General features: G+C 71.2%; 87 protein-coding genes, 2 tRNA genes and 3 pseudogenes. 45 read left to right on the forward strand and 47 right to left on the reverse strand.

The window, feature by feature from the left end:
- Nucleotides 1-1,162 (reverse strand): YibE/F family protein (locus tag Ade02nite_RS50310; protein ID WP_275409930.1); only part of this gene is annotated, 1,162 nt, incomplete at its 3' end.
- 189 nt (nt 1,163-1,351) lie between these two features.
- On the opposite strand from Ade02nite_RS50310, the gene Ade02nite_RS20030 reads away from it, so the two are divergent.
- The 5 genes from Ade02nite_RS20030 (at nt 1,352) to Ade02nite_RS20050 (ending at nt 7,820) form a co-directional block, all read left to right on the forward strand.
- A complete protein-coding gene (locus Ade02nite_RS20030) occupies nt 1,352-2,794 on the forward strand; it encodes a Y4yA family PLP-dependent enzyme (RefSeq protein WP_239168896.1) in 1,443 nt (480 codons plus the stop codon).
- Nucleotides 2,791-4,098, forward strand: coding sequence for a pyridoxal-phosphate dependent enzyme (locus Ade02nite_RS20035; protein WP_203765560.1), 1,308 nt, complete (start codon nt 2,791-2,793; stop codon nt 4,096-4,098). Before Ade02nite_RS20030 ends, Ade02nite_RS20035 begins: the two co-directional genes overlap by 4 nt.
- On the forward strand, nt 4,098-5,288 hold the full coding sequence (locus Ade02nite_RS20040) for an aminotransferase class V-fold PLP-dependent enzyme (protein ID WP_203765562.1): 1,191 nt from the start codon (nt 4,098-4,100) through the stop codon (nt 5,286-5,288). The genes Ade02nite_RS20035 and Ade02nite_RS20040 overlap by 1 nt, the downstream gene beginning before the upstream one ends.
- 72 nt (nt 5,289-5,360) lie before the next feature.
- Nucleotides 5,361-6,095, forward strand: a complete 735-nt coding sequence (locus Ade02nite_RS20045; RefSeq protein WP_203765564.1) for a class I SAM-dependent methyltransferase — start codon at nt 5,361-5,363, stop codon at nt 6,093-6,095.
- 138 nt (nt 6,096-6,233) lie between these two features.
- Nucleotides 6,234-7,820 carry a protein kinase domain-containing protein gene (locus Ade02nite_RS20050; protein WP_203765572.1) on the forward strand — a complete coding sequence of 529 codons (1,587 nt, stop codon included), beginning with the start codon at nt 6,234-6,236 and terminating at the stop codon, nt 7,818-7,820.
- A 43-nt stretch (nt 7,821-7,863) separates the two neighbouring features.
- Here Ade02nite_RS20050 and Ade02nite_RS20055 read toward each other — a convergent pair whose 3' ends face one another.
- Nucleotides 7,864-10,809, reverse strand: coding sequence for a S8 family serine peptidase (locus Ade02nite_RS20055; RefSeq protein WP_203765574.1), 2,946 nt, complete (start codon nt 10,807-10,809; stop codon nt 7,864-7,866).
- Between the two features lie 135 nt (nt 10,810-10,944).
- On the opposite strand from Ade02nite_RS20055, the gene Ade02nite_RS20060 reads away from it, so the two are divergent.
- The gene (locus tag Ade02nite_RS20060; protein WP_203765576.1) at nt 10,945-12,942 is read left to right on the forward strand and encodes a YncE family protein; all 1,998 of its coding nucleotides are present in this window, start codon (nt 10,945-10,947) and stop codon (nt 12,940-12,942) included.
- 64 nt (nt 12,943-13,006) lie between these two features.
- Here Ade02nite_RS20060 and Ade02nite_RS20065 read toward each other — a convergent pair whose 3' ends face one another.
- Nucleotides 13,007-13,846 carry a class I SAM-dependent methyltransferase gene (locus Ade02nite_RS20065; RefSeq protein ID WP_203765583.1) on the reverse strand — a complete coding sequence of 280 codons (840 nt, stop codon included), beginning with the start codon at nt 13,844-13,846 and terminating at the stop codon, nt 13,007-13,009.
- Nucleotides 13,847-13,949: 103 nt separating this feature from the next.
- Between Ade02nite_RS20065 and Ade02nite_RS20070 the strand changes: the two genes are divergently transcribed.
- On the forward strand, nt 13,950-16,922 hold the full coding sequence (locus Ade02nite_RS20070; protein WP_203765585.1) for an ATP-binding protein: 2,973 nt from the start codon (nt 13,950-13,952) through the stop codon (nt 16,920-16,922).
- A 47-nt stretch (nt 16,923-16,969) separates the two neighbouring features.
- Here Ade02nite_RS20070 and Ade02nite_RS20075 read toward each other — a convergent pair whose 3' ends face one another.
- The 4 genes from Ade02nite_RS20075 to Ade02nite_RS20090 form a co-directional block, all read right to left on the reverse strand.
- Nucleotides 16,970-21,760 carry an ExeM/NucH family extracellular endonuclease gene (locus tag Ade02nite_RS20075; protein WP_239168897.1) on the reverse strand — a complete coding sequence of 1,597 codons (4,791 nt, stop codon included), beginning with the start codon at nt 21,758-21,760 and terminating at the stop codon, nt 16,970-16,972.
- Between the two features lie 186 nt (nt 21,761-21,946).
- The gene (locus Ade02nite_RS20080) at nt 21,947-23,539 is read right to left on the reverse strand and encodes a DHA2 family efflux MFS transporter permease subunit (protein ID WP_203765602.1); all 1,593 of its coding nucleotides are present in this window, start codon (nt 23,537-23,539) and stop codon (nt 21,947-21,949) included.
- 250 nt (nt 23,540-23,789) lie between these two features.
- Nucleotides 23,790-26,498 (reverse strand): hypothetical protein, encoded by a 2,709-nt coding sequence (locus Ade02nite_RS20085; RefSeq protein ID WP_203765604.1) that lies wholly within the window; start codon nt 26,496-26,498, stop codon nt 23,790-23,792.
- A 139-nt stretch (nt 26,499-26,637) separates the two neighbouring features.
- On the reverse strand, nt 26,638-28,713 hold the full coding sequence (locus tag Ade02nite_RS20090) for an ATP-binding protein (RefSeq protein ID WP_239168898.1): 2,076 nt from the start codon (nt 28,711-28,713) through the stop codon (nt 26,638-26,640).
- 156 nt (nt 28,714-28,869) lie between these two features.
- On the opposite strand from Ade02nite_RS20090, the gene Ade02nite_RS20095 reads away from it, so the two are divergent.
- From Ade02nite_RS20095 to Ade02nite_RS20105, 3 genes are all read left to right on the forward strand, one after another.
- A complete protein-coding gene (locus tag Ade02nite_RS20095) occupies nt 28,870-29,265 on the forward strand; it encodes a carboxymuconolactone decarboxylase family protein (protein ID WP_203765608.1) in 396 nt (131 codons plus the stop codon).
- On the forward strand, nt 29,262-29,669 hold the full coding sequence (locus tag Ade02nite_RS20100) for an iron chaperone (RefSeq protein ID WP_203765610.1): 408 nt from the start codon (nt 29,262-29,264) through the stop codon (nt 29,667-29,669). Before Ade02nite_RS20095 ends, Ade02nite_RS20100 begins: the two co-directional genes overlap by 4 nt.
- Before the next feature lie 81 nt (nt 29,670-29,750).
- On the forward strand, nt 29,751-30,953 hold the full coding sequence (locus Ade02nite_RS20105; protein ID WP_203765612.1) for a WD40 repeat domain-containing protein: 1,203 nt from the start codon (nt 29,751-29,753) through the stop codon (nt 30,951-30,953).
- Here Ade02nite_RS20105 and Ade02nite_RS20110 read toward each other — a convergent pair whose 3' ends face one another.
- Nucleotides 30,954-32,555: a chitinase gene (locus tag Ade02nite_RS20110; protein ID WP_203765620.1), complete on the reverse strand. Its 1,602-nt coding sequence runs from the start codon at nt 32,553-32,555 to the stop codon at nt 30,954-30,956.
- Between the two features lie 204 nt (nt 32,556-32,759).
- On the opposite strand from Ade02nite_RS20110, the gene Ade02nite_RS20115 reads away from it, so the two are divergent.
- From Ade02nite_RS20115 to Ade02nite_RS20130, 4 genes are all read left to right on the forward strand, one after another.
- Nucleotides 32,760-35,777, forward strand: coding sequence for an EAL domain-containing protein (locus tag Ade02nite_RS20115; protein WP_203765627.1), 3,018 nt, complete (start codon nt 32,760-32,762; stop codon nt 35,775-35,777).
- An 814-nt stretch (nt 35,778-36,591) separates the two neighbouring features.
- Entirely contained in the window at nt 36,592-37,386 is a 795-nt protein-coding gene (locus Ade02nite_RS20120; RefSeq protein ID WP_203765630.1) for an RNA polymerase sigma factor, read from the forward strand.
- 74 nt (nt 37,387-37,460) lie between these two features.
- The gene (locus Ade02nite_RS20125; RefSeq protein ID WP_203765632.1) at nt 37,461-37,991 is read left to right on the forward strand and encodes a SigE family RNA polymerase sigma factor; all 531 of its coding nucleotides are present in this window, start codon (nt 37,461-37,463) and stop codon (nt 37,989-37,991) included.
- A complete protein-coding gene (locus Ade02nite_RS20130) occupies nt 37,963-39,138 on the forward strand; it encodes a hypothetical protein (RefSeq protein ID WP_203765634.1) in 1,176 nt (391 codons plus the stop codon). Before Ade02nite_RS20125 ends, Ade02nite_RS20130 begins: the two co-directional genes overlap by 29 nt.
- A 52-nt stretch (nt 39,139-39,190) precedes the next feature.
- Here the strand turns inward: Ade02nite_RS20130 and Ade02nite_RS20135 are convergent, their stop codons facing one another.
- Together Ade02nite_RS20135 and Ade02nite_RS20140 are read right to left on the reverse strand one after the other, a co-directional pair.
- Entirely contained in the window at nt 39,191-40,513 is a 1,323-nt protein-coding gene (locus tag Ade02nite_RS20135) for a hypothetical protein (protein WP_203765636.1), read from the reverse strand.
- Nucleotides 40,514-40,570: 57 nt separating this feature from the next.
- Nucleotides 40,571-44,023, reverse strand: a complete 3,453-nt coding sequence (locus Ade02nite_RS20140) for a PQQ-dependent sugar dehydrogenase (RefSeq protein ID WP_239168899.1) — start codon at nt 44,021-44,023, stop codon at nt 40,571-40,573.
- A gap of 153 nt (nt 44,024-44,176) precedes the next feature.
- Here Ade02nite_RS20140 and Ade02nite_RS20145 point away from each other — a divergent pair, with 153 nt between their 5' ends.
- Nucleotides 44,177-46,273 carry an MMPL family transporter gene (locus Ade02nite_RS20145; RefSeq protein WP_203765638.1) on the forward strand — a complete coding sequence of 699 codons (2,097 nt, stop codon included), beginning with the start codon at nt 44,177-44,179 and terminating at the stop codon, nt 46,271-46,273.
- On the opposite strand, the gene Ade02nite_RS20150 is transcribed toward Ade02nite_RS20145, so the two are convergent.
- The 4 genes from Ade02nite_RS20150 to Ade02nite_RS20165 all read right to left on the reverse strand — a co-directional run bounded on the left by Ade02nite_RS20150 (nt 46,255) and on the right by Ade02nite_RS20165 (nt 48,862).
- Nucleotides 46,255-47,199, reverse strand: coding sequence for a helix-turn-helix transcriptional regulator (locus tag Ade02nite_RS20150; protein WP_203765640.1), 945 nt, complete (start codon nt 47,197-47,199; stop codon nt 46,255-46,257). The genes Ade02nite_RS20145 and Ade02nite_RS20150 overlap by 19 nt on opposite strands.
- Nucleotides 47,200-47,221: 22 nt before the next feature.
- The gene (locus Ade02nite_RS20155) at nt 47,222-47,485 is read right to left on the reverse strand and encodes a helix-turn-helix domain-containing protein (RefSeq protein ID WP_203765642.1); all 264 of its coding nucleotides are present in this window, start codon (nt 47,483-47,485) and stop codon (nt 47,222-47,224) included.
- A gap of 77 nt (nt 47,486-47,562) precedes the next feature.
- Nucleotides 47,563-48,159: a hypothetical protein gene (locus Ade02nite_RS20160; protein ID WP_203765644.1), complete on the reverse strand. Its 597-nt coding sequence runs from the start codon at nt 48,157-48,159 to the stop codon at nt 47,563-47,565.
- A gap of 133 nt (nt 48,160-48,292) precedes the next feature.
- Complete coding sequence (locus Ade02nite_RS20165) at nt 48,293-48,862, reverse strand: GAF domain-containing protein (RefSeq protein ID WP_203765646.1); 570 nt, start codon at nt 48,860-48,862, stop codon at nt 48,293-48,295.
- Nucleotides 48,863-49,195: 333 nt separating this feature from the next.
- Here Ade02nite_RS20165 and Ade02nite_RS20170 point away from each other — a divergent pair, with 333 nt between their 5' ends.
- Complete coding sequence (locus Ade02nite_RS20170; RefSeq protein WP_203765648.1) at nt 49,196-49,567, forward strand: hypothetical protein; 372 nt, start codon at nt 49,196-49,198, stop codon at nt 49,565-49,567.
- Here Ade02nite_RS20170 and Ade02nite_RS20175 read toward each other — a convergent pair.
- Nucleotides 49,561-50,157: an ABC-2 transporter permease gene (locus Ade02nite_RS20175; RefSeq protein WP_203765650.1), complete on the reverse strand. Its 597-nt coding sequence runs from the start codon at nt 50,155-50,157 to the stop codon at nt 49,561-49,563. The genes Ade02nite_RS20170 and Ade02nite_RS20175 overlap by 7 nt on opposite strands.
- A 222-nt stretch (nt 50,158-50,379) precedes the next feature.
- On the opposite strand from Ade02nite_RS20175, the gene Ade02nite_RS49395 reads away from it, so the two are divergent.
- The 3 genes from Ade02nite_RS49395 to Ade02nite_RS20185 are packed head-to-tail and all read left to right on the forward strand — an operon-like array spanning nt 50,380 to nt 54,978.
- Nucleotides 50,380-51,291, forward strand: coding sequence for a PAS domain-containing protein (locus Ade02nite_RS49395; RefSeq protein ID WP_239168900.1), 912 nt, complete (start codon nt 50,380-50,382; stop codon nt 51,289-51,291).
- A 25-nt stretch (nt 51,292-51,316) separates the two neighbouring features.
- On the forward strand, nt 51,317-52,231 hold the full coding sequence (locus tag Ade02nite_RS49400) for an ATP-binding protein (RefSeq protein WP_239168906.1): 915 nt from the start codon (nt 51,317-51,319) through the stop codon (nt 52,229-52,231).
- On the forward strand, nt 52,213-54,978 hold the full coding sequence (locus Ade02nite_RS20185) for a CARDB domain-containing protein (RefSeq protein WP_239168901.1): 2,766 nt from the start codon (nt 52,213-52,215) through the stop codon (nt 54,976-54,978). The genes Ade02nite_RS49400 and Ade02nite_RS20185 overlap by 19 nt, the downstream gene beginning before the upstream one ends.
- A 60-nt stretch (nt 54,979-55,038) precedes the next feature.
- Here Ade02nite_RS20185 and Ade02nite_RS20190 read toward each other — a convergent pair whose 3' ends face one another.
- Complete coding sequence (locus Ade02nite_RS20190) at nt 55,039-56,808, reverse strand: ANTAR domain-containing protein (RefSeq protein WP_203765654.1); 1,770 nt, start codon at nt 56,806-56,808, stop codon at nt 55,039-55,041.
- Nucleotides 56,809-57,011: 203 nt separating this feature from the next.
- On the opposite strand from Ade02nite_RS20190, the gene Ade02nite_RS20195 reads away from it, so the two are divergent.
- From Ade02nite_RS20195 to Ade02nite_RS20215, 5 genes are read left to right on the forward strand one after another with little or no spacing between them, the layout of a single operon-like run.
- A complete protein-coding gene (locus tag Ade02nite_RS20195) occupies nt 57,012-57,563 on the forward strand; it encodes an RNA polymerase sigma factor (RefSeq protein ID WP_203765814.1) in 552 nt (183 codons plus the stop codon).
- A complete protein-coding gene (locus tag Ade02nite_RS20200; RefSeq protein WP_203765661.1) occupies nt 57,560-58,360 on the forward strand; it encodes a zf-HC2 domain-containing protein in 801 nt (266 codons plus the stop codon). Before Ade02nite_RS20195 ends, Ade02nite_RS20200 begins: the two co-directional genes overlap by 4 nt.
- 10 nt (nt 58,361-58,370) lie before the next feature.
- Nucleotides 58,371-59,171, forward strand: coding sequence for an ABC transporter ATP-binding protein (locus tag Ade02nite_RS20205; RefSeq protein WP_203765663.1), 801 nt, complete (start codon nt 58,371-58,373; stop codon nt 59,169-59,171).
- Nucleotides 59,168-60,502: a hypothetical protein gene (locus tag Ade02nite_RS20210; protein ID WP_203765665.1), complete on the forward strand. Its 1,335-nt coding sequence runs from the start codon at nt 59,168-59,170 to the stop codon at nt 60,500-60,502. Before Ade02nite_RS20205 ends, Ade02nite_RS20210 begins: the two co-directional genes overlap by 4 nt.
- Nucleotides 60,499-61,104, forward strand: a complete 606-nt coding sequence (locus Ade02nite_RS20215) for a hypothetical protein (protein WP_203765667.1) — start codon at nt 60,499-60,501, stop codon at nt 61,102-61,104. The genes Ade02nite_RS20210 and Ade02nite_RS20215 overlap by 4 nt, the downstream gene beginning before the upstream one ends.
- On the opposite strand, the gene Ade02nite_RS20220 is transcribed toward Ade02nite_RS20215, so the two are convergent.
- The gene (locus Ade02nite_RS20220) at nt 61,050-61,676 is read right to left on the reverse strand and encodes an STAS domain-containing protein (protein WP_203765669.1); all 627 of its coding nucleotides are present in this window, start codon (nt 61,674-61,676) and stop codon (nt 61,050-61,052) included. The two genes, Ade02nite_RS20215 and Ade02nite_RS20220, sit on opposite strands and share 55 nt — an antisense overlap.
- Before the next feature lie 250 nt (nt 61,677-61,926).
- Here Ade02nite_RS20220 and Ade02nite_RS20225 point away from each other — a divergent pair, with 250 nt between their 5' ends.
- The gene (locus Ade02nite_RS20225; RefSeq protein WP_239168907.1) at nt 61,927-62,850 is read left to right on the forward strand and encodes an AraC family transcriptional regulator; all 924 of its coding nucleotides are present in this window, start codon (nt 61,927-61,929) and stop codon (nt 62,848-62,850) included.
- 67 nt (nt 62,851-62,917) lie between these two features.
- Here Ade02nite_RS20225 and Ade02nite_RS20230 read toward each other — a convergent pair whose 3' ends face one another.
- Nucleotides 62,918-63,232 (reverse strand): hypothetical protein, encoded by a 315-nt coding sequence (locus Ade02nite_RS20230; protein ID WP_203765673.1) that lies wholly within the window; start codon nt 63,230-63,232, stop codon nt 62,918-62,920.
- A 48-nt stretch (nt 63,233-63,280) separates the two neighbouring features.
- On the opposite strand from Ade02nite_RS20230, the gene Ade02nite_RS20235 reads away from it, so the two are divergent.
- The gene (locus Ade02nite_RS20235) at nt 63,281-64,036 is read left to right on the forward strand and encodes a response regulator transcription factor (RefSeq protein WP_203765675.1); all 756 of its coding nucleotides are present in this window, start codon (nt 63,281-63,283) and stop codon (nt 64,034-64,036) included.
- Between the two features lie 6 nt (nt 64,037-64,042).
- Nucleotides 64,043-65,755: a hybrid sensor histidine kinase/response regulator gene (locus tag Ade02nite_RS20240; protein ID WP_203765678.1), complete on the forward strand. Its 1,713-nt coding sequence runs from the start codon at nt 64,043-64,045 to the stop codon at nt 65,753-65,755.
- Nucleotides 65,756-65,786: 31 nt separating this feature from the next.
- Here the strand turns inward: Ade02nite_RS20240 and Ade02nite_RS20245 are convergent, their stop codons facing one another.
- A complete protein-coding gene (locus Ade02nite_RS20245) occupies nt 65,787-66,395 on the reverse strand; it encodes a TetR/AcrR family transcriptional regulator (protein WP_203765680.1) in 609 nt (202 codons plus the stop codon).
- A 38-nt stretch (nt 66,396-66,433) separates the two neighbouring features.
- Between Ade02nite_RS20245 and Ade02nite_RS20250 the strand changes: the two genes are divergently transcribed.
- The gene (locus Ade02nite_RS20250) at nt 66,434-67,225 is read left to right on the forward strand and encodes an alpha/beta fold hydrolase (protein ID WP_203765682.1); all 792 of its coding nucleotides are present in this window, start codon (nt 66,434-66,436) and stop codon (nt 67,223-67,225) included.
- A gap of 29 nt (nt 67,226-67,254) precedes the next feature.
- Here the strand turns inward: Ade02nite_RS20250 and Ade02nite_RS20255 are convergent, their stop codons facing one another.
- A complete protein-coding gene (locus Ade02nite_RS20255) occupies nt 67,255-68,196 on the reverse strand; it encodes an alpha/beta hydrolase family protein (protein WP_203765684.1) in 942 nt (313 codons plus the stop codon).
- Between the two features lie 118 nt (nt 68,197-68,314).
- Here Ade02nite_RS20255 and Ade02nite_RS20260 point away from each other — a divergent pair, with 118 nt between their 5' ends.
- Nucleotides 68,315-68,719, forward strand: a complete 405-nt coding sequence (locus Ade02nite_RS20260) for a MerR family transcriptional regulator (RefSeq protein WP_203765686.1) — start codon at nt 68,315-68,317, stop codon at nt 68,717-68,719.
- An 18-nt stretch (nt 68,720-68,737) separates the two neighbouring features.
- Here the strand turns inward: Ade02nite_RS20260 and Ade02nite_RS20265 are convergent, their stop codons facing one another.
- The gene (locus Ade02nite_RS20265; RefSeq protein ID WP_203765688.1) at nt 68,738-69,637 is read right to left on the reverse strand and encodes an RNA polymerase sigma-70 factor; all 900 of its coding nucleotides are present in this window, start codon (nt 69,635-69,637) and stop codon (nt 68,738-68,740) included.
- Nucleotides 69,630-70,820 carry an NAD(P)/FAD-dependent oxidoreductase gene (locus Ade02nite_RS20270; RefSeq protein ID WP_203765690.1) on the reverse strand — a complete coding sequence of 397 codons (1,191 nt, stop codon included), beginning with the start codon at nt 70,818-70,820 and terminating at the stop codon, nt 69,630-69,632. The genes Ade02nite_RS20265 and Ade02nite_RS20270 overlap by 8 nt, the downstream gene beginning before the upstream one ends.
- A gap of 411 nt (nt 70,821-71,231) precedes the next feature.
- On the opposite strand from Ade02nite_RS20270, the gene Ade02nite_RS20275 reads away from it, so the two are divergent.
- Nucleotides 71,232-71,540 carry an STAS domain-containing protein gene (locus Ade02nite_RS20275; RefSeq protein WP_239168902.1) on the forward strand — a complete coding sequence of 103 codons (309 nt, stop codon included), beginning with the start codon at nt 71,232-71,234 and terminating at the stop codon, nt 71,538-71,540.
- A gap of 87 nt (nt 71,541-71,627) precedes the next feature.
- On the opposite strand, the pseudogene Ade02nite_RS50595 reads toward Ade02nite_RS20275, so the two are convergent.
- Nucleotides 71,628-72,029: pseudogene (locus tag Ade02nite_RS50595) on the reverse strand (PP2C family protein-serine/threonine phosphatase); the annotation flags it as partial.
- A gap of 353 nt (nt 72,030-72,382) precedes the next feature.
- On the opposite strand from Ade02nite_RS50595, the gene Ade02nite_RS20285 reads away from it, so the two are divergent.
- Nucleotides 72,383-74,335, forward strand: coding sequence for a hypothetical protein (locus Ade02nite_RS20285; RefSeq protein WP_203765692.1), 1,953 nt, complete (start codon nt 72,383-72,385; stop codon nt 74,333-74,335).
- A 233-nt stretch (nt 74,336-74,568) separates the two neighbouring features.
- On the opposite strand, the gene Ade02nite_RS20290 is transcribed toward Ade02nite_RS20285, so the two are convergent.
- From Ade02nite_RS20290 to Ade02nite_RS20305, 4 genes are all read right to left on the reverse strand, one after another.
- Nucleotides 74,569-74,889, reverse strand: a complete 321-nt coding sequence (locus Ade02nite_RS20290) for a MerR family transcriptional regulator (protein ID WP_203765694.1) — start codon at nt 74,887-74,889, stop codon at nt 74,569-74,571.
- Nucleotides 74,890-75,664: 775 nt separating this feature from the next.
- Nucleotides 75,665-76,477 carry a trypsin-like serine protease gene (locus tag Ade02nite_RS20295; RefSeq protein ID WP_203765702.1) on the reverse strand — a complete coding sequence of 271 codons (813 nt, stop codon included), beginning with the start codon at nt 76,475-76,477 and terminating at the stop codon, nt 75,665-75,667.
- 197 nt (nt 76,478-76,674) lie between these two features.
- Nucleotides 76,675-77,820 carry a hypothetical protein gene (locus Ade02nite_RS20300; RefSeq protein WP_203765704.1) on the reverse strand — a complete coding sequence of 382 codons (1,146 nt, stop codon included), beginning with the start codon at nt 77,818-77,820 and terminating at the stop codon, nt 76,675-76,677.
- Nucleotides 77,817-78,389, reverse strand: a complete 573-nt coding sequence (locus Ade02nite_RS20305) for an RNA polymerase sigma factor (protein ID WP_203765706.1) — start codon at nt 78,387-78,389, stop codon at nt 77,817-77,819. The genes Ade02nite_RS20300 and Ade02nite_RS20305 overlap by 4 nt, the downstream gene beginning before the upstream one ends.
- A 140-nt stretch (nt 78,390-78,529) precedes the next feature.
- Here Ade02nite_RS20305 and Ade02nite_RS20310 point away from each other — a divergent pair, with 140 nt between their 5' ends.
- From Ade02nite_RS20310 to Ade02nite_RS20320, 3 genes are all read left to right on the forward strand, one after another.
- Nucleotides 78,530-79,108, forward strand: a complete 579-nt coding sequence (locus tag Ade02nite_RS20310) for a SigE family RNA polymerase sigma factor (RefSeq protein ID WP_307871222.1) — start codon at nt 78,530-78,532, stop codon at nt 79,106-79,108.
- Entirely contained in the window at nt 79,105-79,860 is a 756-nt protein-coding gene (locus Ade02nite_RS20315; protein WP_203765708.1) for a hypothetical protein, read from the forward strand. Before Ade02nite_RS20310 ends, Ade02nite_RS20315 begins: the two co-directional genes overlap by 4 nt.
- 97 nt (nt 79,861-79,957) lie before the next feature.
- The gene (locus tag Ade02nite_RS20320) at nt 79,958-81,925 is read left to right on the forward strand and encodes an AfsR/SARP family transcriptional regulator (RefSeq protein ID WP_239168909.1); all 1,968 of its coding nucleotides are present in this window, start codon (nt 79,958-79,960) and stop codon (nt 81,923-81,925) included.
- Between the two features lie 742 nt (nt 81,926-82,667).
- Here Ade02nite_RS20320 and Ade02nite_RS20325 read toward each other — a convergent pair.
- Together Ade02nite_RS20325 and Ade02nite_RS20330 are read right to left on the reverse strand one after the other, a co-directional pair.
- Complete coding sequence (locus tag Ade02nite_RS20325; protein ID WP_275409931.1) at nt 82,668-83,399, reverse strand: DUF6338 family protein; 732 nt, start codon at nt 83,397-83,399, stop codon at nt 82,668-82,670.
- A 2-nt stretch (nt 83,400-83,401) separates the two neighbouring features.
- A complete protein-coding gene (locus tag Ade02nite_RS20330; RefSeq protein ID WP_203765720.1) occupies nt 83,402-83,569 on the reverse strand; it encodes a hypothetical protein in 168 nt (55 codons plus the stop codon).
- Nucleotides 83,570-83,655: 86 nt separating this feature from the next.
- Between Ade02nite_RS20330 and Ade02nite_RS20335 the strand changes: the two genes are divergently transcribed.
- From Ade02nite_RS20335 to Ade02nite_RS20345, 3 genes are all read left to right on the forward strand, one after another.
- Nucleotides 83,656-84,447, forward strand: coding sequence for a hypothetical protein (locus tag Ade02nite_RS20335; RefSeq protein WP_203765722.1), 792 nt, complete (start codon nt 83,656-83,658; stop codon nt 84,445-84,447).
- Between the two features lie 13 nt (nt 84,448-84,460).
- A complete protein-coding gene (locus Ade02nite_RS20340; RefSeq protein ID WP_203765730.1) occupies nt 84,461-84,958 on the forward strand; it encodes a DUF4238 domain-containing protein in 498 nt (165 codons plus the stop codon).
- Between the two features lie 127 nt (nt 84,959-85,085).
- Nucleotides 85,086-85,514 carry a DUF4238 domain-containing protein gene (locus Ade02nite_RS20345; RefSeq protein WP_203765732.1) on the forward strand — a complete coding sequence of 143 codons (429 nt, stop codon included), beginning with the start codon at nt 85,086-85,088 and terminating at the stop codon, nt 85,512-85,514.
- A 64-nt stretch (nt 85,515-85,578) separates the two neighbouring features.
- Here the strand turns inward: Ade02nite_RS20345 and Ade02nite_RS20350 are convergent, their stop codons facing one another.
- The 4 genes from Ade02nite_RS20350 to Ade02nite_RS20365 all read right to left on the reverse strand — a co-directional run bounded on the left by Ade02nite_RS20350 (nt 85,579) and on the right by Ade02nite_RS20365 (nt 90,913).
- Complete coding sequence (locus Ade02nite_RS20350; RefSeq protein WP_203765734.1) at nt 85,579-86,523, reverse strand: SLAC1 family transporter; 945 nt, start codon at nt 86,521-86,523, stop codon at nt 85,579-85,581.
- Nucleotides 86,524-86,570: 47 nt separating this feature from the next.
- Nucleotides 86,571-87,425, reverse strand: coding sequence for an alpha/beta fold hydrolase (locus Ade02nite_RS20355; RefSeq protein ID WP_203765736.1), 855 nt, complete (start codon nt 87,423-87,425; stop codon nt 86,571-86,573).
- On the reverse strand, nt 87,422-88,213 hold the full coding sequence (locus tag Ade02nite_RS20360; protein WP_203765737.1) for an alpha/beta hydrolase: 792 nt from the start codon (nt 88,211-88,213) through the stop codon (nt 87,422-87,424). Before Ade02nite_RS20360 ends, Ade02nite_RS20355 begins: the two co-directional genes overlap by 4 nt.
- A gap of 81 nt (nt 88,214-88,294) precedes the next feature.
- A complete protein-coding gene (locus Ade02nite_RS20365) occupies nt 88,295-90,913 on the reverse strand; it encodes a LuxR C-terminal-related transcriptional regulator (protein WP_203765739.1) in 2,619 nt (872 codons plus the stop codon).
- A gap of 86 nt (nt 90,914-90,999) precedes the next feature.
- Here Ade02nite_RS20365 and Ade02nite_RS20370 point away from each other — a divergent pair, with 86 nt between their 5' ends.
- The gene (locus tag Ade02nite_RS20370; protein ID WP_203765741.1) at nt 91,000-91,794 is read left to right on the forward strand and encodes an alpha/beta fold hydrolase; all 795 of its coding nucleotides are present in this window, start codon (nt 91,000-91,002) and stop codon (nt 91,792-91,794) included.
- Here the strand turns inward: Ade02nite_RS20370 and Ade02nite_RS20375 are convergent.
- The gene (locus tag Ade02nite_RS20375; RefSeq protein WP_239168903.1) at nt 91,769-94,429 is read right to left on the reverse strand and encodes a helix-turn-helix transcriptional regulator; all 2,661 of its coding nucleotides are present in this window, start codon (nt 94,427-94,429) and stop codon (nt 91,769-91,771) included. The two genes, Ade02nite_RS20370 and Ade02nite_RS20375, sit on opposite strands and share 26 nt — an antisense overlap.
- Here Ade02nite_RS20375 and Ade02nite_RS50740 point away from each other — a divergent pair.
- Nucleotides 94,376-94,546 (forward strand): annotated as a pseudogene (locus Ade02nite_RS50740) (STAS domain-containing protein); the annotation flags it as partial. The gene Ade02nite_RS20375 and the pseudogene Ade02nite_RS50740 sit on opposite strands and share 54 nt — an antisense overlap.
- A gap of 28 nt (nt 94,547-94,574) precedes the next feature.
- Here the strand turns inward: Ade02nite_RS50740 and Ade02nite_RS20380 are convergent.
- The 3 genes from Ade02nite_RS20380 to Ade02nite_RS20390 are packed head-to-tail and all read right to left on the reverse strand — an operon-like array spanning nt 94,575 to nt 99,179.
- Entirely contained in the window at nt 94,575-95,756 is a 1,182-nt protein-coding gene (locus tag Ade02nite_RS20380; RefSeq protein ID WP_203765744.1) for an APC family permease, read from the reverse strand.
- Nucleotides 95,753-96,547, reverse strand: coding sequence for an alpha/beta hydrolase (locus Ade02nite_RS20385; protein ID WP_203765753.1), 795 nt, complete (start codon nt 96,545-96,547; stop codon nt 95,753-95,755). The genes Ade02nite_RS20380 and Ade02nite_RS20385 overlap by 4 nt, the downstream gene beginning before the upstream one ends.
- A gap of 49 nt (nt 96,548-96,596) precedes the next feature.
- A complete protein-coding gene (locus Ade02nite_RS20390; RefSeq protein WP_239168904.1) occupies nt 96,597-99,179 on the reverse strand; it encodes a helix-turn-helix transcriptional regulator in 2,583 nt (860 codons plus the stop codon).
- A gap of 500 nt (nt 99,180-99,679) precedes the next feature.
- Here Ade02nite_RS20390 and Ade02nite_RS20395 point away from each other — a divergent pair, with 500 nt between their 5' ends.
- A complete protein-coding gene (locus Ade02nite_RS20395) occupies nt 99,680-101,260 on the forward strand; it encodes a tyrosine-type recombinase/integrase (protein ID WP_203765823.1) in 1,581 nt (526 codons plus the stop codon).
- On the opposite strand, the gene Ade02nite_RS20400 is transcribed toward Ade02nite_RS20395, so the two are convergent.
- Together Ade02nite_RS20400 and Ade02nite_RS20405 are read right to left on the reverse strand one after the other, a co-directional pair.
- Nucleotides 101,226-101,298: transfer RNA gene (locus Ade02nite_RS20400), tRNA-Arg, on the reverse strand. The genes Ade02nite_RS20395 and Ade02nite_RS20400 overlap by 35 nt on opposite strands.
- A 41-nt stretch (nt 101,299-101,339) precedes the next feature.
- Nucleotides 101,340-101,430: transfer RNA gene (locus Ade02nite_RS20405), tRNA-Ser, on the reverse strand.
- Nucleotides 101,431-102,423: 993 nt separating this feature from the next.
- Between Ade02nite_RS20405 and Ade02nite_RS20410 the strand changes: the two genes are divergently transcribed.
- On the forward strand, nt 102,424-103,134 hold the full coding sequence (locus tag Ade02nite_RS20410) for a hypothetical protein (protein WP_203765757.1): 711 nt from the start codon (nt 102,424-102,426) through the stop codon (nt 103,132-103,134).
- Here Ade02nite_RS20410 and Ade02nite_RS20415 read toward each other — a convergent pair.
- Nucleotides 103,121-103,885, reverse strand: a complete 765-nt coding sequence (locus tag Ade02nite_RS20415; protein WP_203765759.1) for a CPBP family intramembrane glutamic endopeptidase — start codon at nt 103,883-103,885, stop codon at nt 103,121-103,123. The genes Ade02nite_RS20410 and Ade02nite_RS20415 overlap by 14 nt on opposite strands.
- A gap of 138 nt (nt 103,886-104,023) precedes the next feature.
- Here Ade02nite_RS20415 and Ade02nite_RS20420 point away from each other — a divergent pair, with 138 nt between their 5' ends.
- Entirely contained in the window at nt 104,024-105,139 is a 1,116-nt protein-coding gene (locus Ade02nite_RS20420; protein WP_203765761.1) for a globin domain-containing protein, read from the forward strand.
- Here Ade02nite_RS20420 and Ade02nite_RS20425 read toward each other — a convergent pair.
- Complete coding sequence (locus tag Ade02nite_RS20425; RefSeq protein ID WP_203765828.1) at nt 105,136-106,653, reverse strand: peptide deformylase; 1,518 nt, start codon at nt 106,651-106,653, stop codon at nt 105,136-105,138. The two genes, Ade02nite_RS20420 and Ade02nite_RS20425, sit on opposite strands and share 4 nt — an antisense overlap.
- 373 nt (nt 106,654-107,026) lie before the next feature.
- On the opposite strand from Ade02nite_RS20425, the gene Ade02nite_RS20430 reads away from it, so the two are divergent.
- A complete protein-coding gene (locus tag Ade02nite_RS20430) occupies nt 107,027-107,746 on the forward strand; it encodes an IucA/IucC family C-terminal-domain containing protein (RefSeq protein ID WP_203765763.1) in 720 nt (239 codons plus the stop codon).
- A 117-nt stretch (nt 107,747-107,863) separates the two neighbouring features.
- Here the strand turns inward: Ade02nite_RS20430 and Ade02nite_RS20435 are convergent, their stop codons facing one another.
- From Ade02nite_RS20435 to Ade02nite_RS20445, 3 genes and pseudogenes are all read right to left on the reverse strand, one after another.
- Entirely contained in the window at nt 107,864-109,276 is a 1,413-nt protein-coding gene (locus tag Ade02nite_RS20435) for an MFS transporter (protein WP_203765771.1), read from the reverse strand.
- Nucleotides 109,277-109,359: 83 nt separating this feature from the next.
- The gene (locus tag Ade02nite_RS20440) at nt 109,360-109,905 is read right to left on the reverse strand and encodes a TetR/AcrR family transcriptional regulator (RefSeq protein ID WP_203765780.1); all 546 of its coding nucleotides are present in this window, start codon (nt 109,903-109,905) and stop codon (nt 109,360-109,362) included.
- Nucleotides 109,906-110,053: 148 nt separating this feature from the next.
- A pseudogene (locus tag Ade02nite_RS20445) lies at nt 110,054-110,206 on the reverse strand (SulP family inorganic anion transporter); the annotation flags it as partial.
- A 78-nt stretch (nt 110,207-110,284) separates the two neighbouring features.
- Between Ade02nite_RS20445 and Ade02nite_RS20450 the strand changes: the two are divergent.
- The gene (locus tag Ade02nite_RS20450; RefSeq protein ID WP_203765782.1) at nt 110,285-111,742 is read left to right on the forward strand and encodes a cryptochrome/photolyase family protein; all 1,458 of its coding nucleotides are present in this window, start codon (nt 110,285-110,287) and stop codon (nt 111,740-111,742) included.
- Between the two features lie 135 nt (nt 111,743-111,877).
- On the opposite strand, the gene Ade02nite_RS20455 is transcribed toward Ade02nite_RS20450, so the two are convergent.
- The 3 genes from Ade02nite_RS20455 to Ade02nite_RS20465 form a co-directional block, all read right to left on the reverse strand.
- Nucleotides 111,878-112,138, reverse strand: coding sequence for a hypothetical protein (locus tag Ade02nite_RS20455; RefSeq protein ID WP_203765784.1), 261 nt, complete (start codon nt 112,136-112,138; stop codon nt 111,878-111,880).
- Nucleotides 112,139-112,150: 12 nt separating this feature from the next.
- Nucleotides 112,151-112,846 carry a hypothetical protein gene (locus tag Ade02nite_RS20460; RefSeq protein ID WP_203765786.1) on the reverse strand — a complete coding sequence of 232 codons (696 nt, stop codon included), beginning with the start codon at nt 112,844-112,846 and terminating at the stop codon, nt 112,151-112,153.
- Nucleotides 112,847-112,924: 78 nt separating this feature from the next.
- Entirely contained in the window at nt 112,925-113,647 is a 723-nt protein-coding gene (locus Ade02nite_RS20465) for a GbsR/MarR family transcriptional regulator (protein ID WP_203765795.1), read from the reverse strand.
- A 222-nt stretch (nt 113,648-113,869) separates the two neighbouring features.
- Between Ade02nite_RS20465 and Ade02nite_RS20470 the strand changes: the two genes are divergently transcribed.
- Entirely contained in the window at nt 113,870-114,532 is a 663-nt protein-coding gene (locus Ade02nite_RS20470) for a DUF4097 family beta strand repeat-containing protein (protein WP_203765797.1), read from the forward strand.
- The last annotated feature ends 24 nt before the right edge of the window (nt 114,533-114,556 follow it).

A 114,556-nucleotide genomic window follows, 5' to 3' on the forward strand; every position in this document is an offset into this window, starting at 1 on the left:
TTGGGTGCGGATGCGGATGCGGATGCGGATGCGGGTGCGTGAGCGGAGGCGGCGGTGGAGGCGGAGGGATGGGAGAGAACGAACGTTCTGTCTCGCTCAAGTTTGGGTGCGGTGGCAGTTGCGGAGGCGGCTGCGGGTGCGGGTGCGGGAGCGCAGGGGAGAACGAACGTTCTGTCTCGCCGGCGTGCGGCGGGGCGGGCGCGGGGCCACGGGCGGGCTCGGGGCCGCGGGCGGGCGCGGGAGCTTCGGCGGGCGCGGGGCCACGGGCGGACGTGGGAGCGCCGGTGGGCGCGGGGCCACGGGCGGGCGCGGGAGCGCCGGCGGGCGCGGCAGCGCGGGCGGACATCTCGGCGACCGTGACGGCCTGGGTGACGGTGACGTCGTCGAGGACGCCGAGGGCACCGATCACGATGCCGGCGAGCAAGAGGCCGCGCATGTCGATGCCGCCCAGGGTGGCCGAGAGGAACGCGTCGTCGTCGGTGGCGACGCCGGTGAGGTGCATGGCCGCGGTGAAGCCGGCACCCAGCAGGCCGGTCAGGATCAGGCTGGCCAGCGTGCCCGCGACGGCGACCGAGGTGTGCACGTTGACGCCGTGGGTCAGGTACAGGGCGGCGAACATGATCGCGGAGGAGCCGACCACCGCGGCGAGCAGCGGCGGTGCGCCGTCGAGGATCGCCGGGATGATGAAGAGCAGCAGGACGGCGAAGCTGATGGCCAGGCCGGCGAGCGAGGTGAGCCCGCGCCATCGGCCGAAGGCCAGGATCGCCGCGACGGTGAGGGCCAGCAGCCAGGTCATCGGGCGGCCGCGCTGGTGGTCGACGATCGCGTAGTCGGAGCCGCCGGGCACCGCGCCGGGCGTGTGCAGCAGGATCACCTCGTCGCCGGCGCGCACGGTGACGGCTCCAGGGCCGCTCGGGACGTCCACTGTGACCTCGGTGCCGTCGTCGAGGCGCACCGCCGCCGCCTGGCCGTTGATCGCCGTGACCGTGCCCTCGACGCGGTCGTTCTGCCCGGAGGCGACCTTGGTGCGGGCCGGCCACAGCACGATCATCGCGACCAGCGTGATCACCGCCGCGGGGATCAGGACGGCGGCGACGATCCGCCGGGTGCGCCGCGAGGCGGCGGGAAGAGGCGAGTGCGAGTGCGCGTGTCGGCCGGTCACCGCGCAAGATTAGCCGCCGAAAACATGCACAATTGCTGATACGCGCTGCGCAATCAACGACAGAGGGATTGACAAATCAATTTTATTCATGCGCAAGCGAGAATGAGTGATTGACTCATCACTGCGGGTGTGGAAAGACTTCCGATCATGGGTTAGGTTGGGAAAACCGCCAGGCGGGAGGTCGCCATTGTGCCCGATCTGAAACCCCTCCATCTGACCCCTCGGACAGCACCAGCACTCCGTTCGGTTCTCGACGATCCGGCCCTGCTCACACAGCTGATAAACGGCCTCGGATCGCCGCTCAACATCGTTCTTCCCGATCTGCTCGAAGCAAATGTCGAGGCTTTTCGCGAGTCATATCGCCGCCATCGGCTGCGCGGGCGCATCTACTTCGCGCACAAGGCCAACAGGTCGGCCGCGCTGCTGCGCCGGCTCGCCGCCACCGAGGCCGGCGCCGACGTCGCCTCGCTCGCCGAATTGCAGCACGCGCTCGGCGCCGGGTTCACCCCCGATCGGATCATGGCCACCGGCCCCAAGAACAGGGAGTTCCTCTGGCTCGCCGCCCGCACCGGCGTGATCGTCAACGCCGACTCGCCCGGCGAGCTCACCGACCTGGCCGACCTGGTCGCGGCGCACGGCCTTCCCCGCGTGCGGGTGATGGTGCGGCTCTCCGGCTTCGCGTCACAGGGCGTCCAGGTGATCAGCCGGCGCAGCCGCTTCGGTGTGCCTTCGCGGGCTCTCGCGGAGGTGCTCGACCTGCTCGAGAAGCACCGGGAGGAGCTCGAGCTGGTCGGCGTCGCGTACCACCTCGACACGATCGGATGGCCCGAGAAGGCGGTCGCGCTGGAGGGCTGCCTGGCCGCGCTCGAGGAATGCCAGGCGCGCGGGCTGCCGGTGCGCTCGGTCGACATCGGCGGCGGGTTCGGCGTCAACTACCTGGCCGACGGCGCCGAGTGGGAGCGGTACACGTCCGAGCTGGCCCAAGCCGTGCTCGGCAAGCGTGAGCCGATGACCTGGAACGGGCACGGCTACGGCCTGCGCAACGACGCCGGCACGCTGCGCGGGGTGCTCGGCCTCTATCCCGCGCACCGGCCCGTCTCCGGCGCCGGATATCTCGATCAGCTCCTCGGCGCCGACGCGCCCGGCCTGCGCCGGCCGCTCGGGTCGCTGCTGCTCGACACCATGTACGACCTGGACATCGAGCCGGGCCGGGCGCTGCTCGACCAGTGCGGCCTGGTGCTGACCCGGGTGCTCGAGGTGCGCGGCGAGCTCGTACGGCTCGATTGCAACGCCCGTGACGTGAGCCTGGAGGAGCACGGCGTCCTCATGGACCCAGTGTTGATCTCACGTGAGAGCAGATCGGACGATCCGGCCGGGGTGTATCTGCTGGGCAACCTCTGCCTGGAAGCCGACCTGATCACCCGCCGCAAGGTGTTCCTGCCGCGCCGGCCCGAGCCCGGCGACCTGCTGGCCTTCGTGAACACCGCCGGCTACTTCATGGACTTCAGCGCCACCCAGGCACTGCTTCAGCCGATCGGCCGCAAGGTGGCGGTCTACCGCGACGGCGGGGTCTGGCGCTGGTGCCTCGACGAGCAGTACTGGCCCGTCCACCCGCGCGCGGAGGAATCATGAGATTCGACGACATGACCGAGGCGATCGGCAACACCCCGCTGGTGCGCATCGATCCGGCCGTCCACGGTCTGCGCAACATCGACCTGTACGCCAAGATGGAGCTGCTCAACCCGTTCGGCTCCCTGAAGGACCGGGCCGCGCTGGCGATGCTGCGCCCGCTTTTGCCCGGCGCCACCGAGCGGGGCGACACCGTGGTCGAGCTCTCCAGCGGCAACACGGCCAAGGCCCTCGCGATGCTCGCCGGCATGCACGGCCTGCCGTTCAAGAGCGTCACCAACCGCATGAAGGTGCCCGAGGTCAAGGACCTCCTGCTGCTGCTCGGCGCCGAGATCGAGGAGCTGCCCGGCCAGGCCGAGTGCCTCGACCCGACCGACACGGAGGACCCGCTCACCCGCATGCACCAGGCGCTCGCCGCGAACGGCAGCGGATATGTGCACACCGACCAGTACTTCAACGAGAACAACGTCGAGGCGCACCTCAGCGGCACCGGCCCCGAGATCGTCAAGGACCTGGACGGCCGCGCGCCCGACTACTTCATCGCCTGCGTCGGCACGGCCGGGTCGTCCACCGGCGTGGCGCGGGCGCTGCGCCAGCACGACCCGGACGTCCGGGTGATCGGCCTGGTCGCGCGCAAGAGCGACTTCATACCCGGCATCCGGACGATCGACGAGGTGCACGAGGTGGGCCTGTTCGACCCGGGCGTCTACGACACCGTCGAGACGATCGGCACGGACGAGGCGATCGACGGCATGCTCACGCTGATCCGCCGCTGCGGCACCCCGGCGGGACCGACCGGCGGCGGCGCCTATCAGGGAGCCGTGCGCCATCTGCGCGAGCTGGACGCGTCGCTCACCGAGCGCCGCACCGCGGTCTTCATCGTCTGCGACCGGATGGAGAGCTACCTCAGCTACCTGCGGGAGAGGCGGCCCGAGCTGTTCGGCCGGCCCGCGCGCAACAACGATCACCGAGCGCTCTCCGACGCCGAGGTCAGGGACGCGCCGACGATCGGTGTCGAGGAGGCCCGCGACTGGCCGGGCCTCGTGGTCGACCTGCGCAGCCCGTACGCCTATCAGGCCAAGCACATCGCCGGCTCGATCAACATCGTCGACGAGATCTTCGACGAGCTGCTCCACGGTGGACTGCCGTTCAGCCGTACGCAGCAGGTCCTGCTCGTCTGCCCGGTCGGCGAGAAGTCGGCCCGCTACGCCGCGCTGCTGCACCGGATGGGACACCCGTCGGTGCGGTCGCTGGCCGGTGGCATCATCGCGTGGCGCGACGCCGGCGCCGAGCTGGTGCGTGCCTGATGATCGGCGTCGGCGAGCATACGGACACCATCCGCGAGCTGTTGCCCTGGCAGGCCGGGGTGCGGGCCCAGTTTCCCCAGATCGTGGCCCATCCCGGCGTCGCCTATCTGGACAGCGCGGCCACGTCGCAGAAGCCGCAGGCCGTCCTCGACGCGGTGATGGACTATCTGACCACGGGCAACGCGAACGCGGCCCGTGGTACCTACCCGTGGGCCAACCGGACGACGGCGCTGATCGACCGGACCCGCGATCAGCTGCGGTCCTTTCTGGGCGACGCGTCGGCCCGCTCGGGGGTGCACTTCGTCGGCGGTACGACCGACGGGCTGCGCGCGGTGGCCCTGGACTGGCTCGCGCCGCAGCTGCGCGACGGCGACGAGATCATCGTGCCGTTCGCCGACCACAGCGCCAACATCGAGCCCTGGGTCGAGGCGGCACGACGGGCCCGGGTCCGGGTCCGGGCCATGCCGTACGACGAAGCGCACGACTACGACACGGACCGGCTCCGCGCGATGATCGGCCCGCGCACCCGGCTGATCGCGGCCACCCACGTGCACCACGTCTACGGCAACGACATGAACGTGCACCGGCTGCGTGCCGCGGCCGGGCCCGAGGTGCCCATCTGCCTGGACGCCGCGCAGGGCTTCGGTCACCTGCCGCTGTCGGTGGCCGCGCTCGACGTCGACTTCGTGGTCTTCTCGGGGCACAAGGCCATGGCCCTGCCCGGGGTCGGCGCGATCTGGGCGGCCAACCGGCGCGGGCCCGCGTTCGAGCCGGGCGGCTGGCACGGCTCGCCGAACACCAGCGGCATCGTGAGCCTGAGCGCCGCCATGGACTGGCTGGATCGGACCGGCCTCGACCGGATCTCCCGCTGGAGCCGGGCGCTCGGCGCGCGCCTCACCGACGGGCTCGACCGGCTCGACAGCTACGCGGTCCTCGGCTGTCAGAGCAGCCTCTCGGCGGGCTCGGCGGTGCAGCGCCGGCAGGGCATCGTGACGTTCCGGCACCGCGAGATCTCCTCGAACGATCTCGGCTTCATCCTCGAGAGCGACGGGTTGCTGGTCCGCGCTGACGGCCACTGCCAGGGTGACCAGGGCGAGAAGGCGTCCTCGGTACGGGTGAGCCTGCACGCGTACAGCACGGTCGAGGAGGTGGACCGCCTTCTCGACGCGCTGGCGGCACTCGATCGGTGATGCGCGAGCGGAAACGACACCCGGTCTGTTAGAAATGGTTGTCGTTTCCGTACAGCTTGCGAGGATGGGCCCATGCCGTCGACCGCGCTCGACTCCGATCGCTGGCGCAGCACGTGGGACGAGGTGATGACCGGCTTCGTGCCCGGCATGGCCGGCCTCGAGTCCGCGATCGCCACCACGGTCGAGGCCGTCCACGGCGGCGCCCCGGCCCGCTGCCTCGACCTGGGCGGCGGCCCCGGCGTCCTCGCCGAGCGCATGGCGGCCCGCTGGCCGTCCTGCCGTGTCGCGATGGTCGACCTCGACCCCGTGCTGCTCACCCTGGCCCGCGCCGGCGTGCCCGACACCGTGGCGGTGATCGACGCCGACCTGGGCTCGGGCTCGTGGGCGCACTGCGCGGGCCGCGGGCACGACCTGATCACCTCGGTGATGACCGTGCACTACCTGCCGCCGTCCGGCATCCGGCGGCTCTACCGCGAGTGCCGCGACGCGCTCGCGCCCGGCGGCCTGCTCGTCGTCGCCGACCTGATGCCGGACGACGGCCTGCCGTCGGTGATGGGCGCGATGGACCCGGCGCCCGGCGAGGCGGCGGCCGAGCTGGCCTGGGTGCAGTGGTGGAGCGATCTGGCCGAGGCCCACGAGTTCGGCGGCCTGATGGAGGCGCGCGCCGAGGTCTTCCGCGACCGCGCGCCCGCCAACTTCGCGGGCTCGGTCGCGTGGCACGTCGCCGCGACCCGCGAGGCCGGCTTCGCCGAGGCCGGGCTCATCTGGCGCGACGGCCGCCACGCGGCCCTCGCCGCCCGCGCCTGACCGCGGAGCCGCGCTCGTCACCCTGGGCCGGGGCTTGAACCGGACGGCCGTCGATCCGTTGTCAGGGTGACGGTCCGCGAAGCCCCGCCGGTCCGCGGGGTGATCGTGCTGTCCGCGGGGCGATCCGAGAAAGAAGCCATGAGCCGCAGCAGCGATCCCGCCTCCACCCGGCCGCCGATCAGCATCCTGGCCGGCCGGTACCGGCTCCGCCGCCCGCTCGGGCAGGGCGGCATGGGACGGGTCTGGGAGGCGCGCGACGAACTGCTCGGCCGCGACGTCGCGCTCAAGGAGATCGCGCCCGACGGGCTGACCACCGACGAGCTCGGCGACCTGCGCGAGCGTGCGATCCGGGAGGCGCGCGCCATCGCCCAGATCAGCCACCCCGGCGTGGTGCGCATCTTCGACGTCGTGGAGCACGAGGGCACCCCCTGGATCGTGATGGAGCTGATCCGGGCGCGGTCGCTCTTCGACGTGGTCCACGAGGACGGGCCGCTGGAGCCGGCGCGCGCGGCCCGGATCGGCCTCGACGTGCTGAGCGCGCTCCAGGCCGCACACCGGGCCGGGATCCTGCACCGCGACGTGAAGCCGGCCAACATCCTGGTCGGCGGGAACGGCCGCGTCGTGCTGACCGACTTCGGCCTCGCGACGGCGGCCGGCGACGCCGCGATGACCCGGACCGGGGTGATGCTCGGGTCGCCCTCCTACCTGGCGCCGGAACGGGCGCACGACGAGCCCGCGTCGGCGAAGTCCGACCTCTGGTCGCTGGGCGCGACGCTGTTCGCCGCGGTCGAGGGGAAGCCGCCGTATCAGCGCGTGTCGCCCATGACGACGCTGGCCGCCCTGATGGTGGAGCCGCCGGCGGTTCCGGAGCGGGCGGGGATCCTGGAGCCGGTGCTGGAGGCGTTGCTGGAGAAGGACCCGGCCGCCCGCGCCGACGCCGACGAGGCGGCCGAGCTCCTGCGATACGTCCTGTCGGAACCGGTCGACACGCGGGCGCCCACGGCTCGCCCGCGCCGACGGCGGATCGGCGTCCTCGTGGCGCTGCCGGTGATGGCCGTGGCGATCGCCGCCGCGGCGATCGCCGCGACGCGCTCCGATCAAGCTCCGCCGGCGGCGGTCGTGCTGCCGGCGCCCAGCTCGGATGCGCCCCGCGCCACGCCCGGGACACCGGCCCCCGCGCCGTCCCTGTCGGCTCCCCGCTCGGTCGCGGCCTCGCTCCCGGCCTCCGCCAAGCCCACCTCCAGCCGGCAGACCACCCCGCAGCCGTCTCGATCGCCCCAAGCCGCGGCGCCCACCGCTACCCCGTCGGCGGTCAAGACGGCCACGAGCGCGGCACCGAAGCCCACTGCCGTCTCCGTGACCTTCGAGGCCGAGTCCTACACCGACAACCACGGCACCGAGGACTCGTTTCCCACCGAGGCGAGCGGCGGCCGCGTGGTCGGCAAGACCGACAACGGCGACTGGGTCGGCTACGCCAACCGTTCCCTGGCCGGCGTGCGCAAGGTCAGCCTGCGGTACGCCGCGGGCGACGGCTCCACCGACATCGAGATCCACGCCGGGTCGGCCACCGGCCCGCGGCTGGCCCGGGTCACCCTGACGGGCACCGGCAACTTCCAGACGTACGCGACCGTGACGACCGCTCTGAGCACGACCGGCTCGGGAGCGCCGTACCTGGTCTTCCTCGGCCCGCTCGCCTCGGACATCGACGTCGTGACCCTCGCCTGACGGCCGGGGAGCGAGACCCGGTGAGGCCCCGCTCCCCGGTGCGTCACCGCGAGCTGATCAGCAGCCCCGGCACGACCGTGCGGCCGGTGCGGAACTCGGTGTAGGCCCACTGCTCCACGTCCGGCTGCGGGCCGACCGGCGTCAGCGTGACCTGGCCCGAGCCGCCCCGCGTCACTTCCGGCGGAGTGCTGAGGGTGGCGTTGCGCTTGTCGCCGTTGGCGGGCACCACGGTCACCCCGAGCCGGTACGAGATGTCGGCCGTGTCGGTCGACTGGGCGTGCACGTACGCCGTGTAGACACCCGGCGGCGGGAAGAACCGTACGACCCGCTCGTTGCTGTGCCAGAACGCCCAGCTCCGCTCGACCAGCTTGCCGTCCTTGTAGAGGTACAGGTCGAGGTTCTTGTTGGGGTCGTCCGAGGCGGTCTGGACGATGAGGCCCGCCGTCCCACGCGGCACCACGATCTTCGTGCCCTGGGTGCCGACGCCGCCCGGCGCGAAGGAGCCGCCGCTGACGGTGGTGCTGAGCTGCTTGTCCGTCCAGGTCACCGGGGTGTATCCGGTGGTACGGCCGGCGAGCGGGCCGGTGAAGCCCGGCTCGAGGTAGCCCTGCCCGAAGCCGCCGACCCGGCCGAACTCAAGGCCCGTGTCGTCGTACGGCCGCGGGGTGAAGCCCCACGGGCGGACCGCGACGGTGAACCGCACGCGGTGGGCGGCGCTGGCGAAGACCAGCGACCCGGTCGTGTAGCGGTCCCACGTCGCGCTGCCGCGGGCGAGCTTGATCGTCACGGTCGCCGTCGCGCCCGGCCGTACCGTGAACGTCTTGGGGCTGATGTCGACGTCCATGCCGGACAGCCCCTCGACCCGCGCTCGGTAGGTCTCGGTGCGCGTGCCGACGTTGGTGAGGCGCCGCGTCACGACCACGGGGTGCAGGCCGTCGTACTCCCGCAGCGCGATCGACGGCAGGTTGAGCTCCTTGCCGTCCGGCGCGGCGGCCGTGGCAAAGGCGGTCAGCGACGCCGCGGAGGGCTCGACCACCAGGCCGGGATCGCCGGCCCGGGCGACCGCCGGCAGGCCCGAGCCCTGCCGCAGCGGGCTGCTGGTGCCCTTGGTGTCGGCCGCCGTCGTCCGCAGGGCCGAGGCGACAGCGCCCGGCGACCAGCCCGGGTGACGTGCGCGCAGCAGGGCGGCCATGCCGGCCACGTGCGGCGCCGCCATCGAGGTGCCCGAGTACGCGTCGAAGAGCCGCCCGCCGGCCATCGGTGACACCGCGGCGACCACGTCGACGCCGTCCGCCACGAGATCCGGCTTCTGGAGCCCGGTGTGCACCTGGTCCGGCCCGTACGAGGAGAGGCCGGCCACGCTCGGCACGCCCGCGAGGCTGGACCCGTCGCCGCCGGTCACCAGCGCCGCGGTGCCGTCGTCGCGGTGCGCCCACAGGTAGTTGAAGATCTGCCCGGCCTGCTCGGCGCTCCACAGGTAGACGGTGGGGAAGTCGTAGATGATGTTGAGGCGCGCGTTTCCGGCCGTCTGGAAGAGCACGACGCCGACGCCGCCCTTGGCCCGGACCTCCTCGACGGCCTCGGTGGAGTTGTCGAAGTCGCAGGCCACGATCTTGCCGGCGACCTTGGCGCGATCGAGGCTGCCGCCGAAGCAGAACTGGGCGCCCGCCTCGACCGAGCCGGCCCGGTCGGCGAAGACGATCGGGGTCCGGCCGCGCGCGGGCAGCACGTCCATCGAGGTGCCGACGATCTTCGTGCCGTCGCCGAGGCGTACGGTCGCCTCGTTGGCGCGCTCGACCGCCGCGCCGACGGTGGTCACCCACGGCTCGGCGTTGCTGATCATGCCGGACATGCCGTCGTTGCCTGCCGAGGCCGCGACGAAGACCCCGGCGAGGTAGGCGTTGAGGAACGCGTTGCCGATCGGGCTGTTCGCCTGGTAGTCGCCCATCGCGTTGCCGATGGAGTAGTTGATGACGTCGACACCGTCGGCCACCGCGGCGTCGATCGCGGCGATGATGTCGGCGTCGCTGCCGGAGCCGCCCCACAGTGCCTTGTAGACGGCGATCTGCGCGTCCGGCGCCACCCCGGAGATCTTGCCGAGGTCGCGCCCGAGCACCATCGCGTGCTCGACGGGCAGCCCGGCCGCGGTGGACGCGGTGTGGGTGCCGTGGCCCTGCATGTCGCGCGCGGAGAGCACCTCGCCGTCCGGCAGCGAGCCCGCCATCGCGAGCCAGCCATCAGCGAAGTACCGCGCTCCCAGGATCTTGCCGTTGCACGCGGACGCCGGGAAGCCGTCACCGGTCTGGCAGGTGCCGTGCCATCCCTTCGGCGCCGGCATCGTGGCCGCGAAGGACGCGCTCTCCGGCCAGATCCCCGTGTCGATCACCCCGACGACGATCCCGGAGCCCTTGCCGGGAGCGGGCTTGCCCTTCCCGCCCGAGCCGGCCGGGGTGGCGGCGGATCCGGTGCCGGGCGTCGCGGCGTCGGCCTTCACGACCTGCGCCTTGCTCACCGCCGCCACCCGTGGGTCCTTGGCGAGCGACGTGGCCTGGGCCGCGGTGAGGTTCGCCGTGAAGCCGTTGAAGGCTGTCGTGTACGTCAGCCGAGCCCGGGCGCCCACGTCGGCGAGCACGTCCTGCTGGGCGGCGCCGAGGTGCTTGCGATACTTCTCGGCCGCCGCGGAGTGCGGTTCGAGCTCCTGCCCGGCCGCCGGCCTGGTCGCCGCAAGACCGTCGACCCCTCCGCCGTACGAGGTGACGGGCGCCTCACGCAGCCGCACGACGTACTGCCCGTCGGTCAGCGCCGCTGTCGCGGACCGCGGGCGCAGGGCCGCCCCGCCGGTGAGCGCCGCCGGTGTCCGTCCTTCGCGCAGGAGTCCCAGGTCGGGCGGTGGTGTGCCCGGCCGGGCCTGCGCCGGCCCACCCAGACCGGTCACGGTCAGGGTGAGAGAAAGAGTGAGCGCCGACAGCGCTCGAAGGCTCGTGGCCACGAGACCCCTTCCCTTTTCGGAAAGTCACGTACATGGATGTGGCCACACTGAACACTGAACCGGTTAACCTGGCGTACCAAGATCATTACGATTACCCGTCATCGATGCCCGTTCGGGCGATGAGGCTTGTCGATCATGACCCGTAGGCTGGCCGCACCATCGACCACGGGGGTCACCCAGATGCACAAGCTCCGATCAGCCTTCACCGCGTTGGCAGTCGCCGGCGCCACGGCGATCACCGTTACCGCCGGTGCCGGACCCGCTGCGGCAGCGGCACCCGCCGCACTCACCGGCGGCGCTTTCCTTCCGGTCAACGGCGTCGCCGACGTCGCCGTCGACCCCACGCACCAGCAGGTTCTGATCACCGACATGGGCAGCGGCGAGCTGCTCTCCCTGTCGTACTTCGGCGGGGTGCAGAGATCCGTCGTGGCCGGCGCCGAGGCCCAGGGGGTCGGGCTGTCGCCCGACAACTCGACCGTCTACGTCACGGTCGGCAGCGAGCACGAGATCATGGCCTTCGACGCGGCGACGCTGCGGGTCAAGCGCGCCTACGACGTCGGAGAACAGGTGTGGCCGCGCGACGTGACGGAGATCGGCGGAAAGATCTGGTTCGCCTACGACAAGGGTCTCGGCTCCCTCGACGTGGCCACGGGCGAGCAGAAGCTCTACGACGTCGGCCTCGCCGCCCAGATTCCTCTGCTGTTGACCGCGCCCGGTGCTCCGGGCACCGTGGTCGTCGCGGACGCCTGGCGCTTCGCTCCGGGCAGCGGCAGGCTCGCCGTCTTCGACGTGTCGAGCGGCACGGCGGTCGTGAAGACCAAGGGCCAGTTCGGGGACGGCTCGCTGCGCAATGCCGCGCTCACTCCGGACGGCTCTTCGCTGATCGGCTTCGGCAGCGGCTGCACGATCTGGAAGTCGCCGCTGTCGGACCTCGGAAGCAGGACCGTCGCGTACGACAACGGCCTCTGCGAGCCGGTGTCGGTGGACATCAACACCGACGGACGCGTCGCCGTCAGCAACGGCAACTTCGACGGCACGGCGGACGTCACCGTCTGGCCGGCCGGTTCCGCGGCCCCGGCCGAGCAGTTCACCGGCCCGGCCTCCGACGAGGTCTGGCAGGTCGTGTGGGAGCCGGGCGGTGACCGGCTCTTCGCCTTCAGCGCCTCCAACGAGGACTGGACGTTCTGGCCGATCCACGGGTCGCAGCCGGTCCGCAGCACCATGACGATCAACGCTCCGGCCACCGTCGCGCCGGGCGACGCCGTGCGGATCACCGGCAAGCTCAGCCGTCCCGGCGGGACCGTGCGGCTCACCCGCGACTACCCGAACACGCAGGCGCTCAAGAAGCAGGTGGACGTCACCACCGCCGACGAGAACGGGAACTTCACCCTCACCGACGCGTCCCCCGACGCCGTCCCCGCCCGCTACACGGCCAGCTATGGCGGCACCGACACGGTCGGCCCGGCGTTCGCCGCGGCGACGGTCCTGATCCAGCGGACCACCCCGGCCCTCACCGTCAGCCACCACAACTCGGTCAACGGCTACGGTTCGACCGTCACCGTCACCGCTCACCTCGGCACCACCCGCACCAACCGCATGGTGCAGATCTGGGCCGACCCGTACGGTGCGGAGCCCGCCCGGCTGCTGCGCAACTACCTCGTGGACGCCAAGGGCAACCTCACCGCGTCGCTGAAGCTCACCCGCAACACCGTGATCGAGGCCAAGTTCCTCGGCGACACGAAGACCGCTCCGGCGTCCGCGCGCTCGGTGCTCTACACGCGGCCGGCCGTCACGCTCCAGCCGTCCAGGCAGTACAAGGCAGCCAAGATCGGGTCAGTGCCGTACCGCTTCTACCGCACCACCGTGCACCCGTACTTCCTCACCACCATGACCCCGTACCCGGGCCGCAAGCAGCGCCTCGAGCTCGACGTCTACTCCGGTGGCAAGTGGAAGCCGTGGCGCGTGCTCAACCTGCCCCTCAACAGCGCCGGCAAGTCGGCCTTCACCCTGACCGGCACCCATCCGGCCGGCGCGAGGTACAGGGCACGCACCGCCTACGTCTACGGCACCTCGGGCGACACCGCCAACTACACCACCTACACCCCGTACTACTACTTCACCTTCACCAAGTAGGACGGATACCGGCCGCTCGCGTCGGCACAGGTGACGCGAGCGGCCGGACACCACCCGGTGGTCGTTACGCGGGCTTCGCGCCGCTCACCACCACCATCTCGCACGGTCCGGTGAACCCGTCCGGTCCCTCGAAGCGGCGGAGCTCCTCGGCGATCTCGGCCCAGGCGGCGTCCTGTTCCTCCGCCGTCAGCCCGGCGAGCATCTGATGCAGCGCGCCGAACGACTCCCGCTCGAAGCGAACGCACTCGGCGGCACTGGACATCCGCAACGGCGCCGGCACGGTCTCCGCTCGCACGTCCTCGAAGCCCGCGTCGGTGAGAAGCCGCTCGGCGACACCCGGCTCGCCGAGGCTGAACGGGCCCGGCTGGCCGGGCAGCGGGGGCGGAAGCTGGGCACGGCGCCGGATGATCCCGACCGGAACGGCGAAGAAGCCGTTGCGCTCCGCGGTGGAGTAGACCACCGCCGCGAAGCGCCCGCCCGGCCGCAACGCCGCCCGCACACCGGCCAGCGCGGCTCGCTGGTCCGGAAAGTAGATCAGGCCGACTCGGGAGATGACGGCGTCGAAGGTTCCGGCCTCGACGTCCAGGTGCTCGCCGTCCATCTCGCGCGCCTCGACCATGCCGAGCCCCGAGTCGGCGACATACTTCAGGATGGCCGGTGAGATGTCGGTGGCCAGGACGTACCCGGTGGGCCCGGTCCGCCGCGCGGCCGCGGCGCTCTGCCCGCCCGTTCCGGCCGCCACGTCCAGGACCCGGCAGCCGGTGCTGATCGCGGCGGCGTCCAGCATCCGGTCGGTGGCGGCGCCGAGCCAGTCCTCGATGGCCGGTCCCCATCGGTGCCAGGCCTCAGCGGCCTCCTCCCACTGCGCCCGGGTGGTGCTCTTGTAGCGGGTGGGGTCGAACATGTCGTGCCTCCTTCGGTGAGTTCTCACCCCTCTACGCGCCAGATCCGGTCGGATGTCCGCCAGAACCGGTCTGGCATCTTCCCCCGCCGGAAAGAATGCGCTGGTGACGCCGTTCGTGGGTCGCGGCGAGCCGCTGCACCGGCTGCTGGCCGCCCATCACGCCTGCAGCACCGGGCCACGGCCGCGCCGGGCGGAGCTGGCGCTGGTCACCGGCGAGGCCGGGATCGGCAAGACCGCGCTGCTGAGCCGGTTCGCGGCCGAGGCCGGCCCGGTCCTCTGGGGCACGTGCTGGGACGACGAGCGCGCTCCGGCCTGGTGGCCGTGGACGCAGGCCCTGCGTGCCCTGCCCGCCGCGGACGATCCCCGGCTCGCCGCCGTCCTCGGCCGTCCGGTCGCGCCGCAGGCCCCCGAGGACGACGCCCGCGTGGCGGTCTTCGACGCGGTCAGCGCGTTGCTCGACCGTGCCGCCCGCTCCGGACCGGTCGTCGTCGTCCTGGACGACTTGCAGTGGGCCGACGCGTCGTCGGTGCGCCTTCTGCGGTTTCTGGCTCGCCAGGCGCGCGGCAGTTCGTTGCTGCTGATCGGTGCCTTCCGGCCGGACGAGCTGCCGCCCGCCGTCGCCGGCGAGCTGGCCGACCTGGCGACCACGGCGGAGTCGATCGGACTGGCCGGGCTGTCGCCCGGCGAGGTCGCCGACCTGGTGCGCGGCGTCTCCGGCGCCGGCGCGGCCGAGCGCTGGGCGGCGCTGGTGCACGAGCGCAGCGCCGGCCATCCGTTCTTCGCGCGCGAGCTGTGCCGGCTGCTGGAGGCGGGCGGTGGCCCCGGCGATGTTCCGGCGGCGGTGCGGCAGGCGATCGGTCATCGCCTGGCCCGGCTGCCGGCGGAGTGCGCTCAGCTGTTGGACGCGGCCGCGGTGGCGGGCACCGAGCTGCGCCAGGACGTGCTCGCCGACATGCTCGCCGTCCCTCTGCCGGAAGGCCCGGCGCGGGAGCTGATCGCCGAGCGAACCGCCCGTGCCGCCGCGGCCGGGGTGCTGACCGACGGCCGTCCGGTCCGCTTCGCCCACGACCTGTACCGCGAGACGATCTACGCGGCGCTGGACGCCGGCCGGCGGGCCGAGCTGCACGCGCGAGCCGGGCGGGCGCTGCTGCGCCGCCGTGAGCGGGGCGGGCCGGTCTTCGCCGCCGAGCTGGCCCGGCACTTCGCCGCCGCCGTCGGCCGCACCGGCGCCGAGACGGCGGTGACCTGGGCACACGCGGCCGCCGACGAGGACGGCGGCCGCTATGCGTTCGCCGAGGCGGCCGCACACCTGCGCCGGGTCAGGTCGGCGGTGGACGGCGCCGGATGCCGGCTCTCCGCCGCCGAACGGGTGCGGTTGCTCACCCGCGAGGCCGATCTGCGGCTGCGGGCAGGCGAGACGGCGACGGCACGAGCGCTGCTCACCGAGGGCTGGCCGGTGGCCGTCGCGGAGGGTGACGGTGACCTTCTCGGCCGGGTGGCGCTGGGCCTGGACGCGATCGGCGCCCGCTTCGCCATGCCGCGCACCGACCTCATCGGCGCGCTGGAGGCCGCGCGGGCGGCGCTGGACGGGCGCGGCACGCCGACGGAGGCGCAAGTCACCGCGGCCCTCGCCCGCCAGCTCCAGCATTCGGTGCCGGCCGACCGCCCGCGCGCGGGCCCGTACGCCGAGAAGGCCGTGCTGATCGCCCGCCGCCTGGACGACCCGGCCACGCTGGCCGGCTGCCTGCTGGCCCGCCACGACTCGCTTTGGACCCCGGGCACAGGCGCCGAGCGGGCCGGCATCGCCGCCGAGATCGCCCTGGCCGCGCGGCGGGCCGGTAATCCCGAACGCCTCGCCCAGGCCCTCCTGCTCTCGGCCAGCGCACACCTCGAGAACGGTTCGGCCGCCTTCCGGGCCGCCTTCGCCGAATACGCCTACGTGACCGAGCAGCTGCGCCAGCCGCGGCACGATTACTACCTCCGGATCCGCCGGGCCGCGCTGGCCCTGCTCGACGGTGATCTCGACGACGGTGAGCGGCTGGTCGACGAGGCGGCCGCGCTCGGCGAGGGGGTCGGCGACAGCGACACCGGCAACGTCCGGATGTCGCAGCGGCTGGAGCTCGTGCGGGCCCGCGGCGACCCGCGGGAGCTGCGCCGGACCGCGGAGGAGGCGGTGCGCTGGTGGATCGGCGCGCCCGCGCACGCCCATGCCGTGGCGGCCGGGTTCCTGGCCCGGGCGGGCGACCTCGAGGGCGCGCGGCGGGAGGCCGACACCGTCCTCGCGCTGCCGGACTGGCGGGCCGACCGGTCGTACCTCTGGTCGGTCTTCGCCGGCGAGCTGGCCGTCGCCGCGATCGCGCTGGACGACCGGCCCCTCTGCGAGCTGCTCCTGGGCGATCTGCTGCCGCTCGCCGGGTCGTGTGCGGTGAACGGGGCCCTGGTCTGTTTCATGGGGGCGCACGATCACCGCATCGGGCTGCTCCAGGCCCGGCTCGGTGACGTCGAGGCGGCGAGACGGTCGCTGTCGTCCGCGCGGGCGGTCCATGTGCGACTCGGCGCGCGACTCTGGGCCGAGGAGAGCGGACGGGCGATGGCCGCGCTGCCACCCGAAGCGGCCCTGCACCGCCGGGGTGACCTGTGGGAGCTGCGCTATCAGGGCCGCAGCGCCGTGCTGCGCGACGCCAAGGGCCTGCACGATCTCGCGGTCCTGCTCGACCGGCCCGGCGTCGAGGTGCCCGCGGTCGAGCTCGCCGCCGCGGGGCGTGTCATGGTCCGCGACCGGATCGCGGAGGAGCCGGTGCTCGACCGCGCCGCCGTCCGGGCGTACCGGAGAAGACTGGCCGATCCGGTGGACGAGGCGGAGCGGGAGCGACTGCTCGCGGAGCTGCGCCGGGCGACGCGGCCGGGCGGTGGTGCGCGGCCGCTCGGGCCGGACAACGCCGAGCGGGCCCGCAAGGCGGTGACGGCCCGGATCCGCGACGCGATCAAACGGATCGAGGAGGTGCTTCCGGCGCTCGGTCGGCACCTCGACCGGACGGTACGCACCGGCCACCTGTGCCGGTACGACCCGCACTAGCCAGGCCGCCCGCGTCGAGACCAACGACGCGGGCGGCCGGACCGGAGCTACTTGGTGATCTTCACCGAGTAGGACTTCTTGGCCGAGGAGTTACCGGCCTTGTCGGTCGCCCAGTAGGTGACCTTCAGGGTGCCCTTGGCGACGCCCGTGACGCCGATCTTCCAGGCGATGCCCAGGACCGGCTTGGTGTCGGCGAGCACCTTGGCCTTGGCCGCTGCGTCCGCCTGCGACGCCGCCTTGACCCACTTGGCGCCGTCGAAGTAGTGCCACTTGCCCGAGCGCTCCTGGATCAGCGTCGCCTGCACCTTCGCGACACCCAGGCCCTGGTCGGCCACGAGGCCATGGACCGTGCGCCACGACGACGCGGTGTCGGCGCGGAACGGCACCATCAGCGAGACCGCCGGGGCGATCTTGTCAGCGGTGACCTTCACCGTGCCGGCCGTGGCCGGGGTGCCGGCGCCCGCCGCGTTCCACGGCGTGACCGTCACCTTGAAGCTGCCGCCCGTGCCGTACGTGTGCGTCACCGGGGCGCCCTTGGCGGCGACCTCGGTCGTGGCACCGTCGCCCCACGCGACGACGAGCTTGCTCGCGCCGTCCACCTTGCCGACGTTGAGCACGGCCTTCTGGCCGGCCCAGATCGACGTCGGCGCGAGCACGTTGTGGCCGGTCGGCTGGGCGGAGACCAGGACCGTCGGCGCGCCCATGAACGCGGCCGCGGCGCTGTTGCCCGCCTCGTCGGTGAGCGTCACCGACACCGTGTACGTGCCGGGCTTGGCGTACGCGTGCGTCGCGGTCGTCGCGCCGACGGCCAGGGTCTGGGGCGCGCTGCCGTCGCCCCAGTTCACCACCCGCTGGATCTTCGCGACGGCGCTGACGTCGTCGCTCAGCTCGACCTGGGTCAGCGTCGCCGACTGGCCGGCCCAGAGGGCGACGGCCGCCCCGTTGAGCGCGAACTTGCCCGTGGGCGCGGTGCCGTCGAGCACGCCCGCGGTGGAGCGCGGCTGCGGGTCGGCGGTGATCGGCGAGTACTTGGCGAGGTAGTTGACCAGCATGGTGAGGTCGTTGTCGCCGGTGGTCACCTTGTCGTCGCCGGTGGCGAGGGTGGCGAAGTTGTCGCCGCCCGACGCGAGGAACGAGTTGGTGGTGACCCGGTACTCGGCGAGCGGGTCGATCGTGACGCCGTTCAGCTTCAGCGTCGAGGCGATGATCCGCTTGCCCTGGGGCTGGCTCGCGTCGTACGAGTAGGTGAGCCCCTTCGACACGCCCAGGTGCAGCAGCGGACGGGACGCCGTGGACGGCTGCCACTGCTCCTCCAGCACCTGCTTGATCTTGGCGCCGGTGAGCGTCTGGGTCACCACGTCGTTCGCGAACGGCTGCACCGCGAACGCGTCCGCGTAGGTGACCGTGCCGTCCGTGCCGTACTCGAGGTCCTTGCGCAGACCGCCCGCGTTCATGAAGGCGATCTGCGCGCCGCCGCGGCCGGGCGCGCTGGTCTGGTCGAGCTGGACGTCGGCGATGAAGTTGCCCAGCACCGACTCGGAGCCGCGGTCCTCGGCACCCGTGCTGGTGTAGGCGCGCCTGATGGGCGCCGTGATCTTGCCAGCCGTCTTCCCGCCGAGCTCGGCCGCGGTCCCCTTGGCCTTCTCCACGATGGTCGCGACCGCCGGGTCGGCCGGGTAGCCGGTGACGTTGAGCAGCTCCGCGGTCGACTCGGTCACCGACTTCGTGGCCGGGTCGTAGGTCAGCACCGCCTTGCCGAGCCGCAGGCCGTAGTCCTCGGCCTGGATGACCGGGCGGGTCCGGTCGGTGCCGGGCACCGGGACCTCGAAGGCGTACGGCTCGTGGGTGTGACCGCTGAAGATCACGTCGATGTTCGCGTCGACCTTGGTGAACTTCCCGAAGACCGGGTCGTTCTGGAGCGCCTCGGCCGAGCCGATGTTCGCGGTGGCCGCGCCCTCGTGGGCGAGCAGCACGAGCACGTCGGCCTCGCCGTTCGCCTCGTTGCCGTCGGAGAGCTGGGTGGCCAGGGTGTTGGCCTCGGCCACCGGGTCGCGGAACTCGACGCCGACGATGCCGTCCGGGCTGACCAGCGACTTGGTCTGCTCGGTGACGACGCCGATGTAGCCGACCTTGACGCCGCCTACCGTCTGCACGCTGTAGCCGGGCAGGACCCGCTGGCCGTTCTTGTAGACGTTCGCGGCCAGGTAGGGGAAGTTCGCCCGGTCCTCGACGCGGCCCTGGAGGTCGGCGAGGCCCTTGTCGAACTCGTGGTTGCCGACGGCCGAGACGGCCAGGCCACCGCTGTTCAGCGCGTCGATGGTCGGGTTGTCGTCGTCGATCGCCGAGATGAAGGTGGACGCGCCGATGTTGTCGCCGGCCGACACCCACGCGGTGTTCGGGTTCTGCGCGCGCAGCTGGTTGACCATACCGACGAGCTGGGCGGCGCCGCCGGTGCCGGCGGTGGGCTGCTCGAGCCGGCCGTGGAAGTCGTTGATGCTCAGCAGCTGGAGGTCGACCGGGCCGCTGGTCGTCTTCAGGCCGATCACGACCGGGTCGTGGTCGCTCGCCCGGTACGGGTCCGGTGCGTAGAACGGCGCGTAGCCGTCGTACTCGTACGCGAAGGACTCGACCGAGTTGATGTTCCAGATGTCCACGCCGGTGACCCGCTCGGCCAGCGAGCCCGTGGCGAGCGCGTGGTCGAGCGAGCCGGACTCGCCGCCGAAGACGTACGACGACTTGTCGGGCGCGTGGGTGGTGTGCAGGTCGCTGTAGCCCGCGTCGTAGAGGACCTGCATCGGGTCCTCCTGGGTGTACGCGTTGAAGTCGCCGAGCAGCAGCACCTCGTCGCTGCCGCTGGAGGTCTTCAGCCCGTCCACGAAGGTGGCCAGCGCCTTGGCCTGCCGCACCCGGTCGCCGTTGTAGGCGCCCTGCCCGTCACCGGTGTCGACGTTGTCGCCGGTCGGGGTGACCGACGCGCTCTTCGACTTGAGGTGGTTGGCGACCACGGTGAAGGTGGTCCGGCCGGCGGTGAAGGTCTGCGCGATCGGCTCGCGGGCGTTCGCCCACACCGTCTCGTCGCTCAGCGAGCGCGAGGCGCCCTTGGTCGCGACCTTGGCCGGCTTGAAGATGATCGCCGTGGTGATGTAGTCCTGCTCCGCGGCGCTCGGCAGCTCGGCGGGCGAGCGCACGTAGTCCCACGTGCCCGCGCCGTCGGCCTCGTTGAGCGCGCCGACCAGGGTCTTCAGCGCCAGCTGCGGATCGTTCGCCTCGAAGCGGACCGAGTTTTCGATCTCCATGAGCGCGACCACGTCGGCGTCGAGCGCCGTGATCGCCGAGACGATCTTCGCCTGCTGCTTGGCGAGCGCCGCCGCGTCGTCCGCGCCGCGCGCCTCACCACCGAAGTGGACGAAGTAGTTGAGCACGTTGAAGCTGGCGACCTTGATGTCGCCGCCGACGTTCGCGGGCGCGCTGGCGCGCGGGTTGGTGTCCTTGAACGTGGTGCGCTCCGCGGCGGGGGTGGCCGCGTCGATCGGGGTGGCCGGCTGGAGGCGCCACTCGTTGAGGCTGTAGTTCAGGACCGACGGGCCGAACTTCTCGACGGTGTCGCCCACCCGGACCGGGTCGTCCTTGGCGAGGTACGGCGGCGCGAGGCCGGCGCTCGACAGGTTGGTGGTGCGGCCGTCGTCGAGCAGGATCCGGGCGGCCTTGTTGGCGGCCTTCACCTGGGCAGCGGCGTCGGTGCCGGGCCGGGCCACGTCGGTCGGCACGCGGGCCGCCTTGTCGCCGGCGGCCAGCACGACCTCGCCGTAGCGGTTGGTGTTGTAGACGTCCGAGACCGTGAAGGTGCCGACCGGGGCGACCAGCATGCCCTCGACCGACTCGCGGGCGGCGTCGTCCAGCGGGAGGCTCAGCGCGACCGGGGAGGGCAGCGGCGCGTTGCTCGCGCAGACCTGCACGTCGGCCTTGGCCGAGGTGGTGATCTCGGTGAGGCCGTTGAACTCGCTGACCGTGCCGGTGACCCGCACCAGGTCGCCCACGGCGACGGACGGGTGGATCGCGGTGCTGGTGGTGAAGTAGGCGAAGATCGCGTCCGAGGCGGTGCCCGCCCGGACCGCGCGGTCGCCGCCGCTGCCGGCCGTCTGGAGGTAGACGCCGTTGTAGCCGCCCGCGCGGTGGTCGGCGGTCACGACACCCTCGACGGTGACCTTGCTGCCGGCCATGCCCGTCGCCGTGCCGGTGCCCTGCACCTCGGCGATCGTGGCGGTCGGCGTGGTGGTGCAACCCGGCTGCGGCTCCTCCGGCTCCTCCGGCGTCGTGCCCGAGTTGACCTTGCCGAACGAGTGGGCGGCGGGCGCCTGCCATGTGCCGTCGACCTTTTGCAGCGACTCGCCGGCCGGGGTGGTCGAGGTCTCGGCGACGCCGAGATCCACGCTGGTCCGGCCGGAGGCCGGTCCGCCGGCCGCGGTCATCGTGCCCTCGTACGAGAGGAACTCCACGACCGTGCCGTCCGGCTTCACCAGAGCGACGCCGTCGGGGGCACCGTTCTGGAGGCCGTCGACGGGGTAGCTCTGCACGACCACACCGGCGGCCGGGACGGCCCCGCTCAGCGTGGTGGTGTTGTAGACGGCGTTGTTCGAGCCGTTGTAGAGGACGATCTGCCAGCCGCTCAGGTCGAAGCCGGCCGGGGCCTGCACCTCGATCGCCTCACCGCTGTCGGTGCCGGCGTTGTCGTAGTGGATCTCACTGATGAACGGTGACTCGTCGGCCGCGACGGCCGGGCCGGCGAGGGTGAGCCCGAGGGCGACGGCGAGCGCCGCCGCCCCGGCCGAGCGCACCATCAGCCCGGGTCTGCGTGTATATCGACGCATTGAAGATTTTCCTCCGATGGACGTTGATCCGCCGGAGATTATGGATCTCGAATGACGATCGATTCTCTTTCCGGTAACGAATAGGGGTTTTCGCAGGTGAAGACTGGCCCCGTCGCGCCTTTCGGCGAAACGGGGCCGCTGTCTTCTTAACGATGCTTAATGGATCAGAACGGGCGGCTCGACCGCTCCCTCGCCGCTGACGTCCTTGGCGGCGCGCCGCTTCGGCAGGAAGGCGATCGGGATGAGCGTCGCCACCGTCAGCAGGAAGCCGACCCAGAAGGTGGTGGCGAACGAGTCGGCCGCGTACTGGAGGCCGCGCTGGAGGATCTCGGGCGGCAGCGGGATCTGGATGCCCTGCTGGACGGCGATGGCCGCGCCCGCCTCGGTGATCGGCTCACCGCTGTTGGGGTTGGTCACGCCCGGGATGTCGGGGGAGCCGTTGAGCTGGCTGGTCAGGATCACCGACATGATCGCCGTACCGATCGAGCCGCCGATCTGCTGGAGGATGTTGACCAGTGTGGAGCCGCGGGCCACCTCGGCGTGCGACAGCGTCCGCAGCGCCGACGTCATGATCGGCATCATGGTGCCGCCCATGCCGAGGCCCATCACGAACAGCGAGCCGCAGAGCAGCACGTACGACGTGTCGGTGTCGACCTGGGTGAAGGTGAAGAAGCCGGCGGCGATCAGCGCCATGGCGAACGGCACCGTGCGGCCCACCGGGATCTTGTCGGCCATCATGCCGGCGATCGGCATGGTCAGCATCGCGCCGATGCCCTGCGGCGCCATCAGCAGGCCGGCGTTGAGCGTGGACTCGCCGCGGATCTGCAGGAAGTAGCTCGGGAAGAGCAGGCCGGCGCCCATGAACGCGATGACGAAGACGAACAGCGAGATGGTCGCGATCGCCAGGCTGCGGTTGCGGAACAGGCGCAGGTCGAGCAGCGGGTGGCGCGGCTTGAACGAGTAGAGCACGAAGCCGATCACCAGCAGCGCACCGGCCAGCATGGTCGCCCACACCTTGGTGGCGGTGATGGTGCCGGTCTCGGGCAGCGACGAGACGCCGTACAGGAACAGGGCGAGGCCGGGCGAGAGCATGAGCATGCCGATGAAGTCGAACGACTCCGACGGGTGCGGCTCGTCCTTGGGCAGCACGATCCACGCGTAGACCAGAGCGATCGCGCCGATCGGGATGTTGATCAGGAAGACCCAGTGCCAGCTCGCCACGTCGATCAGCCAGCCGCCGAGGATCGGGCCGCCGATCGGGCCGAGCAGCATCGGGACACCCAGCACGGCCATGAGCCGGCCGATCCGCTCGGGTCCCGCCGCCCGCGTCATGATCGTCATGCCGAGCGGCATCAGCATGCCGCCGCCGAGGCCCTGGAGGACTCGGTAGGCGACCAGTTGCTCGATCGACCCGGCGGTGGCGCAGAGCGCCGATCCGAGCGTGAAGAGCAGCAGCGCCAGCATGTAGAGCCGCTTGGTGCCGAATCGGTCGGCGGCCCACCCGCTGAGCGGGATCACCGTGGCCAGCGCCAGCGTGTAGCCGGTCATGGTCCAGGCGACCTGGGCGTACGTCGCGTCGAACTCGGTCTGGAAGGTGGGCAGCGCGACGCTGACGACCGTGATGTCGAGGATCGACATGATCGCGCCGAGGACGACGACGCCAGCGATCTTGAGAACGGTGCCGTCTAGCTTATTGGGTGGCGCGGCGACTTGATCTGTCACGGAAGGCTCCAGGGTGCTTGGGTCCATGGATTCCTGGCTTTGACGCACCGCAGGTCAAAGGGCCGCGAGCGCCGGGCAGACGGCGATAGTTGCATTACGCACTGATCGCTCGCATCAGGTTTTCAGCTTCGCAGCTTTCCGCCAGTCACCTGCCCGGGTGGCTGAGGACCAGGCACAACTTCCCAGCTCAGCGCATTGATCAACCTGAGAGCGTGTCGAACGTCACTGACGGGTCCCGCGCCGTGGCGCGAGCCCCGTCAGCAAGCCGACAGAAACGTCAGGGCCGCACGGTGACCGGCTTGGTGGTCGACCGGCCGTCGTTGTAGCCCGCCTTGCGAGCGACCACCGTGACGGTGACCTTCTTGTAGCGCATGCCGGCGGTCAGCTTGAATGTCCGGACCGACCCGTTCTGGTAGAGCTTGCCGTTGACCCGCCACTCGTAGCGGTACGAGTCCGGCTTGATGTTCCAGGCGCCCGGGTCCGCGGTGAGCGTCCGGCCCACCTTCGCCGTTCCGGTGATCTTCGGGAGCCGTACGGTCGGCGCGGGCGCCCGCCCCTTGGCGACCGGCACGGTGGCCGCCGAGACGGCACGAGCCGACGTGTAACCGGGACGTCCCGCCGTCACGGCCACGGTCAGGCGCTTGCCGAGCAACGCCGCCGGGATCACGTACGCCGAGCCGGTCGCCCCCTTGATCGCGGCGCCGTTCGCCATCCACTGGTACGCCCAGCCCGTCGGCGCGGGCGTCCAGCTGCCGGTCGTGAGCCGCACGGTGCTCCCGACCGCCACGGTGCCCGTGACGGTGGGGGCCTTCGTCGCGCGCATCGCGGGCGGTGCGGCGATCGTGAACGCGGCGGCGCGCACCACCGGCTGCTGCCCGGCGCCGTAGGGCCGGACCGTCAGGGTCGCCTTGCCGAGCGCCGCCCCGGCAAGGTTGACGTCCACGGTGGACGTCTTGCCGTCCGCCGAGACGCTCCGCACGGTCGCGATGATCGGCTTGCCGCCGGCCGGGGTCACCTCGACGACGTCCTTCACCCGCAGCTGGGAGCCGGTGACGGTCAGGGTGCGCACCGCACCGGCCGCCACCGAGGCCGGCGCCACGGCGGTCACCGTGACGGTGGCGGGCTCGACCGAGAAGACGTACGAGGCGGTGGTCGACACGTAGCCGGTGGCGTCGTAGCCGCGGACGATCACCGAGTGCCGTCCCGTCAGGGTGGGCGTCCAGGCCGGGGTGACAGCCGTGCCGTCGGCGCGCGCGGCCAGCGGAGCCCACTGCGCCGCCTGGTCGATCTTGTACTCGTAGCGGACCGTGCCGGGGAGTCGCGGCGCGAAGGTGAACGTGCCCGGGGCGAGCCGGCCGTTGCCCGTGCCGCTCACCGGGAAGTCGGCCGACGCGATGCGCGGCTGGTCGATGACCGTCCAGCCCGGTCCGCCGGCCGCGGACTGCGCGTACTGGTTGCGGGCGACGACCTGCACGTAGTGGTAGCCGCGCTTGACCGGGGTGAAGCGGAACGTGGCGCTGCCGTCGGCCGCGGGCTTGACGATCTGCTCCGTGCCCTTGTCGCCGTTCATCGACACCACGTAGTCGACGACGCCGGGCATCGTCGTCCGGGCGGTGAACGTGGCCACCTCGCCGGGCATGGTGCCACCGGAGCGGGTGACCGCCGGCATGGCGTTGTCGACCCACGACAGGTAGTGCCACCGCGGCACCGAGAGGGTGCCGTCGGCGGTGCGGCTCTGGATGCGCAACCCGTTGACGTTGGCGTCCGCGGCCTGGGGAATCCACTCGAGCTCGGCAGTGCCGTCGGCGCGGGCGGACACGGTGGTCTTCTGCACGGGACGCGGCACGATCGACGAGTCCTCCGCCCAGAAGACGTAGGACTCGACGTTCGGCACCCGGGGAGCGACCTGGATCCGCAGCGGCGATCCCACCACCCGGCCGCCGGTCGCGGCGGTGATCTCCGGGCCGTCGTCGACCAGGAACGCGTAGGACCGCGGCGGATATTTCGCGCCCTCCCTGGTCACGCTGCGCACGCTCAGGGTCTGCTGCCCCGCCCGGGTCGGTGCGATCATCACGGTGGCCTTGCCGGCGTCGTCCGCCGCCGTGATGCCGGACGGCCCGCCGTTGTCGATCGACCACTCGAACGACTCGGTGTCCTCGAGCAGCGACTGGAACTGGAACTCGCCGGCCACGCCGACGTTGAAGCTCAGGTTGGCGTCGTACTCGGGGTAGTCGGCCGAGAAGACGACCGGCCGGGTGTCCCGGACGTCGAACGACTCGCTGAACGGCTCGGACGCGTTCCCCGCGCGGTCGATCGCGTAAACGGTGAGGTCGTGGCCGCCCGCTGTCTTCGGCGCCCAGGTCAGCGTCACCGGGCCGCCGAGCCGGTCGGCCTTCACGTCCTCCCAGACGGCGTCCTGCGAGGCCTCGTTCGCGTAGAACCGGTAGCGATAGCTCACCACGTCTTCGGTGGTGGGCGTCACCACGAAGGTCCCCGGCACGCCGATGCCGCCGCGGCGGTAGTCGTCACCGTCCAGGTAGACCGCGGAGCCGGCCGTCGGCGCGGACCCGCCCGTCCGGTCGACGGTGAAGTAGCAGGTGTCGCTCCACGGCGACGCTTCCGAGCCCTCCAGCAGCCGCACCCGCCAGGCGTACGTGACGCCGTCGAGCTGCTTCGACTCGTTCTCGAGCTGGATGTAGGCGCCCTGGTCGCCGACGTGCGCGCCGTCGAGCCACTGCTGACGCTCGTCCGGCTTGGTGACGTCCCAGACCTGGAAGTCGGCCTGGGCACCCTCGGCGGCCTCGGCGACCGCTCCGGTCAGCACCACGGCCTGGGCGTCGTTGAGCCGCACCGGGCTCAGATAGGGGCCGGGCGCCTCGGCGGCGCAGGCCTGGCCCGCGGTGCGCAGACCGGTCGGCGCGCCCGCGGCCGCCGCGACCGGCCCGGCGCCGAGGCCGACGGCGGTCCCGCTGACGAGGGCGGTCATGGTCGTCGTGGCCAGCAGTCTTCGGCCGAAAGGAGACAGAAAGGGACTCAGGCCCACTATGGACACTCCCCCGAGAGTCGACGGCCGAGGCGCCGCAGAGGCCAAGATCATAGAACGAAACGGTCCCGGCGCAACCCCGCTACAACGTCGACGCCCGCCGATTCAGCGCGGCGGCCTCGTCGCCGCGACCAGCTACGCGGCATGTGTCCGCATACGAGCGCAGACACTCGATCAGCAGCTGCCTCTCGGCCAGCGGCGCGAGCAGGTCGACGGCCCGCCGATGGTGGCCGAGCGCCTCGTCGAGGCGGCCCGCCTCGCGCAGCACTACGCCGAGATAGGTGAGGCACCACGCCTCGTTGTGCCGCAGCTCGTGCCGCTCGGCGAGCGCGAGAGCCTCCCTGATCGGCTCCTCCGACTCCGTGGCCAGGCCCAGGGTGACCAGACCGGTGATCCGTGCCGGCCCCTCGGCCGAGCCGATCGACGCCCGGGCCAGCTCCTCGGCCTCGGCGCGCCCGCCGAGCCGCAACGTCACCCACCCGTCGAACGCCAGCGCCTGCGCCAGGCCGCTGCCGTTGCCCACCTTCGCGAAGAGCTCGCGGGCCAGCCGGAAGTCGCTCCGCGCGGCTTCGAGATCGCCCAGGTCCTTGCGTACGAGGCCACGGCGGAGCGCGAGGCCCGCGGCCGGCCCGTCACCGGCGGGGACCACCTGCGCGTACGCCTCCAGCGCCGGCCGCAGCCGGCCCGCCGCCGCGTGTGCCCAGCCGAGGTCCGACAGCAATGCGGCGCGCTGCTCGTCGCGGCCGAGGCGCCCGGCGGCGGCCGCCGCGGCCGACAGCATCCTGGTCTGGTCGTCGGTGCCGCGATGCCGGAAGAACCAGACCCGCAGCGTCTGCGGCAGCTCGGCGACCACCTCGTCCGCGCCGAGGCGCACGGCCGCGTCGAAGCAGGCGACCAGGTTGACGTATTCGAGGTCGAGCCACGCCGGGTCCTGGGCACGCGCCCGCGCCAGATAGTGGTCGACGACCCGGCGCACGGCGTCGTCACCCGCGGGCTCCTCGCCAGCGGCCAGGTCGGCCGCGTACTGCCGGATCAGGTCGTGCATCCGGTAGCGGCCCGGCGCGACCTCCTGCACCAGATGGGCGTCGACCAGTTCCTCGAGGAACGAGGCGGCCGGCTCGCCGATGAGCGCGCTCGCGGCCGCGTCGTCGAAGTCGGTGCCGGGCAGGACGCCGAGCAGGCGGAACGCGCGGCGCTGGCCCTCGTCGAGCTGGCGCAGCGACATGCCGAAGGCGGCGTCGAAGCGGTTGGCGGTGTCGCGCAGGCGCTCGGCCAGCACGGCGACCGTCCATCCGGGACGGTGCCGTAGCCGCGCCCCGGCCATGCGCAGCGCGAGCGGAAGGCCGCCGCACTGCCGCAGCACCTGGTCGACCGCCTCCCGGTCGTCGCCGGCGAGACCGGCGGCGCGGCCGAAGAGGGCGGCCGCCTCGTCGTCGGCGAGCGGGGCCAGCGAGACCGGCGGCACCCCGTCCAGGCTGACCAGGCGGTTGCGGCTCGTGATGAGGACGGCCGACCGGCCGGCGCCGGGCAGCAGCGGGCGCACCTGCTCGGCGCCGGCGGCGTTGTCGAGCACCACGAGCACGCGGCGGCGCGACAGCTCCGACCGCCAGAGCGCGGCCGGGTCGGGCGGCAGGTGGGTGATGTCGAGCGCGCCCAGCAGCCGGCCGAGCGCGGTCACCGGGTCGAGCGGCTCGTGCCCCGGCGTGAAGCCCTGGAGGTCGAGGTAGAGGCCGCCGTCGGGAAACTTCGCGGCCAGCCGGTGCGCGACGTGCACGGCCAGGCTGGTCTTGCCGACGCCGGCCATGCCGTCCACGGCCACCGCGCCCGCGGTCGACACCAGCTCTTCGACCCGGGCCCGCTCGGACTCGCGGCCGGTGAAGTCGAACAGGTCGGCGGGCAGGTCGTTGCGGCGGGGCGGCGGCGCCGCGCCGGCCGCGGACGCGGCGGCCCACACCGCGCGCAGCGGACGGGGATCGCGGCCGACCGCCCGGCAGAGCGCGACAACGGCCTCCCACGGGGGCACCAACTGGCCGGTGAGATAGCGGGACAACGACGAGCTGCTCAGCTCGGCCCGGCGGGCGAGGGCGCGCAGGCTGAGGCCGCTCAGCTCCTTGATCGACGAGAGCTGGGCGACCAGCCTCTCCCGCGGCCCCGACACGCGCAACACCGTATCGTCCCGGCCCACGACCTCGGATCGGCAAGCCGTTTCCGCTGCTCAGCGCCGTTGCCCGTGTCCCACGGTGTCCCACGGGCGGCGCGCGGGACACCGCGCCGGTGGTCGGATGAATCCCGTCAACGAGACGAGGAGGAGCGGATGCCCACCGAGCGGATGCCCAGCCCGACGGCCCTGATCCCGGAGGCCGGCGCGGCGCTCACGGCGATCGGCGTGGCGGTCGCCGGGGTCGGGCTCGGCGACCGGCTGCTGGAGCTCAACCGCCGCCGGGTCGCCGCGCTCAACGGCTGCGGCCCCGAGGACCGCCGGCCGCACACCAGCGACGAGGAGCGGGCCGCTCTCGCGCTGACCGAGGCGGTGACGGTGCTCGGCGCCGACCCCGTGCCCGATGAGGTGTGGGACCGGGCGGCCAAGCACTTCGACCACCGGGAGCTCGCCGCGCTGCTGCTCACCGCCGCCCTCGCCAACGCCGTCACCCGCCTCGACATCGCCACCCGCAGAAATATCGCAACCCGCAGGAATGGAGCCACGTCATGACCACCACCACCCGCAAGCACGAGGGTTTCACCGCCGACGAGCGCAACGCCATGAAGGAGCGCGCCAAGGAGCTCAAGAGCGGCGCGAAGCCCGACGTCCTGTCGAAGATCGCCGAGATGGCCGACGAGGACCGCGAGCTGGCCGAGCGGCTGCACGCCGTCATCACGGCGCACGCCCCCGAGCTCACCCCCAAGCTGTGGTACGGCATGCCGGCCTACTACCGCAACGGCAAGATGCTCTGCTTCTTCCAGAGCCGGGCCAAGTTCAAGACCCGGTACGCCACCCTCGGCTTCAGCGACGCCGCCGCGCTCGACGAGGGCGTGATGTGGCCCGCCTACTACGCGCTCACCGAGATCGACGAGCCCCGGATCGTCGCGCTGCTGACCCGGGCCATGGGCTCCTGAGGCGCCGCGGGGGCAACCCGGCCGGATGAAACACGCCGAAGTGTCGGAAAATCCCCCGAACAGGCTCGTTACGGTGCCGGAGTGACTACCGAGAGAGACATCAAAGACACCCTCAGTGGCTCTCCGTTCGGCAGCCTCCGGCGCCGAGCCGGCAGCGCCGTCGCCGTGGCCATCATCGGGCTGCTCACACCCACGGCCGCCCACGCCGACACGCGAAACCCGAGTCCGCCGGCCGCCGGCGAGACCGTCGAGGTGAGCCTCCGGGCCACCATGACCGGCACGTCCGGGATCATCGCCGTGCGCCCCGACGGGGAGGTCTTCGCCACCTACGGCCGCGGCAAGGTGCGGCAGTGGAACACGGCGACCGGGCGCCGGGCCGGGCCGTCGCTCGCCGTCGAGGACGCGACCGTGCGCTCCGTCGCCTACAGCCCCGACGGCAAGCTGCTGGCCGTCGCCGGCGACGGCGGTGTGGCGCTCTGGGACCCGGCCACCGGGGAGCAGTCCGGGCCACCGCTGACCGGGCACACCGGCGCGGTGCGCTCGGTGGCCTTCAGCCCCGCCGGGCCGCGCCTCGCCACCGCCGGCGAGGACGGCACGGTGCGGCTGTGGGACCCGACCACCGGCGACCTGGTGCGGACCCTGACCGGGCACGCCGGCGCGGTCCGGTTCGCCGTGTTCAGCCCCGACGGCGAGCGCCTCGCGAGCATCGGCGCCGGGGACCACACCGTGCGGCTGTGGCAGACCGCCACCGGTCAGCCGATCGGCGCGGGCCTGGCCGCGAACCCCGGACCGGTGTACGCGGTGAGCTTCAGCCCCGACGGCACCCTGCTGGCCACCTCCGGCGGCGGCAACACCGTCCAGCTGTACGACGCGGCCACCGGCGCACCCGCGGGCGCACCGCTCGCCGGCACCTCCGCGCCCGTGTACGCGCTGACCTTCAGCGCGGACGGCGAGCTCCTGGCCACCTCGTCGGGCGGCGACAACACCGTCGGGCTCTGGGAGGTGGCGACCCGTCAGCCGGTCACCACGCCGCTCGCCGGCCACACCGGCCCGGTGCGCGCCATGCGGTTCAGCCCGGACGGCAAGCTGCTCGCCACCGGCAGCGACGACGGCACCGTGCGCCTGTGGGACGCGGCGACCGGAAGCCTGGCCGGCGCGCCGCTGACCGGGCACGAGGGCCCGGTGTGGGCGCTGCGGTTCAGCCCGAACGGCAAGCGCCTGATCACCACGGGCGACGACGGCAAGGCGCGACTCTGGCGCCTCGCCGCCACGGCCACGAACTGATCAGTTCGTCGCCGGCTCGCCGGGCACGTCGAAGAGGGGCTTCCAGGGGTCGTCCGCGTCGATCGGGAACTCGGTCGACGGGGACTCACCCTTGGTGGCCCACTTCGCCTCGTACGGCAGGCCGTTGAACATCACCCGGGCGCCGCGCTGGTAGAGGATGCCGGGCGCCCAGATCCGCTTGACGCCGGTGACGGCCGGGGTGGGCCTCGGCGCCTTCTCGACCGGGCTGACCGGGCCGATCACCGACCACGCGCTCTGCGTGCCGGCGGGCGGCGCCGCGGACGGGTCGACTCCGGAGTTGGCCCACTTGGCCTCGTAGACCACGCCGTGCCAGACGACCTTGTAGCCGCCGGCGTACATGGCGGTGAGGCGCCAGATCGGGTACGGGCTGGTCCTCGGGTCGTCGACGGTGGTGGCCTGGTCGGGGATCTCGACCGAGTCCACGTCGCCGCCGGCGGCCTTGCCGGGCAGGCCCGCGAAGACCTTGGAGAACGCCAGCGCGTCCTGGTCGACGCCGCTGCACGTGTTCGAGTGCACGACGACGTTGGCGAAGGTCCCCCGGCACGCGGCGTCGCGGTTGAGCGACCACATCGAGACCCGGCCGAGGCCGTTGTCGACGGCGAACTTGGCGAGACCCGCGGCGTCGTCGAGCGTGAAGCGCTCGGCGTCGACGTCGTTCTGGCCGATCATCGGGGTGGCCCCGATCCGCGACCACACCTGCGGCGACGTGAGCTTCTGGCCCAGCCGCAGGTAGAGGTCCGACATCTGCTTGTGGGTGCCGTTGAGCGCCCCGGTGCTCAGCTCGAGCATGTCCGGCCGGGTGTCGCCGGTGTTGTAGTCCATCGTCATGACGTTGACGCCGCGCAGCGCGACGCCGCCCTCGAGCATGCCGCGCACGACGGCGACGCCGTCGTTCGTGAGGCCCTCCGGCGTCACCGGCAGGGTCAGCCACACGGCGAGCGGCTTGCCGGCGGCCTTGCGCTCCTTCTGCACCGCGGCGACGGCGGCGACGCGGCGCCCCAGCGATGCCTGGTCGGCGACGGCGGTGCCCTCGATGTCGAGGTCGAGCGTGTTCACGTCGTACCGCTTGATCAGCTGACGGTACGCCTTGGTGAGCCGCGCCTGGTCGGTGCAGGCGACGGCGAGCTCCTTGTTGGCCAGGCCGCCGAGGCTGAGCGTGATGTCGCCGCCGGCCTGCCGGAGCTGGTTGATGCGGCGGTCGAGCTCGAGCGACGAGGCGGCCTCGTCGAGCGTGTACGCGCCGCCCCAGCTCGGCGTGCAGGCATTCTTGGGGTCGGCCACCACGAAGCCCAGGGCCACGTCGTTCGCGGGGTTCGCCGTCGGGTCCTGGAACTGGAACGTCGGGGTCAGCGTGACGTCGACGTACGGCACCGCCCAGGACTTCGCGGTCGGGCCGGACGTGTTCCGCAGGTGCATCACCTCGAGGGTGCCGCCGGCGCCGGCCAGCGCCAGCACGAGCAGCAGGAACCCCAGCCGCGTCCACGACAGCCGGGTGCGCGGCTGCTCGGGCTCCTGCCAGTCCGGGTCGGCGAGCGGGTCGTACTCCGGCCGCACGGCTACGGGTGTGGCGCGGTCCGTCATGAAAGCCCTTTCGTTTTCCGAGTCGCCACACGCTGGCGTACCTCAGACTTTTTCGCGATCGGGCAAAAGGCCAGCAAGCGCGGCACGCGGGCACACCTGTCCAAACCGGACTGCCGAGCGCCAAAACTTGATCTTGCAACGACAATTCCGCCGGACGCCGCCGGGCGGTGTCGCCGCAATTCGCATCGAAGGGCCCGAAAACGCATGCCACGCACATCGGCGGACCGGCGAAAGCCGGACGCCCAGCGCCAATGGGGAGCCGACCGGCGGACGGAACCCCACCCGATCGTGCAGACCCCGGTCTCCGAAGGAAGGATCACCCGGGGACGGCTCGCGATCGTGGTGACGATCACAGTATGGGCCTGCTACATCACATACACGATCATCCAGCAGTTCATCGCGGGGCACGCCTACACCGTGCGCCTCGCGATCGAGGCGATCGTGTACATGCTCGTCGTCACCGGCCTGGCCGCCTCGGCGATCGCCTACCTGATCACGCGGATCGGCTACTTCTACCGCGTACGCGGCCACCAGCGCGCGCCGCGGATCATGCTCGACGAGTTCATCGGCGGGAAGACGCCGTCCGTGACGGTTCTCGTCCCCTCGTACCAGGAGGACGAGCGGACCAACCGCACCACGCTGCTCTCGGCCGCGCTCCAGGAATACCCCGGCCTGCGGGTGACCCTGCTGATCGACGACCCGCGCGCGCCCAAGACCCGCGCGGCGCGTGACATGCTCCTCGCGGCCCGCGCCCTGCCCGGCAAGATCGAAGCGGAGCTCAAGGTCCCCTACCACCGGGTGTCGAACGCGTTCGCGAGCTTCGACGAGCAGGTGCGCTACCGCGGCGGCTACCTCGTCGTGGTCGAGGACATGCGCCGGCTCGCCGACGAATACCGGTTCGCCTCCGACTGGCTCCTCGACCTCGGCGCCGAGCAGGAGATGGTCGACCACACCGACACGTTCTTCGTCGAGCACATCCTCCAGCCGCTCGCCGTGGAGCTCGGCCAGATCTCCGCCGCCCTGCACAAGGGCGCCGACGAGCAGGTGGCGCTGCCGCTCGCGCGGATGAACCAGCTCTACAAGCGGCTGCTCGCGATCTTCGACGTGCAGATCACCAGCTTCGAGCGCAAGAAGTACGTGTCGCTCTCGCACGAGCCGAACAAGGCCATGAACCTCAACAGCTACATCGGGCTCATGGGCGGCGCCTACCAGGAGATCAGCACCCCGATGGGCACCGCGCTGGTCACCGCCGGCCCCAACCGGGCGGACCTGGTCGTGCCCAACCCCGACTACGTGCTCACCCTCGACGCGGACAGCGTGCTGCTCCCCGAATACGCGCTGCGCCTGGTCCACCTGCTCGAACAGGGCGCCTACGCCCAGCACGCGGTCGCGCAGACGCCGTACAGCGCCTACCCCGGCTCGGCGACGCGCATCGAGCGCATCTCCGGCGCCACGACGGACGTGCAGTACATCGTGCATCAGGGCATGACGCACTACGGTGCCACGTTCTGGGTCGGCGCCAACGCCGTACTGCGCAAGAAGGCCCTCGACGAGATCTGCGAGGTCTCGTACGAGGGCGACTGGGAGATCAAGCGCTACATCCAGGACCGTACGGTCATCGAGGACACCGAGTCGACCATCGACCTGGGCGTGCGGGGCTGGTCGCTGCACAACTACCCGGAGCGGCTCGCCTACAGCGCCACGCCACCCGACTTCGGCTCGCTCTGCATCCAGCGCCAGCGCTGGGCCAACGGCGGCCTGCTCATCCTGTCGCGGCTCAAGGACCAGTTCCGGGCCAAGACGAAGCGCGAGGACAAGAACCGCTTCGGCGAGTACTTCCTGCGGGTCAACTACATGGCCTCCATCTTCTGGAGCTCCGTGTGCCTGGTGGTCATGCTCGCGTACCCGTTCAACAACGAGCTGCTCAACCCGATCCTGCTGCTCGTCTCGGTGCCGTACTTCCTGATGATGGCCGCGGACCTCAAGCACCTGGGCTACAAGCGGTCGGACATGCTGCGGATCTACGGTTTCAACCTGATCCTGTTGCCGGTCAACCTGTCGGGCAGCATCGCCTCGCTGCTCCAGCTGCTGACGGGCGAGAAGAGCGCGTTCAAACGTACGCCCAAGGTGCGCAACCGCACGACGGCCGCGACCAGCTATCTGATCCTGCCGCTGGCGCTGATCGTGCTCTGCGTCTACACGGTGTGGCGCGACGTCGAGCTGCACCAGTGGAACAACCTGGTCTTCGCCGGCCTCAACCTGATCCTCTCGCTCTACGCGATGATCGCCTTCGTCGGCCTGGGCAACACCGTCGTCGACCTCGTCACCCACCTGCGCGACTGGCTGATCCGCCCGGTCACCCCCAAGAAGGCCAAGGGGAAGAAGTCGCAGAAGAAGGCGGCCGCCACCGCGGCGCCGGCCCCGACGGTCGGCGACTGGGCGACGGTGCTGCACTACCGGCACGAGCACGGCGCGACGGCCGGCCAGACGACCGTGCGGCTCCAGCGCACCGACGCGGGCACCTGGAAGGCCGACAAGTCCTCGTCCAGCCAGGCCCACTCGTTCGAGGAGTTCAGCTTCTTCACGGTCTTCCAGCCGATCTACAACATGATCAACGGCCACGTCGTCGGCTACGAGGCGCTCACCCGCTTCGCCGACGGCAGCAACCCGCGCGAGGGCCTGGCCGCGGCGGCCGAGCGGGGCGTGCACATCGCCCTGGACGCCGCCCTGGTCCAGGCCGCCATCGCCTCGTCGACCTCGCTGCCGAACGGCACGTGGCTGGCGGTCAACGTCTCACCGGACCTGCTGAGCCGCCCGCACGAGCTGGCACCCCTGCTCGCTCAGTCCCGCCGCCCGCTGATCGTCGAGGTGAGCGGCACGCCCCCGCGCGAGCTCGCCCAACTCGGCGGCATCCGCGTCGCCGTCGACGACCTCGGCGCCGGCTACGAGACGCTGGCGCTGCTCGAAGGGCTGCGCCCGACGTTCCTGAAGCTCGGCGTCGACTCCCTCCAGGGCGTCGAGAACGAAACGGCCCGCCAGGCGGCGATCCGCGCCCTGGTCGACTTCGCCGAACAGCACGGCTGCACGGTCATCGCCGAGGGCATCGAGACCGCCGCCCAGCGCGACGCCCTGGTCGCCTGCGGCGTGCCGTTCGGCCAGGGCTTCTACCTGGGCAAGCCCGTCCCGGTCGAACGGGTCCTGTCCGGCGTCGGCGGCTGGTAGACGCTAGGCCCGGTGGCCGCCCCGCTCACCGGAGCGGCCACCGGCGCTCGTCACATCGGGCGCCGGACCGCCATCCCCATGATCAAACTTCAATCTTGCGGCGCGGTCGGCGAGCGTGCGGGAGACCTCGAATCCGAGCGGTCGAGGCCCACCGTCTGACTCTTTGCCCGGAGCACGGACGGTGGGCCTCTCAGCAGACGTGGGTGCACGTCTGACCTCCTAGGTCCGCGACGGCCCTACACCGTGAAAGGACCTGGCCAACTTCTGCACGCCCTCGCGCAACACGCCCTCGATCGAGTGATGGCCAGGGCGTCCGCGCCCCGAAGAGGACTCTCGACTCACATTCATCGAGGCTGCGATCCGTGACGTTCAATGCCCGGAGCACGCGGTGACGAGCCTCCAGACAGAAGTGGGTGCTTATGAGCTTCTCCCGCTCAGGGGGGATGCGTCCGTGCGTCGACATCCCTCAGCCGCAGACCCGTCGTCGCCGATTGGCGGCCGTCGCGGTCATCATCTTCGTGGTCGGCTCGAGCCTTCCCCCCTGGGAGGATCACCGAGCGCATCTGCACAATGGCCTGGTGGTGGCAACTGCCGCACTCGGTGTGGAGCTAGTCCGCGAGATCGCCTCCGAGACGGCTCGACGGATCTCGCGGTGGGTGCGTGACAGCATCACCGTTCTCACCGTCGCCGTGACCGGTACCTCTCGGACTGTGGAGAGCTGACCGTGGCCGCCTCCCGGACTCCGGAGGGGCGCGCCGACCGCAACACTGACGCTGTGGTCGGCGGGTCCCCTGCGGGCGCGCCGACCACAGCGATGTCGTTCGAGGACTTCTTCGAACGCGAATACCGCACCGTGCTCAAGACCGTCCTCTACGCCGGCGCGCAGCTCGTCGAAGCGGAGGAGGCCGCCGCCGAAGCCATGGCGGATGCCTTCCGGCGCTGGGACGCGATCAGCTCTCCGAAGGCCTGGGTACGCACAGCCGCGATACGCCATTTCATCAAGTACTCCTCCCGTCGCCGCGCCGAGATACGTCTCCTGGCCGCATGGACACCGCCGTGGCAGTCGACGGATTCCGAGGCCGAGCACAACGCGGTCGAGGAACGGGACTTTGTGGTGTTTCTGCTCGCCAAGCTGCCGCCCGCCCAGCGCGAGGTGTTCGAGCTGGTCGTCGAGGGCCTCACACCCTCGGAGATCGCAGGCCAACTCGGCAAGACGTCTTCCGCCGTGCGAGCGAATCTGATGCTCGCCCGCCGCCAGGTGCAGCAACACCTCTGTGCGGCTGACGACCGCGTCCACCTCTCGTACGACGTCGCCCGTGGATCGCAGCGCATCAATCGCTCCGTCTCGGTCCGGGCCGATCGGGACTGCGCGGACCTGGAATTGCTGGTGGTCGGATCGGCCGGCAGGACGAAGCCCGAGCGCGCGACCGACGGCGACCTGCTCGAACGCGTGTCCGGCCTGAGCCTCGTCGCCGGGCGGGCGCGGTCCTTCGAAGTGGCGCTGCCGAAACGAGATCCGTGCTCGCCCTACCTGCTGCGCTGCTTCGTCGAGCCCCGTGATCGTGTTGCCGTGGTCGACCCGCCGCTGCCTCGTCTGCTCGCCGCGTAGGAATTCCGCCGCTTGGCGGTGCAACCTTCCGGGGTGGTTGGCTCCTCTTGCTCTCGACGAGAGGAGACCGGCCGGTGGATGCCGAGTCAGAAGAGGGATTCCGGGAGTTCGCCCGGGCCCGGTTCCAGCCGCTTCGGATGCTCGCCTACGTGACCTGCGGCGACTGGCAGGCGGCGGAGGACGCGGTGTCCGGGGCGCTGTCCCGGCTCTACCTCAAGTGGGACCGGGTCGCCTCGCCGGAGGCGTACGCGCGTAAGGCGGTCATCCGCGCGGCGATCGGTGAGAAGCGGCGGCCGTGGCGTCGCGAGCATCTTGTGGGTGAGGCGTTTCCCGAGGTGGCGGCCCCCGACGCGGCCGAGGGCGTCGACGAGCGGCTGCGGATGCGGGCCGCGCTCCGGCGGGTGCCGCCGCGGCAGCGGGCCGCCCTGGTGCTGCGGTTCCTCGAAGGGCTGAGCGTGGAGGAGACCGCCGAGGTGCTCGGCTGCTCGCCGGGCACGGTCAAGAGTCAGACGAGCCGCGGCCTCGACACGCTGCGCGCCACCCTCGCCGCCGAGATCACGCAGGAAGGAGTGAGTCATGTCGTATCGCATCGAGGACGTGCTTGAGTCGGTCGCGGAGGGGGCGCCGGCGCCGCGGACCAGCACCGACGACATCATCGCCGGCGCGCACCGGATCCGCGTCCGGCGGCGCTGGACCGCGGTGGCCGGGGCCGGCGGCGCGGCGGCCGTGACCGTCGCGGTGGTTGTCGCGGTGACCGGCACGGCGCCGCACGCCGCGCGGCCGCAGCCACCGGCCGCCTCGGCAGCCGTCTCGCCGGCGCCCGTCGCCGCCCGGGACTTCGCGCAGCCGAAGGGGCTCGAGCTCACGGTCGCCGAGGCACGCGCCGGCAAGTGGCGGATCGGTCCGGGCGGCACGGCGACGGCCGGTTACCAGCAGATTCCGGTCTACCGGGACGGCATGACCATGGAGACGGACGGCGTCGCCTACCCGTACCCGGACGGCACGCTCACCTTCTACAAGCCCGGCGTCTACGACATCGAGGCGTTCGGGGTGACCACCTGGCCGAAGGAGAGGTACGGCCCGCCGAGGAACGTCACCGTCGCGGGCCGGCCCGGCATCGAGCGTCAGCTCACCTACGTCCTGCCGAACGTCGAGGACATGCGGGCCAGGCTGCGTGCGAACCCGGGCATGCGGCCGGACGACCCGAGCATCAGGACCGAGACCTTCACCCGTACGGCGTTCGCGTGGAGGTTCGACGGCACCGCCTGGGCGACCTTCGTGCCGTCGAGCAGCCGCGAGCCGCTCAGCCGCGCCGAGTCGCTGGCGATCGTGGAGGCGGTCCGGCCGCGCACCGCCGAGCCGGTGCGGGCGCCGTACACCCTGGGGTGGCTCCCGCCGGGCTGGTCGGTGACCCTCGCCGAGCAGGGGCCGACCGACATGGCGTCGCGGGTCTTCCTCGACCGCGAGGCACCGGCCGGCGGCGAGCTGGCCCTGCCGGTGGACGAATACCCGGCACGGGGCCGGCTGACGATCTGGGTCGGCACGCCGAAGTCGTTCAACGCCCCGGGCAAGGGCGAGACCATGAAGTGCGTCGACGTGAACGGCTACTGCACGCTGGTCGTCGACGGCAACCACTTCGCCGAGCTCCAGCGGGTGGGCAAGGCACTGTCGATGGACGACGTCCGCCGCATCCTGCGCGGGCTGACCTTCACCGCCGTGGCCGACCGGAGCGCCTGGAAGCCGCTGCCCTGATCTCCGGGGTGGCTGTGCCGGCGGCGAGGGCCGGCACAGCCCGCGGGAGGGGTCAGGCGACCGGCGCGAGTCCGATGTCGACGACCGTCTCGCCGGCGTCGGTCACGTCGACCACGGCGCTCCAGCCCCGGTTGTAGTAGCCGCCGGTGCTGCCGACGACGTCCGAATCGAGGGCGTCGTCGCCGGCGTCCGGCGTGGTGAACTCGTACGGCAGCCCGTCCATCAGGTAGACGTTCGCCACGTACCGTCCCGGCTTCAGCCGGGTGGAGTAGGTGCCCTGCTCGTCGAGGTAGCCGCGCGGCACGTCCCAGGTGGGCTCCGTGCCCTCCAGCACGAACTCGATCTTGCCGACCTTGCCGTACGCGCTGGGCTCGTCCGGGTCGCGCAGGCCGTCCCGGTCGTTGTCGAGCCACGCGTGGCCGCTCATCACACCCTCGGCGAGATAGACGGTGCCGCCCTGGGCGACGTTGTTCTCGCTGCTCAGCTCCGGGCTCGTGGTGGCCGCGGTGGCGGTGAGGACCAGTGGCCCGTCCGGGGTGCCCGGCCCGGCGACCAGCCGCAGGCGGAGCAGGTTGTAGGGCTGCGAGATGTCGTACGCGCTGTCGCGCGCACAGGTGACGGCACCGTCGGCCTCGGCGCAGCTCCACCCCGGGTACTCGGGGTCGAGGGAGGCCGGCCGCACCGTCGGCGGCAGCGGAACCCGGACCGTGACGTCGTCGGCCGGGCTGCCGCCGATGTTGTCCAGCTCGACGTACACGTCGAACTGCTCGCCGGCCTTGACCTGGTAGCTGGGCACCACCGAGACGCTGTTGACCGCGATGTCGGCGGGGCGCGGCACGACGTACCGGAAGGTCGTCTCGCCGCCGTTGTTGCGCAGCGACCGCTCGGCCGCCGTGGTGGACACCGACCCCCGCATCGCCACGGTGTCGCCCACCGTGCCGGCCGGCAGGAGGACCGACAGGTTCAGGTATTCGAACGCGCCGGCCTCGACGGTGCGCCCGTTGGTGCAGGCCCAGACCGGGTCCGACGTGTCGCACGTCCACCCGAAGGGCTCGTTCTCGGCGGGGTCCATCGTGGCGCCCGGCGGCGGCGTGAAGTGGAACGTCACCCCCGGCGCGGCGCTCGTGCCGACGTTGGTGGCGAACGCCTGGACGTACGCCCGGGCGCCCATGCCGCCCACATACGAGACGTCGGTGACCGTGGGCCGCCACTCGAACGCGAGGTCAGCGGTCCTCGGCGCGGCCGCGGCCGCCACGGACGGGAACGCCGTCACCGCCAGGACCGGCATCGAGGCCAGCACCATGCGCGCAGGTACCGATAAGTTGATCATCATCTCCCCGTTGATCAGATCCTTCTGGTACGGGGAAGAGCGCACACACCGTCCACAGTGTTACTCGCCGGCGGCGGCCCGCGTCCTTCGGCGGTGGTGACGCTACGAGGCGTAGATCGAGAACTTCGCGGTCCAGCGGTTGGCCGAGCCGAACGACGACGGCCAGGTGCCGAATGGCGTGGACGCGCTCCACGCGCCCTGGTTGGCCGTACCGGTGTCGTAGCTCATGTTGTTGTCGCCGTTGGTGTTGTAGACGAGCCAGTACGCCGTGTTCGGCGCCAGGGTCGCGGCGACCGGGCGGCTGTTCCACGAGTTGGCCGTCAACGTGCCGGTCGTGCTCGACGCGACCAGCGTGCCCGGTGAGCCGTTGGCGTCGGCGTAGATCGCCACCTGGTACTGGTTGGCCGGCGCGGCCTGCACCGTCCGCAGATAGACGGAGACCTGGCTGACCGTCAGCGCGGTGGCCCCGTTCACGAACCGCGAGCCGTTCATGTAGTTCATGTCGCCGGAGTCGAGCGAGCCGCCCACCTGGTCGTGTCCGAGCCGTGGTGCGCTCGGGCCGGTCGTGGTGAACGAGAACTGGTGGTTGCCGGCGAGCGCGTTGCCCGCCGCGTCGGTAACGCCCGTCCGCACGGTCACCGTGTATGGCGTCGAGGTGGCCAGCGCCGCGGACGGTGTGATGGTCGCCGCCTCGCCGGCCGGGTCATAGGTGACGGTCCGGTTGACCAGCGTGCCGCCCGGCCCGCGCAGCTCCAGGTTCGCCGGCGTGATGGTGCCCGCCGCCATGCCCTCGCTGAACCGCACGGTGATCGGCGCGTTCAGCGCCACCCCGGTGGCACCGGCGGCCGGGGTCGTCGAGGTCACCGTCGGCGCTGTGGTGTCCGCGCCGGTGTTCGCGTAGATGGAGAACTTCGCGTTCCACCGGGTGGAGCTGCCGAACGTGGCCGGCCACGTGCCGAACGGCGTGGACGCGCTCCACGCGCCCTGGCCGGCGCTGCCGGCGTCGTAGCTCATGTTGTTGTCGCCGTTGGTGTTGTACATGAGCCAGTACGGAGTGTTGGCGGCCAGCGTCGCGGCGATCGGCCTGGTGTTCCACGAGTTGGCGGTCAGCGTGCCGGTGGTGCTGGTGGCCACCCGGGCGCCGGGCGAGCCGTTCGCGTCGGCGTAGATGGCCAGCTGGTACTGGTTGTCCGGCGCCGGCCGCACGCCCTTCATGTAGACCGACATCGAGGTGACCGGCGCCGGACCGGAGCCGGTGACGAACCGCGAGCCGTTCATGTAGTTGGCGGCGCCGCTGTCCAGCGACCCGCCGACCTCGGTGTGGCCGATCCGCTGCGCCGCGGGGGCGCTCGTGTAGGTCGCGGTGTAGGTCGTCGCCGTGGTGGGCGCGGTGACGATGTGGGTCTGCGACCCGCCGTCCGACCACGACGCGAAGGTCGAGGACTCCTGCGGCGACGGCGCGGACACGGAGTTCGTCGAGCCCTGGATCACCGTACGGGAGAACGGGGTGGTGCCCGACGCCGAACCGACGGTGAGCTGGAGGCCGGACGGCACGGTGGCGAAGGTCAGGTCGACCGTCTCGGGGTCGAGCCGGCGCGTCACGGCGTGCGTCAGGCCCTGCTGGTCGGTGGCCACGAGCTTCAGTTCCAGGTACGAGGGATAGTCGTGGTCGGGCGCCTCGAACGACCCGGACGCCGCGCCGTTCCAGCTGCGGATGGCGTGCTCGTGGCAGTTCTCCGGCGCGGAGCAGTGGTGCATGACCAGGTCCCAGTTCAGGCGGGACGCGGGAAGCGCGCCCTCCTGCGGATCGGTGGCGTGGCCGGTGAAGGTGAGCGTGTCGCCGACCTTCCATGTGGTGCCCACGGCCGGCGTGTCGATCACCGCGGCCGGCGCCTCGTTGCCGGGCGTGACCGCGATCGTGCTGGTGTGGGTCGCGTTCAGCGTGTCGGTCACGGTCAGCCGCGCGGTGTACGAGCCGGCCGTGGTGTAGGTGAACGTGGCCGTCGGCGAGGTGGAGTCGGTCGTCCCGTCGTTGGTGAAGTCCCAGGCGTAGCGCAGGCGGCCCTCGTCGGCCGGATCGGGGTCGGTCGAGCCGGTGCCGTTGAACGTCACGGTCAGCGGCGCCGGGCCCTGCGTCGGCGAGGCGTCGATGACCGCGGTCGGCGGCTGGTTGCCGGGGAAGTAGCGCACCCGCCGGATCGTGCCGCCCAGGTCGGCGTAGTAGAGCTCCCCGCCGGGACCGACCTCGAGGTCGACCGGGCTGGCGGCGTCGGAGACGAACGTCTGGAGGTTCGCCGGGTTGGGCAGCCCACCCGGCGTGGACGGCAGCGACGCCCAGATGCACCGGCGCGAGTAGTCGGCGAAGAAGACGGCGCCGTTGTACGCGGCCGGATAGGGGCCACCGGCGGTCGGGTAGAACGCCACGCCGGTCGACGACGAGCTCCCCGTCGGGCAGGCCTCACCGGCGACAAGCCGGCTGGAGTGGTTCCACGCGACGAACGGCGCGGTGTGGGTGCCCGCGGGCGCGGTGTAGAGCGTCTCGCAGATCGGCAGGTTGGCGCTGTCGTACCCGGACTGCCGGGCGTTGCCCTCCCAACACGGCCAGCCGAAGTTCGTCACGCCCGCGGTGGGGTTGACGACCCGGTTGACCTCCTCCCAGACGTTCCACCCGGTGTCGGAGATCCAGGTCTCGTCGGTGCCCGGCCGCATGGTGATCCGGTACGGGTTGCGCAGGCCGTTGGCGACGATCCGCCGGACGTTCGGGTCGGCCGAGCCGATGTTGGGGTTGCCCGCGGCGGCCGCGCCGGTCGCCGGGTCGAGCCGCAGCAGGGTGCCGTCCAGCTGGGCGGGGTCGCCCGAGGTGCGGATGTCCTGCGAGCGCAGCGCCCCGCCCTCGTTGGCCGGGTCGCCGCACGGGTTGGTCGGCGCGCCGGAGGGGAACTGGCCGTAGTCGACCGCGCTGAAGCTGGCCCCGTCACCGGCGGCGACGTAGAGCATCCCGTCGGCGCCGAAGGCGATGTCGCCGACGGAGTGGCTCGGGAACTGCTGGCACCAGTCGTGCAGCAGCACCTGCTCGCTGCCGGTCATCGTGTCGCCGGCGGCGCGCAGGCGGGAGAGCCGGCCGGTCACCACGCAGCGCCCGTCGTTCGCGTTGGCGCAGACGTCGTTCCAGACCGGGGCGGTCTGCCCGGGCGGGGCGTCGTAGGTGTAGAGCACGTAGACGTACGGGTCGGTGGGGAAGTCGGGGGCCAGCGCCATGCCGAGCAGGCCACGGTCCCACTGGTTGTGCACGTTGGCCGAGAGGTCGGCGAAGACCGTCGGGGTAGTGTCGGCGAGATCGTCGAAGACCTTGATCCGGCCGCCCTTCTCGGCGACGAGGATGCGCCCGTCCGGCGCGAACTCCAGGTCGACGGGCGAGCTCAGTCCACTGAAGACGATCTGCTCCTGGAATCCGCTCGGCAGCGCCACCGCCGTCGCGGGCGGCGAGCCGACGAACGAGGACATCGTGAACACGGTCGCCAACGCGACGATCCCGCCGAGCACACGCCGAAGCACGGGCCATCCCCTCCCCGTCAAAGATCGATGAACCTTATCGACCAACGGAATCGCCGGGGTGTCGGCTGACGGACTCGACGGCGCGCCGACCGGTCAGACCTGTCAACCGTTCGAACGATGCACGTCCATGGCCGGCGCCTGCATATTCCGGTGATGTTGGCTGATCTGGGCCGGTGGTGTGCCCGCCGGCGCCGGCCGATCCTGGGCACGTGGCTCGTCCTGATCGCCGCCGGACTGGTCCTCGGCGGTCAGGTCTTCGACCGGCTCACCACCGCCGACAGCCTGCGGCCGGACGCCGAGTCGCAGCTCGCCGACGAGCGGGCCGGCCGGTTGCTGCCCGAGGGCCCGGTGATCGTCGCCGTCGTCGGCGGGCGCGACGTCTACGACCCGGCGCTGGTCGCCGCCGTCACGGCGGTCACCGGCGAGCTCCGCGGCATGGCGGGCGTCGCCGAGGTCGAGGACCTGTACGGCTCCCCGGGCGGGCGGATCGGCGCCGACAACCGGAGCTCCCTGATCCGGGTCGAGCTCTCGCCCGGGCTCGCGGACGACCGGCGCGAGCGGGTGGAGGACGCGGTCGCCGCCGCGCTGCACCGCATCGACGCGCCCCAGGTGCTGGTCAGCGGCGAGAAGCTCGCCGAGCGCGCGTTCGCCGACCAGGCCGTCGCGGACGCGGCCCTCGGCGAGTCGGTCGCGATCGTCGTCCTGCTGGCCGTGCTGGTGGTGATCCTCGGCGGCTTCGTGGCCGGCGCGATCCCGCTCGCCGCCGCCCTGGCCACCGTGTCGGTGACGCTGCTCGGCCTGTTCGGGCTGACCGCGCTCACCGGGATCAGCGAGTTCACCGTCAACGTGGTCACCCTGCTCGGCATCGGGCTCGCCGTCGACTACGCGCTCCTGGTGATCGCCCGGTTCCGGGAGGAGCGCGACGCCGACCCCGGCGCCCCGGCCGCGGAGCTGATCGCCCGCACCACCGCGACCGCCGGCCGTACCGTACTGATCTCCGGCCTCGCCGTCGCCGCGGCGATGGCCGGCCTGACCGCCTTCGCCGAGCCGCTGCTGGGCGCGATGGCGCTCGGCGGCACGCTCGCGGTGTTGCTCGCCACCGCGGCCGGCCTGACCGCCGTGCCCGCGCTCATCGCCGTGGCGCACCGCCGCATTCCGGCACCCCGTCGGGTGTCCCGCCCCGCCCTTCTTCCGCGGCTGGCCGCCTACGCGGAGGCCCGGCCAGGGCCGGTCGCGCTCGCCGTCGCGGCCGGCCTGCTCGCGCTGTCGCTGCCGTTCCTGTTCGCGGTCAACCTGGAGAACTCCGACGCCCGCGCGCTGCCCGCCTCGGCCGAGGCCCGCAAGCTGCACGAGGCGGTGCAGCGCGACTTCAGCGGCGGCCAGGCGGACCCCGTCGTGGTGACGATCGACGCGGACCCGGCCGGCGCCGGGGTCCGCGACTTCATGGACTCGCTCAACACGCTGGACGGCGTGCTGCGGGTGCAACCGCGCCCCGGCATTACCGAGCCGGCGGCCGTCATCGACGTCACGCCGGAGGGCGACACCGCCGGCCAGGCCTCCCGCGACGTCGTACGCGCGATCCGCGCGCTCGACCCGCCGTTCCCGGTGCTCGTCGGCGGGGCCGCCGCGGAACTGGTCGACTACCGCGACTCGGTGGCGAGCCGGTTCCCCGTCGCGCTGCTGGTCGTGCTGCTGTCCACGACGGTGCTGCTGTGGGCGCTGACCGGCTCGCTGGTGATCCCGGTCAAGGCGCTGCTGATGAACGCGCTCACTCTGCTCGCCACGCTCGGCCTGTTGGTCGTCGTGTTCCAGTGGGGAGCCGGCGACGCGTTGCTCGGCTTCGACTCGTGGGGCGCCATCGACGTCACCACGCCCGTCCTGCTGTTCGTGTTCGTGTTCGGCCTCTCGATGGACTACCAGGTGTTCCTGCTGGCGCGGATCAGGGAGGAGGGTGGCGTACGCGCCGGCCTGGAGAAGTCCGGACCGGTCGTCACCGCCGCCGCGCTCTGCATCGGCGTGGTGTTCCTCGGCTTCCTGCTCGGCGAGCTGACCGCGGTCAAGGAGATCGGCTTCGCGATGGCGGTGGCCCTGCTGCTGGACGTCACGGTCGTCCGCGGCCTGCTCCTGCCGGCCCTGATGACCTTGCTCGGCGAGTGGAACTGGTGGGCGCCGGCACCACTGCGGCGCCTGCACCAGCGCTGGTTCGCGCCGCGTGCGCGGCCGGCGCCGGCCTATTCGCGCAGCGTCTGACTGGGTGCCCTGCCATAGGCGGCTCGGTAGTGCCGGGTGAAGCGGGTGGCGGCGAATCCCCACCGTGCCGCGATCGCGGTGACGGTCTGCCCGTCGCCCGCGGTCGCCGCGCGCAGCTCGTTGTGGGCGTGGTCGAGCCGCACCCGGCGCAGATAGGCCAGGGGGGTGGTGTCGCGGTGCCGGCGGAACGCGAGTTGCACGGCGCGCGGGGTGACGTACGCGGCGCGGGCGATGTCGGTCAGGGTGATATCGAGGCCGGCGTTCGATTCGATGTACGCGGTGGCGCGGTGCAGCGTGCTCGGGGTGGCGTCGGCGCCGTCGACGGCGGCCGGATCACCGACCGCCGTGTTGGGATAGGCCTGGAGCAGGCCGGCCGCCAGGAACTGGCTGCTGGTGGAGGCCAGCAGCGGCGCGCCCGGGCCGAGCGGCGCGGCCATCACCTCGTCGCGCACGTAGGCGATGGCCCGTTGCAGGCGCAGATGCGCCTGGCGAGAGATCGGCCGGTGGTCAAGCAGGCGCGGGGCCGCCGCGTCGTCCCCGGTCGCGGCCACACGGGCGAGCACCGCGGGGTCGAGCACCGTGAACCGCAACTTCGCCGAATGGGCCACTCCGGAGTAGGGCAGGTCCGGCCGGCTGATCAGGAACTGATCACCGGGGCCGAACGTGTCGGAGGACCCCCTGTTGTCGCTGCGGATGGTGCTGGAGACGACGTCACAGATGATCACAAGGTCGGGCGGGTCGGCGGCATATCCGATGTCGAAGCTGTAGTCGAGGTCGTCGAACCCGACCTCGGGAGTCAGCAGGCGCCGGGTGATTTGCGCTCGGGTGAGCTCGCCGACCGCGCCGATGTGCATCTTCGAGTAGATCTTGTTGACGAACGCCTCGACCTCGCCCACGTCCTGGCTGTCGAAGGTCTCCGCCTGCATGGTCTCTCACCTCGTCGAGGTGTCAGCTGCCCAGGGTGTGCTGCGGTGACGTGCCGTACCGCTGCCGATAGAGGCTGGTGAACCGGGCCGTACCGCGGAATCCCCAGCGTGCGGCGATTGCGGTGACGGTGGCGCCTGTCGTGGGGTCGGCGGCTCGCAGGTCGCGGTGGGCGCCGTCGAGCCGGACTTGGCGCAGGTAGGCCATGGGGGTGGTGTCGCGGTGACGGCGGAACGCGGTCTGTACGGCGCGGCCGGTGGTGCCCGCCGCGGCGGCGATGTCGGCCATGGTGATCGGCTCGCCGGCGTGGGCGTCGATGTAGGTGGCCGGGTGCGCGTCGTGGTGGTCCTCGGCGGTGGGCAGGGTCAGCGCGTTGTTGGGGAAGACGTGCAGTCGACGGCCGCGGCCAGCTGGGAGGCGGTGGAGACGATCAAGGGTGAGCTCTGGGACACCGGGTCGGTCAGGACGTGATCGCGCAGGTGGGCGATGACGCCGCGCAGCTGCTGGGCGGCGGCCGAGGAGACCGGCCGATCCCCGGTCAGCCGGACCCGGTCCGGCCGGCGGCCGGGTTGCGTGGCGGCCACCTGGTCGAGCAGCCGGGGATCGAACATCAGCACGTCGTACCGCGCGCCCTTGATGACGCCGGCATAGGCCCGGTCGTCCGGCGCGTACATCAGCACGTCCCCGGCGGCGAAGGTGCCCTCCTCGCCGTCCGCGTATCGGCGGACGATGCCGCCACTGCGCACGCTGCACAGGCACACTTTGCCCATCGGCGCCTGCGCGTCATGGGCCATATCGAAGTTGAAGAACAACTCGTCGACGTTCAGCGACCCGGCGGCCTCGCGGATGACCTCGGCGCGGGCGTGCTCGGCATGCCCTCCGAGGCTCATCTTGGTGTAGGCCAGGCTGAGGAACTCCTCGGTCTCACCCAGATCCGTGCTTTCGAAACGTAGCGAGCTCATCAGGTGGTCAACTCCTGCCGGATGAGTCACCTCCCCCGACGGTAGCCCTGACGGCCGCCGGAAGCGATGCGGACGGTCGCCCGCAAGCTCGTTCACCCGATCGATCCGCTGGACCACCTGCTGATCGGCGAGATCACCGACGGCCGGCCGAGACCGCATCCGGTCGCGGGACGCCCCGCGGAAGAACCTCGGCGAGCGCCAGGCCGGCGGCCCAGGCGAGTTGTTCCTGAGCTGCGTGCGGCTCCGCAATCGGGTAGTGCAACGACAGCATGCCGAGCAGCGTGCCGCCGCTGTCATGCAGGGGATAGGAGTGCACGGCTCGCGAGCCGACGGCCAGCATCACGTCGAGAGTCGGCCGGCCGCGGAAGATCGGGCTGGCGGCGACGTCGTCGATCAGGACGCAGTGGCGGGTGACCAGGGCGGTGCCGCACGCCGAGGGCACGCTCGGATCGACGGCGGCGAAGTAGTCCAGGGACTCCGGGGTGAAGCCCTTGTGCCGGGCGATGCGCAGGCCGCCGGTGCCGGAATCGTAGATCTGCAGGTCACACGCGGCGGCACCACCGACGGTCCGAGCGGCAAGCAAAATCGCTACCTCCACGACCACCCGGTCGGCGAGGGCCAGGAAGTCGTCGGCCACTGAGGCGTCCGGACGCGCCGGGATCCAGGCCGCCGGTGCCGTCTGCTGTCGTTGCGTCTCGTTCATTGGGCGACCTCCACGACCGAAGCCGTCGCCGGCGATTGATCGTGGTCCGGGTCAGCTACTTCTTCGTCAGGATCGCAGGCTCGGCGACGGCCCCGACAGCACCTGAAGCGAACGGCGAGGCGCCCGCAAACGAAGTGCCACCGGCCTTCTCGGGTAGCGCTTGACGGGTTCACGCCGCCCACTGCCGTGCGGGGTGATCGGCGCCGTTCCGAACAGTGCGGATGCGGTCCGGCCAGTGTCCGGATGGTCAGCGGGCTGATCCACTCGGACGGGTCAGAACCGCAACCGATCCGAGGAGGCACCATCGTGTCCGTCCGCCGTCGTGTGTCAGCTGTGCTCGCCGCAGCCGTCGTCGCCGTGACCGTCGCGATCGCACCGGCTGGGGCCGCTCAGGCCGCCCAGAACAACAACGTCAGTGCCACAGTCCCGAACGACGGCGTCTGGTACAAGGGCCAGGTACTGCGCCACAAGACCGACACCAGCGTAATCAAGTTGAAGGTCCTGAACGGCACCAGCGGCTACCTGTGTGTCGAGTTCCGCAGGGCCGACAACGGCGCCACGATCGGCTCGCAGAGGTGCTGGAACGAGGGTGACACCTCCGCCTACATCATGGCGAACAGCTCGGGCCCGGTGAACTTCTACATCTGGTCCCGCAAGAGCACGAGCGGCACCGACAACTACTGGAGCGGTATCGCGTACTACTGAGGGGTCGGTCTGGTCTGCGGTCCGGCGGGCCGCAGGCCACCCCTGCCGGAGCCGCGCTGCACGGACCAGCCGAGCGCCGCGAGCACGATCCAGATGGCCGTGGTCAGCACCGCCTCCCAGTCGCCACCGGGATCGCGCAGGAACCCGAGCGCCTCCGGGAACGCCCGTGCGAGGCCGCTGAGTATCAGGGCCGCGCCGCCGAGGGCGCACACGACGGCCAGCGCGGTCGCATGGAATCGCTGTGTCACCAGTCCGCCGATGAAGCCGGTCGCCGCGACGAACAGCACGAGCAGCACCACGCTGCCGTCCTCGGGTTGCAGAAGCCCGAAGACCTTCGCGCCGATCACCGCGCCGGCGAGACCTCCGACGAAGAACAGGGCGGCGCGGAAGACCACGCGCGCCAGCACCAGGGCCACCACCGCGGCGGCCACGGCCACGATCAGCGCGGTGAGCAACGTGGCGCCGAACGGCTCCGTGATCAACCAGCCCACCGCGAAGCCCGAGCCGAACACGGCGAGGTTCAGCGAGCGGACTCCCGCGAAACACAGCACCGCCCCGGCGATCAGCGCCCCGAGCCCACTCGTGTCCATGGATGCACCCCCGAGACCAGGCTGCGGGCCGGGCAGGGCCACCGCCTCCCTCCCGCTGGGTGATTTCCTTTCCGCGTACGGCCGATCGCGCGCGCCGCGTCGGGCCGGCCGGCTCGGATTCGTCATCGGCCAGGCCATCGTCCCTGGTCACGACTACCCTCGACCTTGCTGAGTGGGGGACGCGTCGTTCACCGGCGTCGCGGAAAGGTCACCGTGATGGGGATGCCGAGACCAGATTCCTGGGCACGCTATTCCTGGGCACGCGGTGGGCCGTACGCGTACATCGTTATCGCGGTGCTGACGGTGACCGGGTTGGCGGCGATGTCGGCCGCCGCGCCGCCGCAGGCGCTCACGTTCGGCATGCCGGCGATCGGCCCGGCGCTCGCTGCCGCCTCCGCCCGCCCTCCGGCCGTGCTGGCCGTCGGTGGTTACGCGTTCCTGGCCGGCTTCGCCGTCTCGACTTGGCAGGGTCTGCTCGGCTCCGCCGACCAGTTCGCGCGCCTGTTCCTGATCGTCTGCGCGACAGCGATCAGCTGGGTGATCGCTCGCAGCCTCCGAAGACTGCTCCGGGACACCGCCGCCGCGGCGCGGGAGCGCAAGATGCTGGCCGCCATCGCCGAGCAGTCCACCGACGCGATCATCATGACGAGCATGGACGGCACCGTCATCTCGTGGAACCGGGGCGCCGAACTGCTCTACGGCTACACCGCCGAGGAGATCGTCGGCCACGGCTTCGGCAGGGTGATGCCCCCGGACCGCCAGGAGGCCGTCGAGCCGGCGCTCTCCGCCCTGGCGGCGGGCGAGCGGATCCGAGTGGACGAGGGCCGCCGGTTGTGCCGTGACGGCACCGAGCGGTGGGTCTCGGTCACCGTCTCACCGATCCGCGACGAGCGCGGCGCCATCGTCGCCGCGGCGGCCACCGAACGCGACATCACCGACCAGAAACGACGCGAGGCCGAGGAGAGGATCGCCGCGGAGCGCTCCGCCCGCGCGGCCCGGCTGGAGAGCCTCGGCCAGCTCCGGGGAGCTGCTCAGCCGCAGCCTCGGCGCCACCATCCGGCTGGAGTGCCGCGCGCACCCGCACCCGTTGCCGGTCCGCGCCAACCGCGGTCGTCTCGACCAGATCCTGCTTAACCTGGTGATCAACGCTCGGGATGCGATGCCCGGCGGCGGCGAGGTGGGGGCCGAGACGAGCGCCGCCGAGATCACGGCTGATCAGGGAATACCGGTATCACCCGGACAATATGCTCGACTCATGGTCAGCGACACCGGCACCGGCATGACCGCCGAGGTGCGTGACCGCCTCTTCGAGCCGTTCTTCACCACGAAGCCCGCGGAACAGGGCACCGGCCTCGGCCTGGCAACCGTGTACGGCATCGTCAGCGACGCCGGCGGTCACATCGGCGTCGACTCGGCACCCGGCCGCGGCACGACCTTCGAGATCCTGCTTCCTCTCGCCGCAGACCCGACAGGATCCGCGGCGACCACGGCGGCGAGCGGCGGGGCCAACCACGGCCACGGTGAGCGCGTGGCCGTCGTCGAGGACGACGACTACGTCCGCGACCTGGTCGTACGCATCCTCGCCGAGGACGGCTACCGCACCACCGCCCTGACCGAGGACGGCCTCGACGAGCCCGCCCTCGACGACGTCGCCCTGCTCATCACCGACATCGTGCTGCGCGGCGAGCCCGGCCCCGTCGTGGCCGAGCGGTGCGGGCCCGGCATCCCGGCCTCGGGGCGCTCTTCATGTCCGGCTACAGCGACGCCGAGCTCCGCACGCGCTACGGGCTCGGCAGCGAGATCCCCATCGTGCAGAAGCCCTTCACCGCTGTGGAACTGCTGGCCGCGGTCGGGGAGGTCCTCGCACCGGCGTAGAGCGGGCGCGCGCGTTTCGGGACGAGACGCACCGCGACTGAGAACGCTCACTCCAGGTGAAACTGCACGTATTCGGCACGATGGTCCATTTTGGTGCCTATTCTCCCTTTTGCTGGCTCCAGGCGGAGCGGCTGTCGCGATTTCTTGGGAGACGACAAAATGGACCGTCCCGCACGGCAAATGCCGAGGCTGGCGATGACCCTGCTGCTCGGCACGGCGATAGTGGCCGCGCCCGCGGCACCGGTGGTCGCGGCGAAGGCCGCGACCAAGACCGTCGCCTACGTCACGGACCTCGGGCGCCGGCAGGTCAAGGTGATCGATACCGCTTCCCAGACGGTCACGGCCACCGTTCCGGTCGGCAATCAGCCGGTTGCCCTCACGGTCACGCCGGACGGTTCGAGCGTCTTCGTGGCGAACGGCGTCGGCGACACCGTGTCGCGGATCAACACCGCGACCAACACTGTGAGCGCGACCATCCCGGTGGACGATCCGCGGTACATCGCCGCCTCGCCGAACGGGTCGAAGGTCTTCACCTCCTCCGCCGACCCCAACTCGGTGGTGGCCATCGACACCGCCACCAACGGCGTCGCCACGAAGCTGGTCGGCTCCGCCGTGCGCGACCTGGTGGTGAGCCCGGACGGTGGCACCCTCTACGTCGTCGACCGCAACGACGCGAAGGTCCTGGTGATGCACCCCGGGACGCTCGCCGTGACCGACACGATCGCCGTGGGCGCGCTGCCGACGGCGATCGCCGTCTCGCCGAACGGGCGGTACCTCGCCGTCACCAGCAGCGACAACAGCGCCGTGACGGTGGTCGACACCACGACCGGGACGGTGGTCAAGACCATCACCGTCGACACTCCCCTCGACGTGGCCTACACGTCCGACGGCAGCAGGCTCTACATCGCCGGCTACTACTCCGGTGTGACGATCGTCGACACCACGACGAACACGATCGTGGACACCATCGCTCAGCCGCCGGGCACCGAGAGCCTCGCGTTCACCCCGGACAACACGCTGGTCTACCTGGCCAACTTCGCCACCCACTCGGTGTACGTGATCAACGTGGCGACCAAGGCCGTCGTGGCCACGCTGAGCGAGTTCTCCCTGCCGTACGCGGTCGCGGTCGCCACCGTGCCCGTGCCCCCGTCGGCCGACGTCGGCGTGACGATCACCGACTCCGCCGACCCGGTCACCGCCGGCGAGGAGTTCACCTACACCGCCACGGTCACGAACAACGGCCCCGACGCGGCGTCCGGCGTCACGGCGACGGTTCGGCTCTCCGGCGCCGCCCACCAGATCAAGTCAGCCACCAGCACCCGGGGCACCTGCGCGGTCGCGGCGGACCGCGTCGACTGTGCCGTCGGCGCGCTGGCCGACGACGCATCGGCGACGATCACCGTCACGATCGATCCGGCGGACGGGGGAACGATCACCGCGAACGCCTCCGTCGACGCCACCGAGGCGGACCCGGCCGCCACCAACGACAACGCCAACCAGAGCACCACGGTCGTCGCCTCGGCCGACCTCGGCGTGACGCTGGCCGACTCGCCGGACCCGGCCGCGCTCGGCGACACCTACACCTACACCGCCACGGTCGGCAACAAGGGCCCGAGCCGGGCGACCGGCGTGACCGGCAAGCTCGCCCTGTCCGGGGCGGCCCGCACCATCCGCGGCGCCACCAGCACCCGCGGCGACTGCACGATCGCCGGCGCCGAGGTCACGTGCCCGATCGGCACCCTCGCCAAGGCGGCCACGGCGACGATCACCGTCACCGTCGAGCCGCAGGCGGCGGGCACCATCATCGCGGCCGCGTCGGCCGACGCGGCCGAGCCCGACCCGGTAGCCGGCGACAACACCGCCACCGAGACCACCACGGTCACGGCGTCGGCCGACCTCGAGGTGACGCTCGCCGACTCGGCCGACCCGGTCGCCGTGGGCGACGAGTACACCTACACGGCCACGATCACCAACAAGGGCCGCAACACGGCGACCGGCGTCACCGGCAAGGTGGTCCTCTCCGGCGCCGCTCGCGCCCTCCGATCCGCGACCAGCAGCCGCGGCGACTGCACCGTCACCGGCGCCGAGATCACCTGCCCGATCGGCGCACTCGAGAAGGATGCGAGCGCCACCATCACGGTCGCTCTGGAGCCGGAGGCCCCCGGCACGATCACGGCGACCGCCTCGGCCGACGCCACCCAGGAGGATCCGGTGGCGGGCAACAACACCGCCACCGAGACCACCACGATCGCCGCGTCGGCCGACCTCGGCGTCACGCTGGTGGACTCCGCCGATCCGGCCGCGCTCGGCGACACCTACACCTACACCGCGACCGTCACCAACAAGGGACCGTCAGCGGCCACCGCCGTCGTCGCGAGGGTCGCTTTCTCCGGCGCCGGCCGCACCGTCCTGGCCGCCACCAGCAGCCAGGGCACGTGCGCGGTCGCCGCGGCCGAGGTCACCTGCGCCGTCGGCGACCTCGCGAAGGCCGGCACGGAGACGATCACCATCACCGTCGAGCCGCTGGCGGTCGGCACGGTCACCGCGGTCGCGACGGTCACCGCCGCCGAGCAGGATCCGGTCGCCGCCAACAACAGCGCCACCGCGACCACCGCTGTCGCCAACCCGCACCGCTGCACCATTCTCGGCACCGCCGCCGGCAACGTGCTCGCCGGCACCAGCGGCAACGACGTCATCTGCGCGTTCGGCGGCAACGACCTGATCAACGCCGGCGCGGGCAACGACATCGTCTACGCCGGTTCCGGCAACGACTCGGTCTACGCCGCCGACGGCAACGACACGGTCCACGGCGGCGACGGCAACGACGCCGTCAACGGCGAGAACGGCACCGACACGATCGACGGCGGACCCGGCACCGACACCGCCAACGGCGGCGCCGGCACCGACACCTGCACCAACGTCGAGACCAGGATCAGCTGCCCGTAGGGGCGCACCGAGCCGGACCGCGCGACGCCCGCACCAGCGATCGCGCGGTCCGGCCGCTTGTCACACCGGTATCTCGCCGGTCTCCGCGAGGTGCTCGGCGACGTCGATCAGTTTGCGGTTGAGCCGCTGGGAGACGTCGCGCAGCTGGTCGAAGGCTTCGCCGGCGGAGAGGCGCCGGCGCTCCATCAGGATCCCCTTGGCCTGCCCGATGACGTCGCGGGTGCTCAGCCCGCGATGCAACGCGGCCTCTCGGCGGTCGACCTCCTCCTGCCGCCGTGCCGCGGCGACGGCAACCGCCAGGTATGCGGCCAGGATGCACCCGAAGTCGTGGTCGTCGTCGCTGAACGCGTCGGGTGTCGTCGCGTAGAGCGTGAAGGTGCCGAGCGCCGACCATTGGGCCGTCCGATTGACGTACAGCCCGAGGCACAGGGCGCTGCGCAGGCCCAACTCGGCGGCGGTGGCGGCCACGACCGGCCAGCGCTGCGCGGCGGCCAGGTCCGGCACATAGACCGGGTCCTCGCCGTACAGCGCCTCGGGTGCCGGGCCGATGCCGGTCGCGAATTGGATCTCGTCGAGCTCGGCGGCGTCCGCGCCGCTGGTCACGGCGTGGACCACGCGGCCACGCTCGACCAGCGTGACGCTCGCGCAGTCGCAGCCCGCGACCGCTTCCACGGTGAACTTGAGCACCCGCGTGAGCGCGGCGGGCAGGTCGTCGTTGTCGAACAACTGGCGGGCCAGCGGCGCGAAGCTGGCCAACAGCATCGGCCCGTACTCCTGCGGGCCCCACACCCCGGCCGCCCTGATCCGACCGCGCGCCACGGCGCGCCGGTCCGCATCTTCCCGTGCGGCCGGCGGCTGGGGGCCGGCCGGGTTACGCCGGTCCATGCGCTCTTCCTGGTGCAACATGTCGCGTTCACGTTCGTCGGCCAGCCGCTCGCGCAGCTCGGCGGTCTGCTCGCGCATGTCGGCGATGTGGTCGCGTTCGCCGGCCAGGACGTCACGTTGCGCGGCGACGAAGTCACGCCGATCGGCCGCCCACGCGGCCTCCTCGCCATCGGCGATCGTCGCGTCCCGGTCGGCTGTCGCGGCTCTGTCGGCGCCGGCGAGACGCAGGGCGGCACGAGCCCTGGCCCGCGCGACGGCCTGCCGCGTGCGTTCCAGATCCGCTTCCGCCCGCCGCACCGCGGCCTCTGCCCTGCGCACGGCCGCCTCGGCCGCATCCGCCCCCTCGACGTCCGCACGGGCGCCGGCCCTGACCTCGGACCTGCGCCTGGCCAGCGCCAGTTCCTGCCGATCGGCCGTACGATCACGTTCGTCGGCAAGAGCCTCCCGCTCATCGGCCAGCCGTTCCCGCTCGTCCGCCAGCCGCTCCCGCTCATCGGCGTCGGACTCCCACAGGTCAGCGCGCCGCTTGCGCTCGCCCGGCGACACCGCGTCGCGCGCCGCGCCCTGTCCCTCAGCATCAGTCACCGGGGCACCCCCTACACCGTGGCGGGCCTCCTCCCGGCCCGCCAGCTTGGGCAACAGCCCGAGTATCTCGAAAACCTTCTTCGGTGTGCCGTGCAGCCCTTCGACCCGGAACTGCCGGCCACGAGAGGCCGCGGTGGCATGAACGGTCAGGACCACGCCGACGCCGCCGGCGTCGATGAACGTCAGCTCGGACATGTCCAGCACGAACGTGGCAGCGGTGCTGGACACGGCGGCGCTCATCAGCTTCTGCCGCAGCTCCGGGGCCGCGTCGCGGTCGAGCTCGCCGGTCAGCGAGATCACGTCGGAGTCGCCCTCGCGGCGCCGCGACCAGCCGCAATCAGGCTCAGAGAACTTGGACACCAGCCATCTCCTCGCGATTCGTCTGCGCGAAGTGCCGGCTGGGTCATCAACCTCCCCCATTCTCATCCCGCGGGAAGGTCTCGACAACCTTTCGGCAGCCGATGCGGCACACGTCCGGGTGACTGCGAACCCTCCGCCACGCTAGTGACTCAGGTCACAGCGCCGGCGGCACCGCAGGCGATCACACTGTCGTCTTGCTGGGTGTGAGAAGGAGCCTGAACGCGGCCGACGAGGACGAGCTCGTCCGTCGCACCGCCGCGGGAGACCGGCGCGCCTTCGACGAGCTGTACCGGCGGACGTCGCCGTGGCTGCTCACCCGGTTGCGCCGCCGGTGTGCCGACGACGACGTCGTCGCGGACGTGATGCAGGAGACCTACCTGGCGGTCTGGCGGGCCGCGGGCAGCTTCGCCGGCCGGGCCACCTCGGGCAGCGCGGTCGGCTGGCTGTGGACGATCGCCGCGCACCGCCTGGTCGACGCGTTCCGCCGGCGGGCCCGGCAGAGCCAGATGCCGGCCGTGCCGCTCGCCGAGACGGTCGCCCCGGCCGCCGAGGACGAGGTGCTGGCGGGCTGGGTCGGCCACGAGTTGGAGCAGGCGCTGCTCGAGCTGCCGCCCGAGGCCCGTGAGGTCCTGCGCGCCATGGTGCTCGACGGATTCTCGGTGCGCGAGACGTCCGTCCTGCTCGGCGTGCCCGAGAACACCGTGAAGTCCCGGGCCCGGCGGGCCCGGATCGCCCTGCGGGAGGCACTCTCGTGACCACTCATCCCAGCCTTGCCGTGATCGCTCGTTACGCCGACCGGGCGGCCGACCTCGACGAGGTCACCATGTGGTCGGTCGAGGTGCACCTGGAGAGCTGCGCCGACTGCCGGTCGCTGATGGCCGGCTACGCCACCGACGACACCCGGGTGCTGCTCGACCGGATCGCCGCCGGTGTCGACCAGGGGATCGCCGCCGGACCGGCACCCGCCCCGCGGCGGCGCTGGGCGGCGGCCCGCCACCGCTGGCTGGTCTGGCACCTGGTGCCGTGGCTCACCATGACGGTGGCGCTGCTGGGCTGCGCGGTCCTGCTCCAGGCGGCGAAGCCGGCCTTCCCGTCGCTGGTGGCCCTGCTGGCGCCGGTGGCGCCGCTGCCCGGGGTGGCGATGGCGTGGAGCCGCCGGAACGACCCGGCCTGGGAGCTGATCGCCGGCACGCCGCGGGCCGGGCTGGCCATGCTGTTGCGGCGGACGGCCGCGGTGCTGGCGGTGGTCGTGCCGGCGCTCGCGCTGGCCAGCACCCGCACCGGCGTCTCGCTGGCCGTGACGCTGCTGCCCTGCCTGGCCTTCACCGCCGCCACGATCGCGCTCGGGGCATACGCCGGGGTGCACCGCGCCGCCGCCGGCCTCGGCGCCGCCTGGACGCTGGCCGTGATCGTGCCGGCCGCGCTCACCGCCGACCTGCCGGTGGTGCTGCGGCCGGGCAGCGCCCTCGGGTGGGCGCTGCTCACCCTCGCCCTGGGCGGCTTCGCCGCGACCCGGGCCGCAAGCTTCCGCCGGCTTTCCAGCCGCAACTGAGAGGACCGACATGCGTACGGTAAGTGCGGCCGAGACGGCCCCCTCCCTGCACCCCTGGGCCATCCACGCCGAGGACCTGCGGGTGCGCGCGGGCCGGCACCTCGCCGTCAACGGGCTCGACCTGACCCTGGGCACCGGCGTGCACGGCCTGCTCGGGCCGAACGGCGCCGGCAAGACCACGCTCATGCGCGCGCTGGCCACGGTGCTGAAACCGGCCGGCGGGCGGCTGCGGTTGCTCGGCGACCCGGTGGACGGCCGTGCCGACCTGCGGCAGGTCCGCCGCAGGCTGGGCTACCTGCCGCAGCAGTTCGGCTTCTACCCGCGGTTCACGCTGCGCGAGTTCGTCGAGTACATGGCGTGGCTCAAGGAGATGCCGAAGGCCGCGGTCCCCGGCGCGACGCAGCGGGCGATCGAACGGGTCGGGCTGGAGGCCAAGGCCGGCGCCCGGATGAAGACCCTCTCCGGCGGCATGCTGCGCCGCGCCGGCATCGCGCAGGCCATCGTCAACGACCCGGCCGTGCTGCTGCTCGACGAGCCCACCGTCGGCCTCGATCCCGAGCAGCGCCTCGACTTCCGGGAGCTGCTGCGCGACCTGGGCTCGGACAGCTGCGTGCTGGTCTCGACCCACCTCGTCGAGGACGTGGTGGCCGCCTGCACCGACGTGGTGCTGGTCAACGAGGGCCGGCTGGTCCACCAGGGCACGCCGGACGATCTGATCGCGCAGGGCGGCGCGGGCGACCCGGGTGACAGCCCGGCCGAACGGGGCTACTCGGCGCTGCTGCGCCGCCACCGGGCGGTGAGCGCCCGGTGAGCCGCGTCTTCGGCATCGAGCTGCGCCGGTCCGCGGCGCTCGGGTCCGCGCTGGTCCTGGCCCTGGTCGGCACCCTGCTGCTGGTTCTCGACGCCGGGGCGGGCTTCGCCACCGGATGGATGCAGCTGGCCATGACGCAACGGCTCTACCTGGCCTTGCTGTGGCCGTTGGCGCTGGCCGCCGGCGCGTGGCAGGGCCGGCGCGAGCACCGCACCAGGGTGGGTGAGCTGTTCGCCAGCACCCCGCGCCCGGTGGCGCAGCGGGCGCTGCCCACGATCGGCGCGATGGCGGTCGCCGTGACCGGCGGATACCTGCTGATGGGCCTCGCCGGCGGGCTGTGGATCGCCCGGACCGCCGAGTACCTTCCGGCGCGGGTCTTCGTCGTCACGGCGGTGGGCGTGCTGGCGCTGATCGCGGCGGTCTGGCTCGGCCTGGCGGTCGGCCGCCTGCTGCCGTGGCTGGGGGTGGCGCCGGCGCTCGCCGTGGCCGGCCTCGGACTGCTGCTGACCATCCCGGCGGCGACCCGGCCGCGCGGCTGGCTGGCCCTGGTGTTCTCGCCGATCTACGAGATGAACATGCCGGGCTCGTACGCCGACGTGCCCGCCCGGGTCAGCGGCGCCCAGGCCGTCTGGCTCGCAGCGCTGGCCGGCGCCGCCGTGGTGCTGCTCGCCTCCTCGGGGTGGCGGGCACGCACGGCGGCGCTGCTGCCCGTGGCGGTGGGGGCCGCCCTGGCGATCGCCGTGATGCCGCATCAGAACAGGATCGTCACGGACGCCGTCGACCCGGTGGCCAAGGAGCTCGTCTGCGCCGACGGCACTCCTCGCGTGTGCGTCGGCCGGGTCCACTCCGGAATCCTCGACGACCTGGCCGGCCCGGCGCGCGACGGCCTGAAGCTCCTGGCGAGGCTGCCCGGCGCGCCGACCGAGGTGCACGAGAACACCACGACCTGGCGGCCGGACGTCTACCCGGCGTTCCGTGCCGACGTCGTGCTGCTCAGCGTGCGATCCGGCATGGACGGGCACCTGGCGGACCGATCGGAGATCCTCGAAGAGGTGGTGACCGGCGCGTTCGCCGGCCCGCCCACATGCGAGACCGTTCCCGGCCCGGCGGAGCGGATCGCGGCCGCCCACTGGCTCATCGGGCGCGAGCCGGCGGTGCCCGGGCCCTCCGCCGACGGCTTCGCGGCGGACTACTACGGCGAGGCGGCACAGCTCTGGCAGGGCCTCCAGCGACTGTCCGACGGTGAGGCGCAGGCCCGCGTGCTGGCGCTGCGCGAGGCCGCCGTGACCTGCACGGCCTCCGGCGGGCTGCTGACCGGGGGCAAGGGATGAGGTGGCTCGCGCTCTACCTGCGCTCCCGGCGGGTCCCCGTGGCGATCGGCGCGGCCGTCGCGTGCGCCGTCCTGATGTGGTCGCTCGGGTCGGCGTTCGCCGACACCCGCGACGTGGGCTGGCAGATGGCCGTCCTGACCGTCCTGCTGCTGGTCATCACCCTGACCGCCACCCTCGGCGGCGCCGACGACGAGCTGGAGCGCACCGCCGCCTTCGCCTGGCTGCCGCGCCGGGCGGCACACCTGGTCGCGGCCGGCCTGCTCGTGACGGCGCTGCTGCTGCTCACGCTCCCGACCGGGGCCCGCTTCGGCCCCGCCGAGCTGGTGGTCCGCGGCGCGGCCGGGCTGCTCGGCCTGACCGCCCTGGGCGCGGCGACGCTCGGCACCGCCCGGGCGTGGTTCCTGCCGCTGGCCTGGACGATGGCCGCGGTGCTGTTCCCCCGGGCGGAGCCGCTCGCCGGGCAGATCCTGACGTGGCAGGCGCAACCACCGGCGAACACCGCCGCCACCGTGACGGCCGTCCTGCTCGCTGTGGCCGGCCTCGCCGCCTACGCGACGAGTGGTCCCGCCCCGCGGTCCCCCGCCGAGGCTGCCCAGCGGTGAGACCGGGTCCCGTCCTCCGGGATTTGCCCTGCTGAGAAGCCTCGTTGGCAGATCGTCTGGCTGCGGGCGACGGTTTCACGAGCGCGGGCGCGGGTCTCTTGTGCCTGGCGGCGCACCCGTTCCGACCGCGTCAGCAGGTCTTTGAACTCACCGGAGGAGTAGCCGGTCGACAGACTGCGAGCCGCCGGGCCACCAAGTGGCGCGGAGTGGTCGGGGACGGCACCGGAGAAGGTGAAACAGTCCAGCAGGCCGACGGCCGCAAGGACTCGCATGACCTCGGGCGCCGGGTTGCACAGCCGCATGCGTACGCCGGCATGGTCGGCTGCTTGCCGGCAGGTCAACAGGCAGCGTGCGCCGGCCGCGTCGAGAAAGGTGATCGCACGAAGATCGATCTCGACCTCGCCGGTTCCGGGTACCGCCAGTGCCTCGGTGAGCGCCACGCTCAGCTGGTGGGCGGTACCGCAGTCGAGCTCACCCCGGACGTGCAGGCGCGCCTGCCCCGCCCCGTCCGGCACGGCGGTATGGATTCGCAGGTCTTCGGCCGGAACATCGAAGCCGTACTGGCGGGTCATGTGACCGCTCCAGAAGCGCCGTCAGGGACCTTCCGCCGGGCCATGTCCAGACCGCTCCATCGTGGGATCTCGTCGTCGGCTCCGGTGCGACCGGTCAGCCGACCCGGGTCGTACGACCGTCTCAGTCGACCACCCGGGCCGGCGGAGCAGCTACTCTTCAAGACGAACGCCCACCCCCCGGAAGCGAACCCAGTCCGTTTGTGCCGGGCGAGCCCGGCCGGGACGCGGAGGGAGTGCCGGATTGACCGTTGTGCTGGAGACCCGCGACCCTGACGTGGCCGACAGCATCGTCCGCGAGCAGTACACGTCGGTCGCCATGCTCAGCCACGGCGAGCGCTTCGTCTTCCGGATCGAGCAGGCGCAGGTCGGCGCCGTGCGGATGGACGACACGACCTTCGGGCTCGCCTTGACCTACCGGGCCGCCCCGATGGGGACCCTGTGCATCGGGATGGTGCGCGGCGGTTCCGCTACCTACGAGTTCGGCCCGAGAATCTTCCGTCGTGGCCGGGGCGACGTGTTCCTCGTCGCCCCGGCGGACGAGTCCTTCCACGGGTCCGTCGATCATCTGCACGCCGAGTTCGCTGTCTTCACCCCCGGCCTGCTCGCGCAGGTCGCGGCCACGGCACCGGGCTCCCGGGAGCCGGTACGGCTGCTGGACCTCGACCCTGTCTCGGCGCAGGCGGCAGCCCGATGGCGCCACGCCTACGGTGTCACGCGTGCCGTCAGCCGCGTTTCGGACTCCCCGTTGCTGGTCACCACCCACGCGGCCCGGTTCTTGGCCGCGGTCACCCTGGCCACCTTCCCGAACACCGCACTGACCGACCCGACCATCGAGGACCGGCACGACGCGCATCCCGAGACGGTGCGGCGCGCGATCGCGTTCATGGAAGAGGCGCCGGCCCGGGACCTGACCGTGGTGGACATCGCCGAGGCCGCGAGCGTGTCCGTCCGTGCCGTGCAGCTCGCCTTTCGCCGGCACCTCGGCACCACACCGATGGCCTACCTGCGGCGACTGCGCCTCGAAGGAGTCCGCGACGAACTGCTCGCCGCCCAGCCCAGGGACACCACGGTCACGGCCGTGGCCGCTCGATGGGGCTTCCTCAACTCGAGCAGGTTCGCCACCCAGTACCGCGAAGCGTTCGACCAGTTGCCCAGCGACACCTTGCACAGCTGATCCCCCCTGGACCCCGGGCGTCACGCTCGTCCACCACGGCTGTACGCGGCCGGGAGGCACCGAATGATCACGGCGTTCTTGCTGGTCTGTGCCTACCGATCCAACCGGTGGCGGGAATCTGTCCGATAGGGACGGCGGCCGTCCTCGGGGCAGGCTCGGCGTCGCGGCGACGACCGTGCTGGTCGAGGGTCTCGTGGGCCGCGGCGAGGCGCGCCTTGGCTCGTTCGAGTAGCTCGGCGGTGCGGGCCCTGGTGACGGTGGCTCGCTCGCGGGCCTGTACCGCGTGCAGGTGGGCCTCGCGGGCCTCCCGGCGCGCCTCGCGGGCGCAGGCCTGGGTGTCGGACAGCGGCGCCGGTGGGTGTCCGTCGATGTGCTCATGCATGGTTTCGTGCCTGTCGGTGGGCTCTTTTCTCCGTGATAGCGTCGCGACATGGACGCGCCGCGGCCGCCGGCTCAACACGGCGTCAACGGTTCAGCGGTCGCCGAGCCGCTGGCCTGGCCAAGCGGCCGGCCGGTGGTGGCGTTGATCGAGGACGAGCCCGACCTGGTCGCGATGGCGAGCGCATATCTGGACCGCGACGGGTTTGGGGTGGTCTCGGCCGGCGACGTGCGGGCGGGGGCGGCGTTGCTGCGCGCGCAGCCGGTGGACCTGCTCGTGCTCGATCTGGGACTGCCCGACGGCAACGGACTGGACCTGCTGCGGGGGGTGCGAGCCGGCCGGCACCTTCCCGTGATCATCCTGACGGGATGGGCGGCGGAGACCGAACGGGTGGTCGGACTGGAGCTGGGCGCGGACGACTACGTGGTCAAACCGTTCTCGTTACCGGAGTTGGCGGCGCGGATCCGGGCGGTGCTGCGCCGTACGCATCCGATCGGTGCCGACGGGGTGATCCACCATGGGCGGCTGACGGTGGACCCGGCGTCGCGGGAGGCGCGCGTGGACGGGCAGCCGCTGCCCATGACGCCCCTGGAGTTCGGGCTGCTGGCGCTGCTGGCGGCCGCGCCGCGACAGGTGTTCACCCCCGCGCAGGTGCTTGAGCAGGTGTGGGGCTCCCAGCCGGGCCGGCAGGCATCGGCGACGGTGGCCGAGCATGTGTACCGGCTGCGCCGCAAGCTGACCACGGCCGGGCTTGACCTGCCGCGCATCGTCACCGTCCGCGGCGTCGGCTACCGGATGGACGTGTAGACGGTCATGGTCGACGACGGCGACCGGCTGGACTATCGGCGGCTGTTCGAGGCGTCCCCGTCACCGTACTTGATCATGACGGCGGACTTCGTGATCGTGACGGTGAACCGGGCCTACGCCGAGGCGACGATGACCGACCCGGACACGGTGGCCGGGCGGCCGATGTTCGAGGTGTTCCCGGACAACCCGGCCGACCCGGACGCCGACGGGGTGGCCAACCTGCGGCGTTCGCTGCAGACCGTGGTGCACACCGGCGCTGCGGATGCGATGGCGTTGCAGCGCTACGACATCCGCGATCCGGCCGGCGGCTTCGTCGAGCGGTACTGGAGCCCGGTGAACACGCCGGTGCTGGACACCGAGGGCCGGGTGGCATTCATCATCCACCGGGTGCAGGACGTCACCGACCTCGTCACGCTGCGCCGGGAACGGCAGGAGCAGCGGCAGGCCGCCGCGCAGTTGCAGACCCGCGTGGAGCAGATGGAGGCGGACCTGTTCTCCCGGGCCCGGCAGGTCCAGGACGCCAACCGCCAGTTGCGTGAACTCAACGCCCAACTCGCCGCGACCAGCGCCGCCCTGTCCGCCCAGCAGAAGGCCAAGGACCAGTTCATCGCCACCCTCTCCCACGAGCTGCGCAACCCCTTGGCCGCGGTGCGCGCCGCCCTGGACCTGCTCGCCCTCGACCTGCCCGACCACCCGGCGTTGGCCGTGCTGGGGCGCCAGGCCGCCACCCTGACCCGGATGACCGACGACCTGCTCGACGCCGCCCGTGCCGCCGGCGGCCGGCTCTACGTCAACCGGCGCCCGACCGACCTGCGCCCCATCGTGCAGGCCGCCGCCCGCGACGCCGTGGCCGCCCATCCCCACGCCGGCAACCCGTTGCGGTGCACCGTCCCCGACACACCGGTGGTCGTCGACGGCGATCCGGTCCGGCTGGCCCAACTACTGACCAACCTGCTCGACAACGCCTATCGCCACGGCGGCCCCGCCGCCGCCATCACCGTGGACCTGACGGCCGACCCGGTCACGGCGCAGCTGCGGGTGCACGACACCGGCGCCGGGTTCGACCCGCAGTCCACGAACCAGCTGTTCGACGCCTTCGCGCGCACCGCCGTGCCCGGCGCGGGCGGCGCCGGCGGGCTGGGTCTCGGCCTGGCCGTCGTGCGCGGTATCGCCGAACGCCACGACGGCACGGTCACCGCCCGCAGCGACGGGCCCGGCCGCGGGGCGAGCTTCACCGTGCGCATCCCGCTCACCCATGTCCCCACAGCCACCGCGACCCGGGAACGGCCCGCGGCACGACCGCCGCTCCGGATCCTGATCATCGACGACAACGACGACCTCGCCCGTACCTACCAGGCCCTGCTCACCCACCGCGGCGACGATGTCCGGGTCGAGACCACCGCCGCCGGTGGCCTGGCCGCCATCCGGCACGACCGCTTCGATCTGATCCTGTGCGACCTCGCCCTCGGCGGCGACCTGGACGGATACGAGATCACCCGACGACTGCGCCGCAGCCCCGCGCACCGCAACACCCGCATCGTCGCGGTCTCCGGCTTCAGCCAGGACAGCGACCGCGACCGCGCCCAGGCGGCCGGCTTCGACGCCCACCTCGCCAAACCCCTCCACCTCGACGACCTCGACCGCCTCCTGGAGAAATGGAGCGACGGCTGGACCCGGCCGCTGGCCACTGACGCACCCGACCGGAATGATCGCCGGTGATCAGCGCCGGCAGACCGCGCTCCAGCCGGGCTCAACCGGCATTCCGGCTGATCAGCGCCACGGCAAGGCCCGCGAGGCCGACCAGCTCGGCACGACCGGCGCCAAGGTCGGCCTGCGTCGAAAGCCCGTGCCACACGGTCTGCACGAACTCCGCGAGCAGTCCCGGCTCCGTCCCCGTCGGAAGATCACCGTCGGACACTGCTTGTTCGATCCGAGCTCGCAGGCGCGCTTGGTCGGCGCGGTGCAGCTGCGCGACATAAGCCCGAACGTCCAGGGTCGTCGACGTGTCCGCCATCACCGCGCTGCTGGTCAGGCACCCGGGATGCCCTTCGTCGGCCCGGCTGAACTCGGCCACCGAGTCCATCAGCAGCCGCTCGATCACGCGCGCCAGTGTCGGCTCGGCCACCGCCTGTTCGTAGATGGCGCTGTAGCGCAGCGCGTAGGTGCGGACCGCTTCGTCGAACAGCGCGGCCTTGGTGCCGAATGCCGCGTACAGGCTGGAGCTGGAGATCCCCAGGACCGCGGTCAGCATCCGCGTGGACGTACCGGAGAAGCCGTGACGCCAGAACAGGTGTGCCGCCTGGCGAAGGGCATCCTCCCGGTCGAACTCCCGCGGTCGTCCTGCGGTTCTCGTCGTCATGGTTGACGATTCTAGAGCAAACGTTCCAGAATCTAGTTATGGAGCAATCGATTCAGAACCATGTCGAGGTCGACGGCAGCTGGGTGACCGTGGACGTCTACGGCGATCCGGACGGGCCGGCGATCGTCCTGATCCCTGGCGCCATGGCGGACGCCGCCGCCTGGGCCGCCGTGGCGCAGCACCTCGAAGGCTGGCAGAGCGTCGCCGTCGTCAACCGACGCGGCCGGCACCCCTCCGGCCCATTGACCGACGCCTACGGGCTCGAGACCGAGATCGCGGACGCCGCGGCAGTCATGCGCCGATTCACCGACGTACGCACGCTGTTCGGCTGGAGCTACGGGGCGCTGATCGCGCTGCACCTGACGAACACCCTCGCTGTGCCCCAGCTGATCGCCTACGAGCCGGTCATGGCTCCGTTCGGCGCCGGCGCCCTGCCGGACCTGCACCGGGCACACGCCGCCGCCGACTACGACCGCAGTGTCGAAGTCGCGCTGCGGCAGGTCACCGGCATGGACGCCGCCGCCGTGGACGCGCTGCGCTCCCACCATGCGGCGTGGGCCCAGATGCGACGCCTGAGCCCGCCGATCTACGCCGAGACGCGCGCGATCAACCAGGCGCTTGCCCCCGAGCGGTTCGCCGTGCGGGCCGCACGAGTCGATCTGATCGTCGGCGAGCTCAACCAGGACCGGGCCCCGTACGGAACGTCGTTCAACGACGTCGCCCGCCACGTGCCGCACGCGACCGTGCACCAGCTCACCGGCCAAGGTCACCTGGCGCATCTCCAGGCACCGCAACGACTGGCCACGCTGGTGAACCGGCTCGCCGCGTGATCCGCCGGCCTGGACCCCTGGCACGGTGCTCACTTGGATTCGAGGCGGCCGAGCTCGTGGGAGTCACCGCTCAGGGCGGCTTGGGCGGCCTGCCAGTCGGTGTGGTCGGCGCCGGTGACGTGGCGCAGGTAGGCGAGGGTGACCTGCTGGACGAGTGCGACCCGGCCGGGGTGCTCGTCGGTGGTCTCCGCCGCGTCGTAGCCGGAGATGCCGCCGAGGAAGTGCTGCCCGCCGTACACAGTCAGCAGGCTCTTGTCGCCGCGGGCCAAGGTGTACGGGTCGGTCATCCAGGACGCGCCCCTGGTCGACAGCGGAAGCTCGTCCTTGTCACCGGCGACGACAAGGCCGGGCGCGGTGATGTGCGAGAAGTCCTGGTCGCGCAGCCAGGGTGCGACCTTGAGGGCGAACGGTGTCAGATCATCGCCGCCCCGGCCGGCGGTTGCCAGCTGAACACTCGCCATGATCCGGGAATCGGACAGGTCCCGCGCGATGCCGGTCACCGGGTCCGCCACGCGCAGCCCCACGAGGACGCCGGCGGTCTGGCCGCCGAAGGAGTGCCCGGCCGCGACGATCCGGCCATGGTCGACACGGCCGGCCAACCCGGGCACCGAGGCTTCCAGCACGTCGAGGTTGTCCAGCATGCGTTTCAGGTCCTGCACCCGGTGCCGCCAGAGGTGCGGCTTGCGGGACGGATCCGCGGCGACGTCGAGGCGCCTCGAGTCCAGGTGGGTGGCCTGAGCCACCACGAAACCGCGCGCCGCCCAGTGATCGACCAGCGGCGCGTAGCCGTCAAGGTTCGAGCCGTATCCGTGCGCGAACACCACCACCGGCAGGTCGGTGCCGGTGACCGGCGCGGAGACCCGTACCTGCAGATCCTCGCCGCGCTCCGGCGCGGGCAGCACGATCGGCTTGACCGACACGGCCGCCGTGGGAACGGGTCCGGTGAGACCGGTCTTCTTGTACGCGATCATGTGCGGGGCTTCTCCCAGACGTAGGTCAGGCCGGCTTGCCGGGCCTACGGTGACGCTAGAACCTGACATTGACGTCAGAATCAAGCCGAGTGAGCCACCTCTCAGAAGGAGAGTCGAGATGCGTATCGGCGAACTGGCCGCCCGCACCGGCGTCAGCGTCCGAGCACTGCGCTACTACGAACAGCAGAACCTGCTCACCGCCACGCGCGGCTCGAGCAGCCACCGCCGCTACCCGGAGAGCGCGGCCGAGCGGGTCCAGCTGATCCAGCAGCTCTACCGAGCCGGCCTCACCAGCAAGACCATCGTCGACCTGCTGCCACGCGTCGTCGACGGTCGCGCCACCCCGGCGCTGCTGGAACAGTTGACGGCCGAACGGGAACAGATCGACCAGCGCATCACCGACCTCGTCCGGACCCGCGACCGGCTCGACGCGGTGATCGCCAACGCGACCAACAACATGCTCACCGGTACCGTCTGCCGCGACGACGGCGCGCCTGGCGAACGGCGAACTGCCGGCCGATGAGTCGTGAAGCCTGCGGTCTCATCGGCCGAGCGTGAGCGGCGTTTCGGTGGTGACGTGGGTCAGTTTGCCGGGGTTGCGGACGTAGTAGAGGCCGTCGATGAGCGAGCCGTCGACCCGGACGGTGAGCACGCCGTCGAGTTCGCCGTCCAGGCGTACGAGAAGTGCGGGGTTGCCGTTGATGGTGATGGGGTGGGTCGTGAGGGTGCCGGGGACCTTGCCGAGGCCGCCGAGGAACATGCGAGCCACCTTGTCCGCGCCGGTGACCGGTCGCAGCGTGGCGTGCTTGACCCCACCGCCGTCGCCGACCAGGACGACTCCGGGAGCGAGCACGTCCAGCAGGCTCTGCGGATCTCCCGTCTCGATCGCGCTCTGCAGCGACTTCAGTGCCGCCCGGGTCTGGCCGGCGGAGACGGTCTGGCGTGGGCGGCGCGCGTCGACGTGCCGGCGGGCACGGTGGGCGATCTGGCGTACGGCGGTGGTGGTCCTGCCGATGGCCGCGGCGATGTCGTCGTAGTCGACGGCGAAGACCTCGCGCAGCACGAAGACGGCACGCTCGGTCGGCGACAGGGTCTCGAGGACGAGCATGAGCGCGATCGACATGCTGTCGGCGAGCTCCACGTCCTCGGCGATGTCGGGCGTGGTCAGCAGCGGCTCGGGCAGCCACGGGCCGACGTACGCCTCCCGGCGGCGTTTCATGGTGCGCATGCGATTGAGCGACTGCCGGGTGACGATCCGCACCAGGTAGGCCCGCTCGTCGCGCACCTGGCTGAGATCGACGTCGATCCAGCGCAGCCAGGTCTCCTGGAGGACGTCCTCCGCGTCCGCGGCCGATCCGAGCATCTCGTAGGCGACGGTGAAGAGCAGGTTGCGGTAGCTGAGGAACGATGCGGTCGCCGGGTCGACGACGTGGTCAGGCACTGTCCGCTCCCGCCCGCTCGGGCGTGGCCTCCGCCAGTAGTTGCTGCCGCTTGTTGTTGCCGAGCCACGTGTACGACCCCGGCTTGCCGGCCTCGTTCACCAGATGCTTGACGGCGAACTTGTACGTGAGCGCCTTGAGCTTCGCCCCGAGACGGCCGCCGACGTACACCCCGATGGCGGTGTCGTCGCGGCCCGCCAGCTGATAGATGCCGGCGTGATGCCCCAGGCCGACACACATGGCACCGAAGAACACGGTCATCGGCTCCGGCGGCAAGCTCGCCATGCGGCGCAGCACCGTGTCGGCCGCATGCGCGCCCAGACACCCGGCGGTGTAAGCGCTCATCCGGTACGGCACGCCGGACGGCGCCACCGCGTCCCCGGCCGCGACGATACGCTCGTCGTTCACGCTGGTCAGCGTCTCGTCGGTGAGCAGGCGCCCGACGGCGTCGGTGGCCAGCCCGCTGCGCGCGGCGAGATCCGGCACCCCGAAACCCGCCGTCCAGATGGTGACCGCACCAGGCACCGTACGACCGTCACCGAGCCGTACGCCGTCCCGCAGGACCTCCGTGACCTTGCTGCCCGGACCGTCGATGACCCGCACGCCGACCCGGGCGAGCGACTTGGCGGCGGCACGCCGCGCCCGCGGATGCAGGTACGCGCCGAGCGCACCCCCGCAGGCCAGGCTCACCCGATGCCCCTGCTCGGCCAGCTCGGCGGCGGTCTCGATGCCGGTCGGCCCGGCACCGACAACCGTGACGCCGGCCCCCGCGGGCAGACCGTCGATGACGGCACGCACCCGCCGCGCCGCTTCCAGGGTGGCCATCGGATAGGCGAACTCGGCCGCGCCGGGAACGAGCCCTTCGGCGCTTCCACTGCCCACCGCATAGATCAGATAGTCGTACGCCACCACGCCGCCCTCGGCCAGCGTCACGCTGCGCCCGGCCGCGTCGATCTCCGTGACGCTGTCGACAACCAGCCGAACACCGTCGGCCAGCACCTCCCGGTACTCCACGACGGCATCGTGTGTCCCGGCAACCAGCTGGTGCAAGCGAAGCCGCACCACGAACTCGGCCCGCGGATTCACCACCGTCACGGCGACGTCGTCGCGCTGCGTCAGCCGATTGGCCGCCATGACACCGGCGAACCCACCGCCGATCACCACCACTCGAGTGCTTCCCGCCATGTCCTGACTCCCTCCTCGCGGTTCGGACCCAAGACACCGGCGAAAATCCTCATGTGACATCCGTGGCCCAGGTCACACACGGGCCACGTCGGCATCGTCGCAGGATCTCATCGGCGGCCCAGCGCACTACCGCCGTGTGCGTCCGACCGGACCTGCCACCGCCACCGGCACGCCGGCGTCGGATCGGTCAGGTGTTGAGGTCACGGCGGTTGAACCGGCGATGCCCGCCTGATCGACCGATGGCGCGCGCCGGACAGCGACCTTGCTCTCGGGCGGCACACCGGTTGAGAAGCGCGGGGCCGGGTTATTGAGGTGACGGGTCGTCAGCAGGGTGGTCTGTGAAAGCGTGTCGGTTCCGGAGGCTGTCGTGAATCTTCAGTTGTCAGGACGGGCGGGTAGAGCCTGCACCTGGTGAAGGCCGGCGGCCAACTCGACATGGACACCGCGCCGGAGCTGGACGACTTCCTTCGGCAGGTCGCCGACGCCGGCAACGTCCAGGTGGTTCTGGACTTCGCCGACGTGTCGTTTCTCGATTCCAGCGGGCTGGGCCTTCTCATGGTCTGGTTCAAGGAGTTGCAGAGCAGAGGCGGCCGGTTGTGCGTCGCCGCGGTGCAGGAGATCGTCGCGTACGTGTTGCGGGTGGCGGCGGTGGACCAGGTGCTGGACGTTTACGACACGGTGGAAGCGGCCGAGGCGGACATGCCGCCGCTGACGGCGTGAGCGCCGCGGTGCGGTCAGCGGCGGTCGGCTGAGGTGGCGGCGGACACGTCGGCGCCCGCATGGGTACGGCGTTGCCGCTCTGCGTTCGCGCATGCCGTCGGTGACGACGACCAGGCGATCACCAGGTTCCATCGTCACCTCACCGGCGCGGACCTTCCGGTCGGGGAACATGCCGAGGCCGAGGTTGCGAGGCAGCGCCAGCTCGTCGAGGTCACCTCGGCGGATCAGGATCGGCGGCACGTGGCCGGCGTTGACCAGCTCGCACCTGCCGGTAGTGAGGTCGAGGCGTCCGAGGACGGCGGTGAGGAAGGCGCCGCGGGCCGGGGCGTGCCGGGCGATCGCGTCGCCCGGCGTTGGATTTCGGCGGACAGGCTGAACGGGGTGGCGCTCACCTGCACCACCTGGGTGCGTAACGCCCGCTCCTGAGGGCCGCCGTCGAACGGCAGCAGGGTCGCTGCCTCGGCGCCGTCGCGGCGGCCGTCCGCTGATCCGAGCGGGATGTGTGCCAGCCTGACCAAAGCCCGGCCGCTGAGGTCCGCGATGAGGAAGGAAACGGTGCTGGCGTGCAGCGCCGTACCGAGTTCACGGGTGACGGCCTCGACGGCGTTCACCGGTGTAGCGTCCTCGGCGCCGCCAGCATCCCGGACAGCGCCACCTCAACCGACGGATCCATATCGGCAGCATACGGACGTCCGGGCAGGTCACCGCATCCGCGGCTGTTCCCCTGAGCGGTGATGATCGATTACGATGCACCGACTCGCCGCAGGGCTGATCCCGGCGAACATTCATGGGGATGCCAATTGAACAGTTGGAGCATGCGCGTCACGCGCACCGTTGTGGGCGTGACGGCATCGGCTTCGGTCATCGTGGGTGCCGTCGGGCCGGCACGGGCGGACACGTACGCCGGCCTGCCTATCGGCAAGGTCGGCGAAGTCGTCGTCGATGGTACCCACCAGCGGGTTCTCATCAGTGACCCCAGCACGAGCAAGATCATCCAGACCGACTACAACGGCGCTGTGACCGCGGCCAGGGACGGTTACCCCAGCGTCGAAGACCTCCTTCTCTCGGCCGACAGGACACGGCTCTACGCCGCCTGGCCCGAGGGCCACGCGATCGTCGCGCTCGACGCGACCGACCTGAGCGAGATCACCCGGTACGACGTCGGCTCGGCCGTCCGCCCGCACACGCTGGCCGCGGCCGGCGACCGGATCTGGTTCGGCTACGAGTCGGCCGCGGACGCGGGAGGCATCGGCTCCCTCGACCTGCGCGGCGACGACCCGCGGGTCACGCTGGACGACGGCACGTCGAAGTGGCTGGACGCACCCCGGCTGGCGACGGCCGCGAACAAGCCCGGCGTTCTCGCCGCCGCCGGTCGCGTTCCGGCCGAGGGCGACTTCAAGGCCGCGATGGCGGTCTTCGACGTGACCGGCGACGCCCCGCAGCGCACCGCTCGGGTCGACTTCTATGCCAAGCCGTACGAGATCGCGCTGACCCCGGACGGCTCGACCCTGCTCTACCCGTGGAACGACACGCTCGTTTCCCGGCGCACCTCGGACCTCGCCACCACGTCGACCGTGTACAAGATGACGCACACCGCGAACGCGGTGGACGTTGCGCCCGACGGCACGGTGGCAGGCGGCGCTTCCGCCCCGTACGACCCGGACCTGTATGTCTTCACGCCGGGCAACACGCTCGTCCGGCGCTACGAGCTGCCGGACACCGGCAAGGCGAGCTGGACCTCCGACACCCTCGACGACGGAGCTCTCGCCTGGGAGCCGGGCAGCGGCCAGCTCTTCGCTGTCGCCTACAACGACGTGGACAAGTACTCGCTGCGCCGGCTGACGGCCCCGAGGAAGTCGGTGCCGACGCTCACGCTTACCGGACCGACCTCGGGCAAGCGGGCCGTCGCGCTGGCCCTGACCGGCAAACTGACCTCCTCACTGCCCCTGCCGACAGGTACGGCCGTGACAGTCACCCGCACCGATCCGGAGTACCCGAAGGGCCGCGCCATGAGCACGGTGCGGACCGCGACCGGGGGCGCCATCACCGTCAAGGATCTTCCGCCGGCCGGCGGCCGGGTCACCTACACCATCCGGTACGCCGGAGACGCGACGCACGAGCCGGCCGTGGCCGTCTGGTCGGTCCAGATCGCCAAGAGCACCCCGGTTCTGACGCTCAACCGCAAGACCAACACCGTCTTCTCGTACGGATCGAAGGTGTCCGTCACCGCACATCTGGGCGGCGCCTACAAGAATCGCACGGTCGCGATCTACGTCGACCCGTACGGCGCCGACCAGCCGAACAAGGCGGTCCGGGTGACCACGGTCAACAGCAAGGGCGACCTGGCGGCCACGATCACCCTGACCCGCAACAGCCGGATCTCCGCCGTCTTCACGGGCGACACCCGCGTCGCCGCGAAGTCGGTCTCCATCGTGGCGCAGACCAGGGTGCGGATCTCGCAGACGGCGAAGGGCCAGTACAAGAAGGCCAACAACTACAACTACTTCCACGCCAAGACGCAGCCGCGCTTCACGACCACGATGACCTACATGAAGGGCCGCAGCCAGCACGTCGTCGTGGAGTACTACGCCGGCGGCAGCTGGCAGCTCTGGGGCTACGGCTTCATCCCGCTGGCCTCGAACGGCACCTCGACGGCCACGATCGTCGGCGCGCAGAGGAACATCCGCATGCGGGTCAAAGCCGGCTACGTGCCCGGCGGCCCCGGCCAGAACTCCGGCGACGCCCTCAACGTCACCACGTACACCCCATGGACGTACTTCATCGTCACCAAGTAACGCTCCTCCGGGCGGCCACCGGCGAGGGTGGCCGCCCGGGTCGCCGTCTTTGAGGGATCGGCGATGTCGCACCTTCAGGCAGATCCAGCAGCATCGCCTCTTCGCGCTGGCCCCGCTCGGCGAAGATCTCCTTCGCCGCCTGGAGGATTCGCTGCCGAGGCTCTGCCGCACGTCTTGGCTTAGATGACAAACGGTCCTTCTCGTGGTGGAGAAGGACCGTGCGGCGCAGGGTGTCAGGTGGCGTCGGTCTGCTGCCGGCTCTGGTGGTCGCGGTTCCGCTGAAGCGCTTCCTCGAGTTGGTCCTCGAGGATGATGATCCGGCAGGCGGCTTCGAGGGCCGTGCCCTGGCCGACCATCTCCCGGGCTCGTGCGGCCAGGCGCAGCTGGTAACGGGAGTAGCGGCGGTGTCCGCCGGCGGAACGGAACGGAGTGATCAGTTTCGCCTCGTCGAGGCGGCGCAGGAAGTCCTGCGAGGCACCCACGATCTCAGCGGCGCGGCCCATCGTGTAGGCGGGGTAATCGTCGTCGTTCAGCATGTCTTCGGGTTGGGCCATACATTCCTCGTCATGAACGAGGGCCCCGGCGCAGCATGCGCCGGGGCCCAGGGTTACGGGTTCAATACACCATCTACCGACAGGTTCGTCGGGTTCTCGTTTCCACACCGTGCCGCTATCAGCGACAGCAGATGCGAGGATCGCGTAAGCGTGACCGGAGACCACCTCACATTCGATGTGACCACGGTGTCCACCCCAGAACTGGCACTACGTTCTGACGGCGGGCGATCCAACGGCGTCAAACCCTCCCTTTCCTCTGCTTTCACTTCCTGTGGTGCTACCCGCCGGTGCCGGAACCCCACGCGACTTCATGGCCCCGCACACGTACGACGGATCTCGGTGCATCAGGCGGAGCCCCGAACCTGCATCGGCCCCTCCTGCGGCGCCTTGACCTGGAATTACGTCAAGGTCTTCGACTTGCCTCTTGCTGTGCTGCGTGCGGCGATATCGGTTCCACCGCAGTTACCGAGCGAGCCACGAGAACTTCCGGGCCCTGCTTGACGCTCGGCCTGTCACGTCTGCGTCGTCTACAGATCTCTGTCGTCAACGAAAGGTACCTTACCTAGATCCACCGAGAAAATCTAGCTGTGTCGGACCAGATTTTCTGGCGACCGTCACGGCGGTTCCGCCGTGACCATCAACCTGCTCGCCTCAGCAGAACCGTCTGACCTGCCCGCTCTGAGCGGGACCGGCGCTGTCTGGGCGTACACAAACCTGGTTGTCCCGGCTCGGACGGCGGGGGTGACCACCGCGGTGGTCACCCCCGCCGGGCCGCTCACAGGAAGGAGCGGATCCAGGCCAGGATGGGCGCCAGGTCTACCCGCTGGGCGTAGGTCACGCCGGCGCAGTTGCTGTTGGTGACGTACGAGTTGACAGCCAGGACGGTGTTGCCGAGCAGGATCGGCCCGCCGGAGTCGCCGAAGCAGGTGCCGCCGCTGCCGCCGCCGGGGTTGGCGCGCACCTTGAGGAACAGGTCGCTGTGGGTGAAGTTGCCGGAGACCACCTCGGTGGGCGCGTACATGCGGATGCGCACGCCGGTCCAGCTCGGCGGGCCGTTGCCGCGGTTCTGCTGCTGCACGCCGTAGCCGACCAGGTCCACCGGGGTGCCGGTGGCGAGCGTGTCGACCAGCCCCGGGCTGGGCAGCCGGCCGTAGGTGCTCACCACGGACGCGGGCACCGGCTCGGAAAGGACGATGATGCCGACGTCGTACTGGGCGAAGCTCGGCAGGCCCGGGCCGCACGGCGAGTCGCAGTAGCCGGGATAGGTGTACGGCGTGCCCTCGTACGAGGTGAGCCCGCCGTACGGGTACTCGGCGTTGGTCTGGACGTTGTCGGCGAACCACACCCGGGCCCGGACGGCCCCGTCGGTGCAGTGGCCGGCGGTGAGGAAGACCGTCGGTGATAGCAGGGTGCCGCTGCACCGCCAGGTCGGGGTGGCCACGCCGTTCACGACGGTGTCGAAGATGGCCAGGCCGACGTACGGGTGCCGGCCGTTGTCCGGCTGGCCGTTGGTGATCGCCTGTGCCGGGCCGGAGGTGGCGGTCAGCAGGGCGATGAGGGTGGCGCAGAGGATGAACAGTCGCCTCATGGGCTCACCGTTTCCTGATTGAGGGCAGGCCCCGTCACTGCCCGTATTCGTCAGATGACGCCTCACCATAGACAGTGATGCATCGCATAGCTCAACCGCCGGAACGGTCGATTGACGTCCGCCGGACGGTCGATAACTCGCCAGAGGTGCGGGGCGGGTCCAGCTCTCTCCTCCGACGCGCCGAAGCAGGTCGTGGCCTACAGGCCGGCCTTCGTCACCCGGGACGATTCGTACGTCGTGGAGGCCTGGGGAAGGCCAGGTACGGTGGATACGCGCTTGACCAGCATGCCGGTCTTGGCGTCGATGGTCAGCACCTCGCTGCCCTCGCCGCCGAACACCTCAGGGCCGGCGGTGATCGTCAGCGTGGCCTTGCCGTTGGTGGTCGACTTCGTGACGTCGACCGCGGAGATGGTGGACAGCAGGCGCAGCACCCCGGCGCGGACCTGCGTGTTGCCGTCGCCGGCCGACAGCGCTTCAGTGCTGTAGGTCCACAGGGCGTTGTCGAAGTGCCGCTGGACGGCCTGCGGGCTGTACGGCTTCGGCGCAACGTTGCCGCCCTTCTGCTTGATGATCACCTGGGCGGCCGCCTGCTGCTTGTCCCACTCCGCCTTCTGCGCCGCGGGGTCGAGGCCGACCAGCGGGTCCTTGGCCGCTTTGAGCATCTGGGTCCGGCCGTCGGCCGGGCTGCTGTCCGCCGCGGCGACAGCGGCCTTGAGGAGCGGGGCGTAGCCGCCGGCCTCCATCTGATCCTGGTTGCGGGCGATCGCACGCTTGATGTCGTTCACGCTGTTGCCGGTGTAGATCGCGTGATCGTCGGTGTACAGGGTGTAGACGACCTGCATGGTCTTCTTGCCGTCGACCTGAGTGGCCTTCACCAGCCACGCGTTGCCCGCCGACGGGGTGACGGTCTTGATGGACCCGGCCAGGGTCATCAGCGGCGCGCGGTCGGCGGAGCCGTCGACGGCGACCGTCTCCGTGGCCGCGGCCGATGAATCGTTGCCGGCCACCGTGCCGCCGGTCGCCGACGAGTTGAGCACCACGGCGACGACCGCCGCGGCGGCGGCAACCCCTACCCCGGCGCCGATGCCGAGCCGGCCCGCGACGCCCATCCCGCGGCGGCGCCGCGTCGCCGGGCTGGACTCGTGATTCCGTGTGGTGGTCGTCGTTTCCATGGCCGAAGTCGTCTCCATAGTCGTGTCCTCTCCTGACATCTCGCCCAGGAACCGCACGGTTCCCTGGTCGGCCATCGCCGCCCGCAGCACCGCCCGCGCCCGCTGATACGCCTCCGGGCGTAGTGGTTCTGCGCTGCCCAACTCACCGACCAGATCGAGCTCGTCGGTCATCGGTGTTTCTCCTTCGCGCTGTTGCGATCCTTCAGAAGCACGGACACCCCCGGCGCATCGCGCACGGCCGCCCTGGCTTGGCTCAGCAGCCGCCGCGCGGTGCCGGCCGGAATGCCGAGCGCCCGCGCGGCGTCGGCTGCGGTGAGGTCCTCCCAGGCGACGAGCCTCAGGACCTCCCGCTCTTCGGGTTTGAGCCGCATCAGGGCCGACTGGAGTACCGCCCGGGCGTCCACCCCGAGGTCGACCGCCGACCACGGATCCCATCCGGCGGCCAGGTCCGTGACGTCCGCGACCAGGTCCTCGGGCGGCCGGGACCGCCAGTAGCGACGCAGGCGATTCAGCGCCACCCCGTACAGCCACGGCCGTGCATCGTCGTACGACTGGTCGTACGATCGCCGCGACTCGAACGCCGCGACCCACACCTCGCCCAGCAGGTCCTCAGCCGCGTCGCGCCCCACCCGGCGAGCGAGGTACGAACCGACGGCGGCCTCGTGACGCCCGACCACCTCGACGAAGGCGTCGACATCGCCATCCAGCGACCGGCCTATCAAATCCGCATCCGAAGCCATATCCCTCCTCGGCAAACTCCGGGCTTCCAACCTGACATTGCCGATCAGCCCGGGAAGTGTTCAGGCTGCGCGGCGCCGAGGTCCGGAAACGAGCGATGGTGGGGCCGTCATGCAACCTTCAGCTGCGCCGAGGGGTCAGGGTGGGTGTGAAACAGGACAGCAGCTCGGACGGGTCCGAGCGCGACGAGCAGTTCCACGCGTTCGTGGCCGACCGGCGTAAGTGGCTGCTGCAGACCGCACGGCTGCTGACGACCGGGGACTCGCACCTGGCAGAAGATCTCGTGCAAACGGCACTGACCAAGCTCTACGTCTCCTGGTCGGCGTACCGCAGGGCGGACAACCCGGACGCATACCTGCGCCGGGTGCTGGTCAACGTCTTCCTCAGGGAACGCCGTCGATCATGGTGGCGATTCGAGCGGCCGTCTGATCGCCTGCCGGACCGCGCCGAGGCGCAGTCCGCACCGGCCGGCCCCGATCCGGAGCTGTCCCGCGCATTAGGCGAATTGCCGCCGAGGATGCGCGCCGTGGTCGTCCTGCGCTTCTTCCACGAGCTGGACGTCGCTGAGACAGCGGCGGCAATGGGCTGCTCGACCGGAACGGTCAAGAGCCAGACAGCCCGGGCTCTGGACAAGCTACGGGCCGCGCTGGACCCGCCTGAAGCATCGCATCACACGCCCGCCCCGAACGCCCCCCTCAAGGAACAGGAGCTCACCCGATGATGGATCTTCACCACCGCCTGCACCACCTGGCCGGCCCCGCCGGCGAGACACCGGCCGACGTCATCCAGGACGACCTCGCTCGCGGTCGCCGAGCCGTCCGGCGCAACCGCGCCTTCCGGGTAGCCGCCGGGTCGGCGTTCAGTCTCGCGGTCGCCGCGGCCGCGCTGTCGCTGGGGCCCGGGCTGGTCGGCGGCCCCAGCGGAGACTCGCCCACCGCGGCGCAGAGCGCGAACAGCGCGACCACCGGTATCAAGCTCGTCAGCTACACCGGGAAGCAGCCCCGCCTGTTCACCATCGACACGGTGCCGCAGGGGTTCTTCATCCAGGGCCAGAACGAATATGAGCTGGTCCTCGCGCCGGAGGAGGCCAAGACTCCCGACCCGGCCAAGCCGCACCTGTCCGATCCCCAGGTCTACACCGACAAGATCGCGGTCTATCTGCAGAACAAGGACTTCACGGTCGAGCCCACCGGCGACGAGCAATTCACGATCGGCGGCAAACCGGCCGCGCTGCGTTCCATCCACACCGACGAGGGAACGCCGAACGAGGGAACCACCGTGGAGGCCACCCAGATCTTCGTGGTTCAGTCGCCCCGGGTCTACCTCACCGTCCAGTTCGCGGCGAGCACCGGCCTGACCAAAGACCAGATGATCAAGGTTGCGGGCGGCATCAACCTCACCGCCGATGCGGTCGCCGAGGCCGAGAAGAAGTACGCCGCACAGACCACGACCATCAAGCCCGGCAAAAACTGACGTCACCGCACCAATACCGGCCGCGTCGGCGCGTACTGTCACCTGCGGAGACGTTGCGAGGAGCGGCCGGGCCGAGGGATCATGCTTCGTGATCACGATGCGTGTCCGGGTGTTCGGCGGGCTGCGGTTGTGGCGGGACGGGGTCGAGGTCGCGCTGGGCCCGGCCCGGCAGCGGGCCGTGCTTGCCGTTCTGCTGGCGGCGCGCGGAACGGTGGTGCGCACCTCCGAGCTTGTCGACGCCATCTGGAGTGATCGTCCGCCGGACAGCGCGGTGAACCAGGTCCGGCGTCTGATCGGGCAGGTTCGCCGGCTTTTTGAGCCGGACCTGCCGAACCGCGAGGACGGTGCGTGGGTCAAGCCGGTAGGCGACGGATACCGGCTGAGCCTGGACGCGCGAGTCTCCGACCTGGCGGCGTTCTTCACTTTGGTGGACGACGCACGCGCCGTAGGCCGCGCGGAGGCGGCCCAGAAGTACGAGCAGGCGCTGCGGCTGGCCCGTGACCAGCCCTTCGCCGAGCTGCCGCCGGCCTTGACCGGCCTGCCCGCGTTCCGGGCGATCGAGACGGCCCGCGTCCAGGCGGCCGTGGAGGCCGCCGACGCCGCCCTCGGCGAACCGCGGGCGCATCACCTGCTGCCGCTGCTGCAGCACTACGCCGCGGCGGCGCCCCTGCACGAGCCACTGCAGGCCAGGGTGGTCCGGTTGCTCACGGCCGCCGGGCGGCGGGCCGAAGCGCTGGCCCACTTCGAGGAGGTGCGGCGGCGGCTCGCCGAGGAGTTGGGCGCCGACCCGGGTGCCGAGTTGCGGGCGGCCCACCTCGACGCGGTGACCGATCCAGCAACGCCGGACGCAAACCGGCCCGCCCAGCTGCCGCTGCGCGTGGCGGCCTTCAGCCCCCGCCCGCAGCTGGCCGACGGGATGGCCGCCGGCCGCGGATCAGGCTTGATTGTCTTGAGCGGTATGGGAGGTTCCGGTAAGACGGCTCTCGCCGTGGACTGGGCTCATCGGATCGCCGGCGACTACCCGGACGGTCAGCTCTATCTCGACCTGCGAGGTTTCGAACCGGGCGGCCGGCAGTTGCGGCCCGTCGAGGCGCTCGCGACGATGCTGCTGTCGCTGGGAGCCACCCCGAACGGCAGCGCCGATCTGAACGCGCTCGGCGCCCAGTTCCGGTCGGTGATGGCGAAGCAGCGCATGCTCGTCCTGCTGGACAACGCCCGCGACTCGGCCCAGGTGCGCCCGCTGCTTCCTGCCGCGCCGGGCTGCCTGGTCGTCATCACCAGCCGTAACCGGGTGCCGAGCCTGGTCGCCCGGGAAGGTGCCTGGCCGGTGCACGTCGACCGGCTCAGCTTCCGGGCGTCGAAGGATCTGCTCGCGCTGCGGCTCGGCGCGGCCCGCCTGGCCGGCGAACCGGCGGCCGCCGACCGGCTCGTCCGGCTCTGTGCCGGTCTCCCTCTCGCGCTGTCCATCGCGGCGGCCCGCGCCGCGGTCAGCCCGCAGATGAGCCTGAACGACGTGGCGGCCGAGCTGACCCGACAGCGCTGCCTGTCGCTCCGGCGATGGGTGGACCGTGCAGCGGCGGCTGCGGCATTGGCTCGAGACCCGTACTGGAGTCCGGCCGACGACTCGGCTGGCCGACACCCGCGACGTCGAGCCCGTCCTTATCCCGTCTCCGCCTCCGGGCCGCCGCGCCCACCCCGGGCGACGGGCCATTGCTGCGCGCGGTGTTCGCCGAGATCGCGCAAACCGCAACGCCAAAGGACTCCCGCAATCGACGTCGGCGTTCAACCACCTGTGCACCACGCTGCGGGCCGCGTTGAACCTGGCCGTGCGGGAGGTGTTGATCGGGCCGAACGCTGCCCGGCACATCGAGATTCACGGGTACCGGCGCCCGCACGCCCAGGTCTGGACCGACGGGCGCGTCGAAGCCTGGCAGCGAACCGGCGAGCACCCGGCGGTGGCGGTGTGGACCGCGAAACAGCTCGCCACCTTCCTGGAAGCCAACGTCGAGGACTCGCTGTTCGCGTGCTGGTGGCCCGCTGCCCTGCGCGGGCTGCGCCCCGGTGAGCTCTGCGGCCTGCGGTGGGCCGCGGTCGACCTCGACCGCGGGCTGTTGGTCGTCGAACGGCCAGCGCACCACGGCCGGCTACACCGTGGTCGAAGGCGACCCGAAGACCGCCGCCGGCCGAGCCGCAGGTCACGGGTCCGCAAACAGGCGCATCGTCACGGAAGGTGATGACACCCATGTGCCACCACCGTCCACACTGGCCGGACAGCAAGAAGGGCCTGAACCGCGTTTCCGCAGTCCAGGCCCCACTCGATCAAGTGCGCCCGAAGGGACTCGAACCCCTAACCTTCTGATCCGTAGTCAGACGACTAGTAGTCTCCAGTACACTGCGTGACTGGGCGGATCGAAGTCGCGCCGAGAGTCGTTTACGCAGTTCAGAGGACTTTTGTGTTTCCGCAGGTCAGGGCGGAGTGCTCGCCGGACGTGTCAGCTGCGCCTTTGGCCTTGGGCCGGGCGTGCTGGTTTAGCCGCGCCTGTGCTGAAACGGTCGCCGACATCCGATCACCCACCGATCACCACGCCAGACGATCACGTTGCGTATGGATGGTCGTATCAGGGCCGGTCACAACGAGGTGCCGGAGCCGATGTGACCGACAGCTACCGTCGTAACGGCCGCTGGAACGACGTGCTTTCACCGGCGGATCACCCTCATCTGCCGTCCGCTGGGCAGGACGCACCTTTCGCTACTCGGCCGGGGTTACGGCTGGCTGGCATCGTTAGATTCGTCGCTGGTCGGCGGGTTTAAGCTTCTCCAGAAGGTTTTCCAACGTCCGGTGTGTTCGCCTCCATCAAATATTTGACGTCGAGACGCCGGATGTCGCGGCCTGCGATGACGACCATGTCGACCGGCAGGCTGTGTTGCTTGCCGTCTGTGGTCTGGTAGCGCAGGGGCTCTTTGAGGACCAGTTCACGCTTGTCGTAATCGAGGCCGCCGGCGGTCCAGGAGACGAGGGTGCCCTGGATGTAGGTTCCGTCGTCCTTCAAGACTCCGACGTCGACTTTGGCCGTGTCCTTGGGTCGGCGGTCGTCAAAGACTCGCCACCATCCGCTGATCTCGGCGATGTCGGAGTTGCTGGCTCCGGTTAGCCACGTGAAGGGTTTGTGGGTGCTCAGCCAGTGGAGTCCTCGGATGATCCGAGGGTCGGCCATGACCCACGCGAGCAGTGTGGCGGCGGCGAGGACGCCGAACGACCACCACGCCACCTGGACATGGTGGCCGCGAGCGAACGGTCCCGGCGCCTGGATCAGGCGTCTCACGTCAAGGGTGTGTTCCGGGGCGATCGTGCGAAGCAACGTCGCCAGCAGGCCGATGACGGCCAAGCTGGCGACGCTGGCGAAGACCACCTGCAGCGCTTCCCGGAAAGCCGTGCGCGGACTGGTCGGCACGACCTTCTCTCGCCGCAAGACGTAGGCCAGGCCTGGGGCGATCAAGAGGAGCAGCAGTGCCACGCCGACTGGCGTGGAAGGAATCACCGTTAGGCCTTCTGCTGCGTGGCGCCGGAGGGCGGCGGCGGTGGCGGAGGTGGGGTGCTCGTCGTCAGGACCGGCATGGCCGCGCCGCCGGGATCGAGCTTCTGACTGCGCTCGGACTCGTGGATACGCTGCGCTGAAGTGCGCCCACGGTTCTCGTTGTTCTGAGGCACCAAGGCTCCCTAGTCGTGCTGGCCCGCGGAACGGGCTCGGCTCAGGACACGATTGTGCAGGCAGGGTCTGACAATTTTGTCCGCCAGTGCTGACGCTGTTCGAAGGCGACGACTGGGACAAGGAAGCACGCTGTCACGCCTGGCTCGAGGGCGAGATCAATCGCATCGTCCCGCTCTCCACGCACTCGCTCACGTTCGACGTTCACAGCTGGGCGAGTACCCCGAACGTAAGACACCTCGGGCGCTGGTTGAACGCTGCCTTGGAGCAACTCCAGCAGGACCCCGACGCTCTACAGCGCGACGAGACCGGCACACCTGAGAAGCACTACGTCGGCAGAGGAGCGGAGATCACCTTTCAATTCCACCCTCTGCCACGCCACTTCCAGCCCACGGGCCAGGAGCCGTCGGTCATCGGCGGTCCGGCCATGGGCGGCATGGTCGATTCAGCCGTCAGGCTGCGAAGCCGCCTCGACGCAAAGGCCGGCAAGTACGACCTCGACGGCAGACCCTTCGCCCTTGTCATCGGCGTCCGTGATTCGTGGTGCACCATCGACGAGGTTCATGAAGCGTTGGTGGGCAGCTCCGCTGTGGTCATCGCCAACGGTCAGGGCGTCCGGCTCGGAGACGGCTTCTACGGCATCGGACGAAACAATCCCGCCGGCAAGCGTAAGCAGGTGTCATCGGTGTTCTCGATCCACGAATGGTTCCCCGGCGGGCCCTACCTGCCGCGGACCACCCGCTTCGACAACCCGTTCGCGACCCACCCTTTCCCAAACGGCGCCCTACCGTTCCAGGGCCACTGGGGAGTCAAAGAACGCGGCGAGAAGCAGGTCTTGGCTGACTGGCTGAACCAGCCGACCGCGATGATCGCCGCCTGAACGGACTGCTGATGTGAAGACCAACGCGACGAACACGCGCGACCACCACGTGCCACGTATGTACCTACGCCGCTTCGCCCAGCACCGTCCCGGCGGCGCGCGACTGATCGCCATGACTCCCGACCTACGATCCCGATTCCCGGCATCGATCAATGACGTAGCCGTTGAACGAGGCTTCTACTGGGGCAGCGACATCGACGGCGTGCCGCACCACGACATGGAGAAATTCTTCACCGTGCTCGAGGCCGACGCGGCCCCAGCACTCAGGAAGGTCCTGGACACCGGCAAGCTTCCTTCGGAAGATGCGCTTCCCCCTGGCCACCACGCATCGCTACCCGGCAGGCCCTCTCGTGGTGGATCGCGGCGCAGTTGCTGCGTACGCTTCGGCAGCGGGAACGCCTTGAAATGGCTCACCACGGCGAAGGCCGTGCACCGCAGCCGAAAGAGCGCTTTGGGCTGCCCAGCCAATTCGAGAGCTCAAACAGGCACATCAAGTACATCGCAGAGATGATCGAGCGCCTCGCCGCCGCCATTTTCTATCGGCCGTGGGGCATCGGGTTCAGCGACTACTGCCTCCTGACCGGCGATGTACCGGTATCGTGCTCAACGGCCAAGACCACTCCGATCAGCACCGCGCCGTGCAGTACTGGGACATCTACATGCCCGTGGACCCACACCGTTGCCTCTACCTTCCCGGGCTTGGATCGGCCGACGATAGGCAGATCCGCATCGATCATCGGTTCAAGCTTCACCCCGGCCACGCACTCGGCCTCAACTCCATGGTGATTGATACCGCGGTCCGGCACGTGTTCTTTCACCCCGAACACGACCCGTCATCCAAGGCCGAACCTGCTGTCCGCAACGGCGGCGAGCTGCCCCAATCCTTGATGTTCTACGAGGTGCTGGCCGACGGACACGGGGTAGAACGTCGCTGGCTCGACACTCATCCAGAGCGGCCGGCATTGGGCCGAACCTCCCAGCGTGATGACGACGTCGAAGTGGTCCTCGCTACCCTGACCGGCGAGCTCGATCGGCGCCAGCGGCTATTCGAATCGTCCAACGATTGATCCCGGCATATCGAGGATGGCTTACTCGGCGGTCGTGGGTCTACCAGGGCGATCGACGCCAGGTTTATTTGGTCGTGGCCGACTCCACCGGTGTGTAAGGGCCATGACGCGAGGTTGTCCGCAAGGCCAGTCGCGAGGACTTGTACGCGATCACGCCGATTAGGAATGTCACCACGGCCATGACAAACCAGGACAGGGCGCGCGAGGTCGCGACGTTTTCGGCGGCCAGCCAGCGAATGGTGTAGGTGCCGCTGGCGGCGATGGTGAAGGTCAACGCCCAGAAGCTGTGGGCGAAGGGCTCGCGCAGGTAGCTGGGAGTGAGGAAAAGCTGGACGAGCAGCAGCGGGACCATCGTGCCGAGCAGGAGCAGGTCGATGGTGTCGAGGGTGCCACCGTTGATGGCGTACCAGGCGTTGCCGGCCACGGCGGGCGGAGCCGAGAAGATGGCCATGGTGGGTAGAAGCGGGCCGGGCAGGGCCGGGCGCAACGCGAAGCGGCCGAGCAGGATGCCGCCGATAAGGAACCAGAAGAGGATGCCGACGGCGAAGGCACCGACGGCGATGGCGTGCCAGCCGGCCAGGGCCGAGGACTGGGCGGCGATGAGGGAGGCGGCCACGGTCGGCAGCAGGTAGCCGGCGTGCAGGGTGTCGATGTCGAGGCCGCCGTTAAGCAGGTGGGCGACGAACCAGCCGGCGAAGACGGTGGCCAGCACCAGCATGACGGCGATGACGATCCGGCCGCCGGTGAGCCACGTGCCGGCCAGGCGGCCGCCCATCAGGAGGCCGGTGGTGGGCACCAGGGCGGCGAACGGGCCGAGGATCGGATGGCGCAGGTCGCTGGGGGACGCGCGGGCGATGTAGCGCGCGACGAGGGCGAGCCAGACGACGAGCACCGCCCACCAGAGGATGTCACCCACGGCGGCGGGTGCCAGGTCGGCGGCGGAGGCGGCGGTCCAGGTGCCGGCCAGCCCGGCGAGCCCGAAGGCGATACCGAAGAAGTTGAGCGGCATCAGGTTCTCCAATACGACGGGCTCACCGGACAGCTGTCGGTCTGCGCTCAGCCGAGCGACTGGCTGAGAAAGTCCCGCAGAAGCGGCGTCACCGTGGGCAGGGCGCTCTCCAGCAGGAAGTGGCCGCCTTCGAGGAGGTGTACGCCGGCGCTGGGCAGGTCGTCGCGGAAGGCGCGGGCTCCGTCCGGTCCGAAGATCGGATCGTCCTTGCCCCACACCGCGATCAGGGGCACTTGGGTTTCCCGGAACTGCTTGTGCAGTTCGGGGTAGAGCGGTGGATTGGTGGCGTAGTCGCGGAACAGGGCCAGTTGGATGAGGTCGTTGCCGGGTCGCGACAACAGGCTGAAGTCGTGCCGCCACGTGTCGGGGTCGACAAGAGTCACATCGGGCACGCCGGTCAGGTACTGCCAGCGGGTCGCGTCCAGGGTCAGGAAGCCGCGGACGGCCGCGTCTTCGGCGGGCGAGCGCTGGTAGTCCCAGATCGTTTTCCAAAACGACTCGACGAATCCGCACTGATAGGCGTTGCCGTTCTGGCTGATGATCGCTTTGACGGCCGATGGGTCGCGCAGGGCCAGTCGCCATCCGATGGGGGCTCCGTAGTCCTGGACGTAGATGGCGTACTGCTGAATCCCGAGCTTGGTGAGCAGGTCCTGGGTGAGGTCGGTGAGTGCGTCGAAGGTGTAGTCGAGCTCGCTGACCGGCGGCGCGTCGGAGTTGCCGAAGCCGAGGTGGTCGGGCGCGATGACGTGCCAGCGGTCGGCGAGTAGCGGGATCAGGTTGCGGAACATGAAGGAGCTGGTCGGGAAGCCGTGCAGCAGCACGATGGTGGGAGCGTCGGCGGGTCCGGCTTCGCGGTAGAAGAGCTGGTGGCCGCGGACGGTTGCGTACCGGTAGTGGATCATCGGGAGGCCGCCCAGGTAAGTGCGCGGTCGGCGATCTCTTCCCAGCCGGGCTCGGCGACCGTGTAGTGGGAGCGTTCGGGGTATTCGAGGTATTCGGTGACCGCCGGGCTCTGTTCGTAGTGGCCGGCGACCTCGCGGGTCACTGAGGCGGGCACCACGTGGTCTTTGCCGCCGCCGATGATCAGCAGTGGGGCGCGGTCGGGGTTGCGGAAGTCGAGGCGCATCGCCGAGTGCGGGTTGAAGTTGGCCAGTCCGGCTTCGAAGAGCACGTGTCCGGGGCCGGGTACGGCGTAGCGGTCGTACGCGGCGGTGGCTTCGGGCTCGTCGAGCAGGTTGGTGAACGAGTAGTGGAACTGTTCCGGGGTCAGCATGACCGCGCGGTGGTAGTTGCCGGGGTTGCCGAGCACCGGGAAGCCGGAGCGCAGTGTTGCCAGCGGTAGCCGCACGACGCCCTTGACGGCCGCGGGGTGGATGGCGACCCCGGCCGCGCCCAGTCCCCGGTCGAGCAGCAGTTCGGTGAAGGCGCCGCCGAACGAGTGGCCCATGATGATCGGTGGGGTGTCGAGCTTGCGGATCAGTGTCTCGTAGTGGTCGAGGATCTGGGCGATCTCCAGGCGGGCGTAGGAATCGGTGTCGGCTCGCAGCGTTTCGACGTCGGCCTCCATGCCGGGCCAGGCCGGCGCGATGACGCGGTAGCCGCGGTCGGTGTAGCGGGTGATCCAGTGTTCCCAGCTCAGTGGCGAGAGCCAGAGTCCGTGGATGAGCACGATGGTGTCCGGCGATGACATGGCGTCTCCTGGTGGGTTCGGAAGTGAACGCCATCAAGGTCTCGCCGTCGGGGATCGCCGACATCCCGCGATGATGCGATATCAGGCCGAGTCGTGACGCAGGGCGATGCGGGCGAGCTCCACCCGGCTGGTCACGCCGAGCTTCGCGAACGCGTGTCGCACGTGGGTACTGACGGTGTGCGGTGAGACGTACAGCTGTTCCGCCACGGCCCGGTTGGATGCTCCGGCCGCCACGAGTCTGACGACCGCCAGCTCGGTGGGGGTCAGGCTGTCCCACCCGATAGCGGGTCGCTTTCGGGTTGCGGTTCTCGGCCGTACGCCGGCAGCGCGCACGCGTTGCACGTCGTTCTCGGCGCCGCAGGCGGCGTAGGCTGCCTCGGCTCGCTCCAGCTCGCCGGCGTGTTCCCAGGCGGCGGCCTGGGCCAGTGGCCGGGTTTCGTACCCTTCTGCGGCCTCGAGCAGCAGGGCCCGGTCGGCGTCGAACAGTCCGCGGGCGTGTTTCGCCGCCGCCGCGAACAGGACGATCCCGGGGTTCTTGGCGGCGCGCCGCTCGGCGTGGGCGAGCGCTTCCGCCGCCCTGTCTCGTAGACCGGCCCGTAGGGTGAGGGCGATGTAGGCCGGCTCGTCGGTCGGCTCGATCGGGCTCAGCAGCGGGCTCACCGGCCGGTCGAACTCGGCGTCTGCGGTCGCTTCGACCTCGCCCAGTTGTGCCGCCAGCCAGGAACCGACGCGGCGCACCAGCGGCGCCTCATCGGAGCGCATCCGCTCGGCGTACGCCGTCCCGCGTTCCCGCAAGGCCGGGTCGCCGGTGTGCACGGCAACGCGTCCCAGCACGTAGTACGCCGTGACCTCGGCGAAGTTGCCGGGGCCCAGCTCGTCGGACATGCCCAGCACCGCCTCGGCTTCGGCCCGGGCCTCGTCGAGGCGGCCGGCGCCGAGCAGGAGCCGGCAGCGGGTCATGCTCCACAGCCGCAGAAGCATCGGTTGCCGGCTGCGACCGGCGCGGTGAACACCATCGTCGGCCTGAGCGAGGGCCTCCGCCGAGCGGCCGACGATGTCGCGCAGGCACGCCTGCCAGATTTCGGGAGACCAGAACGTGCTGACGGGCGCCGGGATCTGCACTGCCCGATCGGCCAGGCGCAGGGCGGCGGTGAAGTCGGCATGATAATTGCGGATGATCGACTCGACGTTGATGAGAGTGGCCTCGGCGGCCGGATCACCCGCGACGGCTGACCTTGCCGTGGGCAGCAGCGCGTCGGCGGTCTCGGTCTCACCGGCCAGAACGAGGCTGAAGGCTTCGATCGCCAGCAGCGGTCCTCGAAGTGGGCCGGGCAGGGCCAGTCCGTGCTCGGCTTGCCTGGTCGCCTCGGTGAATGACAGTTGCAGTGCCGCGCCGGCCAGGCCGAGCCTGATCCCCTGTTCCACGTCGGGTGGGATGTCGGTGCCGAGCACGGTGTCGGCGAGCTCGAACGCTTCGCGGGGCGCGCCGGCGCGGTTGAGCAACGGCACGGCGTCGGCGACGATCAGCGCGCGTTCCGGCGCGTCCGGCGGGCAGAGGTCCACGGCGCGCAGGCTCATCTGGGCGGCGGTCGCCGGAGCGCTTGCCGCGAGTTCGGCCGTGGCCCGGCGCAGCAGGTCGACCGCCTCCAGGTCGCCTTGCTGGGCGGTCTCGGCGAGCATGGCGGCGACCTGGAAGACGGGCATGCCACGCTTGAGCTGACGGTTGACCGCCTGCCGGCGCAGAGTGCGTCGCAGCGCCGGCGGCACCTCGGACTCGACGGCCTCGCGGACCAGGTCGTGGCGGAAGGTGAGTCCGGCGCCGTCTTCGGTGAGCAGGTCGGCGGCGAGGGCCTCCTGGATGGCCGGCACCAGCGTGGCGACGGGAAGGCCGATCAGGTCGGCGAGTTCGTCCGGTGCGACGTGCCGGGCCAGGACCGAGGCGACCTGGACGAGCTCGTGGGTGGTGTCGGCGACGGACGCCAGGCGGCGCAGAATCGAATGCCGGAACCGTGCGGGTAAGTGTCGTCCGGTCAGGTGGGCGACGCCGTCGACGGTGGCGACGGCGCCCTCCTCGCGCAGTCCGAACAGCAGCTCCTGCAGGAGCAGGGGCCGGCCTTCGGCACTGCGAACCAGGTCGGTGAGTTCTTCGTCGAGCGCCGCGCCGAGATGGTCGGCGGCGATGGCGACGGCCGTCGCGTCGTCAAGTGGCGCCAGCTCGATCGTGCGGGCGCCGTTGTCCTCCAGCACCGCCAGGGCTGAGCGAACGTCGGCGTCGGCGGCCTCGGTGCGGGTGGCGAGCAACCACAGCACCGGCCGGCCGGCTTCACGCGCGGGAAGGGTGCGCAGGGCCAGCAGCGTGCCGGGGTCGCACCATTGCAGGTCGTCGACCACGATGACCATCGGCCGGTCGCCGAGTGCCTCCTGCAGGCGGCTGAGCACGTAGTAGCGGCGGTCGTCGTCACCGGCGGCCTCGGGCAGCGCGTCCAGCAGCGGCGCGAATGGGACGGCGCGCCGGTCGAGCTCGCCGGCCGCGTGGCGTACGTCGAAGCCGGTGTTACGGACCGCCTCGGCGAGCAGCCGGGTTTTGCCGACGCCGGGCATGCCCCTGACCAGGACGACCTGCCCTTGACCATCGGCCAGGCGGCGGATCGCCGCACGCAGCAAGCCGAGCTCGGCGTCGCGCCCGCGTAGCGGCGTCAAAGGATCTCGCTCATTCACGGGATGTCCGTCCTGCCGGCGGCGGCGAACGTGGGCGGCGTCCCTCCGACGATCTCGAAAGGAACGTCATGCGTTTCTCTGTTCCGAAGCGGCTGCTGGCCGTCGCGCTCGCGGTGGCGGGCGTGGCGATCGCGGCACCCGCCGCCCAGGCCGGACAGGCCCCGAAGCCGAAGCCCACGATCGTGCTCGTGCACGGCGCCTGGGCCGACGCGTCGGGCTGGAACGGCGTCATCACCCGGCTGCGGCACGACGGCTACACCGTCAAGGCGCCGGCCAACCCGCTGCGCGGGCTGGCCTCCGACGCCGCGTACATTCGCAGTGTTCTCAACGCGACCACCGGGCCGATCGTGCTCGTCGGCCACTCCTACGGCGGCGCCGTGATCACCAACGCGGCGACCGGCGACAAGGACGTCAAGGCACTGGTCTACGTCTCGGCGTTCGTGCCGGACGCCGGTGACACCGTGCTGGGGCTGGCCACCAAGTACGAAGGCAGCAAACTCACCCCGGAGGCCACTCAGGCGACGCCGCTGCCGAACGGCGACCTCGACGTCACCATCAACCCGGCCAACTTCCGCGACGTCTTCGCCGGCGACCTGCCGAAGTGGCAGAGCGACCTGCTGGCCGTCACCCAGCGGCCGGTCGCGCAGAGCGCCCTGCTCGAGCCGTCCGGCACGCCCGCGTGGAAGACCATCCCGTCGTACGCGGTCGTCTCCAAGGCCGACCACGCGATCCCCGTCGCGGCGCAGCGGTTCATGACGCAGCGCGCTCACGCGAAGACCACCGAGGTGAACGCCTCGCACGCGGCGCTGATCTCCCAGCCGGGCGCGGTCACGCGGGTCATCGAGACCGCGGCGCGCTCGTAGGCGTGTGCATGACCCGGGTCAGTTCGACCCGGGAGCGGATGCGCAGCTTGCGGTAGATGTGCCGCAGGTGGGTGTCCACGGTGTGCGGGGAGACGAACAGGCGCTCGGCCACAACGCGGTTCGTCGCCCCGCCCGCCACCAGCTGGGCGACGGTCAGCTCGGTCGCGGTCAGGCCGAGCTCGCCGTCGCTTTCGTCGGTGCGGCGACGGTGGACACCGACGTCACGCAGACGGGCCCGCACCCGGGCGGCGTCAGCATGGGCACCGGCCGTCTCGTAGGCGGCCAAGGCCTCCTGCCAGTTGGTCTCACCGCCGGCATCCTCGAGGGCAGACGCTTTGACGAGCAGACGGGGACTGGTCCTCAAGATGTCGGCGGCCTGGCGCAGCAGATCCTGATCTTCTTCGAAGAGGCCGCGGGCCTGCAGCGCCAGGCCTTCCAGCAGAGGAATGCCCTGGGCTCGCCGTTGCATCACCGTCAACAGTTGCCGGTCGCGGGTGCGGCGGACGGCCACAACGTCGTCTGCGGGATCGTACGGCGTGGGCCGGTCGGGGCCCGGTTCGCGCCCGGCGGCCAGCGCCGCCAGCCAGTTTCCCGTGGCCCGCAACGCCGGGTTGCGGTGACCGGCCAGCTGCTCGCCGTCAGCGGCCGCCCGTGCGATGCCCTCCGGGTCGCCGCGGTACAGGGCGATGCGGCCCAGCGCGTACCGGGCCGTGGCAATCGCGAAGTCGTTGCGCCCATACTCCTCGGCCAACTCCAGCACCACCCGCGCCGCCCCCTCGGCGTCGTCAAGGCGTCCCGCGTCGAGCAACAGCCGCACCCGGGTCATCTCCCACTGGCCCACCGCGGTCGGCCGCCCGTTGTCCCGCGCCGCGCGAAGAGCGTCGTCGGCCAGCGCCAGGGCACGGTCGGTCTCGCCCTCGGCGCCGGTCAGCAGCGCGATCCAGCAGCCCTCCGGCACCCACGCCCAGAACGGGACGTCCGAGAGCGCGATCGCGTCGCGCTGGTGCTGCCGTGCCCGGCTCCAGTTGCCGCGATGAAAGGCCAGGACCGAGGCGGCGATGCGGGCGGTGGCCTGGGCCTCGCGATCGCCGGCGGCCAGGGCTTGCGCCAGGGCGCGGCCGGTCAGCTCGCGGCTCACCGCCAGCTTGCCGGTGATGCCGGTGGTCAGCGCCTCCAGGGCGGACAGACGAGCCCGTACGTTGATCTCCGTGCTGGGCACCGTCCGGCCGGCGTGGCACAGGGCGATGGTCTTCGCGTACGAGCAGGCGGCGTTGAGCCGGGCCAACTCCAACCGAATGCGCACCTCGGCGTCCGAAGGCAGTTCCTCGTCGAGCAGCCGACCCGCGATCTCGCGGCACTGATCGACGCGACCGTCGGCCGCCAGCAGACGTACGGCCTCGGCGGCGATGCCCGCGAACTCGGCCGCTGTCCGCGGCGTCAGCTCCAGAGCACGCACGGCACACTCGGCGGCGAGCCGAGGCTCGCGGTCGGAAAGCCGGGATGCCGCCTTCCGAAGAAGCAGGATCGCTTTCCCATCGCCGTCCGTCGCGCAAGCAAGCAGCTCGTCGGCAAGCTGGTCGGCTGTGCGCCCGGCGGCCAGGCGGACATCAACGGCCTGACGCAGCAGCGCCCGGCTTACGGACAGGGGCAGGGTTTCGGCGATGGTCGCCCGCACAACCTCGTGACGGAAGCTCGGCGGGTTCTCCGTGATCAAATCGGCCGCGACGGCCTCGTCCAGGCCGTCGTCACTGCCCACGACTGCGGCCAACTCGGCCCGATCGACGTCTCGGCCGAGCACCGCAGCTACCTGCGTCACCCGCCGGGCCCTGTCCGAGAGCTTGTCGAGCCGCGAACGGATGCCGGCGAGGGACCGGGCCGGCATCACGTTTCTCATCAGGCGGGCGGTGCCACCCTCGATCGCGATGGCGCCCTCTTCCCGCAAGCCACGCAAAAGGTCGAGCACCACTTTGGGACGGCCGCCGGCCTCGCGTATCGCCGCTTTCAGCGCCGCGTCCGGCAGGGCGCCGAGCTCGTCGGCCGCGATCCGCTCGATCGTCTCGTCATCGAGCTCGCCTAGTCGCAGCGTCACAGGGAAACCGTCGAGCGGCTTCGTGCTGGTCAGGATCCGCAGCACCGGCCCCTCCGGCTCGGCGCGCAGTTCCGCCAGTGTCCGCGGATCACACCAATGCGCGTCGTCGACCGCCACGACGCCGGACACCGCGTTGGCCGGCAGCTTCTGCCAAGCCACCCCAAATGTCTGGGCGATCTCTTGGGCCTCGGTAAGCAGGCGTGTCTTTCCGTACCCGGCTGGTGCCTCGATCAGCACCACCCCGCCGCGCCCGGCCGCCACCGCGGCGATGTGCCGGCGCAGAGTTTCGACTTCGCGCTCCCGTCCTCTCATGATCCCACCCAACCGTCTCAAGTCCCGAAAGCCCAGGAAGAACGACACGCAGAAGCGCACGTCACATCGCATGTCCGCGCGATGTGCCCCGTCCCGGCGCCAGCCACCGTGGCGTTCATGGACTGGCAACTGGAGGTCACCGCGACACAGACGCCCCCAGGCGTACGCCTGCGCGGCGAGATCGACCTCAACACTCAGCCGATGCTGGAACTCGCCTGCGACGTACTGCGCCACTGCCCAGGCGACGTGGTCATCGACATCACCGACCTGACCTTCATCGACGTGGCCGGCTTGCGCACCTTGGCCTGGACTGCGGCGGAGCTACGCGCAGGCGGCCGCCGCCTCTGGATCGTGGGCTGCTCCGCCCCGATCGGCCGCCTCATCGCTGTACTGGGCTGGGCCGACCTACTTCGAGCGGACTCTCCCGACGCCGTCCGCGGCGGCGACGTCCGCCCGCTCCGACCACGGCAGCAATCACGGCGGGTGCCAGCAGGTACCAGCCGACCGGGATGAGCAACAGCGAGACGGTAACGGTGGCGACCACTGCTATCACGCGCGGCAAGCCGCGAGGTAGCAGCTTGACCCCTGCGGCGAGGCCGAGCACGTACACCGGCACCTGCGACCCGGCACACAGCGCGACCAGTTCCGCCGTGCCGACGCCGAACACGGCCGCGGCCGCCAGCCCGCCGACCATGATCAGGGCAGGGACGACGAGGCGGCGCCGCAGCCCTAGCGTCATCCCGATCTCGGCGATACCCGTCGTGTACGCGATGGCATTGCCCGTCGCGACCACGAGCGCGAAGACGGCGGCTATCGCACCGGCACCGGCACCGACGCCGACCCTCAGCAGCGAGGCGACCGGCGCCTCATCGACCGTCGGTCCGAGAACGAGAACCTGCGGCACGGCGACCGCGGCGAAAAGCACGGCGACGATGGTGAGGGTCCACGCCGCCACCCGGCCGGGACGGCGCAGCCGGTGCGCCAGCGGCGTCACGGCTTCCCAGCCGGTCAGCACCCACACCAACGGAACTGTCGCGGCCACCACCGCACCCCAGCCGTGCGGCGCGAACGGGCGCAGGTTGGCCGCCGTGGCGTGCGGCAGCGAGACCGCCGCCGTCGCCAGCACGAGCACGACGAGCAGCCCGGTCAGCACGAGCGGCAGCCGCCCGCCGGCGCCCTGGCCCCGAGCCGCCGACAGCAGCGCCACCGCGACCACACCGGCCGCAACAGCGACCTGCACGGGCCGATGCGGGCTGACGTAACCGCCGGCGATCAGGCCCAGCGCCGTCACCCCCACCGGCACCCCGAGATAGAACCAGAAGCCGGCCAGCCGGCCCAGGCCGAACGCCCGCTCGGCGTACGCGGCCACCCCGCCGGCCACCGGCACGCGCCTGGCCAGCGCGACGAACGTGGCCGCGATCAGCGCCGACACGGCGAGCATGAAAGCCAGCGCCAGCAGGGAGGCCGGACCAGCTCGCCGGGCGGCGATCGCGGGCAGGGTGAGGATCCCCGGCCCGACGATCGCCGCCACGTACACCGCGACGCCGCGCGTCGTGCTCATCGGGTGATGCCCTGCCGGGCCAGCCAATCCAGCGTGGCATCGGCGACGGCCCGCCAGCCCGGATCGATGGTCAGCGAGTGCCCGCGGTCGGGGAACTGCTTGAGGTCCGTGACGGCGGTCGAATCGCCGTACAACTTGTAGGCCGCGCGGGTGACCACGTCAGGCACGGTGTGATCGCGCTGGCCCGAGATGAGCAGGAGCGGCCCACGCGAGGCGTTGGCCGTGTCGACGGCGGCCGGCGAGTCCTTGGTGAAGTTCGCGAACGCGGCCTCGAACAGCGGCCGCCCGGGCGAGGGTATGGTCCAGCGGTTGAACAGCGCGTCCGACTCGGCGGCGTCGATCGCGTTACCGAACCCGTACCGGAACTGCGCGGCGGTCAGGGAGACGGCGCGGCGCTTGTTGGCGGGGTTGCCCAGAACCGGGAAGCCCGAGCGCAGCTGGGCGAAGGGCAGCGGTTTGACGCCCTTGATCTGGGCCGGGTCGATGGCCACGCCGGCGCGGCCCAGCCCCATACCGAGCAGCTTCTGAGTGATCAGGCCGCCGAAGGAATGGCCGATGATGACCGGCTCGGCCGGCAGATCAGCGATGATCTTCGCGTAGTGCGAGGTCACGTCATCGATGCCCAGACCGGCGACCGCCGACGGGTTGCTACGCGCCTCGGCCACCGAGGCCGACTCGCCGGGCCAGCCGGGCGCCACCGGGTCGAACCCGCGGGCGGCGAACAGGTCGCTCCAGGGCTGCCAGGAGGAGGAATGGAGCCAAAGACCGTGGATGAAAACAACAGGTGTCATGGCTCAAAGAGTCGTCGCGCAGTCATCACAGCCGAATCAGTTGGATGACCTAACCGGGTGACTCCAGCGCGTCGCGCAGCGCCGCCCGCGAGGTGATGCCGAGCTTCGGGAAGATGCGGTAGAGGTGCGCGCCGACCGTGCGCGGCGACAGGAACAGCTGCGCGCCGATCTGCTTGTTGCTCAGCCCGGTCGCGGCCAGCTCGGCGATGTGCCGCTCCTGCGCGGTCAGCGACGCCGTGCTCGGTGCACCGGCGCGCAGCTCCTGACGCGTGCGGGCGGCCCAGCTCTCCGCGCCGAGCTGCTCGAACGTGGTGAGGGCCGCCGTGAGGGCCGCCCGCGCCTCGGTGATCCGCTTCTGCCGCCGGCCCCACACACCTTCGGCGAGGCGCACACGCGCCCACTCGAACGGAAACTCCTCCTGCGAGGCGGCAGCGAACGCCTCCGCAGACGGCGAGGTCATCGCGAGGGTGCCCGCGATCAGCAGGTCCAGCCGAGGCGAGATGCCCCGCAACGAGGCCGCGGCCGCCGCGTGCGCGCACGCCAGATCGTCGCGGCCGGTGTGCAGCGCCGCCTCCACCAGGTCGAGCAGCGTCCGCGGCGCGTGCTGGGCGTATGCCGGGAAGGCGCCCGGCGTCGTGATGCCGGACGCGTACGCCCAAGCGGTCTCGTAGTCGCCGGAGCTCAGCGCCGCCAGCATCCCGAGGTCCTCGGCGAACTGGAGCAGGAAGCCGACCTTCCGCGGCCGCGCCCACGCCTCCACCTCGGCCTGCAGCGCCGCGGCGCGGGCCGTGTCGCCCCGCTGAGCCGCGACGAGGCCGAGGAACACCCGGAACTGGTGCCCGAAGAGCTCGTAGCCGTGCTCGGAGGTCAACGCCAGGCCCTCCGTGCAGCCACGCACGGCGTCGTCCCACCGGCCCGCCACGATGTCGTCCAGCACGGTCAGCTGGAGCATCGTCATCAACGACGTAACCGCACCGGTCTCGCGTTCGCGCTCCACCATCCGGCTCAGATAGGGCCGCAGGTCCGCGAGCGAGTCGGCGTAGAACGCCGCCACCCCCAGGCGCATGAGGTCCCACGGCTCGGCCTCGTCGGTGGCCGCGACCGCCTCGCTGATCCGCTCACGCAGCCCGGCGCCCCGGTGGGCGACGTCACTCCAGGCGTCGCGCAACAGAAGCGTGGTCGCCGGCAGCCGGTCGCGGACCAGCTCGACCAGTTCGTCGGTCACCCGCCACGTCACGGGGTCGGCGGCGAACTGGCTGATCGCCAACAGCAGATGCACGAGCCGGGCCAGCATCGCGTCGTCCAGCTCGGCGTGCCGCCGGCGCAGGACCTCCGCGACGACGCCGTGCATGCTCACGTCGCCGTGCCGATACAGGGCGACGTACGCGGCGGTCAGCACCGCGTCCGGCGAGGCGATCCGGCCGTCCGCCCGGTCGGCCGCAGCCACCAGCACCTCGGCGCGTTCCAGCAGCCCGGCCTGGCCCGCCACGAACGCCGCGTCGCCGAGCAGCCGGGCGCGATCGGCGGGCCGAGGGCTCAGCTCGGCAGCTCGGGTCAGCCACTGGACCGCGGTGGCCGCGCCGCCACGGCGTACGGCCGATCGCGCGGCACCCTCCAGCGCGGCGGCGACAGCCGCGTCCGGGTCGACGGTCGCGGCGGCCAGGTGCACGGCACGGCGCTCCAGATCGGCCTCGTACAGGGCGGCCAGGTCGGCGTGCGCGGCCGCACGCTCATTCGGAGAAGCGAGCTGCACGACGGCCGAGGCGACCAGCGGATGCCGGAACGCGAGCCGACCCTGCTCGAGCAGACCCATGGCACGGGCGGTCTCCACATCACGTGGCACGTACCGCGACCCCGACCCGTGACGACCGGCCCCATCAAAAGCGAGACGCAACAGCTCGGCCCGCTCCCGGGCGGTAAGGGCACGGATGCGCGATGCGAAGACTCGCTCGAGACGGCGAGGAAGTGGGACGAAGCCGGGCTCCAGCCCTTCGGCGATGCTCGACGGCAGCTCGACCAAGGCCAGCGGATTACCGGCGGCGTGCTCGAGCACCAGACGGCGATGCTCGGCCGGCAGATCAGGAAAGCGGCTGTCGAGCAGATCCGCGGCGTCCGCCGCCGACAACGCCGGCACCGCGAGCTCCTCAAGACCCGCCTCATCGAAGAGGGACGGCACGCCCTCTCGTACGGCGACCCAAAGGCGCACCGGCAGATCACCGAGGCGCCGCGCGACGAAGGTCAAGACCTGAATGCTCGGCACGTCGAACCACTGCCCATCATCGACGATCAGCAGCAACGGCGGCCCCACGGACAGAAGATCGAGCACGGCCACGCCAAGCGCCATCACCGAGGGCGCGACGGCCGGCGTGCCGTCGAGAACCGCCTCCAGCGTCGCCCGATGCCCCGGATCGAGGCCATCCGTCAACGGCATCAGCGGATGCAACAGTTGGTGCAGCCCCGCATAGGCGATCGCCGTCTCCGCCTCAACACCGGCAGCACGCAAGACCTTGAAACCCTCAGCGGGGACCGCCGCCAGAAGAGCGGTCTTCCCGACACCCGCCTCGCCGCGAAGCAGCATCACCGGCGCTTGCGAGGTCGCCAGCGCGGCAAGCTCGCGCTCCCGCCCGATCATGACACCTCCGGCATCCGACGACCGTACCGGAACTGCTACTGGACCAGTAGGAGCTTGGCTCGAGCCGGTCGGCATCGGTGTATGGCAGGCAGGCCAGCTCATCGCGGAAACCCTCGCTAAGCCTCGGCGACGTCGTCGTAGGAGGCGAGTACGGTGGTCCGGCCCTTGCCGTCGTGCAACTGCGCGAGCAGCCGGCTCAACTCGAAGATCCGGTTGGGCGCAGATCCGGACACCACCCCGCTGTGCTGCTGGTCACTGGTGATTCGCCTGTCCGTCCCGACGGCGTCCTGCGCGAACAGGCCGACCCCACTTGCCGGCCGAGCCCGGCCACCGCTGAACGAAGGCGCTACATCCACCGGATGCCACCGCTGCCGGCCCCGGCAGACCGCGCAGATCGAGCACGGCGCGGACCCGGCCGGATTCACCCCACAGAGCGACTGTCATCGCCGGAACCAGGATTCACCGTGAGGGAAAGCCCGTGACGAGCAAGGCGGTGCATGATGGCGGAACCAGGCGTGATCTTCAAACGGTGTGGGTGCCGCGACGCCGGCCGGCGAAGGCTTGAGCAGTCTTGTCCCCAGCTCGCCGAGCGTGGCCACGGCACCTGGTACTTCCACTGCTCGGCGACCAATCTGCTGGGACGCCGCGAACGCGCCCGCCGTGGCGGCTACCCGTCGCAGGCTGCCGCCCGCCAGGCCCGAGACGAGTTCCTGGCCCGCACGGCCGCGGACCGTACCGCGGAAGGCTGGACGGTCGAACGCTGGCTGCGGCACTGGGTCGCCTCGCGGACCAGCATCCGGCCGACGACCCGGTTCCACTACACCCGCGACGTCGAAACCGTCCTGATCCCGCACCTCGGCCGCTACCGCCTCGCCGGGCTCGACGCCCGGCTGCTGCGCACCGTGTTCGCCGCCATCGCCGACACCCGCAACAGCAAGGGCCGGCCGCAGTCGGCGTCGGCGATGCAGCACCTGCGCACCACCCTGCGCGCCGCCCTCAACCTGGCCATCAAGGAGGGTGTGCTGGACTGCAACCCGGCCCGCCATATTGAGATCAGCGGCTATCAGCAGCCGCACGCCAAAGTCTGGACCGACGAACGCGTCGCGGCGTGGCAGGAAACCGGTGTCCACCCAGCGGTGGCGGTCTGGACCGCCGACCAGCTGGCCACCTTCCTGGGCTCGGTCACCGACGATGCGCTGTACGCACTGTGGTGGCTGGCCGGCCTGCGCGGTCTGCGCCGCGGGGAGCTATGCGGGCTGCGGTGGGCCGACATCGACCTCGACCATGCCGTGCTGACCATCGAACGCAACCGAACCACCGCCGGCTACCAGATCGTCGAAGGCCAACCCCAGACCCCCGCCGGCCGCCGAGCCGTCGCCCTGGACAAACGCACCGTGCAGATCCTGCGCACCCACCACCGCCAGCAACTCGACCAACGGCGCGACACCCTGGCCGACGGCCAGCGCTGGACCGACTCCGGATACGTGTTCGTCCGGACCGACGGGCTGCCAATCAACCCGAACTACGCCACCACCCGATTCCGTAAACTCCTCGACCGGGCCGGCCTGCCCCCGATCCGGTTGCACGACCTGCGCCACGGCGCCGCCTCGCTCGCCCATGAGGCCGGCGCCGACCTGAAGACCCTGCAAGATCTGCTCGGGCACTCCACCATCGTGATCACCGCCGACACCTACACCAGCGTCCTGCCGCAGATCCAGCGCCGGTGCGCCGACGCCACCGCCCAGCTCGTCCTGAATGCGGCCCGCCGCACCCGCAAGAAGATCAAGAGCAAGGCGCGCAAGAACCGACCGGACCGCAGCCCCAAGGTCATCGCTCCGGCGCCGGCGAAACCGAAAACAGGTGCTTCCCCGACCTCGACGAGAAAGCGGGCGGGAAAGCCGCAGGTCACGACGCGGCAACAGCGCGAAAATGCCGTCTCGGCGGCGGCACCCATATCGCACCCACGTGACACCCACCGTCCACTAGGACCGGACAGCACAAAGGGCCCGACCCGCGTTTCCGCAGATCAGACCCTCAATGATGTTGTGCGCCCGAAGGGACTCGAACCCCTAACCTTCTGATCCGTAGTCAGATGCTCTATCCATTGAGCTACGGGCGCTTGCCTTGGTGCTCGACCAGCATACACACCGGCCTTACACGCGGAGACTCCGGGATTCGAACCCGGGAGGGGCTTTAAAACCCCAACCGCATTAGCAGTGCGGCGCCATAGACCAGACTAGGCGAAGTCTCCCCGGTAGCCGCAGGGCTACCGACGCTTGAGGATACCGGACCAGCTCGCGGGCGCACAAAGCGGGCCACGCCGGGCGGGTCGTAACGGGCTCCAACAGGTGAAATGTGCTCGTTGGGGCTAGGCTCCCACGGCATGGAGGAGAACCCGCCTACGGAGCGCCGCCGTGCGCCGCGTGCTCGCAGCCCGCGGCCTTCGTTCAGTGCGACCGGGGAGCCGGAGGCGCCGGAGAAGCCCCGGAAGAGGGCGCCCAAGGCCGCGCCGCCGGTCACGTTCCAGCCTCCCAGTGCCGAAGATCACCCGTCCGAGGGGACCGCCGCCGACCGGCCGACTCGGTCCGACGCTCCGCGCAAGCCTGCCGCTACCCAGGGTGAGGACGAGCGGCCTGCGGCGCAGGAGTCTGTGCGCAAGCCCACACCGCGCAAGGCACGCCAACCCCGGCCGGCCGCCACGGCCAAACCGGCGCCCGTGGAAGACGAGCCCGCCGCAAAGGCTGAAACGGCCCCGCGGACCCGCCGGCCTCGAACCACGAAGGCAGCCGCAACCGCCGCCCAAAGCAGCACCCCAGCCGTCACACCACCCGCGCCGGAAAAGCCCAAGCCGGTGCCGCAGAAGCCCCAGCCCACGCCCGAGACGCCCCAGCCGGCGTCAGAGCAGCCCCAGCCGGCGTCAGAGCAGCCCCAGCCGGCGCCCGAGACGCCCCAGCCGGCGTCGGAGCAGCCCCAGCCGGCGCCCGAGACGCCCCAGCCGGCGCCAGAAAGACAGCAGCCGGCGCCGCACAAACATCAGTCAGCACCAGCGAGGCCCGAGCCCGCGCCGCAGAAGGCCGAACCCGCCCCGCAAACGCCCGAGCCCGCACCGCAAACGCCCGAGCCCGCACCGCAAACGCCCGAGCCCACGCAGAGAGATCTCAAGCCAGCACGGGAAACGCCCCGACCGCGGAAGAAGCTTGAGCGCACGCCAGAGGAGCCGCCGAAAAAAGCGGAAATTTCGGAAATGTCCGTGGAGGTGGGACAGCCCGCCTCCACGGCCGCGGCACGCGCAACCCCCGCGCCGCAGGCAGAGACGCCCGCCTCCACAGGCACGGCACCCGAACCCGCCGCACAACCAAACCGCACCGACCCCTGGGCCGCCCTGATCGCCGACCCCGCCCGCGCCCCCGAGCTCCTCGCCATAGCCGCCGTCCAGACCCTCGGCCCCCGGGCGCAGGAATGGGCCGCCCGCATGCGCGACGCCTACCCCACCGCGACCCCGGCCGCCCTGGCCCGCTTGGCGACCCGGCAGTTCACCCGCTTCGGCAGCCTGACCAGCGTGCTCGGCGCGATCGCCGGCTCCTACGCGCCGGTCGCGCTGCTGGGCGCCGCCGCGCTCACCGATGCCGAGCTCACGTTGCACATCGCCGCCGCGTACGGGCTGGATCCCACGGATGAGGAGCGGGCCGCCGATCTGCTTGTCATCGCTCGCGTGCACCGGACCAAGGCCGACGCCGTCGGTGCGCTCGCCGAGGCGCGCCGCCCCGCGTACGACTCGAAGGAACCTCTGTGGCGCCTCGCCGGGCTTTTCACCGCGCAGACCGCCGCCTGGGCCGCCGTCAAGCGGATCAACCGCCGCTTCCCCGGCACGAGCCTGCTCGCCGCGATCGTCGTCAACACCGCCGCCGCGGACGCCACCGCGGCGCGGGCCAACAAGTACTTCAGATCCAGCTAAGCCACGACTCGGGGAGCAGCGTGTAGCCGACGAAGGCCACCACGTCCAGCAGCGTGTGCGCGATGATCAGCGGCATCACGCGCTTGAACCGCAGGTAGAACAGCGCGAAGAGCACGCCCATGACGGCGTTGCCGACGAACGCCCCGAACCCCTGATAGAGGTGGTAGGAGCCGCGCAGCACGGCCGAGCACACCACGATCCAGACGGTCGACATGCTCAGCTGCCGCAGCCGGGTCATCAGGTAGCCGACGACGATGACCTCTTCGAGGATCGCGTTCTGCGCCGCCGACAGGATCAGCACGGGCACCGCCCACCACACGGGCTGGAGGGCGGCCGGCACGATCTGCGCGTTGAGCCCGAGCACCGACGCCACGTAGACGAGCCCCAGCCCGGGGATGCCGATGAGCGCCGCGAGGCCGAAGCCCCACCCGGTGTCGGAGGCGGGGCGGTCGAAGCCGAGGCCCAGCGTGCGGCGTACCGAAATGTTGTCGCGCATCAGCAGATAGAGGGCCAGCGCCACCGGGACGAGATCGAAGAAGATTCCCAGGAGCTGGTACGTGAGGTCCAGGTACGGCCGGGGCGACTGGGACGCGTTCAGCACGGCCGACTGCGACGACAGCGGCTTGCCGGCCGTCAGCTTGGCGATCAGCGACACCACCGCGTACACCGCGCTCTGCCCCAGGGACAGCAGCAGCACGATGATGATCTCGCCGGTCAGGAGCCTGCGGCCGGTCCGCTGATCAAGAGTCACGCGACAAAGCTACTCACTCGAACGAGGATCCCAGGCACCCCCTAAACGGACTTATCGGGTCATCGGTCACGGCGTGCGGGGAGATGAGTCGCACGTTCCGTGCGTCGCCTATCCGACTGCTGTGACCACCCTGAATCCATGGGAGACCTCGGACGCTTGCTCAAGGAGAGCTGGAGCCTCATCGAGGAGCATCAGGAGAAGGTCGCCGGCTACTTCTACGCTCGCATGTTCCTGTCGCACCCGGAGCTGCGGGACCTGTTCCCGGTCCACATGGACATGCAGCGATCCCGGCTGCTGAACGCGATCGTGACCGCCGTGCAGACGCTCGAGGATCCGGAGAAGTTCGACTCGTACCTGCGTGCCCTGGGCCGCGATCACCGGAAGTTCCACGTGGAACCGGAGCACTACGAGGTGGTGGGTGGCGCCTTGATCGAAGCGATGCGGCAGTACGCCGGCGAGAGCTGGAGCGTCGAGTACGACCAGGCGTGGGCGGACGCGTACGCCGTGATCGCCTCGAAGATGCTCGGCGGGGCGGAGGCCGACACCAACCCGCCCTACTGGTACGCCGAGGTGGTCGCCCACGAGCGCCGCGCGCAGGACATCGCCGTCTTCACGGTCCAGCCCCTGCAACCGCTGGAGTTCCGCGCCGGCCAGTACGTGAGCGTCGAGTGCCCGCGCATCCAGCCGCGGCTCTGGCGCACGTACTCCGTCGCGAACGCGCCCCGCCGGGACAACACCCTCGAGTTCCACGTGCGCGCGGTCGGCGCCGGCTGGGTGTCCAGCGCGCTCGTGCGGCGGCTGGAGGTCGGCGACATGATCCGGCTGGCCGCCCCGATGGGCTCGATGACCCTGGACCGACGGTCGACCCGCGACACCGTCTTCGTGGCCGGCGGCACGGGCCTGGCGCCGATCAAGTCGCTGCTCGAGGAGCTCACCCGCTACAACCGGACCCGCTGGGTGCACGTCTTCTTCGGCGCGCGCAACCGCGAGGACCTCTACGACCTGGCCGACCTCAACCGGCTCGCCGCCCGCTATCCCTGGCTCTCGGTGGTGACCGCGTGCAGCAACGACCCGACCTTCCCCGGCGAGCAGGGCATGATCTCGGACGTGGTCGCCCGCTACGGCCCGTGGAACGAGCACGACTTCTTCGTCTCGGGCTCGGGCCCGATGGTGAAGGCCACGCTCAAGACGCTCGCCGAGCTGCAGGTCCCGTCGATCCGCATCAAGTACGACAGCTTCACCGACCTGCCCTAGACGGCCCAGGGCCGCTGGTAGTCGGGCACGAGGTTGGACTCGGCGTTCATCCGGTCGACGTAGAGCCGCCCCTCCAGATGGTCGATCTCGTGCGCCACCAGCCGCGCCATGGCCCGTTCGAAGGTCGTGATCACCCGCGTGCCGTCGTAGCGGGCGTGCTCCACGTCGATCCGCTCCGGGCGCTTGACCAGGCCCCGGTAGTCGAAGAACGACAGGCATCCCTCGTACTGCTCGTCGCGGTCGGCCGACTCGCCGACCACCCGCGGGTTGAGCAGCACCACCGGCTCCGACTCGCCGCCGGCCGCGCGCACCACCGCCACCGCCACCGAACGCCCGATCTGCGGCGCCGACAGCCCGACGCCCTTGGTGAAGTCGTGCACCTGCTCGAGCCGGGCCAGCGCGCTCAGCAGCGCGTCGACCGTCTCGCGCGCCTCGGTCTCCTCGCGCGGCAGCTGGAAGTGCCGGGCGCGCTGGCGCAGCAGTTCCGAGCCGCGCTGCACGATGCCGACGCCGCGCATCTGACCGGAGGCCCGCTGGTTGCCGTTGTTGGCGCTCGGAGCCACTGCCGGGTACGACGGCGCGTTCGCCCCGCGGAACCGCCACTCGAGCCGGTAGCGCGCGTTGAGCTGCGGCGCGTCGGTCGACCACTCGAAGACCGCCCGGTCGCCCTGGTCGTGCCGTTCCATCGGCGTGCGCACCGGCACCTCGGCGGCCAGCGACGTCTCGACGCCCCACACCTGCGGGTCGAACCCGGCCGGGAAGTCGAGCCGCACGGTGAGCCGCCGCGTGGGGAGCCGGACCGCGCGCTGGAACCACTGGCCCCACTTCTCGACTCCGACCGTGTACGCGTATTCGATGGTCGTGCGCTCGCCCGGGTAGAGCGCGAACTGCCCGCGCTCGTTCGCGAACAGCAGCCAGATCTCCTTGGACGCGTCCCGGTCGAGCTTGACCCGCCACTGCATCGGCTCGATCGCGTCGCCCTCGCCGGCGCAGGCGACCAGCGCCATCTCGTCGAAGGTGAGCGGGTGCTCGCGGTGGTGGCGGTTGGAGCCCGTCGGGTCGTTCGGGTAGCGGTCCACCGCGATCTTCACGAGGTAGCGCGTGACCGGCTCGGAGCCCGCGTTGTAGAGCGCGCGGCGCACCCGGCAGCGGTACGTGCCGTCCACGAAGGTGAGCTCGGCGACCTCGCGCTCGACGATCAGCCCGGTGCCCGGCGGCAGCCACTGCACGGGCACCGGCGGATCGCGGTGGAGGGCCGTGCTGCGGGCATGGCGAAGCTGGTCGTACTCCTGGAAGCGTTCCCAGATGGCGCCGCCGGCACCGAGCACCGCCTCGGCACGGCGGGCGAAGTCCTCGGTCGGCTTGTGCCGCCGCCCCTCGACATGGCTGACGTACGAGGGGTCGAACCCCATGCGCGCGGCGAGTTGCTTCTTGCTCATCCCGCGCTCGACCCGCCAGTGCGCCAACGCCGTAACGAATTGGTCAGCGGCCCGCTCGACGGGCGAGGTGGTCATCATCGATGTCCCCTTCGCGACGAGAATTTCAGTGTCGCCGCCGCGCGTGTCCACATCGCGCTACTAGCGCGTTGCCGACAGATACCTTGACGAATCCGGCAACATGCGTGCCGAACGTTAGCTCACCCTGCCTGAGGGTATTAGTCCGAAAGTTCGGCTTGGTTAGGCTACCCTTAGAGGTGTACGGTGGGTCGTCATGACGGCGCCGTTTCGGCCGTTTGGTGCCCACTCGATTTAGCGAGGTGAATGCGGTGACAGCTCTCGGGACGTCGCCGCGGGCGGGCAGCAGCCGGTGACCACAGCACTCCACCGCGTTACACGCACGGTAACCGCCCCCCAACCTCTCGCGCCGGTCACCGCGACCTTGCGTGCCATGTTCGGCACGAGCACCGAGATCCCCGGCCTCGCCCCCGATCTCCTCGTGCGCGACAGCTCCGGCTGGACACCCGCCACCTCGCTCGTCACCGAAAATCTCGACACCTTCCTCGACTCCGCCGGCCGCCGCTGGAACGCCCAGCCGCACGCCGCCGCCGCGCTGGCCTGGAAGGCGTACACGTATTGGCTGGCCCTGCCCGCCGTGCTCGGCTGGGCGTCGGCACGCCGCGTCCCGCTGCTCACCGCCGGCGACGTCCTCCTGCACTTCAACGACCCACGCCCCCTGGTGACCCTGGGCCTGCGAGCCGACATCCCGGTCGCGGTCCTGCCCGGCGACCCGATCGCCATCGCCGGCCTGCCCCAGGTGCGCGTGGTCCCCGACGAGCGGGCCCTCCTGGCCGAGCTGCGCGCCTCCCTGCTCGACAGCCACCTGGCCCCGCTGCTCGACGCCATCCACGACCGGGTCCGCCTCGGCAAGCGCACCCTCCTCGGCTCCCTGAGCTCCGGCGTGGCCCAGGGCATCCTCCGCTCGGCCGACGTCATCCCCGGCCCCTCCCGCGAGAACATCGCCGCCCTCCACCACGCCCTCGGCGTCGAAGACCTGATCGACCTGGTCCCCGGCCCCATCGGCAAGCTCGAGGTGCAGCGCAAGACCTGTTGCCTGGCCTTCACCCTGCCCAAGCCCAAGGTCTGCAAGGGCTGCTGCATCAAATCCTGACGACCAAGACCCCAGAGGTACGAGGCAGCGAAAGGCCCACGCCTCCCGGGATTCGCGCCGTCGCCGGTCACGCCCTCACTCCGCCGCCGGGCTGTGCTGCCCACTTGCGCTTCCCGTTCACGAGGCGACGCTGATCGCGGGCTCCCGCCGAGCCGCGCTCGCGGGCTTGGGCAGGGTCAGGGCGATCGCCGCGCCCAGCACCGTGAGGGCGGCGGCGGTCCAGCCGGCGGAGCGCAGTCCTGGCACCAACTCGGCCCCGGCCGCTCCGTGCGCGCCGCTCGTGGCGACCGCCACCAGCACCGCGAGGCCCACCGCGCCGCCGATCTGCTGCATCGTCGAGGCCATGGCCGACGCGACGCCGTGGTGCTCGGCCCGGACGCCCGTGCCCGCCGCGACGAACATGGCGGTCCAGGTGACACCCTGCCCCAGGCTGATGAGCACGAGGCCCGGCGTCAGCGCCGCGTATCCGCCGCCCGGTGACATGCCGGCGGCCAGCAGGGCCATGCCGGCGGCGCCGGTGAGCAGTCCGAGCAGCACGGTGGACCGCACGCCGATCCGGCCGAGCAGCTTCTCGCTCGCCTTCGTGCCGACCAGACCGACCAGCGCGGACGGCAGGAACGCGAAGCCCGACCGCAGGGCGTCGAAGCCCAGCACGTCCTGGAGATAGACGGTGAGGAAGTAGTACTGGGCGCCGAACGTGCCCATGAAGATGAACGTCACGCCCATGGCGGTGACCAGGCTCCGGTTGCGCAGCAGCACGAGCGGCATGAGCGGGTCGGCCGTGCGGCCCTCGATCACCAGGAAGACGCCGACCAGGGCGATCCCGCCGAGGATCGCGCCGAGCGCGGCGGGGCTGCTCCAGCCGAGCTCCGGTCCCTGCACGATGCCGAAGACCAGCGCGGTGAAGCCCAGGGTGGCGGTCAGCACGCCGGGAAGGTCGAGCCGGCGCCTCCGCACGCCGGCGGGGTCGGCGGCCATCAGCCGCAGGGCCACAAGCGCGGCGCCGAGAGCGAGCGGGACGTTGACATAGAAGACGGCCTGCCAGCCGAACCAGTCCGTCAGCACCCCGCCGAGCAGCGAGCCCAGCGCCATGCCGACCGCTCCGGCGCCGCCCCAGACGGCGAGGGCGCGGTGCCGCCGGGGTCCCTCCTCGAAACTGGTGTTGATCGTCGCGAGCGTGGCGGGCAGCAGCAGGGCGCCGCCGAGGCCCTGCACCGCCCGGGCGGCGACCAGCGCGCCCGGGTCGGTGGCCAGTCCACCGGCGAGGGACGCGAGACCGTACAGCGCGAGGGCGAGCACGAACATGCGGCGCCTGCCGAACAGGTCGACCGCCCGGCCGCCGAGCAGCAGGAGGCCGCCGAAGGCGACCGCGTAGGCGCTGACCACCCACTGGAGGCTGGTCGCGCTGAAGCCGACCGCCCGGCCGATCTCCGGCAGGGCCACGTAGACGATGTTGTAGTCGATCGCGCTGATGAACTGCGCGAAGGCCAGCAGCGCCAGCAAGAGGCCGGCGCGGCGTGGGTGGGACATGGCGAAGCTCCTAGTTAGCGGTTAACCACTTACATAATGGGTCAGAAGAAGGGCCGCCGAGTGGCGGCCCGGTAACAGCCGGCTCAGGCGCGCAGCGTGCGCGCCCAGGGTGCGTCGATGGCGTCCGCGCCGACCGCGGACACCACGTTGGCGAGCAGCGAGTCGGCGAAATAGCGGCGCAGCTGCTCGTCCGTCGCGCCGGAGGCGGCACGCACGTACTCCACCTGGGTGGCGTAGCACTGCCGGACCGCCTCGCCGATCGCCGGCACGCCGGCCGCGCAGTTGGCCTGCATCAACACCATGAGCAGGTCACGGTCGTCGATGAGCTGCCGATACGCCACCCGCAGCTGATCGAGCACCGCCTCGGGGTCGGTGCTGGTCACCCGCGCCATGGCCGCCGCCACGTTGTCGCGCAGCCGCTGCGAGCAGTAGTCGACGACGGCGATGAAGAGCGCCTCCTTGTCGGCGTAGAGCCGATAGAGGTAGCCCTGCGAGATGCCCGCCGCCTGCGCCACCTCGACCGTGCTCGTGCCGTAGTAGCCCTTGGCGGCGAAGACCCGGATGGCGGTGCTCATCACCGTCTGGCGTCGCTCCTCGGCAGTCGACCGCTGCCGCACCTTGCCCGTCATGCAAGTAATTAAACACTCACATGCGGCCGCCGTACAAAGTGCCGTCGATCACCGTCGGCTCAGCGGTTGTGCTGATTGATGTGGGCGCGCATCTCGCCGGCGAAGCCCTCGGCCATGGCCAGCTGGTCGCGCAGCGCCCGGACCTTGTCTTCGGCAGCGGCGCGACGACGAGGGCGACCGCACCAGTGGCGGCCGAGATCATCGGCGGGCGGCCGCCGGTGAAGGCGATCGTCACGGCCATGGTGAACGAGGCGAACAGGCCGATCCTCGGGTCGACACCGGCCAGGATCGAGAACGAGATGGCCTCCGGTGAGAGGAGAGTTGGCCGGTCGTGCCGATGATCACGCGCCGCTGCGGCGCGTGCGGCAGCATGGCAAGGATGAAGCGTCGCTGGCTCTTCGCCGACCAGCTCGGGCCGCACTTCTTGGACGCGCCCGGCCAGCCGGTCCTCCTGGTGGAGTCGAAGGCGGTCTTCCGGCGGCGCGTCTTCCACCGGCAGAAGGCCCACCTGGTGCTGTCCGCGCTGCGGCACCGCGCCCAGGACGACAACGTACGGCTGATCAAGGCCGAGACGTACGCCGAGGCCGTCACCGAGCCGCTCAGCGTCTGCCATCCGACGTCCCGTGCCGCGCGCGGTCTGGTCACCCGGCTGCCCGGGGTCGAGATGCTGCCGCCGCGCGGCTTCGTCACCGCGCCGCAGGACTTCGTGACGTGGGCGGCGGGCCGCGACCACCTGCGGTTGGAGGACTTCTACCGGTACGCCCGGCAGCGGCACGACGTGCTGATGGAGGGCACCGAGCCGGTGGGCGGGCGGTGGAACCTGGACGCCGACAACCGCGAGCCACCCCCGCGCGGCGCCGGCCGGCTCGGCGTACCGGCTCCGCCCGAGATCGTCGAGGACGAGATCGACGAGGAGGTCCGCGCCGACCTCGACCGCTGGGAGCGCGAGGAGGGCATCACCTTCGTCGGCAACGACGGGCCGCGGCTGTTCCCGGCGACGCGCAAGGAGGCGCTGGCCCGGCTGCGCCACTTCGTGGAGCACCGCCTGCCGGCGTTCGGCCCGCACGAGGACGCGATGCTCGCCGCCGACCCTCTGATGGCGCACAGCATGCTCAGCGCGGCGATCAACCTGGGGCTGCTCGACCCGCTCGAGGTGATCGAACGCGCCGAGCAGGCGTACCGCCGCGGTGTTGCGCCGTTGGCGAGCGTCGAGGGCTTCGTCCGCCAGATCCTCGGCTGGCGCGACTTCATCTGGCACCTGTACTGGTATTTCGAGCCGGACTACCGGGCCACCAACGAGCTGCACGCCCGGCGCGGGCTGCCGAAGTGGTTCGCGGAGCTGAACGCGGACGCGGTGGAGGCGCGCTGCCTCTCCGACGTGCTGGCCGGCGTGCGCGACCGGGGCTGGGTGCACCACATCCCCCGGCTGATGATCCTCGGCAACTACGCGATGCAGCGCGGCTGGCGGCCCGGCGCGGTCGCCGACTGGTTCCACCGCTGCTTCGTCGACGGCTACGAGTGGGTCATGACGGCGAACGTGGTCGGCATGAGCCAGTACGCCGACGGCGGCCGCATGAGCACCAAGCCGTACGCGGCTGGCGGGTCCTATGTGAACCGCATGAGCGACTACTGCGGCGGTTGCCGCTACGACCCGAAGGTGCGCGCCGGCGACAACGCATGCCCGTACACGGCGGGGTATTGGACCTTCCTCGCCCGCCACGAGCAGACCCTCACGGGAAACCACCGCATGCGGCAGCCGTTGCGGGGCCTGCACCGCCTCGACGACCTCGACGCCCTGCTCGAGCAGGAGAGGGCCCGCGGATCGCGAGCCCCCTGACCGGGCTTACGAGCATCTGCCCCACTGACATTGGTGACGGGCGGGCGGGATCCGGTGCCATTCCGCCTCCTTGCACCACCGGCAGATCGATCGGCCTGCCTTGACGCACGCGCACGACGATGCCATCTCATCTCCTCAGATTTGTTGTGCTGCCTTGCGTTCCCGCGCCCGCTCGTTGAAGACGACGCGCGGTTCCGGACGGCCGCGGGACAGCCAGATGACCAGCGTCACGGGCCAGAACAGGCAGGCGAAGGCGTTGCCCAGCACCCAGCCGAGGCCGAAGCCGTCACGTCCGAAAACCTTGATGCGGCCCTGTCCGACTCCGGCGCGATGCCGGGTCACCACCATCGCGATGAAGATGCCGATGAAGTAGGCGATACCGAGAGCGAATTCCATGCCGGCCTCATTTCAGTCGAGTTGTGGGCGGGGCAGGGGGAAGAAGGGGCCGAGCTCGGCGGCGTACCAGTGGGTCGGGATCTGGAAGGCGATGCCGATCGCCCAGTAGAGGTCGTTGAGCGTCGGCGCCGTCTTCCAGTCCCAGCGGGCGCGGGTGGGGTCCTCGTCGCTCTGCCGTGCGTCGATCACGGCGACGTAGCCGGCGCCGCCGCGCTGGACGAGGACCAGGTTGGCATCGGGCTCCGGGGCGACCCGCGCCACGAGGCGGACCTCACCGGGAGCGAGGTCGGGGATCGGTGCCTGGTCCGGTCTGGGCCGGGGCCGGCCGGCGAGCCACGGCTCCTCGCGGCCACGATGCTCCACCCAGTACTGGTGCTCGTGGCCGGTGAGGCGCGAGTCGGGCACGCCCCGGGAGCGCAGGAAATCGAGCGAATGCTCCATGAGCTCGTCGGACGCGGGGTGCCGGAAGTCGCCGCCCAGCAGCTCGCGCACGGCGTGGGAGCCGCCGTAGACCGCCCATCCACCCACGGGGATCAGCGTCTTGGCGAGGTCGGTGACGAAGCCCGCGGGGTCCGCCTGCGCGATGGGGTAGAGCGGAGCGATGATCTCGGACCAGATCGCGCCGGCGTCGCCCTCGTAGTCCATCGGGGCGAAGGTGTACCGCCCGAAGCGGTCCATTGTGGCTATCAGGTGGGCCACGTCGTTCATCGATCCGTCCCCTCTGCCGGCTGGAGCGGATCGATCTCACCAGGCAGGGTTCCGGAACGGGACGGGTGATCGGCCGGGCTATTCCGGCTTGGGCGGCTCCGCGTACAGGATCTCGCGGGCCTGTTCGGCGGCGCGGACGATGCTCTCGGCCACGAAGTCGACGAAGCGGGCGATGTTCTCGAGGCGGACGGCGGCCGGGCTGCCGGGGCCGAGGACGGTGACGCCCTGCCGGGCCAGCCGGGCGAGCTCGGCGTTGGACCGGGCGGCGGCGATCATGCCCTGATACCAGACGTCGTTGTCGACGATGTAGCGCTCGCGGCGGCCCTCGTCGCGCTCGCGGCGGATCAGGCCCTGGCCTTCGAGGAACGCCATCGCCTTCGAGACCGACGCGGGGCTGACCTGAAGGTGCTGGACCAGCTCGGACGCGGTGAGGGTGCCGCCGTCGCTGGTGTAGAGCGCCGTCAGCGCCCGGGCCATCATGCGGGGCAGGCCGGACTGCATGAGGTTGGCGGTGAACGCCTCCTCGTACTCCCGCATGGCCTCGCTGTCCCGGCCACCGGCCTGTGGCGCCGCACCCGGCACGCGCGACGCGGACTGCCGGCGGCGGCGGGAACGGCGTTCGGTGGCGTGGTGGGCCAGGTCGGCGCGGTATCCCCCGGGGCCGCCGTTGCGCATCACCTCACGGGTGATCGTCGAGGTGGGGCGGTCGATGCGCCGGGCGATCTCCGCGTACGCGAGACCGTCGGCCAGGCCCAGCGCGATCTGCTGGCGTTCCTGCTGGGTGAGTCTGCCTCCCGGCATCGCGGTCTCCTTCGCCTGTGGTGTGGTGCTCAGCTTAGCGTTCATTCCCGCTCCATTGCAACGGCTGCAACGCAGTCGTTGCGTTAGATCCACGCGCTGTTGCAACGATATTTGTACACTGAGCTGCGCTTTTACGTTTCCAGTGCAACAGGGTTGTTGCTCGATCTGCGAACGCAACGTAGCGTTTCTGGCATCGGAAACGACGAGCTCAGGGAGAGCGCAATGCAGAACTTCGACACCCCCGCCGCCATCACCGCCATCCTCGACATCCCCGCCGGCGACGTCCGCTTCATCGCCGCCGACCGCGCCGACACCACGGTCGAGGTCCGGCCGGCCGACGCCGCGAAGAGCCGCGACGTCAAGATCGCAGAGCAGACCAGGGTCGAGTACGCCGACGGCGTCCTGCGGATCGTCGCGGAGGCGAAGAACCAGCTCCTCGGCGCGACCGGCTCCATCGAGGTGACCGTCCAGCTGCCCGCCGGCTCCCGGGTCGAGGCCAAGGCGGCCGCCGCCGGCTTCCGGGGCGTGGGCCGCCTCGGCGACGTGGTCTTCGAGGGCGCGCAGGGCGACATCAAGGTCGACGAGGCCGCGAGCCTGCGCGTCACCACGGCCTCCGGCGACGTCACGGTCGGCCGCCTCACCGGGCCGGCCGAGATCACCACCGCCAAGGGCGACATCCACCTCACCGAGGCGGTCCGCGGCAAGGCAGTCCTGCGTACGCAGGCCGGCAGCATCACGGTCGACGCCGCCCGCGGCACCTCGGCGGCCCTCGACGCCACCACCGGCCACGGCCGGATCAGCAACAGCCTCAAGAACGACGGCACGACCGAGCTCGACATCCACGCCACCACGGCCTACGGCGACATCGTCGCTCGCAGCCTCTGACCCACACACCCCTTGAGGAGCGGA

It is taken from the genome of Paractinoplanes deccanensis (assembly GCF_016862115.1).
Lineage (GTDB): Bacteria > Actinomycetota > Actinomycetes > Mycobacteriales > Micromonosporaceae > Actinoplanes > Actinoplanes deccanensis.

Excerpts from the sequence above, each read along its gene's own strand:
- Ade02nite_RS20295 (WP_203765702.1), bottom strand. The coding sequence starts at position 76,477 with ATGAGGCGACTGTTCATCCTCTGCGCCACCCTCATCGCCCTGCTGACC.
- Ade02nite_RS49400 (WP_239168906.1), top strand. The coding sequence starts at position 51,317 with ATGCCCGGCGGCGGCGAGGTGGGGGCCGAGACGAGCGCCGCCGAGATC.
- Ade02nite_RS20350 (WP_203765734.1), bottom strand. The coding sequence starts at position 86,523 with ATGCCGCTCAACTTCTTCGGTATCGCCTTCGGGCTCGCCGGGCTGGCC.
- Ade02nite_RS20145 (WP_203765638.1), top strand. The coding sequence starts at position 44,177 with ATGTTGGCTGATCTGGGCCGGTGGTGTGCCCGCCGGCGCCGGCCGATC.
- Ade02nite_RS20395 (WP_203765823.1), top strand. The coding sequence starts at position 99,680 with ATGGCGGAACCAGGCGTGATCTTCAAACGGTGTGGGTGCCGCGACGCC.
- Ade02nite_RS20185 (WP_239168901.1), top strand. The coding sequence starts at position 52,213 with ATGCCGAGGCTGGCGATGACCCTGCTGCTCGGCACGGCGATAGTGGCC.
- Ade02nite_RS20220 (WP_203765669.1), bottom strand. The coding sequence starts at position 61,676 with ATGACCCGCCAGTACGGCTTCGATGTTCCGGCCGAAGACCTGCGAATC.
- Ade02nite_RS49395 (WP_239168900.1), top strand. The coding sequence starts at position 50,380 with ATGCCGAGACCAGATTCCTGGGCACGCTATTCCTGGGCACGCGGTGGG.
- Ade02nite_RS20215 (WP_203765667.1), top strand. The coding sequence starts at position 60,499 with ATGAGGTGGCTCGCGCTCTACCTGCGCTCCCGGCGGGTCCCCGTGGCG.
- Ade02nite_RS20130 (WP_203765634.1), top strand. The coding sequence starts at position 37,963 with ATGTCGTATCGCATCGAGGACGTGCTTGAGTCGGTCGCGGAGGGGGCG.
- Ade02nite_RS20360 (WP_203765737.1), bottom strand. The coding sequence starts at position 88,213 with ATGTCATCGCCGGACACCATCGTGCTCATCCACGGACTCTGGCTCTCG.
- Ade02nite_RS20465 (WP_203765795.1), bottom strand. The coding sequence starts at position 113,647 with ATGCCGGGAGGCAGACTCACCCAGCAGGAACGCCAGCAGATCGCGCTG.
- Ade02nite_RS20240 (WP_203765678.1), top strand. The coding sequence starts at position 64,043 with ATGGTCGACGACGGCGACCGGCTGGACTATCGGCGGCTGTTCGAGGCG.
- Ade02nite_RS20455 (WP_203765784.1), bottom strand. The coding sequence starts at position 112,138 with ATGGAATTCGCTCTCGGTATCGCCTACTTCATCGGCATCTTCATCGCG.
- Ade02nite_RS20230 (WP_203765673.1), bottom strand. The coding sequence starts at position 63,232 with ATGCATGAGCACATCGACGGACACCCACCGGCGCCGCTGTCCGACACC.
- Ade02nite_RS20060 (WP_203765576.1), top strand. The coding sequence starts at position 10,945 with ATGACCCGTAGGCTGGCCGCACCATCGACCACGGGGGTCACCCAGATG.
- Ade02nite_RS20065 (WP_203765583.1), bottom strand. The coding sequence starts at position 13,846 with ATGTTCGACCCCACCCGCTACAAGAGCACCACCCGGGCGCAGTGGGAG.
- Ade02nite_RS20355 (WP_203765736.1), bottom strand. The coding sequence starts at position 87,425 with ATGATCCACTACCGGTACGCAACCGTCCGCGGCCACCAGCTCTTCTAC.
- Ade02nite_RS20110 (WP_203765620.1), bottom strand. The coding sequence starts at position 32,555 with ATGACGGACCGCGCCACACCCGTAGCCGTGCGGCCGGAGTACGACCCG.
- Ade02nite_RS20045 (WP_203765564.1), top strand. The coding sequence starts at position 5,361 with ATGCCGTCGACCGCGCTCGACTCCGATCGCTGGCGCAGCACGTGGGAC.
- Ade02nite_RS20035 (WP_203765560.1), top strand. The coding sequence starts at position 2,791 with ATGAGATTCGACGACATGACCGAGGCGATCGGCAACACCCCGCTGGTG.
- Ade02nite_RS20270 (WP_203765690.1), bottom strand. The coding sequence starts at position 70,820 with ATGGCGGGAAGCACTCGAGTGGTGGTGATCGGCGGTGGGTTCGCCGGT.
- Ade02nite_RS20175 (WP_203765650.1), bottom strand. The coding sequence starts at position 50,157 with ATGGACACGAGTGGGCTCGGGGCGCTGATCGCCGGGGCGGTGCTGTGT.
- Ade02nite_RS20205 (WP_203765663.1), top strand. The coding sequence starts at position 58,371 with ATGCGTACGGTAAGTGCGGCCGAGACGGCCCCCTCCCTGCACCCCTGG.
- Ade02nite_RS20420 (WP_203765761.1), top strand. The coding sequence starts at position 104,024 with ATGGGAGACCTCGGACGCTTGCTCAAGGAGAGCTGGAGCCTCATCGAG.
- Ade02nite_RS20300 (WP_203765704.1), bottom strand. The coding sequence starts at position 77,820 with ATGACCGACGAGCTCGATCTGGTCGGTGAGTTGGGCAGCGCAGAACCA.
- Ade02nite_RS20075 (WP_239168897.1), bottom strand. The coding sequence starts at position 21,760 with ATGGTGCGCTCGGCCGGGGCGGCGGCGCTCGCCGTCGCCCTCGGGCTC.
- Ade02nite_RS20425 (WP_203765828.1), bottom strand. The coding sequence starts at position 106,653 with ATGACCACCTCGCCCGTCGAGCGGGCCGCTGACCAATTCGTTACGGCG.
- Ade02nite_RS20390 (WP_239168904.1), bottom strand. The coding sequence starts at position 99,179 with ATGATCGGGCGGGAGCGCGAGCTTGCCGCGCTGGCGACCTCGCAAGCG.
- Ade02nite_RS20100 (WP_203765610.1), top strand. The coding sequence starts at position 29,262 with ATGACCACCACCACCCGCAAGCACGAGGGTTTCACCGCCGACGAGCGC.
- Ade02nite_RS20450 (WP_203765782.1), top strand. The coding sequence starts at position 110,285 with ATGAAGCGTCGCTGGCTCTTCGCCGACCAGCTCGGGCCGCACTTCTTG.
- Ade02nite_RS20315 (WP_203765708.1), top strand. The coding sequence starts at position 79,105 with ATGATGGATCTTCACCACCGCCTGCACCACCTGGCCGGCCCCGCCGGC.
- Ade02nite_RS20115 (WP_203765627.1), top strand. The coding sequence starts at position 32,760 with ATGCCACGCACATCGGCGGACCGGCGAAAGCCGGACGCCCAGCGCCAA.
- Ade02nite_RS20290 (WP_203765694.1), bottom strand. The coding sequence starts at position 74,889 with ATGGCCCAACCCGAAGACATGCTGAACGACGACGATTACCCCGCCTAC.
- Ade02nite_RS20155 (WP_203765642.1), bottom strand. The coding sequence starts at position 47,485 with ATGGCCGACATCGCCGCCGCGGCGGGCACCACCGGCCGCGCCGTACAG.
- Ade02nite_RS20370 (WP_203765741.1), top strand. The coding sequence starts at position 91,000 with ATGCGTTTCTCTGTTCCGAAGCGGCTGCTGGCCGTCGCGCTCGCGGTG.
- Ade02nite_RS20320 (WP_239168909.1), top strand. The coding sequence starts at position 79,958 with ATGCGTGTCCGGGTGTTCGGCGGGCTGCGGTTGTGGCGGGACGGGGTC.
- Ade02nite_RS20250 (WP_203765682.1), top strand. The coding sequence starts at position 66,434 with ATGGAGCAATCGATTCAGAACCATGTCGAGGTCGACGGCAGCTGGGTG.
- Ade02nite_RS20165 (WP_203765646.1), bottom strand. The coding sequence starts at position 48,862 with ATGAACGAGACGCAACGACAGCAGACGGCACCGGCGGCCTGGATCCCG.
- Ade02nite_RS20085 (WP_203765604.1), bottom strand. The coding sequence starts at position 26,498 with ATGACCGCCCTCGTCAGCGGGACCGCCGTCGGCCTCGGCGCCGGGCCG.
- Ade02nite_RS20460 (WP_203765786.1), bottom strand. The coding sequence starts at position 112,846 with ATGAACGACGTGGCCCACCTGATAGCCACAATGGACCGCTTCGGGCGG.
- Ade02nite_RS20435 (WP_203765771.1), bottom strand. The coding sequence starts at position 109,276 with ATGTCCCACCCACGCCGCGCCGGCCTCTTGCTGGCGCTGCTGGCCTTC.
- Ade02nite_RS20440 (WP_203765780.1), bottom strand. The coding sequence starts at position 109,905 with ATGACGGGCAAGGTGCGGCAGCGGTCGACTGCCGAGGAGCGACGCCAG.
- Ade02nite_RS20470 (WP_203765797.1), top strand. The coding sequence starts at position 113,870 with ATGCAGAACTTCGACACCCCCGCCGCCATCACCGCCATCCTCGACATC.
- Ade02nite_RS20080 (WP_203765602.1), bottom strand. The coding sequence starts at position 23,539 with ATGGACCCAAGCACCCTGGAGCCTTCCGTGACAGATCAAGTCGCCGCG.
- Ade02nite_RS20235 (WP_203765675.1), top strand. The coding sequence starts at position 63,281 with ATGGACGCGCCGCGGCCGCCGGCTCAACACGGCGTCAACGGTTCAGCG.
- Ade02nite_RS20095 (WP_203765608.1), top strand. The coding sequence starts at position 28,870 with ATGCCCACCGAGCGGATGCCCAGCCCGACGGCCCTGATCCCGGAGGCC.
- Ade02nite_RS20160 (WP_203765644.1), bottom strand. The coding sequence starts at position 48,159 with ATGAGCTCGCTACGTTTCGAAAGCACGGATCTGGGTGAGACCGAGGAG.
- Ade02nite_RS20040 (WP_203765562.1), top strand. The coding sequence starts at position 4,098 with ATGATCGGCGTCGGCGAGCATACGGACACCATCCGCGAGCTGTTGCCC.
- Ade02nite_RS20050 (WP_203765572.1), top strand. The coding sequence starts at position 6,234 with ATGAGCCGCAGCAGCGATCCCGCCTCCACCCGGCCGCCGATCAGCATC.
- Ade02nite_RS20255 (WP_203765684.1), bottom strand. The coding sequence starts at position 68,196 with ATGATCGCGTACAAGAAGACCGGTCTCACCGGACCCGTTCCCACGGCG.
- Ade02nite_RS20430 (WP_203765763.1), top strand. The coding sequence starts at position 107,027 with ATGTTCGGCACGAGCACCGAGATCCCCGGCCTCGCCCCCGATCTCCTC.
- Ade02nite_RS20260 (WP_203765686.1), top strand. The coding sequence starts at position 68,315 with ATGCGTATCGGCGAACTGGCCGCCCGCACCGGCGTCAGCGTCCGAGCA.
- Ade02nite_RS20380 (WP_203765744.1), bottom strand. The coding sequence starts at position 95,756 with ATGAGCACGACGCGCGGCGTCGCGGTGTACGTGGCGGCGATCGTCGGG.
- Ade02nite_RS20385 (WP_203765753.1), bottom strand. The coding sequence starts at position 96,547 with ATGACACCTGTTGTTTTCATCCACGGTCTTTGGCTCCATTCCTCCTCC.
- Ade02nite_RS20245 (WP_203765680.1), bottom strand. The coding sequence starts at position 66,395 with ATGACGACGAGAACCGCAGGACGACCGCGGGAGTTCGACCGGGAGGAT.
- Ade02nite_RS20305 (WP_203765706.1), bottom strand. The coding sequence starts at position 78,389 with ATGGCTTCGGATGCGGATTTGATAGGCCGGTCGCTGGATGGCGATGTC.
- Ade02nite_RS20150 (WP_203765640.1), bottom strand. The coding sequence starts at position 47,199 with ATGCAGGCGGAGACCTTCGACAGCCAGGACGTGGGCGAGGTCGAGGCG.
- Ade02nite_RS20410 (WP_203765757.1), top strand. The coding sequence starts at position 102,424 with ATGTCCGTGGAGGTGGGACAGCCCGCCTCCACGGCCGCGGCACGCGCA.
- Ade02nite_RS20120 (WP_203765630.1), top strand. The coding sequence starts at position 36,592 with ATGTCGTTCGAGGACTTCTTCGAACGCGAATACCGCACCGTGCTCAAG.